Annotated in this window: 96 protein-coding genes and 1 pseudogene (2 of these 97 running past the window's edge); 33 read left to right on the forward strand and 64 right to left on the reverse strand. The window is 62.6% G+C overall.

What is annotated here, in order from left to right:
* Positions 1-2,298, forward strand: partial view of a DNA mismatch repair protein MutS gene (mutS, locus tag J8C05_RS08610; protein ID WP_246840686.1) — the 3' portion only. The gene continues 366 nt to the left of window position 1, outside the view; the window shows 2,298 of its 2,664 coding nt (coding positions 367-2,664); its start codon lies beyond the left edge, outside the window; it ends in the stop codon at positions 2,296-2,298.
* Positions 2,299-2,349: 51 nt separating this feature from the next.
* Here mutS and mpl read toward each other — a convergent pair whose 3' ends face one another.
* From mpl to dacB, 3 genes are read right to left on the reverse strand one after another with little or no spacing between them, the layout of a single operon-like run.
* Entirely contained in the window at positions 2,350-3,765 is a 1,416-nt protein-coding gene (gene mpl / locus J8C05_RS08615) for a UDP-N-acetylmuramate:L-alanyl-gamma-D-glutamyl-meso-diaminopimelate ligase (protein WP_211421809.1), read from the reverse strand.
* 1 nt (position 3,766) lies between these two features.
* The gene (locus tag J8C05_RS08620) at positions 3,767-4,138 is read right to left on the reverse strand and encodes a hypothetical protein (protein ID WP_211421810.1); all 372 of its coding nucleotides are present in this window, start codon (positions 4,136-4,138) and stop codon (positions 3,767-3,769) included.
* Complete coding sequence (gene dacB, locus J8C05_RS08625; protein ID WP_211421811.1) at positions 4,135-5,823, reverse strand: D-alanyl-D-alanine carboxypeptidase/D-alanyl-D-alanine endopeptidase; 1,689 nt, start codon at positions 5,821-5,823, stop codon at positions 4,135-4,137. The genes J8C05_RS08620 and dacB overlap by 4 nt, the downstream gene beginning before the upstream one ends.
* A gap of 228 nt (positions 5,824-6,051) precedes the next feature.
* Here dacB and chlG point away from each other — a divergent pair, with 228 nt between their 5' ends.
* The 5 genes from chlG (at position 6,052) to J8C05_RS08650 (ending at position 11,491) form a co-directional block, all read left to right on the forward strand.
* On the forward strand, positions 6,052-6,966 hold the full coding sequence (gene chlG / locus J8C05_RS08630) for a chlorophyll synthase ChlG (RefSeq protein ID WP_211421812.1): 915 nt from the start codon (positions 6,052-6,054) through the stop codon (positions 6,964-6,966).
* Between the two features lie 75 nt (positions 6,967-7,041).
* Positions 7,042-8,229, forward strand: a complete 1,188-nt coding sequence (locus J8C05_RS08635; protein WP_211421813.1) for an ArsA family ATPase — start codon at positions 7,042-7,044, stop codon at positions 8,227-8,229.
* A 185-nt stretch (positions 8,230-8,414) separates the two neighbouring features.
* Positions 8,415-8,642 (forward strand): bacteriochlorophyll c-binding family protein, encoded by a 228-nt coding sequence (locus J8C05_RS08640; protein WP_014100248.1) that lies wholly within the window; start codon positions 8,415-8,417, stop codon positions 8,640-8,642.
* A gap of 116 nt (positions 8,643-8,758) precedes the next feature.
* Complete coding sequence (locus J8C05_RS08645) at positions 8,759-10,039, forward strand: hypothetical protein (RefSeq protein WP_211421814.1); 1,281 nt, start codon at positions 8,759-8,761, stop codon at positions 10,037-10,039.
* A gap of 225 nt (positions 10,040-10,264) precedes the next feature.
* Positions 10,265-11,491 (forward strand): 4-hydroxy-3-methylbut-2-enyl diphosphate reductase, encoded by a 1,227-nt coding sequence (locus J8C05_RS08650; RefSeq protein ID WP_211421815.1) that lies wholly within the window; start codon positions 10,265-10,267, stop codon positions 11,489-11,491.
* 14 nt (positions 11,492-11,505) lie between these two features.
* Here the strand turns inward: J8C05_RS08650 and J8C05_RS08655 are convergent, their stop codons facing one another.
* Positions 11,506-13,569, reverse strand: a complete 2,064-nt coding sequence (locus J8C05_RS08655; RefSeq protein WP_211421816.1) for a (Fe-S)-binding protein — start codon at positions 13,567-13,569, stop codon at positions 11,506-11,508.
* A 396-nt stretch (positions 13,570-13,965) separates the two neighbouring features.
* On the opposite strand from J8C05_RS08655, the gene J8C05_RS08660 reads away from it, so the two are divergent.
* Positions 13,966-14,733: a DNA methyltransferase gene (locus J8C05_RS08660; protein ID WP_211421817.1), complete on the forward strand. Its 768-nt coding sequence runs from the start codon at positions 13,966-13,968 to the stop codon at positions 14,731-14,733.
* Here the strand turns inward: J8C05_RS08660 and J8C05_RS08665 are convergent.
* From J8C05_RS08665 to J8C05_RS08690, 6 genes are all read right to left on the reverse strand, one after another.
* Positions 14,702-15,559 carry a hypothetical protein gene (locus J8C05_RS08665; RefSeq protein WP_211421818.1) on the reverse strand — a complete coding sequence of 286 codons (858 nt, stop codon included), beginning with the start codon at positions 15,557-15,559 and terminating at the stop codon, positions 14,702-14,704. The genes J8C05_RS08660 and J8C05_RS08665 overlap by 32 nt on opposite strands.
* A 4-nt stretch (positions 15,560-15,563) precedes the next feature.
* Positions 15,564-15,785 carry a helix-turn-helix domain-containing protein gene (locus J8C05_RS08670; RefSeq protein WP_211421819.1) on the reverse strand — a complete coding sequence of 74 codons (222 nt, stop codon included), beginning with the start codon at positions 15,783-15,785 and terminating at the stop codon, positions 15,564-15,566.
* An 86-nt stretch (positions 15,786-15,871) separates the two neighbouring features.
* On the reverse strand, positions 15,872-18,286 hold the full coding sequence (locus J8C05_RS08675; RefSeq protein WP_211421820.1) for an LptF/LptG family permease: 2,415 nt from the start codon (positions 18,284-18,286) through the stop codon (positions 15,872-15,874).
* A gap of 51 nt (positions 18,287-18,337) precedes the next feature.
* Positions 18,338-19,990 (reverse strand): GWxTD domain-containing protein, encoded by a 1,653-nt coding sequence (locus tag J8C05_RS08680; protein WP_211421821.1) that lies wholly within the window; start codon positions 19,988-19,990, stop codon positions 18,338-18,340.
* A 245-nt stretch (positions 19,991-20,235) separates the two neighbouring features.
* Positions 20,236-21,558, reverse strand: coding sequence for a spinster family MFS transporter (locus J8C05_RS08685; RefSeq protein ID WP_211421822.1), 1,323 nt, complete (start codon positions 21,556-21,558; stop codon positions 20,236-20,238).
* A gap of 42 nt (positions 21,559-21,600) precedes the next feature.
* Positions 21,601-22,053 (reverse strand): BrxA/BrxB family bacilliredoxin, encoded by a 453-nt coding sequence (locus tag J8C05_RS08690; protein WP_211421823.1) that lies wholly within the window; start codon positions 22,051-22,053, stop codon positions 21,601-21,603.
* Between the two features lie 159 nt (positions 22,054-22,212).
* On the opposite strand from J8C05_RS08690, the gene tsaD reads away from it, so the two are divergent.
* Genes tsaD through meaB form a run of 3 tightly spaced genes read left to right on the forward strand, consistent with a single transcriptional unit; the run spans position 22,213 to position 26,231 of the window.
* Positions 22,213-23,295 carry a tRNA (adenosine(37)-N6)-threonylcarbamoyltransferase complex transferase subunit TsaD gene (tsaD, locus tag J8C05_RS08695; RefSeq protein WP_211421824.1) on the forward strand — a complete coding sequence of 361 codons (1,083 nt, stop codon included), beginning with the start codon at positions 22,213-22,215 and terminating at the stop codon, positions 23,293-23,295.
* Positions 23,292-25,241, forward strand: a complete 1,950-nt coding sequence (locus tag J8C05_RS08700) for a tetratricopeptide repeat protein (RefSeq protein ID WP_211421825.1) — start codon at positions 23,292-23,294, stop codon at positions 25,239-25,241. Before tsaD ends, J8C05_RS08700 begins: the two co-directional genes overlap by 4 nt.
* 9 nt (positions 25,242-25,250) lie before the next feature.
* Positions 25,251-26,231 (forward strand): methylmalonyl Co-A mutase-associated GTPase MeaB, encoded by a 981-nt coding sequence (meaB, locus tag J8C05_RS08705; RefSeq protein ID WP_211421826.1) that lies wholly within the window; start codon positions 25,251-25,253, stop codon positions 26,229-26,231.
* A 67-nt stretch (positions 26,232-26,298) separates the two neighbouring features.
* On the opposite strand, the gene murI is transcribed toward meaB, so the two are convergent.
* The 3 genes from murI to J8C05_RS08720 form a co-directional block, all read right to left on the reverse strand.
* Positions 26,299-27,111: a glutamate racemase gene (murI, locus tag J8C05_RS08710; protein WP_211421827.1), complete on the reverse strand. Its 813-nt coding sequence runs from the start codon at positions 27,109-27,111 to the stop codon at positions 26,299-26,301.
* The gene (locus J8C05_RS08715; protein WP_211421828.1) at positions 27,101-28,132 is read right to left on the reverse strand and encodes a suppressor of fused domain protein; all 1,032 of its coding nucleotides are present in this window, start codon (positions 28,130-28,132) and stop codon (positions 27,101-27,103) included. Before J8C05_RS08715 ends, murI begins: the two co-directional genes overlap by 11 nt.
* 110 nt (positions 28,133-28,242) lie before the next feature.
* Positions 28,243-29,319, reverse strand: coding sequence for a homogentisate 1,2-dioxygenase (locus tag J8C05_RS08720; protein WP_211421829.1), 1,077 nt, complete (start codon positions 29,317-29,319; stop codon positions 28,243-28,245).
* Between the two features lie 93 nt (positions 29,320-29,412).
* Between J8C05_RS08720 and J8C05_RS08725 the strand changes: the two genes are divergently transcribed.
* The gene (locus J8C05_RS08725) at positions 29,413-30,060 is read left to right on the forward strand and encodes a helix-turn-helix transcriptional regulator (protein ID WP_211421830.1); all 648 of its coding nucleotides are present in this window, start codon (positions 29,413-29,415) and stop codon (positions 30,058-30,060) included.
* Here J8C05_RS08725 and J8C05_RS08730 read toward each other — a convergent pair.
* On the reverse strand, positions 29,968-31,110 hold the full coding sequence (locus J8C05_RS08730) for a glycosyltransferase family 2 protein (RefSeq protein WP_211421831.1): 1,143 nt from the start codon (positions 31,108-31,110) through the stop codon (positions 29,968-29,970). The genes J8C05_RS08725 and J8C05_RS08730 overlap by 93 nt on opposite strands.
* 120 nt (positions 31,111-31,230) lie before the next feature.
* Here J8C05_RS08730 and J8C05_RS08735 point away from each other — a divergent pair, with 120 nt between their 5' ends.
* A complete protein-coding gene (locus J8C05_RS08735; protein WP_211421832.1) occupies positions 31,231-31,701 on the forward strand; it encodes a 23S rRNA (pseudouridine(1915)-N(3))-methyltransferase RlmH in 471 nt (156 codons plus the stop codon).
* Here J8C05_RS08735 and J8C05_RS08740 read toward each other — a convergent pair.
* The 12 genes from J8C05_RS08740 to J8C05_RS08795 form a co-directional block, all read right to left on the reverse strand.
* The gene (locus J8C05_RS08740; protein ID WP_211421833.1) at positions 31,689-32,321 is read right to left on the reverse strand and encodes a response regulator transcription factor; all 633 of its coding nucleotides are present in this window, start codon (positions 32,319-32,321) and stop codon (positions 31,689-31,691) included. The two genes, J8C05_RS08735 and J8C05_RS08740, sit on opposite strands and share 13 nt — an antisense overlap.
* 137 nt (positions 32,322-32,458) lie before the next feature.
* On the reverse strand, positions 32,459-34,039 hold the full coding sequence (locus J8C05_RS08745; RefSeq protein WP_211421834.1) for a VWA domain-containing protein: 1,581 nt from the start codon (positions 34,037-34,039) through the stop codon (positions 32,459-32,461).
* Positions 34,040-34,072: 33 nt separating this feature from the next.
* Positions 34,073-34,687 (reverse strand): YkgJ family cysteine cluster protein, encoded by a 615-nt coding sequence (locus tag J8C05_RS08750; RefSeq protein ID WP_211421835.1) that lies wholly within the window; start codon positions 34,685-34,687, stop codon positions 34,073-34,075.
* The gene (locus J8C05_RS08755; RefSeq protein ID WP_211421836.1) at positions 34,680-35,600 is read right to left on the reverse strand and encodes a phosphoribosylaminoimidazolesuccinocarboxamide synthase; all 921 of its coding nucleotides are present in this window, start codon (positions 35,598-35,600) and stop codon (positions 34,680-34,682) included. The genes J8C05_RS08750 and J8C05_RS08755 overlap by 8 nt, the downstream gene beginning before the upstream one ends.
* Positions 35,601-35,621: 21 nt before the next feature.
* Positions 35,622-36,398, reverse strand: coding sequence for a CDP-diacylglycerol--glycerol-3-phosphate 3-phosphatidyltransferase (gene pgsA / locus J8C05_RS08760; protein ID WP_014100273.1), 777 nt, complete (start codon positions 36,396-36,398; stop codon positions 35,622-35,624).
* A gap of 87 nt (positions 36,399-36,485) precedes the next feature.
* Positions 36,486-37,604, reverse strand: coding sequence for an MlaD family protein (locus tag J8C05_RS08765; RefSeq protein WP_211421837.1), 1,119 nt, complete (start codon positions 37,602-37,604; stop codon positions 36,486-36,488).
* Between the two features lie 26 nt (positions 37,605-37,630).
* Positions 37,631-38,437 (reverse strand): ABC transporter ATP-binding protein, encoded by an 807-nt coding sequence (locus tag J8C05_RS08770; RefSeq protein ID WP_211421838.1) that lies wholly within the window; start codon positions 38,435-38,437, stop codon positions 37,631-37,633.
* 34 nt (positions 38,438-38,471) lie between these two features.
* Positions 38,472-39,236 (reverse strand): MlaE family ABC transporter permease, encoded by a 765-nt coding sequence (locus J8C05_RS08775; protein ID WP_211421839.1) that lies wholly within the window; start codon positions 39,234-39,236, stop codon positions 38,472-38,474.
* Positions 39,237-39,400: 164 nt separating this feature from the next.
* Positions 39,401-42,640, reverse strand: coding sequence for a carbamoyl-phosphate synthase large subunit (gene carB, locus J8C05_RS08780; protein ID WP_211421840.1), 3,240 nt, complete (start codon positions 42,638-42,640; stop codon positions 39,401-39,403).
* A 12-nt stretch (positions 42,641-42,652) separates the two neighbouring features.
* Positions 42,653-43,759, reverse strand: a complete 1,107-nt coding sequence (corA, locus tag J8C05_RS08785; protein WP_211421841.1) for a magnesium/cobalt transporter CorA — start codon at positions 43,757-43,759, stop codon at positions 42,653-42,655.
* Between the two features lie 8 nt (positions 43,760-43,767).
* Positions 43,768-44,520, reverse strand: a complete 753-nt coding sequence (locus J8C05_RS08790; protein ID WP_211421842.1) for an MgtC/SapB family protein — start codon at positions 44,518-44,520, stop codon at positions 43,768-43,770.
* Positions 44,521-44,549: 29 nt separating this feature from the next.
* Entirely contained in the window at positions 44,550-45,293 is a 744-nt protein-coding gene (locus tag J8C05_RS08795; protein ID WP_246840687.1) for a uracil-DNA glycosylase, read from the reverse strand.
* Between the two features lie 655 nt (positions 45,294-45,948).
* Here J8C05_RS08795 and J8C05_RS08800 point away from each other — a divergent pair.
* From J8C05_RS08800 to J8C05_RS08810, 3 genes are all read left to right on the forward strand, one after another.
* Positions 45,949-47,511 carry a hypothetical protein gene (locus tag J8C05_RS08800; RefSeq protein ID WP_211421843.1) on the forward strand — a complete coding sequence of 521 codons (1,563 nt, stop codon included), beginning with the start codon at positions 45,949-45,951 and terminating at the stop codon, positions 47,509-47,511.
* Positions 47,512-47,646: 135 nt separating this feature from the next.
* Entirely contained in the window at positions 47,647-48,906 is a 1,260-nt protein-coding gene (locus J8C05_RS08805) for a pentapeptide repeat-containing protein (protein ID WP_211421844.1), read from the forward strand.
* Positions 48,907-48,978: 72 nt separating this feature from the next.
* The gene (locus tag J8C05_RS08810) at positions 48,979-49,404 is read left to right on the forward strand and encodes a bactofilin family protein (protein ID WP_211421845.1); all 426 of its coding nucleotides are present in this window, start codon (positions 48,979-48,981) and stop codon (positions 49,402-49,404) included.
* Positions 49,405-49,514: 110 nt separating this feature from the next.
* Here the strand turns inward: J8C05_RS08810 and J8C05_RS15480 are convergent, their stop codons facing one another.
* The 4 genes from J8C05_RS15480 to J8C05_RS08830 all read right to left on the reverse strand — a co-directional run bounded on the left by J8C05_RS15480 (position 49,515) and on the right by J8C05_RS08830 (position 51,860).
* Positions 49,515-49,847 (reverse strand): YHS domain-containing protein, encoded by a 333-nt coding sequence (locus J8C05_RS15480; RefSeq protein WP_246840688.1) that lies wholly within the window; start codon positions 49,845-49,847, stop codon positions 49,515-49,517.
* Between the two features lie 99 nt (positions 49,848-49,946).
* Complete coding sequence (gene crcB / locus J8C05_RS08820; protein WP_211421846.1) at positions 49,947-50,357, reverse strand: fluoride efflux transporter CrcB; 411 nt, start codon at positions 50,355-50,357, stop codon at positions 49,947-49,949.
* Between the two features lie 176 nt (positions 50,358-50,533).
* Entirely contained in the window at positions 50,534-51,451 is a 918-nt protein-coding gene (locus J8C05_RS08825) for an MBL fold metallo-hydrolase (RefSeq protein WP_211421847.1), read from the reverse strand.
* Between the two features lie 25 nt (positions 51,452-51,476).
* Positions 51,477-51,860, reverse strand: a complete 384-nt coding sequence (locus J8C05_RS08830; RefSeq protein ID WP_211421848.1) for a hypothetical protein — start codon at positions 51,858-51,860, stop codon at positions 51,477-51,479.
* A gap of 565 nt (positions 51,861-52,425) precedes the next feature.
* Here J8C05_RS08830 and J8C05_RS08835 point away from each other — a divergent pair.
* Both J8C05_RS08835 and J8C05_RS08840 read left to right on the forward strand, forming a co-directional pair.
* Positions 52,426-52,650: a hypothetical protein gene (locus J8C05_RS08835; protein ID WP_211421849.1), complete on the forward strand. Its 225-nt coding sequence runs from the start codon at positions 52,426-52,428 to the stop codon at positions 52,648-52,650.
* The gene (locus J8C05_RS08840; protein ID WP_211421850.1) at positions 52,640-53,056 is read left to right on the forward strand and encodes a putative toxin-antitoxin system toxin component, PIN family; all 417 of its coding nucleotides are present in this window, start codon (positions 52,640-52,642) and stop codon (positions 53,054-53,056) included. The genes J8C05_RS08835 and J8C05_RS08840 overlap by 11 nt, the downstream gene beginning before the upstream one ends.
* A gap of 229 nt (positions 53,057-53,285) precedes the next feature.
* On the opposite strand, the gene J8C05_RS08845 is transcribed toward J8C05_RS08840, so the two are convergent.
* The 7 genes from J8C05_RS08845 to J8C05_RS08875 all read right to left on the reverse strand — a co-directional run bounded on the left by J8C05_RS08845 (position 53,286) and on the right by J8C05_RS08875 (position 61,722).
* Positions 53,286-54,056 (reverse strand): hypothetical protein, encoded by a 771-nt coding sequence (locus J8C05_RS08845; RefSeq protein ID WP_211421851.1) that lies wholly within the window; start codon positions 54,054-54,056, stop codon positions 53,286-53,288.
* Between the two features lie 59 nt (positions 54,057-54,115).
* Positions 54,116-55,990, reverse strand: coding sequence for an extracellular solute-binding protein (locus tag J8C05_RS08850; RefSeq protein WP_211421852.1), 1,875 nt, complete (start codon positions 55,988-55,990; stop codon positions 54,116-54,118).
* A gap of 22 nt (positions 55,991-56,012) precedes the next feature.
* Positions 56,013-57,299 carry a DHH family phosphoesterase gene (locus J8C05_RS08855; protein ID WP_211421853.1) on the reverse strand — a complete coding sequence of 429 codons (1,287 nt, stop codon included), beginning with the start codon at positions 57,297-57,299 and terminating at the stop codon, positions 56,013-56,015.
* Positions 57,300-57,420: 121 nt separating this feature from the next.
* On the reverse strand, positions 57,421-58,566 hold the full coding sequence (locus tag J8C05_RS08860; protein ID WP_211421854.1) for a carboxylate-amine ligase: 1,146 nt from the start codon (positions 58,564-58,566) through the stop codon (positions 57,421-57,423).
* A 137-nt stretch (positions 58,567-58,703) separates the two neighbouring features.
* Complete coding sequence (locus tag J8C05_RS08865; RefSeq protein ID WP_211421855.1) at positions 58,704-60,062, reverse strand: hypothetical protein; 1,359 nt, start codon at positions 60,060-60,062, stop codon at positions 58,704-58,706.
* Positions 60,063-60,129: 67 nt separating this feature from the next.
* On the reverse strand, positions 60,130-60,750 hold the full coding sequence (locus J8C05_RS08870; protein ID WP_459543823.1) for a methyltransferase domain-containing protein: 621 nt from the start codon (positions 60,748-60,750) through the stop codon (positions 60,130-60,132).
* An 18-nt stretch (positions 60,751-60,768) separates the two neighbouring features.
* Complete coding sequence (locus J8C05_RS08875) at positions 60,769-61,722, reverse strand: ATP-grasp domain-containing protein (RefSeq protein ID WP_211421857.1); 954 nt, start codon at positions 61,720-61,722, stop codon at positions 60,769-60,771.
* A gap of 205 nt (positions 61,723-61,927) precedes the next feature.
* Between J8C05_RS08875 and J8C05_RS08880 the strand changes: the two genes are divergently transcribed.
* The 5 genes from J8C05_RS08880 (at position 61,928) to J8C05_RS08900 (ending at position 65,924) form a co-directional block, all read left to right on the forward strand.
* Positions 61,928-63,295: a TldD/PmbA family protein gene (locus tag J8C05_RS08880; RefSeq protein WP_211421858.1), complete on the forward strand. Its 1,368-nt coding sequence runs from the start codon at positions 61,928-61,930 to the stop codon at positions 63,293-63,295.
* A 71-nt stretch (positions 63,296-63,366) separates the two neighbouring features.
* Entirely contained in the window at positions 63,367-63,915 is a 549-nt protein-coding gene (locus J8C05_RS08885; RefSeq protein WP_211421859.1) for a hypothetical protein, read from the forward strand.
* Between the two features lie 33 nt (positions 63,916-63,948).
* Positions 63,949-64,758: a ComF family protein gene (locus J8C05_RS08890; protein ID WP_211421860.1), complete on the forward strand. Its 810-nt coding sequence runs from the start codon at positions 63,949-63,951 to the stop codon at positions 64,756-64,758.
* Positions 64,755-65,453: a phosphatase PAP2 family protein gene (locus J8C05_RS08895; RefSeq protein WP_211421861.1), complete on the forward strand. Its 699-nt coding sequence runs from the start codon at positions 64,755-64,757 to the stop codon at positions 65,451-65,453. The genes J8C05_RS08890 and J8C05_RS08895 overlap by 4 nt, the downstream gene beginning before the upstream one ends.
* A gap of 12 nt (positions 65,454-65,465) precedes the next feature.
* A complete protein-coding gene (locus J8C05_RS08900; protein ID WP_211421862.1) occupies positions 65,466-65,924 on the forward strand; it encodes a hypothetical protein in 459 nt (152 codons plus the stop codon).
* Here the strand turns inward: J8C05_RS08900 and J8C05_RS08905 are convergent.
* Positions 65,903-66,448 carry a gamma carbonic anhydrase family protein gene (locus J8C05_RS08905; protein ID WP_211421863.1) on the reverse strand — a complete coding sequence of 182 codons (546 nt, stop codon included), beginning with the start codon at positions 66,446-66,448 and terminating at the stop codon, positions 65,903-65,905. The genes J8C05_RS08900 and J8C05_RS08905 overlap by 22 nt on opposite strands.
* Before the next feature lie 50 nt (positions 66,449-66,498).
* On the opposite strand from J8C05_RS08905, the gene J8C05_RS08910 reads away from it, so the two are divergent.
* The 4 genes from J8C05_RS08910 (at position 66,499) to J8C05_RS08925 (ending at position 69,222) form a co-directional block, all read left to right on the forward strand.
* Entirely contained in the window at positions 66,499-67,233 is a 735-nt protein-coding gene (locus tag J8C05_RS08910) for a hypothetical protein (protein ID WP_211421864.1), read from the forward strand.
* A 166-nt stretch (positions 67,234-67,399) separates the two neighbouring features.
* A complete protein-coding gene (locus J8C05_RS08915) occupies positions 67,400-67,993 on the forward strand; it encodes a 4-vinyl reductase (protein WP_211421865.1) in 594 nt (197 codons plus the stop codon).
* 7 nt (positions 67,994-68,000) lie between these two features.
* Positions 68,001-68,408: a hypothetical protein gene (locus tag J8C05_RS08920; protein WP_211421866.1), complete on the forward strand. Its 408-nt coding sequence runs from the start codon at positions 68,001-68,003 to the stop codon at positions 68,406-68,408.
* Positions 68,409-68,415: 7 nt separating this feature from the next.
* Positions 68,416-69,222 carry a ParA family protein gene (locus J8C05_RS08925; RefSeq protein ID WP_211421867.1) on the forward strand — a complete coding sequence of 269 codons (807 nt, stop codon included), beginning with the start codon at positions 68,416-68,418 and terminating at the stop codon, positions 69,220-69,222.
* Positions 69,223-69,226: 4 nt separating this feature from the next.
* Here J8C05_RS08925 and J8C05_RS08930 read toward each other — a convergent pair whose 3' ends face one another.
* The 3 genes from J8C05_RS08930 to J8C05_RS08940 are packed head-to-tail and all read right to left on the reverse strand — an operon-like array spanning position 69,227 to position 74,265.
* Complete coding sequence (locus tag J8C05_RS08930) at positions 69,227-70,219, reverse strand: ATP-binding response regulator (RefSeq protein WP_211421868.1); 993 nt, start codon at positions 70,217-70,219, stop codon at positions 69,227-69,229.
* A 12-nt stretch (positions 70,220-70,231) separates the two neighbouring features.
* Positions 70,232-71,656 carry a sensor histidine kinase gene (locus J8C05_RS08935; protein WP_211421869.1) on the reverse strand — a complete coding sequence of 475 codons (1,425 nt, stop codon included), beginning with the start codon at positions 71,654-71,656 and terminating at the stop codon, positions 70,232-70,234.
* Positions 71,657-71,688: 32 nt separating this feature from the next.
* Positions 71,689-74,265, reverse strand: a complete 2,577-nt coding sequence (locus J8C05_RS08940; RefSeq protein ID WP_211421870.1) for an LPS-assembly protein LptD — start codon at positions 74,263-74,265, stop codon at positions 71,689-71,691.
* Between the two features lie 376 nt (positions 74,266-74,641).
* Between J8C05_RS08940 and J8C05_RS08945 the strand changes: the two genes are divergently transcribed.
* Positions 74,642-78,826 (forward strand): S8 family serine peptidase, encoded by a 4,185-nt coding sequence (locus tag J8C05_RS08945; protein WP_211421871.1) that lies wholly within the window; start codon positions 74,642-74,644, stop codon positions 78,824-78,826.
* A gap of 265 nt (positions 78,827-79,091) precedes the next feature.
* Here the strand turns inward: J8C05_RS08945 and groL are convergent, their stop codons facing one another.
* The 5 genes from groL to J8C05_RS08970 form a co-directional block, all read right to left on the reverse strand.
* Entirely contained in the window at positions 79,092-80,720 is a 1,629-nt protein-coding gene (groL, locus tag J8C05_RS08950; protein ID WP_058866961.1) for a chaperonin GroEL, read from the reverse strand.
* Between the two features lie 138 nt (positions 80,721-80,858).
* Entirely contained in the window at positions 80,859-81,176 is a 318-nt protein-coding gene (gene groES, locus J8C05_RS08955) for a co-chaperone GroES (RefSeq protein WP_058866960.1), read from the reverse strand.
* A 183-nt stretch (positions 81,177-81,359) separates the two neighbouring features.
* Complete coding sequence (locus tag J8C05_RS08960; RefSeq protein WP_211421872.1) at positions 81,360-82,067, reverse strand: DUF1361 domain-containing protein; 708 nt, start codon at positions 82,065-82,067, stop codon at positions 81,360-81,362.
* A gap of 5 nt (positions 82,068-82,072) precedes the next feature.
* Complete coding sequence (fabF, locus tag J8C05_RS08965; protein WP_211421873.1) at positions 82,073-83,338, reverse strand: beta-ketoacyl-ACP synthase II; 1,266 nt, start codon at positions 83,336-83,338, stop codon at positions 82,073-82,075.
* Between the two features lie 51 nt (positions 83,339-83,389).
* The gene (locus J8C05_RS08970; RefSeq protein ID WP_211421874.1) at positions 83,390-83,905 is read right to left on the reverse strand and encodes a glutaredoxin domain-containing protein; all 516 of its coding nucleotides are present in this window, start codon (positions 83,903-83,905) and stop codon (positions 83,390-83,392) included.
* A 177-nt stretch (positions 83,906-84,082) separates the two neighbouring features.
* Here J8C05_RS08970 and J8C05_RS08975 point away from each other — a divergent pair, with 177 nt between their 5' ends.
* Positions 84,083-84,544: a MerR family transcriptional regulator gene (locus tag J8C05_RS08975; RefSeq protein WP_246840689.1), complete on the forward strand. Its 462-nt coding sequence runs from the start codon at positions 84,083-84,085 to the stop codon at positions 84,542-84,544.
* Positions 84,545-84,568: 24 nt separating this feature from the next.
* On the opposite strand, the gene J8C05_RS08980 is transcribed toward J8C05_RS08975, so the two are convergent.
* From J8C05_RS08980 to J8C05_RS09005, 6 genes are all read right to left on the reverse strand, one after another.
* The gene (locus J8C05_RS08980; RefSeq protein WP_211421876.1) at positions 84,569-86,449 is read right to left on the reverse strand and encodes a hypothetical protein; all 1,881 of its coding nucleotides are present in this window, start codon (positions 86,447-86,449) and stop codon (positions 84,569-84,571) included.
* 26 nt (positions 86,450-86,475) lie between these two features.
* A complete protein-coding gene (locus J8C05_RS08985) occupies positions 86,476-88,278 on the reverse strand; it encodes a SpoIIE family protein phosphatase (RefSeq protein ID WP_211421877.1) in 1,803 nt (600 codons plus the stop codon).
* A 59-nt stretch (positions 88,279-88,337) separates the two neighbouring features.
* Positions 88,338-88,679, reverse strand: a complete 342-nt coding sequence (locus J8C05_RS08990) for an STAS domain-containing protein (RefSeq protein WP_014100318.1) — start codon at positions 88,677-88,679, stop codon at positions 88,338-88,340.
* 78 nt (positions 88,680-88,757) lie between these two features.
* Positions 88,758-89,171: an ATP-binding protein gene (locus J8C05_RS08995; RefSeq protein ID WP_211421878.1), complete on the reverse strand. Its 414-nt coding sequence runs from the start codon at positions 89,169-89,171 to the stop codon at positions 88,758-88,760.
* Between the two features lie 123 nt (positions 89,172-89,294).
* Positions 89,295-90,140, reverse strand: a complete 846-nt coding sequence (locus tag J8C05_RS09000) for a hypothetical protein (protein WP_211421879.1) — start codon at positions 90,138-90,140, stop codon at positions 89,295-89,297.
* Between the two features lie 115 nt (positions 90,141-90,255).
* Positions 90,256-90,741, reverse strand: a complete 486-nt coding sequence (locus tag J8C05_RS09005) for an SPOR domain-containing protein (protein WP_211421880.1) — start codon at positions 90,739-90,741, stop codon at positions 90,256-90,258.
* A 325-nt stretch (positions 90,742-91,066) separates the two neighbouring features.
* On the opposite strand from J8C05_RS09005, the gene J8C05_RS09010 reads away from it, so the two are divergent.
* The 3 genes from J8C05_RS09010 (at position 91,067) to J8C05_RS09020 (ending at position 92,841) form a co-directional block, all read left to right on the forward strand.
* Positions 91,067-91,438, forward strand: coding sequence for a hypothetical protein (locus J8C05_RS09010; protein ID WP_058866950.1), 372 nt, complete (start codon positions 91,067-91,069; stop codon positions 91,436-91,438).
* 44 nt (positions 91,439-91,482) lie between these two features.
* A complete protein-coding gene (locus J8C05_RS09015) occupies positions 91,483-91,932 on the forward strand; it encodes a hypothetical protein (RefSeq protein ID WP_211421881.1) in 450 nt (149 codons plus the stop codon).
* 192 nt (positions 91,933-92,124) lie between these two features.
* Entirely contained in the window at positions 92,125-92,841 is a 717-nt protein-coding gene (locus J8C05_RS09020) for a Uma2 family endonuclease (protein WP_211421882.1), read from the forward strand.
* Here the strand turns inward: J8C05_RS09020 and J8C05_RS09025 are convergent.
* From J8C05_RS09025 to J8C05_RS09055, 6 genes and pseudogenes are all read right to left on the reverse strand, one after another.
* On the reverse strand, positions 92,838-94,253 hold the full coding sequence (locus J8C05_RS09025) for an aspartate kinase (RefSeq protein ID WP_211421883.1): 1,416 nt from the start codon (positions 94,251-94,253) through the stop codon (positions 92,838-92,840). The genes J8C05_RS09020 and J8C05_RS09025 overlap by 4 nt on opposite strands.
* A complete protein-coding gene (locus J8C05_RS09030) occupies positions 94,253-94,687 on the reverse strand; it encodes a hypothetical protein (protein WP_211421884.1) in 435 nt (144 codons plus the stop codon). Before J8C05_RS09030 ends, J8C05_RS09025 begins: the two co-directional genes overlap by 1 nt.
* 4 nt (positions 94,688-94,691) lie before the next feature.
* Positions 94,692-95,738 (reverse strand): biotin synthase BioB, encoded by a 1,047-nt coding sequence (bioB, locus tag J8C05_RS09035; RefSeq protein ID WP_211421885.1) that lies wholly within the window; start codon positions 95,736-95,738, stop codon positions 94,692-94,694.
* A gap of 60 nt (positions 95,739-95,798) precedes the next feature.
* Entirely contained in the window at positions 95,799-96,677 is an 879-nt protein-coding gene (locus tag J8C05_RS09040) for a hypothetical protein (RefSeq protein WP_211421886.1), read from the reverse strand.
* A gap of 159 nt (positions 96,678-96,836) precedes the next feature.
* Positions 96,837-97,814, reverse strand: coding sequence for a hypothetical protein (locus J8C05_RS09045; RefSeq protein WP_211421887.1), 978 nt, complete (start codon positions 97,812-97,814; stop codon positions 96,837-96,839).
* A 312-nt stretch (positions 97,815-98,126) separates the two neighbouring features.
* Positions 98,127-101,336: pseudogene (locus tag J8C05_RS09055) on the reverse strand (TonB-dependent receptor).
* Positions 101,337-101,879: 543 nt separating this feature from the next.
* Between J8C05_RS09055 and J8C05_RS09060 the strand changes: the two are divergent.
* The gene (locus J8C05_RS09060; protein WP_211421890.1) at positions 101,880-105,110 is read left to right on the forward strand and encodes a TonB-dependent receptor; all 3,231 of its coding nucleotides are present in this window, start codon (positions 101,880-101,882) and stop codon (positions 105,108-105,110) included.
* A gap of 388 nt (positions 105,111-105,498) precedes the next feature.
* Positions 105,499-109,179, forward strand: a complete 3,681-nt coding sequence (locus tag J8C05_RS09065) for a TonB-dependent receptor (protein WP_211421891.1) — start codon at positions 105,499-105,501, stop codon at positions 109,177-109,179.
* A gap of 125 nt (positions 109,180-109,304) precedes the next feature.
* On the opposite strand, the gene J8C05_RS09070 is transcribed toward J8C05_RS09065, so the two are convergent.
* The 6 genes from J8C05_RS09070 to J8C05_RS09095 form a co-directional block, all read right to left on the reverse strand.
* Positions 109,305-109,652, reverse strand: a complete 348-nt coding sequence (locus tag J8C05_RS09070) for an STAS domain-containing protein (RefSeq protein WP_014100333.1) — start codon at positions 109,650-109,652, stop codon at positions 109,305-109,307.
* Positions 109,653-109,721: 69 nt separating this feature from the next.
* A complete protein-coding gene (locus tag J8C05_RS09075; RefSeq protein ID WP_211421892.1) occupies positions 109,722-110,552 on the reverse strand; it encodes a TlyA family RNA methyltransferase in 831 nt (276 codons plus the stop codon).
* Positions 110,553-110,590: 38 nt separating this feature from the next.
* Positions 110,591-113,497 carry an excinuclease ABC subunit UvrA gene (gene uvrA, locus J8C05_RS09080; protein ID WP_211421893.1) on the reverse strand — a complete coding sequence of 969 codons (2,907 nt, stop codon included), beginning with the start codon at positions 113,495-113,497 and terminating at the stop codon, positions 110,591-110,593.
* 12 nt (positions 113,498-113,509) lie between these two features.
* The gene (msrA, locus tag J8C05_RS09085) at positions 113,510-114,052 is read right to left on the reverse strand and encodes a peptide-methionine (S)-S-oxide reductase MsrA (RefSeq protein ID WP_211421894.1); all 543 of its coding nucleotides are present in this window, start codon (positions 114,050-114,052) and stop codon (positions 113,510-113,512) included.
* Entirely contained in the window at positions 114,049-114,972 is a 924-nt protein-coding gene (locus tag J8C05_RS09090) for a cation diffusion facilitator family transporter (protein ID WP_211421895.1), read from the reverse strand. The genes msrA and J8C05_RS09090 overlap by 4 nt, the downstream gene beginning before the upstream one ends.
* A gap of 94 nt (positions 114,973-115,066) precedes the next feature.
* Positions 115,067-115,343 carry the 3' portion of a hypothetical protein gene (locus J8C05_RS09095; RefSeq protein ID WP_211421896.1) on the reverse strand. It continues 122 nt past the right edge of the window, so 277 of the gene's 399 nt are visible here — the last part of the coding sequence; its start codon lies beyond the right edge, outside the window — the gene reads right to left on this strand; its stop codon occupies positions 115,067-115,069.

The following is a 115,343-nucleotide window of genomic DNA, read 5'->3' on the forward strand; positions in this document are numbered from 1 at the left end:
GCCGAAAACCGCTTTCTCGCCGCACTCTCCAGCAACGCGGAAGCCACCGCTGTTGCCCTGCTTGACGTCACCACCGGCGAGTTTTCCGTGACCGAACTGCGGGGCGAAGCACACCTCGAAGCCGCACTCAACCTGCTCGAACGCTTTGATCCACGCGAAGTTCTCGCCCCGCAAACACTTGCCCCGCTGCTCAGTGCAGCCTTCCCGCAGCCGCCTTCGCCGGATGCACCGGCGGAGGGGAAGCCCTCCGGGCCACCGCGCTTCACGGCCGCGCTCACCCTGACCGAACAGCTTTCATTTGCCCCGGATGCCGGTGAAGCCCTGCTGCGCGAACACTTCGGCGTCCGCTCGCTGGCCGGCTTCGGCCTCGAAGGCCGGCCGCTGGCGATTGGCGCCGCCGCGGCTGTCCTGCGTTACCTCCGTGAAACGCAGATGAGTGACGCGCGTCATGTGACCGGCGTGACGTGGTTCGAGACGACAACCACGCTCGAACTCGACCTGCTGACGCTCAAAAATCTGGAAGTCATCACAGGAGCCAGCGGCAGCAAACGGGATGCCCTGCTGGGCGTCCTCGACGACACCATCACCAACATGGGCGCGCGCCTGCTCAGGCAGTGGCTTCTGCGTCCGTCGCTTGAGCTGCCCATCATCGAAGCCCGCCTCGATGCCGTGGACGAACTGCACCGGAAACCCATCGAACGGGATGGCTTCCGGCAGTTGCTCCGCGACATTCAGGACATCGAACGTCTCGTCGGACGGCTTTCCCTCAACCTGGCCACGCCCCGCGACGTAGCCGCGCTGCGCACAAGCTGCGCACATCTGCCGGCGCTCAGGGAACGGCTCCTGGCCTGTACGTCGTCCCTGCTGCTGACGCTCGGTGAAAGCCTCGACCCGTGCGCCGACCTGCACCAGCGCATGGCCGAAACCCTGTCCGATGCGCCTCCGGTCAAACTTGACGAAGGCGGCGTCATCCGTCCCGGCTTCAGCGCCGAACTGGATGAGTTGCGTCATCTGCGCCATGACGCCAGCGGGGCCATGGCCGCCATCGAACAACGGGAGCGTGAACGGACCGGCATTGGTTCGCTCAAGGTGCGCTTCAATCAGGTCTTTGGCTACTACATCGAAGTCACCAAAGCCAACCTCAGGTACGTTCCGGCGGACTACGAACGCAAGCAGACGATTGCCAACGGCGAACGCTACACGACGCCCGAACTCAAGCAGCTCGAAGCGCGGCTGCGCGACGCCGAAGTGCGGCTGCTGGCGCTGGAAACCCAGCTTTTTCAGGAACTGCGCGCCTTTCTCGTCGCCCACGCCCCGCGTTTGCAGACGGCAGCCCGCATCGTGGCCGTGCTCGACGTGCTGGCGGCGCTGGCGGAAGTGGCCGCGCGACGGCGCTACGTACGCCCGGAACTGCACGCCGGCGATGAACTCGTCATCGAAGACGGCCGGCATCCGGTGGTCGAAGCCAACGTCGAGCGGTTCGTGCCCAATGATGTCCGCATGAACAATTCGACCGACCGGCTGCTCATCATCACCGGGCCGAACATGGGCGGCAAAAGCGTGTTTCTGCGCCAGACCGGTCTCATTGTCCTGATGGCGCACGCTGGCGCGTTTGTGCCGGCCCGCCGCGCCTCCATTCCGCTGGTGGACCGGATTTTCACGCGCATCGGCGCTTCAGACAACGTGGCGCGCGGCCGTTCGACCTTCATGGTCGAGATGACGGAAACGGCCTGCATTCTCAACACGGCCACGCCGCGCAGCCTCGTTCTGCTCGATGAAGTCGGGCGCGGCACTTCGACCTTTGACGGGCTTTCCCTCGCGTGGGCGGTGTGCGAGTACCTGCACGACGATCCACACCACGCAGCAAAAACGCTGTTTGCGACGCACTACCACGAGCTGGTTGAACTCGCGCAGGTACTGCCGGGCGTGTGCAACGTCCAGTTGGCGGTTTCGGAACAGAATGGCGACATCGTGTTTCTGCACCGCGTCATACCGGGCAGCGCCAGCAAGTCCTACGGCATAGAAGTCGGACGGCTGGCCGGCCTTCCGGCTTCGGTCATCGCGCGCGCCCGTGAAATCCTCGCCAATCTGGAAGCCAATGAACTCGATGTCCTTGGCAAGCCCAAGCTGGCGCGGCATCTGCCGGCCCGCCGGGGCAGGGCCCAGCGTGCGCAGCCGACGCTGTTTGAAGCCGTCAACGAAAGCGTCATCGAAGAACTCCGCGCGCTCGATCTGAACAGTCTGACGCCCGACCTGGCGCTGACCGTTCTGCGCCGCCTGCAGGAACGGCTGCTGTAGCCCAAGGGCGCTGGGCGGCACAACGCGCACAGCCAAAGGCTTTTCCCATCCTCACCCCTGGCTGGTCTTCCGGTTCAAGGCTTGCAGCAGTTTGTCGTGCAGGCCGTCAAAACCGCCGTTGGACAGAATGGCGACGACTTCCCGTGGCTGGAGATGTCCCAGCAGGTACTCCACGATGGCTTCTGCGCCGGCACGTACAACCGCTGTCTTCCCGCGTGCGGTCAGGTCGGCACGGAGCTGTTCGGGTGAAAAGCGGTCGTCTTCTGCCACTTTGGTGCTTTCAAACACCGGTGCGATGACGACCTGTCGGGCGGCGTCAAACGCCTCGGCATAGGCCGCCTGAAACACCCGCTTGCGCGATGACCACGAACGCGGCTCAAACACGGCCGTCAGGGGGCGTCCCGGAAAGCGCCGCGCCAGGGCTTCCAGGGTTTCCCGAACAGCCGTCGGATGGTGCGCGAAGTCGTCAATGACGGTGATACCGCCGACTTCCCCCCGGACTTCCATCCGCCGTTTGACCGCACGAAACGTAGCCAGTCCCGTGGCGATGCGTTCCGGGGAAACGCCCCAGCGGGTAGCCGCAGCGATGACGGCCAGCGCGTTGCGGACGTTGAATGCACCAAAGGTCGGCAGCTCGAACGTTGCCCACGGCATGCCGGCCCGACTGACACGGAAACGCATACCGTTCGCCGTGTATTCCAGCCCGTCGGCACGCCAGAGTGCATCGGGTGCATCAAGTGCGAAACCTTCCACCGGGGACCACGCCCGCGCCGCCACGTCGCGCGCGTGCGGCGAGTCAAAGCCGACGATGCATGCACCGTTGCGCGGAATGAGATTGACGAAGCGCCGGAAGGCCAGCTTGACGGCATCCAGGTTGGGGTAGATGTCCGCGTGGTCGAATTCGACGTTGTTGACGATGCCGATTTCCGGCAGGTAGTGCATGAACTTCGGCCCCTTGTCGAAATAGGCCGTGTCGTATTCATCGCCTTCGAGCACGACGTAGTCGCTTTCCGTCACGCGAAAGCTGGAGCCGAAATTTTCGGCCACGCCCCCGACGAGAAACGTCGGCTCCAGTCCGCCAACCGTAAGCACGTGGGCGGCCAGCGCCGTCGTCGTCGTTTTGCCGTGGGTGCCGGTGACGACCAGAACGCGTCGCCCCCAGAGAAATTCCTGCCTGAGCACTTCCGGCAGCGAAGCGTAGCGCCAACGCTGTTCCAGTACGTATTCCATCTCCGGGTTGCCGCGTGGAATGGCATTGCCGATGACGACGACATCCGGCCGGCGGTGCGCCAGATGCGCCGGGTCATAGCCCAGGTTGACCGGAATGCCCAGGCGGGCGAGTTCATCCGACATCGGGGGATACACATGCGCATCCGAACCGGTGACTTCGTGGCCACGCGCCTTGAGCATCCCGGCCAGTGAGGCCATGGCCGTGCCGCAAATGCCGATGAGATAGTAGTGGGTCATATCATGGCGCTCCGGTGACACCTTCCGTTGGCTGGCTCTGGCTCAACTCGCGGGTCAGCGGCGCGAGTGACCGCCAGTCCCGGTCGGCGATGCGGACTTCGGTGGCTTCCCACCCCCGGGCCGTCCGGGTCATTTTGAACGTGGCATCCACCTGTGCCTCGACGATGGCATCCCCGGATGAAAAGCCGGGCAGCACGCGCCGGATGCGAATGCGGTCGCGTTCGTAGCGTCCGCCCAGGGCGCGCTGAAGCGCCTGCTGGGCCTCGCGCGCCGAAAGCTGCTGACCGGCAGCCAGCCCGGCCGCAAAGGCGGCCGCAAAACCACTGCCGACGGCGACCGCCAGGAAGGTGACTTTCCAGAAGCGTTGGTTCATCGTTTCTCCGTTTCCACGGCGGCCGTTTTCGTGGGTGTGGCGGCTGCACCGGTGTATTCAGCCATGGCCTTGCCCAGGTCGTCGCCGGCGGCCACTCCGGCCGTACGGGCGGTGTTGAGATGGTTGGCCACGAAACTGAACACGAGCACCCGCCCGTTGGCGGCCGTGACGTAACCGGCCAGCGCGCTCACATCATCGAGCGTGCCGGTCTTGGCGCGCAGATTGTCGGCGGCGCGCGTCCCCTTCATGCGGCTGCGCAGCGTGCCGTCCACACCGGCAACGGGCAGCGAATCGTAAAACACATCCCAGGTTGGATGTTTGCGCATGAAGCGGAGCAGGGCCGTCAGTGCACCCGGCGTCAGGTTGTCGAGCCGCGACAGCCCCGAACCGTCGCGGATTTTCAGTTCGGCCACCGCAACCCCGGCGCGGGCGAGAAATTCCGCCACGACTTCACAGCCGGCCACATCGGCATCCTTGTCCGGCGTGCCGCGTGTCTTTCCCAGATGGCGCAACAGGAGTTCAGCGTAGAGGTTGGAGCTGATTTTGTTGGTCGTCCGCACCCAGAGCGCCAGCGGCGGCGACTCGATGAAAGCCACTTCCCGGAGCGTCTCCAGCGCCAGCGGCTGCCGCTGCCGCAGGTTGGCGTCAGCGCGCCGGATGCCACCCCGCACGACGATTCCCCGGCGCACGAGCAGGTCCCGGAACAGGTGTGCGGCAAAGCGGGCCGGGTCGTGAACGGCCACGCCGAGTTCGCGTCCCCCGTTGGGCGGCAGTGCGCCGTACAGTTCGATGACGTTGTCGGCCAGACCGCGGTGCAGCCCAAAGGTGTCGGTTTCCTTGCCGGCGGCCGTCACGGCTTCGTTGCGCAGGGTGATGTAATCCGTCGCCGGCGTACAGGTGACGGCCACCTTTTCTCCGGGGCGCGTCGGTGCCACCGTCAGCGTCACGTGGTTGTCGGCAACGGACAGCGCACTGACTTCCGCGCCGTAGTACCACTGCAAGTCATCCCAGCCCCAGCCGTCGCCGAGCGGCGCAGCGCGGAAGTAGCTTTCATCGCCGACGACATCGCCAGTGATTTCCCGGATGCCGGCCGCCGCCACCCGGTCGGCAAGCTGTTCGAGTGGCGTCAGGCGGGTGTCTTTTTTGTCGGTGTTGTAGCGGTCGGAAATGGTTGGATCGCCGCGGCCGACGAGTGTCAGATCGCCGGTGACGACGCCGTTGGCATCCGGCGGCGGCATATAGACCGAAGTGCGTACGCGGAAGTCCGGCCCCAGCACACCGAGCGCCGCGGCCGTGGTGACGAGCTTCATGTTCGAGGCCGGTAAAAACCGCTTCTCGCCGGCGACATCGGCCAGAACTTCGCCCGTTTCAGCATCTTCGATGTGGATGCCGAGGCGTGCCCCCTGCAATGCCGGACGGGCGGCCAACTGCTCCACAAACGCCTGAAGTGCTCCCGCCGGCAGTGGCTTGCCTGGCGATGTCAACGGGGCCGAAGGTGGCTGCGGGTTGCCTTTCGGTGATGATTTCGGCGCCGCTTTCTGTACCGGGCGGGCGGCTGGCCGACCGGCCCGCTGCGCCTCGACCACCGGGACGGCCGCCCAGAGCAGTCCGGCCGCGAGCGCCAGCCTGACGGCCGCCTTCAACCACGATGCCGGGCAGGATGCCGGGTACGGTTGCTGAAGCATGTTCAGTCTTCACAAGGTGTTCAAGGTGGCGCCCGGCGGCTTCTTTTGGACAGCCTCTGGCGCCTGAGATGGCCCACCTTAGCATGGCAGGCGAAAAGCTTTCGACCGGCAAAGTTTCCGTTGCAGTCAGCCCTACCATGAGCGAAGTTGGAAGGGAAACGTCCCGCTGATTCCCGACACGATGACCCACTGACCTTCTGTCAGCCCGTCCATCGGCTGCTGATTCCAATGGCCAACCAATACGCACCGCAGGCTTGTTCTGTACCGCTCGTGACATCGCGGGCCGACTTCTGGCGTGCCGTCCTCGAACTGATGAAACCGCTCACCTGGTTTGCGCCGATGTGGGCGTTCCTGTGCGGAGCCATCAGCAGCGGGGCCGCGCCGACGGGTGAGTTTCTGTGGAACCTGTTTCTGGGGGCCATTCTGGCCGGGCCGCTGATGTGTTCGATGTCGCAGGTGATGAATGACTACTGCGACCGGGAAGTGGACCGCATCAACGAGCCGCAGCGGCCGTTTCCTTCCGGGCGGATTACAGAATCGCAGGGGCTTTGGCTGTGTACGGGGCTGACCCTGGGCTCTTTCGGGCTGGCCTGGATTGTCGGGGCGTGGCCGGTGCTGCTCATCACCATTGCGGCTTTTGTGATGTCGCTGCTGTACAGCGCGCCGCCGGTGCGTGGCAAACGCAATGGCTGGTTCGGCAACGGGCTGGTGAGTTTTGCCTACGAAGGTGTGGCGTGGGCGACGGGCTGCCTGGCGGTTTCCGGGGCCTTTCCGCCAGCGAGCATTGCCGGGGCCGTGCTCTACAGCATCGGGGCCCACGGCATCATGACGCTCAACGACTTCAAAAGCGTGCCGGGCGACACGGCGCTGGGCATTCGTTCCGTGCCGGTACAGCTCGGCATTCCACGCGCGGCGCGGGTGGCCTGCTACGTCATGAACATTCCGCAACTGCTGTGTGTGGGACTGCTGGCCTGGTACGGGGAATGGCTGTGGGCGGCCGTCCTGATGGGGCTGCTTGTGGCCCAGATACCCCTTCAGGTCAAGCTCGTCCGGGACCCGGAGGCGCGCGCCCCCTGGTACAACGCCACCGGGACGACGCTGTATGTGCTGGGCATGATGGCCTATGCCATTGCGATTCGCTGAGCGGCCCGGTTGCCGCAGATGCCCCCTGAACACGCGCGCGGGCGCAGACTTGCACGACACGAGAAGACGGAACGTATGAGAATCATCATCTACACCGGCAAGGGCGGAGTTGGAAAAACCAGTGTTGCGGCGGCAACGGCACTGCTGGCGGCCGAGCGCGGCCTGCGTACGCTGGTGATGAGCACGGACCCGGCCCACAGCCTTTCGGATTCCCTCGACCTTCCGCTTGGCCCCGAACCGGTACGGATTGCCGACCGGCTCGATGCCCTCGAAACCAACGTCTATCAGGATTTGGAGGAAAACTGGGGCGTGGTGCGCGCCCACTTTGCCGAAATCCTCGCCAGCCAGGGGGTGGATGGGGTGCTGGCGGATGAATCCGCCATCCTGCCCGGCATGGAAGAACTGTTCAGCCTGACGCGCATTCGGAAGTACCGGGAAAGCGGTGAGTACGACCTGCTCGTGGTGGATGCCGCGCCCACCGGAGAAACCCTGCGCCTGCTTTCGATGCCGCAAACCTTGAACTGGCTCATCCGGCTCGTGCGCGGGCTGGAAGCCTCGCTTGTACGTCCCATTGTGCGCCCCCTGGCGAATGCCACACCCGGACTGCGGAAGTACATGGCGTCAGAGAAGGTCTTTTCCGAAGTTGATCGCATGTTCCGCAACCTCGAAGTCATGCACGACATTCTGTGTGACGGCACGACAACGACGGTGCGCCTGGTGATGAACGCCGAAAAAATGGCCATCAAGGAGTCCAAGCGGGCACTGACTTACCTTAATCTCTACGGACTGCTTTCCGATGGCATCGTGGTCAACCGGCTTTTGCCGGTCCACGAAAACAGTGGTTTTCTGGAAGGATGGAAGGACGTACAGCAGCGTTACCTGGCGGAGATCGAGGACTCATTTCAGCCGTTGCCAATTCTGCGGGCGCCGATGTACGGTTCGGAAGTCGTCGGTATGGACCGCCTGCGGGTGCTGGCGCACGATCTCTTTGGCGACAGCGACCCGGCCGCGCGGCTCTACGGCGAGCGTCCCTTTGAAATGTGTAAATCCGAGCATGACTGCCGTATCCGCATCCGGCTGCCGTTTCTGGAGCCAGACCGGCTCGAAACCTGGATTGCGGGCGATGAACTCGTCATCCAGATTGGCAACCAGCGGCGGATGGTCGGGCTGCCAACCTCGATGATTGGACTCGAACCCAGTCATGCCGAGTATCAGAACGAATGGTTGAGTATTTGCTTTGAAACCCCGGTCGGGGTTGGCTGAAGCCCGACCGGGGCGGCGTCGTCGCCCTGACGTACCCGACAGGCAGCGCGCCCCGCTGGTTGCCCCGCGTCATCATCCCGGCGCGGGAAATCAGGCGCCTGCCACCACGGCTACGGCGTGTCCGGTTTACGTCCCCAAAGTTCAGCTCACTTCCTTTCCATCCGAACTTCGGAGGACTTGTTGCTATGGGTCAGTTCAAAAAAGTCGTGGACTCCATCGTCGAAATCGGCGAGATCAACCTTGAAGGTCACATCAACCTCGTGGGCGACATTTACCGCGCCATTGCCTACAACTTCGACCGCATTCAGGGACGTATGTTCGACAACCTGTATGACGGCGGCGGGGCCCGGCGCAGTATGGGTGCGTCTCCGGCGGGCAAGACCACGGCTTCCCGCTTCACAGCCGAAGGATAAGTCAGGATGGGAAGTTCGGGTTGAGCGCCGGGAGCCACCCGGTGCGCTGTCTGAACTTCCCTTTCGTTCACCAAGCTCATTGACGCCCCATCGAGGCGGTTTGAGGAGAAACGACGATGGCCAACGTCGCGCTGGAGCTGCCTGTCCCTTACATTGGCAAAAATGTCGAACGGAAACACATCGAGGAGTTTTTCCGCTATCACCGCGAACCGGATGAAGTGGTCATTGCCCTGTTTGACGGGATCATCTTCGATGGTGACGGCAAGCGGGTTGGCGGGCTGACCCTGCACGACTACGTCATTCTGACCGACCGGCACTTCGTTCTCTGGGCGCGTGGCTTGCAGTCGGATGTGCTCGACCGCCTAGATTACCGTGGCGTGAACCTGAACGCCAAACCGGCTGACACCCTGCATGGCGAGTTGGCGCTGGAGTTTACGCCGCCGGCCGTTCCCAAGCCACTGACGGCGCGGGTGGACCTGCTGCCCACCATGGACCTGCCGGCGCTGGGAGAACTGTTTCAACTCACCAAAGCGGTAGTGACGCAGAGCGCCGGACAGCCCGGCGGGAAAGCGCCCACAGAAACATCCAAAGACCAGTCTGCGTCTTCTCAAGGCGACACCCCGGATAGCCTGTCCGGGCAGATTGAGCGCATCCGGGCCATTGTCCAGGAATCCCATGCCAAGCGGGGCGCCACATTCAGGGTGCCGCCACCGGCCCCAGTCGCACGGACCGTCCCGCCCGACGAAACTTCTGCCAAGGCCCCTTCTCTTGATTCCCCCTTCGGCACCGGACGGCCGGTTTCCAGTGCGAGCTATGCCGTCTATCGTGTCGCGCAGGCGGCCAAAGATGCCGTCGGGACGCTTCCCACCGAAGTCGGCAAAACCATCGGGCTGGATGAAACCCTCTCGAAACTGGTGGACCGCATTCCCAAAGTCGAGGACATCGGTCAGATCACGGCGCTCATCGAGGCACTCAACAAGCTGCTTGTCACCGTGAGCGAAAATCCGGCCGCACGGGCGTTCCTGCTTCAGGCCATTGACCGGATGGTGGAACAGGGCAGTCCCCTCAAACAGCTTTTGGCCTTCATCCAGAACGCTGGCAAGCCGGCCGCAAAGCCGGCCAGCCAACCTGTCAGCCAGCCTGTGACCACCCCGGCCGCCGGAGAAGCGGCCGCGGCCACTGTGGCGGCCGCGGCTGGTGGAACCGTTGGAAAAGTCGCCGAAAGCACGACGGGCCCGGTGCCCGGACCGCGCCGGACAGCCGTCAAGGTCAGCTTCGCCACGGACAAGCCAGCCAAACCGGAAGCGGAAGCCTCCCCGGCTCCACCACTTTCCATTGCCTACAAGCCAAACGGGGCAACGGACACCACGCCCGAACTGGCCAACGCCAACTCCTGAGCGCCAGCCGGCACGCCTCGGACAAGCCCGGCTGAACCCTTGCATCGGTGAATGGCTCGGCCCTGTTCCCTGCCGGGAGGCGATCAAGTGACGGACACCATCCGTCATTTTGGCTTGGCGGCTGTGGCATGTGGCGATTAGATTTCCTTTTACGTCGTGACCGCTGGCGCGATCGCGTCGGTCTTGCCCCCAAGCCATCCTGCAAGACGAGGGCACTCGGTCAACATGGCCAGTCAGGTTGCGCTCACGCTTCCCGAAAGCGTCCACACGCGGTCACGTTTATTCGTCCAGTCCAGCACCCGTCAAACTGTCGCGCACCACTTCGGCAGCGCGATTGTCGAAGCCGTTCGTCAGCAGGATTACACCTGCCGGGCCGGCCGCCTCACCCTCCACCTGGCGCGTGAGTTTGGCTTCTGCTACGGCGTGGACGATGCCCTTGAGCTGGCTTACGAGGCACGGCGTCGGTTCCACGACCGAAAGATTTATCTGGCCGGGGAAATCATCCACAATCCGATGGTCAACGGGCAGCTTGCCGCCGTCGGAATTCACCCGCTCGACGGGTTGGCCCACCTCACCCCCCAGGATGTCGTCATCATTCCGGCCTTTGGCTTACCTACCCCGGAGTTGTCCCGGCTGCGCCAGACGGGCTGCACCCTCATTGACACCACGTGCGGTTCGGTCGTTCACGTGTGGAAACGGGTGGAACGCTACGCGCGCGACGGTTTCACCACCGTCATTCACGGGAAATACGACCACGAAGAAACCGCAGCAACCCGCTCGCAGGTACTGGCGGTGCCTGGTGGACGCTATGTTGTCGTCCGTGACCTGTCAGAAGCAGAGCGTCTGGCCGATGTCATCAGTGGACTGCAACCGGTGGACATGTTGCACGACTTCTTCGCCCGGTTCGCCTCGCCCGGCTTTGACCCCCGGCGTGACCTGGAAAAGATCGGTCTGGCCAACCAGACCACCATGCTGGCGAGCGAGTCCCTGGCGATTGCCGAGCGCCTGCGCGCGGCCATGGCCGTACGGTACGGCGAAGATGAAGTGCCGTTCCGTTTCCGGTCCTTCGACACAATTTGCAGCGCCACGCAGGTTCGGCAGGATGCCGTGGCGCAGTTGCTGGCGCACGGCCCCGACCTGATGCTCGTTGTCGGCGGCTACAACAGCAGCAACACCGGCCACCTCTGCGAAATGGCTTCGGCGGTCTGCCCGACCTACCACATTACGGGGGCGGACTGTCTGGTGTCGGCCGAACGCATCCGCCACAAGCCGGCTTTCCAGACCGGTGAAGTTGAGTCCCGACACTGGCTACCTGCCGGCAAGCTCACCATCGGGTTGACCTCCGGCGCCTCCACACCCGACCGCATCCTTGGGGAAGTGATGGCACGGCTCATTGACGTGGCCGGCGAGTCCCTTCCCCCGGAATGGTCTGTTCGGGCCGGCGGAGCGTAAAAACCGCTTACGCGCTACCTGTCGCCACCCGTTGCCTGATCGAGCAGTTCGGCGATGTCAAAGGCTTTGACCCGCTCTTCGTTGTGGGCTTTGAGGCCGTCGGTCAGCATCGTCAGGCAGAAGGGACAGGCGGCCGCGATCATATCGGGCTTGGTTTCGAGCGCCTGGCGCGTCCGTTCGACGTTGACACGCGGGGCCGCTTCTTCCATCCACATGCGCGCACCGCCCGCGCCACAGCACATGCCCTTGTCGCGGGAGCGCTCCATTTCGGTCAGTTTCGTGCCGATTTGGACGAGCACCTGGCGCGGCTCCTCATAGACACCATTCGACCGTCCCAAGTAACAGGAATCGTGATAGACCGCTGTGGCTTCAATCTTCTGCGTGGGCGTGATGCGCCCGTCGGCCACGAGTTTCGACAGGTACTGGCTGTGATGCATGACCTCGAACGTGCCGCCAAACTGTGACCATTCATTCTTGATGGCGTTGAAGCAGTGTGGACAGGACGTGAGCACCGTCTTGAAACGAGGCTTGTAGTTGTTCAGTGTTTCGACGTTTTCCTGAATGAGCATCTGGGCCAGGTACTCATTGCCGGCACGGCGGGCCGGATCGCCGGTACATTTCTCCTCCTTGCCGAGAATGGCAAAGGAAATCCCGGCCTTTTTGAGCAGGCGCGCCACAGACTGGACGACCTTGCGGTAGCGATCATCGTACGACCCGGCGCAACCCACCCAGAACAGCACTTCGACCTGTTTCTGGTCGGCTTCGATCATGGACATCAGTGGTATTTCCAGTCCTTCGGCCCAGTCGGCGCGCCCGTCATGGCTGAAAGCCCACGGCGAGTATTTGTTTTCGAGGTTTGTAAACAGCGTGTTCAGTTCGCTGGGGAAGTCGGCTTCCTGCAGGACGAGGTTGCGGCGCATATCCACAATCGTGGGCACGTGCTCGATGCTGACCGGGCACTCCTGCATGCAGGCCTGGCAGGTCGTACAGGCCCAGAGTTCTTCGGGTGTGATGAACCGTTCGCTGATGATTTTCTGCGCCAGTACGTCTTTGACATGTTCGGGCAGTTCCCCGTTGCCATTGCCGTGGCCGTTGGCCGCAATGCCTTTGGTGAACGTCCCCAGCTTGCCGATGGTCAGCTCGCCCTTTTCCTCGATGCGGTGGCGGATGTCCATCATGATCTTGCGCGGCGACAGTGGCTTGCCCGTGTTGTTGGCCGGACACACGGACGTGCAGCGCCCGCACTCCGTACAGGTGTAGCTGTCAAACAACTGCTTCCAGGTGAGGTGTTCGATGTCCGAAGCGCCGAAGGTTTCGATGTCCTCGGCTTCGAGGTCCATTTTGGGTAGTACGCCTGACGATTGATGTGAGGCGAAAAAGACATTCGGCAGGGAGGCAATGACGTGCAGGTGCTTTGAGAACGGCAGATAGTTGAGAAACACGAAGAGCACGACGGCATGCCCCCACCACGCGGCTTCAAACAGCAGTTCGTTCTGGTTTCCACCCAGGTAAAGTCCGACGACATCCGAAATCGGACGGAAGCCGAAAATGACGCTGTTGGTGGCCGGATGCGTGCCGTTGGCGATGAACATCGTCACCATCAGGGCAATGATCATGAGTAGGATGATGGTGGCATCCAGCCGGCTGGCCGGGGTCATCTCGCGCCCGGAAAACCGCTTGGGCTTGGTGACGTAGCGGCGGAACAGGAAGGTCACAGAAGCGACGAGGACGAGCACGCCAAAGATGTCCTGCAAACAGGTCAGGACGCCATAGCCGGGCAGAAAGTACAGTGAAGCCTGCGGATGGAAGCCTTCCAGCACGACCTCGAAGGAAGCCAGCGTCAGGATGCAGAAGCCCCAGAAGACGGCGACGTGGAGCGCGCCGGCCCACCAGTGGCGCATGATTTTGGTCTGGGCAAACCCGATGACGAGCAGGTCCCAGAGCCGACGGGGCAGATTGTCAAAGCGGTTTTCCGGCTTGCCGACCCGGATGTATTCGATGAGCCGCCAGGCATTGAACAGGAAGTAGCCGACGGCGGCGAAGAACAACACGATGAAGATGGCGTTTTTGATGGTCATGGCGAAAGCGCGCATTCTCCAGTAATGAATGACGGTTCATTCATTCTCCCTGCCACAACCCTGCCCGGCGGGGCGGACCGGGGAGGACCAGCAGGTACGTGGAGGTGAGGTGGAATGTCGGCTGAAGCTGCCTTCAGCCGGTGGAGCGTATCCAGCCTAACACTCTCCGGCTCGGTTGTCTTGTCGAACTGCTGGAAAATTTCCGAAACATCGCCACCCATCACGCCTGCCTGGATTATCTCCGGCTGCAGGTAACACCTCTTTGGGACAAGTGTTTGCTGCCCGATTGTATGTGAGCGGCTTTGCCGACTGAGACGGGTGAACAAAAGCTTCACTTGACGGGCAATGACCCGATACGTATAGTCATCAAACGCCGCAGGGGTTCACAGGTTTCTGATGACGGCCAGGAAAAAGCGTAAATCGCCGGACGGCACACCTACCAACGATCTCGTTTTCAGTGCATACGTCGGCACAAACGACGAGGTATTCCCGTTTGTCCTTTCTCTCTATGTTGAGCCTGGCAGCACTGTCGCTGACGTAACCTATGGGAAGGGGGTTTTCTGGCGAAATGTCCCTCCCGATGCGTACAAGCTCCTGGCGACTGACCTCCAGTCCGGGGTGGACTGTCGAAGCCTCCCATACCAGGATGGGTCTATTGACTGCGTTGTTTTCGACCCACCGTACATGCACACGCCCGGCGGGACAGCGCATGTTGACCATCAAAACTACGAGGGTTACTACAAGAACAATCTCACCAGGTCAGAGAAGAAGTACCACGAGGCAGTCCTTGACCTCTACTTCAAAGCAGCCCGCGAGGCGTGGCGGGTTCTAAGGGAAGGTGGGACTTACGTGGTCAAGTGCCAGGACGAGGTATGTGCCAATCAGCAACGCCTGACCCACGTTGAGATCATCAACGAACTTCAAAGTTATGGCTTTGTTGTGGAAGACCTCTTTGTTGTCGTGCGCAACGGAAGACCGGGGGTAAGCCGCCTGCTGAAGCAGGCTCACGCAAGAAAAAACCACTCCTATTTCCTTGTGTTTCTCAAGCCCAAGGGCCGGAAGCGATGGGCGGGACTCAAGAACCGACTGCAGATCACGACCAACGGTACAGGGAAACCACGGCTGCCCCCTGCTAAGAATGAAGAATTTCCTCTCTTTCACTGAAAAACTCCCCGAACTGTTTGATGGATATCAGGTTCGGGAATTGCTGCATCAGCTTTTGGTATCGGACAGGAATATCAAAGTAGTAGATGCGGTCCATGCGGGCGAGCAAACTCTGATAGACCAGCCATTGGTCAGGCACACATATCTCAACAACTTTCAGGGACCGCGAGTCAAGTTTCGTCTCAGAAAATAGCACCATTATTCCTTGGTACGCATGGCTCCTATAGGCTTCATTGAGAAGCCGCTGGTGCGCCCACGCCTGGACTACCCGCTCCCTGGAAGACATCTTCACCGGCAGGTGCACTTTCTTCCTGCCGATGTCCATCAAAAAGTCCATGGTCATCAGAACATCCCGCCCGTGAACGGGCAATCTGGCGCGCTTTGTCGGATTTACACTTACGGCTCGAGCGAAAAGATGTCCTACGTAGCACTCAAAGAATGTCGCCGGACCTTTTTTGTTCTGGCGGTCAAATATCTCCAGCGCCAGGCATGGTGCAAGCGCCACGGTGTAGGTCAATTGCCCAAACTCCACGGTGGTGATGGTTTCCGCCTGCCACCTCTCCCACAGCCGGGATACGGCGTCAGGACAGAGTAGAAAGAATTCCTTGTTCGCGGGACGTGCGACGATGTTGTCCTTCCTGAAGCTGAAATACTTCTTTTCGGGAACACAGGAGACAAGATTAGTCTGCTGGCATTCGTTTACGAGGAATGTCAGCGACTTGAGCGCAAGCTGCAATATCGCGCATCCAGCAGCGTTGCTCTTCAAATCAACGCGGCACTGCTGCTTTACTTCGCCATAAGCTTCCTTGATCAAATCTTCCGTCATGTCTTTAGAGTCCACGCATCAATTCTGAGAGGGATATATCCAAGGCTTTCGCAATGTTCTCGATATTGCGAAGGGCGAGGTTCCGTTCGCCGCGCTCAATACCGCCAACGTAGGTCCGGTCCAAACCACACTTGGCCGCAAAAGACTCCTGTGAGTAGCCTTTGCTCAAGCGCAACTCCCGGACCCGGGATCCAAACCGAACGAGAATATCCTGCCGACGTTCCATGCTCCGACTCAACCAAAGCTGCTGTCTATAGGGCTACGGACTATAGGTATCAAACCTGCGCACGGGCTGTCCTGCCGGGAACCGCGTCAGGTTTTGGCGGACAGCAGGAGATACAGCCCGCCGCTGCCGAACAACAGGTTCGGCCCCCAGGCCGCCCAGAACAGCGGCAGCAGGCGATAGTAACCGAGTTGCTCAAACAGGTTGACCGTCCCCCAGAACGCCACGGCCAGCCCAATACCGATGGCAATTCCCACCATGGCCCCGCGCCGCCCGACGGTAAGAGCAAAAGGAATGCCAACCAGCACCATGATGAAGCAGGCCAGCGGAGCGGCAATTTTCACCTGAATAGCCCTTTGCAGGTTTTCGACATCCAGCCCCTGCGCGGTGAGTTCCGCCACCTGTTGCTGCAACTGGCCGATACTCATTTTGGCGATGTCCGTCGTGCTTTGCCGGAAGTAATCCGGCGTTTCTGCCAGTTTGAGGCGCAGTTCGCCGATGGGCTGGCGCCGGGTTTCCAGCCCGTCGCCCGAAAACGTCCGGCGCCAGCCATTGGTCAGTACCCACTCTTCGGTTACGGCGTCCCACCGGGCTTTGGCCGCATAGGTACGTGACATCAGCCGGGCCGTCGTGGGATGAAGTTCATACATGCCAAAACTCGTAAACTCGTTGCGCTCGGTGTCGAAGACGGCAAAGTTGAACATCCGGTGGTCGCGCCCGCGAAACCACTTGCGGTTTTTCTGATGGAAGGTCTGCGGCGGCAATGTCCCGCCGCGAATCTGGTAACGCAGGTAATCCTGACGCGGATTCGAGACAGGCAGGACGAGTTCCTGCAGGCCAGCCATCAGCAGCGCAGCCAGCCCGCCACCCAGAAACAGCGGCAGCGACAGCCGGTAAAGGCTCTGCCCGCTGGCATAGAGCACCACGAGCTGGGCGGATTTCGCCAGCAGCCCCAGGGTGACAAGCGTGGCCACCAGCACGGCAAAGGGCAGCATGTAGTTCAGGATTTGGGGCGTCAGAAACAGCAGATAGCCGGCGACAATCCCGAAACCGATGCGGTTCTGGACAATCGGGTTGATGAGTTCAAACAGCGTGAACACGTGGAAGATACCCACCAACCCAAGCAGGACGAGCAGAAAGGCCCCCACGGCCTCACGAAACATCATGCCGTCCACGATCCGGGGAAATCCCAATCGGATGCGGGGCGCCGGGAATGCCGTTGACCTTCCCACAACCAGCCAGTTCGGAAGGTTCGTGTCAGAAGTCCGGCGCCACAGCCGCCGCCCCACATAGAGGATCAGTTCCCAGACCCAACGCCCCCCTCGCCAGAACCAGTTCCAGACCGCCCAGCGCGAGACCCACTGCCCGATGCCACCCGACATCACGCCGGCCAATCCCAGAAACAGCAGGTTGGGCAACCAGACCGCCAGCGCGACGGGCAGTGCGCCACTGCGCGCTGCCCGCTCGCCCCCCAGCATCAGCAGGTAAAAGGCCAGCGCCAGCACGATGCCAATGAACAACCCCCCGGACCGCCCACTCCGCAGGGTCGTCACCCCCAGCGCCACCCCAAAGAGTGCAAATATCAGGCAGGCCGCCGGCAGGGCCATCCGTTTGTGTATCTCCGTCGCCACGGCCCGCGCCTGAGCCGGGCCGTTGGGCTTGAAACGCCACAGGTCGGGAAAGGCAAGCAACTCCGGCCCCGGCGGCGGGGCCTGCAGGTCAGGATTGCCCTCTTCCTTGCCAAGCGCAAAACTGGCCGTCAGGCTGCCCGAAGCATTCACGAAGTAGCTTGTCATCTCGTCCGGCTGCCGCGATTCCTGGCCATAGACCCGCGCCTTTTCCAGCCGCAGCTCACTGTCCTGCAACGTCCTGCCGACGATGATCTGCCCGGACTCGGCCGAGTAGATTTTGGGTTCCTCGTTCGGCTGGGCAGAAGTCTCGGCAATGAAAATCCGCTGCCACTTCCCCTCCCCGTCGCTCCGGTCAACGTAGAGAATCTTGCCTGGCAGGTCTTCGGTGAACGTGCCGGGCTTGATGTAGGTCTCGATACTGCGCAGCAACAGCTCGGAGCGCGTTTTCTTGAGTTGGCTGAGGGAGTTGACGGCCGTCGGCAGCAGATACAAGGTGTTGTAGCCGGTGATGCATGTCACGACGATGCCGACCAGCAGCGTCGGACGCAACAGCGCCCAGCGTCCCACTCCGCCCGCCTGCAGGGCCACGATTTCACGGTCGCCGGACAACCGTCCCATGGCCATCGTGACGCCCACCAGAAACGCAACCGGCAGGGTGAAGATGACAATGCCGGGCAGCAGCGACAGAACAAGTTTGATAAGCGGCGTGCTCGACAGACCACGCCGGGCAAAGACGACGAACAGTTCCGAGAAACGTCCGGCCTCGTGAATGAAAATCACCGCCGTCAGCAGAAAAAAGACGGTGGCGACGTAAGGCAGAATTTCACGGATGAGATAGCGGTCGAGAAGCCGCATAGGGCGGGCAGAAAACACAACGGGGCTTCCACTCCGGCGGACGGCCGTGAGCGGAAGCCCCGTTCCCGGTCAGGATTTGGCCGGCTCGACAGTGAAGAACGTCTTGGGCGTGAGCGTCTTCCGGGCCACTTTGTCGGTCACGACCACGGTGACTTCATAGCTGCCCGGCTCCAGCTTTTCGAGCGGGATGAGCCGCCCCAGCACAATCTGCTGTCCGTAACCGCTCAGGTCGGAAATGCCATTTTTGCCGTCCTCACGGATACGCTGCACTTCCTGCCCGGTCTTGACATTGGTGATAACGTATTCGACTTCGATGGCCGGACGCAGTGAAGCCTGGTCAATCTGGACGTTGTACACCTGCATGTACACCCCCAACGACTGATTCTGCTTGAAGCGCTGCGTCACACTCGGCCGCACTTTGTTGGCGCCGATGATGAACTGGCTGCCCGAAACGCGCGTGACCGGCTCGACGAGGTCGGCCAGAATGAGTGAACTCGTCGAAAGCGCCTCCGGCGAGTAGCGCGGCACTTCAAAACCCTGGCGGACGATGCCGGTGTGCCCGCTCGTCACATCGCGGACAACGAAGTCAATCTTGTAGTTGCCCGGCGGCAGGATCAGGCTTTTCTGATAGACGGAGTTGAGTTTGCGTCCGACCTCGAACTGGGACTGCTGATAGGTGATGATGGGCGCTTCCTCGAAAATCCCCACCCGTTTGCCGGTCAGCGCCGACACGCGGGCATAGATGTTGAGCTGGGCTTTCTGAATGCCACCCTCATCCTTGAAGCCCAGGTCGCCGTTGTTGAACATCAGGGTAAAGGTCGTCACGATGGCGGATTCGCCGGCGCGCAGGAAGTCCGTGCGCACGTCGAACGGCAGCACGTCGAACTCCACCTGTTGGTCAACCCGCTCGGCCAACTGGCGATAGCGTACCGAGGGGGCGCGTTGGAGATTGGTGAGAATCGCCAGGCGCTCGAAGGGCATGTCCTGCGTCCGCATCGGATACAGCGGATTGTTGCCATACCGGTTGCCGGGATTGAAGAACGGCCGGTCCACCTTCGAGGCCAGCCCAAGCTGCTCAGCCAGGGTCAAGCCGGCGTTCGGAACAAACAACAGGGCATCCTTTTCATCGGCGTTGCGGGCAATGCGGTATTCGCCGCTTCCCGTCGGGTCCACGAACTCGATCTCGATGCCCGAACCGACGCCTTCCAGATACCGGTAGAACCAAATCTCGAACGGGTAGGTCGAGGTCGTTCCGCCGCCTTCGTAAATCGGGCGCTCGTAAGGCCCCCCGGCCGGACGCGATTCGACGCTATCCGGCGGCCCCCAGGTGATGTAAATACGCCCCCGGTCCGTCTTCCAGCCGGGAATGCCGGAGGTGAACTTTTCATTGGCATAGGCAATGCGCCGGTAGTATTCCTCGCGGTACTCATTTTCCGGCGTGTCCGGGTCCGGGTCGCGCCGCAGCCAGAACTGCTCGATGAATTCCTCGCGCTCTTCGTCGGTCTGAAGTTTTTTGAAGGCTGCGCGCTCTTCCGGCGTGATGATGTAGTCCACGTCTTCGTTGACCCAACGCTGGTAAATTTTGTCGAGTTCAATCTTGCGCGGTTTCTTCTTCTTGGGTTGTGAATCTTCCTGCGCGTACGTCGCCAGAGGCGCCAGCGCCGTAGCGATCCCCAGCCCGACGGCCAGCACCAAACGCCCAATATCCTTCAGATTTGACATGGTCGGCAAAACCTCCACGACCGCTTCCGTGTTTTGAAACCAAGGGTCACGCTGCCCGGGCCGAAGCAGCCCCCGTCAGTGCGCTCCGGGAGCCGTTCGCCAATGCAGACGTGAGTTTAGAACACTTGCCGGCCGGCGGCGCAAGCCCACGGGAACAGGACTTTGCAGCGGCGCGGCAGCTTCCGCCACCGCCACCTTTCCGGGCGCACATTCAGACGCGGCCGGGCCGCACAATGCCGGGTGCACTATGCGGAGACAGGTTCAATGGCCACTGCGCGCCGCCGCAAAACCGGCGACACGCCGGCAAAGATAATCCCGCTGAGAGCCGTGGCGGCCACACACAGCAACATTGCCTGCCGGAGCGCCTCGGTCATCACCGCCGCCGAAGCCTGTTCACCGGCAATCACGTCCGACAGGAATCCCACGATGACCGGCGAAGGCATATCCCCCAGGATGTGAATGGCGAACATGTAAAAGGCAATGGCCGTGGCACGCAGCGAAGCGGGGACGAGATCAGTGACAATGGCCGCGACGGGTCCGTGGTAGAAGCTCATAAAGAACGTGGCGATGAAACCGGCCGTGATGAACTGGCCCAACGTGGGGGCGTACAATCCCCAGTACAGGAAAGGGGCGCCGAGCAGAAAGGCCACGGCCATGGTGAGGGCGCGTCCGGCCGCAAACCGCTGCTGCAACCAGTCGGCGATGACCCCTCCGGCAATCACTCCCAGGAACGCCGCAATCACGATGGGCGTCAGCCGCACGGCGGCCTGTGACGAGGGAACGGCATAGACTTCCGTGACCAGCTTCGGCAGGAAGTGCACCAGAGCCCCGGCGGCGAAGGTCACGCTGGCCGCTCCGGCAATGACCAGCCAGAACGACTTGATATGCAGCACCTGAACCATGTCGGCCCATTTTGGCGGTTCGGTCAGGTGACTGCGGGGCGGCTCACGAAACAGCCAGACGACAACGGTCAGGAGCAGGCCCGGCAGGCCGACGACGAAAAAACAGGCCCGCCAGCCGATTTTCTCGCTCAACACGCCGCCCAGCACCAACCCCACGGCCGCGCCAATGACCAGTCCAAGATTGAAAATCCCGATGACCTTGGCCCACATCCGCGCCGGGAACATGTCACTGAGCAGGGAGGTGGCCGCCGGCGCATAAGCTGCTTCGCCCACCCCCACCGCGCCACGTGCCAGCAGGAGGTGACTGTAGGATGACGCAAATCCGGCCCCTGCCGTCGCCAGACTCCAGAAGCCGACACCGGCGGCAATGATTTTCCGGCGCGCCACACGGTCGGCAAGCACCCCCAGTGGGATGGCCGCCAGGGAATGCACCAGCATAAAGGCCGTCCCGAGGAACCCGACCGCAGTGTTGCTCAGATTCAGCTCGTCCTGAATGGGCTTGAGTAAGGGCGGGATAATTTGCCGGTCAACGTAGTTGACCACCTGCACCAGGGTAAGGATGAACAGGATGTACCAGGCATAACGCGAAGCTGACGCCGAAGCCCCGGCGTCAGCCGCGTCCGTCGTCGCAGGCGCAACCCGATGGGGCGCCGGAACATGACTCATAGGTTTTTCAATCGGACAACATCACCGGGGTTGTGAGGGAAACTAGGCCGTCGCCACACCGGCGCGGTTACAGTGCTTCTGGAGGGCCGTACGGATGTCAGCCGCAATGTCACTGGCGCTCCGGTGCTCGATCTGGTGTCGCTCCAGCTTGAAGACCACCTCCCCCTCCTTGAGCAGCCAGACCGAAGGCGAAGAGGGCGCAAAACCCTTGAAGTACTCACGCGCCCGCGCCGTGGCTTCCTTGTCCTGCCCGGCAAAAACGGTGGTGATGTGGTCCGGCAGGACGGTACTGGTCTTGAGCGCCTCAACGACGCCCGGACGCGCCGCCCCAGCGGCGCACCCGCACACTGAGTTGACGACGACCAGCGCCGTGCCCTCTTTTTTGCCCAGAACGGCATCCACTTCTTCCGGCGTGCGCAGTTCCTGCACACCATGATTGGTCAATTCCGCACGCATGGCGCGCAGCGCGCGCTCCATATCGAATCCGTACATCATCGGGGGTCATTCCTCCACAAACAGAAAAAAATATAAGCCAGAACGGTGACGCAAAGCGATGCCCACGAAACTGGCCTGGTCATTCCTGCTTCACCCTAGCATGACCATCGGCATCCGTCGCCTTGTGCCGCCGTTTTGATTCCTAGTATCGTCCCGCCCATGCGGACGGTACTGGGCATTGAAACATCCTGTGATGAAACGGCTGCCGCGGTCGTCATCGAGGGGCGACAGGTCATCTCGAACATCATTGCCTCCCAAATGGAGGTTCATCGTCCCTACGGCGGTGTCGTTCCAGAAATTGCCTCCCGCCAGCACCTGGAGGCGATGGCGGACGTGGTGGCCAGCGCCGTGGCCGGGACTGGCTTTGACGGCCTCGACGGGATTGCCGTCACTTACGGACCCGGGCTGGTGGGCGCGCTGCTGGTCGGTTTGTCTTACGCCAAGGCGCTGTCTCTGGGGCTGGATGTTCCGCTGGTCGGCGTGCACCACATCGAAGGACACCTGTTCTCAACAGTTTTTGAATACGGCGACTGGGACTATCCGGCCCTGGCCCTGATTGTTTCCGGCGGGCATACGGACCTGTTCTATCTTCCGGCCGCACTGACTTATGAGCGTCTCGGACACACCCGTGATGACGCCGCCGGTGAAGCCTACGACAAAACCGCCCGCCGTCTGGGCCTTGGCTACCCTGGCGGCCCTATCCTCGACCGGCTGGCGCAGACCGGACGCCCGGAAGCTGCGCCGCTGGTGTACCGCCCGCCGCTCATCCCCGACGCCCCTTATGATTTTTCGTTCAGCGGACTCAAAACGGCCGTGCTGCGCTACATCCGCGAGCAGCAGATTGCGCCGCTGCCGGAAGGGCTGAACCGGGACACCATCCTGGCGCAGGCCCCCGACGACATCCGCAACCTGGCCGCCAGCTTTCAGCAGGCGGTGGTCAACACGCTGATCGGCGTACTGGAGCGGGCCATCGTGGCCTACCGTCCACGGGTGGTGCTCACGGGCGGGGGCGTGGTGTGCAATTCGGCCTTGCGGCGGGCGCTGGCCGAACTGGCGGAGCGCATGGGTGTCGGGATTCGCGTTCCACACCCCAGGTACACAACCGACAACGCTGCCATGATTGCGGCCGCCGGCTATGCCCACCTCGTGCGCGGCGAACGGCACGACTGGTCGCTGGAACCTGCCCCGTCGCTGCGCCTTGGAAGCCACACTGCCGCGCGCCCGCAGCCCTTTCGAGCATGACCGGAACCGACCGACCGACGGCACACCAGAAGAAAGCACCCGTTTGGGTTGTGTTCCTCTGGGGGCTGCTCATCGGCGTCCTGGGTTGGTACAGCTTTGAAAGGACCCTCACGCACGGCTATGTCATTGATGACGTAGGTATTGTGGAGAGCAACCCCAATGCAGCCGCAACGGCCAGTCTTCCGGCGCTGTTTCAGAAGCACTACTGGCAGGGCACCTTTTCAACGGAAAGAGGGCATCGGAACTTCCATTACCGACCGCTGGCCATTGCCTCTTATGTTCTCACGGCGCGTTCTCTGGGAAACGGCCCGGCTCCGCAGCACCTTGTGAATGTGGCGCTGCACATCATCGTTTCCTGGCTCATGCTCTGGGTGGTTTATGCCTGGCTTCAGGATACCCTTGTGGCCGGACTGGCCGGAGTCGTCTTTGTCACGCATCCGCTCCACACCGAAGTCATCGCCATGATCGTCGGTCGGGCTGAACTTCTGGCGGCCCTTGGCGCGCTCAGCGCCCTTGGGCTGGCGGTAGCCGCCCTGAAGCTCCCACCGGAACGACCCGTCTGGCAACACTGGCTCCTGGCAGGTGGAGCGGCCCTCTGTCTGTTTGCCGGATGGCTCGCCAAGGAATCCGCCGTGCTGTTTTTTCCGCTCTGGCTGCTCATCGGATGGGCCGGCACGCCCGGCACCGGCTGGCAGCGGCTGGGGGCGCTCGCCAAACGGGGCTGGCGAACGGGCATCGCATGTGCCGTAAGCACGGCCTTCTTCTGGTATCTCCACCAGCGGATTCAGTCCGGTGTGCAAATTGTACCGATTGACTTTGCCATGAATCCCCTCGCTTACGCCGGGCGGTGGGAGCGCTGGGCCACCGGACTTGTCCTGCTGGCGAAATACCTCGTCATGCACCTGTGGCCCTTTCCGCTGCAGGTGGACTATTCCTTCGACAGCATCCCTGTCGTGACCATGTGGCGCGACAGACGGCTGTGGTCGGCGACAGGCGTTCTTGCCGCAGCCGGCAGCCTGCTCGTGGTCAGCTACCGCCGCCGGTCGCCGGCCTGGGTTGGGCTGGCCTTTCTGATCGGCAGCGCCGCCATGTTTTCACACTTCCTTCGGCCGTTGGGCTTCGTTTTCGCCGAGCGGGTGATGTACCTGCCCAGTGTGGGATATGCGCTGGCAGCGGCAGCCGGTTTCCATGCCCTCTGGAACGGCACCGCGTCACGTCCGTGGGCGCAGTGGCTGACAGCCGGGGCAATCGCCCTGCTGACCGGGCAGGCGTCCTGGCACACACGGCAGGAAAGCGTTTTTTACCGCGACAGCCTGACCGCTGTGGCCCGCTCGCTGACCACAGGCAACCAACGCAGCGTCTGGCTGTGGCAGGCCTACGGCACAGAACAGCTCAACGCCGGACGGTTGACCGAAGCCGTGACCGCCCTCGAACGCGCCCGCGCCATCCTTCCGCTGGCGGAAACGTGCGCGACGTTGGCCAAAGCCCACCTTGCGCTGGGCAATTCGGACGCCGCGCGGAAGGCGGCACATGAAGCCGTGACCCGCGACCCCACATGGATGCCCTACCGTGAATTGTTCGGTGTGATACTGTTCGAGGCAGGACAGTTGGATGCGGCCGCCGCCCAATTCGAGGCCGCACTCGTGCTTGTCCCGGAGGATGCCCGACTCCATGCCCAGCTTGCGGTTATCCGCCAGCGCCAGGGACAAACCCCCCAGGCCATCCGGCATTATGAACAGGCGCTCCGCTTTCAGCCTGATGAACTGCGCTGGTGGGCTGCCCTTGGTCGGCTGCACCTCGCCGCCGGAAACCCGGAGCGGGCGCGGTTCTGCTATCGTCAAGTTCTTGAAGGACGCCCTGACCCGGCGCTGCGCGACGCGGTCGAACAGCAGTTGAAAGACCTCGACGCCCAGCGCCCAACCTTTTCCAGTCCCCTTCCGCACTGACGTATTGGCATGTCCAGCACCACACCTTCCACTGTTGCCCTTGCCGAGGCCATTCTGGCCCGCAGTCCCCGCGCCGTGGCGCGCGGTATTTCCCTGGTCGAAAACGATGCCCCGGAAGCCACAGACCTGCTGAAGCTGATTTTTCCCCACACCGGACACAGCCGGGTGATTGGGCTGACCGGTGCCCCCGGCGCCGGCAAAAGCTCGCTCACCGACAAGCTGGCCCAGGTCTATGTTGACCGGGGGCAGCGGGTCGGCATCGTGGCGGTTGATCCGTCCAGTCCCTTCTCCGGTGGAGCCATTCTCGGCGACCGGATTCGCATGCCCAAACTGGCGACGCATCCGCAGGTGTTCATCCGCAGCATGGCCACACGCGGCAATCTGGGTGGGCTGGCGCGGGCGACGACGGAAGCCGTCCTGCTGCTCGACGCGGCCGGCTATGAGGTCATCATCGTGGAAACCGTCGGCGTGGGACAGGATGAAGTGGACATCGTCAAAACCGCCGATGTGACGGCCGTCGTCGTCGTTCCCGGCATGGGTGATGATGTGCAATCCATCAAGGCCGGCATCATGGAAATCGGCGATGTGTTTGTCATCAACAAAGCCGACCGGGAGGGCGTCGAACGGACACAGATGGAACTCGAAGCCCTGCTTGAACTCGCCGCGCGCCCGGATGGCTGGCAACCGCCCATCGTGCGGACGATTGCCACGGCGACGCCACCGGTCGGACTCGATGCGCTGGCGACGGCTCTGGACAGCTACCTGACCTTTGTCGCTGAACACCCGGAGGTGCGCGCCGAGCGGCGGCGGCGCATCCTGGAGCGACGGCTGCTCGAACTCATCCGCGACCGCCTGCTGCGCCACGTCTGGCAGCGCGAACTGCACGACGGCAAACTGGAAGCGGCTGTCCAGCGCATCGTCAACCGCGAAACCGATCCCTACACCCTGGCCGATGACATCGTCCGGCGGTTGACCGCCTCCCCGGCCTGAAGTTACGGGCGAACGCCATTCGCCCCTACGCGCCGTGTCTTCGCGTCCGGCCCGGGCTACGGCCCGATTACAGCTCGATGCGGACCTTTTCCAACCGTGTCACTTCCTCGCCCAGACACAGCGTTGCCACGCGGCGGAAACGCTCACTGGCATCCGTGACGCAAAAGCGCGTTGCCGCCGGAAGGTTTCCGGGCGGTGCAAAACAGGCGTTCTGCTCCAGCACAGCCACGACTTCTTCGGCGGCGCAGGCGCCTGAATCCACAAGGGTGACGCCTTCCCCCATGACGCGCCGGATCACATCCTCCAGCACCGGATAGTGCGTGCACCCCAGAACGAGCGTGTCCACCTCGGCTTCCCGCAATGGTGTCAGGTATTCGGCAGCTACCGTCGCCGTCACCGGATGCTGCGCCCAGCCTTCTTCGACCAGTGGGACGAACAGGGGGCAACTCTGCGATGTGACGCGCACAGCCGGCGCTATGCGGCGAATCGCCCGTGGATAGGCCGCACTGGCCATGGTGGCTTCCGTGCCGATGACGCCGATGTGTCCACAGCGCGTCACGGCAGCAGCCTGCCGCGCGCCCGGCTCGATGACACCCACCACCGGCACTGGAGAGTTTGCCTGAAGCAGGTCAAGCGCCACCGAAGAGGCCGTATTGCAGGCAATGACGATGAGCTTGACACCGCAGGCTAGCAGAAAAGCCGCATCCTGGCGGGCATACGCACAGACGGTTTCCGGCGAGCGCGTTCCGTAGGGGATGCGGGCCGTGTCGCCCAGATACACGAACGACTCCTGGGGCAGCCGGGCGCGGAGCGCACGATAGACCGTCAGACCGCCTACCCCGGAGTCGAAAATCCCAATCGGGCGGGCGTCACCGGGCATCGTCTGTCGGTACAACCGTCACCACCACCTCACCGCCAATGTTGAAGCGGTGGGTGGACGGAACCGGCTTGAGGGCCTGCGCCAGCGGCTCGATGAGTTCCGGGGTGATGTCCAGCACAAGCACGCCGCTGCCGGCATCCTGCATGCCGGGCATTGTTGCCGGACGAAACACCAGAGTCTGCTTGGGTCCCCAGATGAGAAACTCCCGGCCAAACTTGAGGCGCGCCGGAAAGAGTTCGGCAAAATCCCGCAGCCCTTCGGTATCGAGTTCAATCTCCACGCCCGGCCGGGGCGGCTCGGCCATCTGCCACCGGGCAATCTCGACATATTCGCCCTGCAGCGATGAGCCTTCTGCCGTGATGCCATCGCGGATGCGGGCCAGAACGTCGGCGCGGTCCGTAATGGACGCCCGCTCCAGATCGGTAATCCACAGCGGACAACTTTCCTCCAGCAGTCCCAGAACGCCGCGCGTGTTCCAGCGTTTGACCGCCTGCAACTCGTCCTTTGTCAGCCCGACAATCTGCAAAAAGTGCATCCGCCCATTGGGGGTGTCAATCGGGGGCAGTTCCGGGTCATCCACAAAAGCTACGCCCGAAAGCAGGGTGTCCGGCGCTTCCGGCGTCAGCGGCCCGTGCAGGTCCATGTGGTGTCCGGGACGAAAGGGATTGCCAGAGTTGAACACATACCGCGCCAGGTTGTTGAGAAACGGAATCACCCAGGTCGGAACCGTCTTGTCAGCCGCTCCCCGCGCCAGCCGGAACGTAAACTCAAAGCCCCACCCGCTCAAATCAGGCGCACTGCCGGGCGTTTTGGCATACAACTCGCTCATGCCAAAGGAAATACAGTGCCAGTGGGGGATGGGTGTGTCGCGTTCATAGAAGGAAATCCCATCGAGGGGATCGGGGCCGCCCAGACTGTACCGGACGATGGTTCCAAAATGCGTCGGTTCGGTGTGCGGATAAAGCCGTTCCAGCGCCTCACGAATGGCATCAATGCCGTAATCTGCCGCAGGGGAACTCACGAAGCTGCCTTCCTTTCAGGATGAACCTTGTTCACATCATGCCAACGGGCGACGGCTGGCGCCGACACTATCCGGCCCATGTAACGTTTCCGTGACCGGTCATTCACCCTTCACCGCCATGACAGATGGTATTCCGGCCACTCGACGGCGCGGGCAGCCTCGGTGACGTGAAGTGGGCGGCGCGTGTCCACCATGACGGCATACTCATCCGTATGCGTCTTTGACCAGCTTTTTTCGATGGCCTTCGGATGCGGCCCGTGGTGGACGCCATGCGGATGCAGCGTCAGCATCCCGGCCGTGATGTTGTCGCGGCTGAAAAAGTCGCCGGCGTGGTAAAACAGCACTTCGTCGTAGTCAATGTTGCGGTGGTAAAACGGGACACGCTGCGCGCCGGGCGCCTCTTCCAGCGGACGCGGCACAAACGAACACACCACAAACCCCTCACCCACCAGCGTCACGTGAACGCTTGGCGGCAGGTGGGCGCGGTGGCTCATCACCGGACAGAAGTCGGCAATGTTGAGCGCCCACGGATAGAGATCGCCTTTCCAGCCGGTGACATCGAGCGGATGAAAGGGATAGAAAATCCGCGTCAGCTTCCCTTCGCGCTGGACGCGCACTTCATATTCCTCCGCCTGGGTCGTGACGGGCACGAGGTCGGGCGTCCGTATTGCCGTTGCGTCATAGAGCGAATACTGCCCCAGCAGCCCCCGGTCGGGCTGGCGCAGGCGCGTCCCCAGGCTCTGAATCACGAAAAAGAAGCACTCATCAGTGCCGACAAACCGGTAGGTCGTGCCGCGCGGAATCACCAGATAATCGCCAACCCCAAAGCGCAACTGTCCGTAGTCGGTTTCCAGAACGCCGCCTCCGACATGGACAAACCAGAGTTCGTCGCCGTCGGCATTGCGCTCAAAGTAGGGAGTCGCCCCACGCCGCCGCGCGACGCCAAGCCGGACATCGGCGTTTTCCAACAGCACCGCCGGCCGGTCAGCGGATGTTTCGACGCGGCTGGTGTAAAACGCCTGCGGACGACACTCGCCCTCGATGCGCGTCCAGCCGGTCGGGGGATGGCGGTGGTAAAGATGCGAAACCGGCCCGAAGAACCCCTCCCGTCCGTGCTGTTCCTCATACGTGCCGGCGGGAATTTCGACGTGGGCCTGCTTTGTGATGCGTCCTTTGGTCTGATACATGCAGGATAGCTCCGGGGTGGACTGCGCCTGGCAGACGGGCGCTGCCACGACGAGTGGGTTTATCAGATGCCACGGCTGTGGCAAAATGCCGCCATGAAAACCAGTGGCATCAGCGGAAAAGATACGCGCGAAAAGATTGTTTTTCTACTGAAAACCCGTGCGCCCCTGAGCGTCGAGGAACTGGCGACGGAACTGGCCACGTCCGGCGTCAACGTCCGGCGCTACCTCGAAGCCCTTGAACGGGATGGGCTGGTGGAGTCCACTCTCAAGCGCCGCGAGCGCGGCCGCCCGGTTCACCTCTACCGCCTGACTGAACGCGCCGATGAACTGTTCCCGCACGCCTACGATGTCCTGAGTGTCGAAATCCTCCAGCAGATCGAACAACGCTTCGGACGCGACGTGGTGACATCCATTCTGCAGGGACGCGCCGACACGCTGGCCGCCAAAATCAAGCCCCGGCTGCAAGGCAAAACGCTGCGCAAGCGGGTCGAGGAATTTGCGCGCGCCTTCGAGGAAATGGGCTACCTGGTACGGGTCGAAAACGGCACGCCGGACAGCTATGTCGTCGTCATGCACCACTGTCCGGTGCTGCTCATCGCGCGTGACTTTCCCGAAGTCTGCGATGGCGACTGCCTCATTGCCTCACAGTCACTCGATGCCGAGGTCATCCGTCAGTGCGCCCTTTCGGAAGGGGCTTCCTGCTGCCGCTTCATCATCCGCCGCCCCGGTGCGGAAGCCTGATGCGCGCGCCCACGCGGCGCGCAGCGCCATTTCTTCAGCCGGTTTGCGAAAGGTTTTGACGTAGGGACGCTGCCGTACGGCGGCAAAGATGGCGGCGACTTCCCGGTCCGTCCGGCGGCTGTGGGCCTGTTCCTCCCGCCGCCGCCGGAAGGCCAACCGCCGGCAGGCCCACGCCTGCCGGAATGCTTCCCGATAGCCGCGCCGCGTCACGACATCAGCCAGCAGCAGCAGGCCCGTCAGCGCCAGGTGGGCCAGCCACCAGCGCGGGTCGTGCAGGTGTATCCAGTGCATCAGCAGCCGGTTCCGGGCGGATGTCACCTCAATGGCACGTGCCTCGAAACGCGACCGGATCGTGGCACTCGACTGGTGAAACACCAGACTGCGCGGCTCGTAGCGGACTTCCCAGCCCCGTTTCCACGCGCGGTAGCACAGTTCAATATCTTCCCAGTAAAACGGAGCCAGCAGTTCCTCGAAGCCGCCCAGTGCGCGCAGCTTGGCCGCGTCAAAGAGGCTGTAGCCGCCGCTTGCCGCAAAGGTCGGCAGAATCGCCTCCGGGGGCATCCGGTCGGGAAAGACATCGTAGCCTTCAAACACCTTCCAGTAGCCCTGGACACACCGCCCCAGCCGTCCGGCCCCGTCAATGGCGTCGCTTCCCAAACGCTGTGCCCGCGACGCCACGGCAAAGACCGTGGGCGTCGAAAAATGCTCCACCAGCGGAAACAGTGCGTCCGGCATGACTTCAATATCGTTGTTGAGCAGCCAGATGAGGTCGTGGCGGGCGGCGGCGAAGCCCTGGTTGCACGTCGGCGCAAAACCCCGGTTGACCGGCAGGGCGAGCACCCGTACGAAGTCGAAGGCAGTCGCCGTCAGCCAGTCCACGGTGTCGTCCTGGCTGCCGTCATCCACCACGAGGATTTCCACTGGCGCACCCGTGGCCGTCGTGTAGGTACGCAGCGCCTTCACCACCGAGGGCAAAAAACGCGCCAGAAGGGCCTTGCCCTTGTAGGTTGGAATGACAACGCTGACGGAAAACGGCATACGAGGCGTCATGGCAGGCGACTTTAGGCGAGCTGCGGAGAACGGCCAAACCCGATGCCTCCCTGCCTTTCAACGGCGATGCGACCGGGCCGGCCGCAGGCAAACCGGGACACAGCGTTCTGAACAACGACCATGCAGGTGACTTTTTTCGTCGTGGGCAAAACCAAATCACCACACTGGGAGGCCTTGGCGCGCGAGTACGAACAGCGCATCGCGCGTTTCCTGCCGTGTGGCACCAAAATCGTACGCGCGGCGGAAGGGTCTCTGGCGGCGCAGCCTAATCCGGCCCGCGCCTACGAAGGCAAGCACCTTCTGGCGGCGCTGCCGGCCGAAGCCCAGGTCGTGCTGCTCGATGTGGCCGGCGACATGGTTGCTTCCGAAGCCTTTGCCGAAAAACTGCGCCGGTGGCGCGACGGCGGCGCGCGCCATCTCGCCTTCATCATCGGCGGCCACTGGGGCGTGGCGGAGGAAGTCCGGCAGCGCGCCGACTGGTGCTGGTCGCTGTCGAAACTCACCTTTACGCACGAAATGGCGCGCGTCCTGGCGGCCGAACAGGTCTATCGCGCGCTGGCCCGGCTGGGGAACGTCCCTTACGCAAAGTGAAACATCTTGGCCTGGCCGCTGAACAGCCGCCGCAACTGCTCTTCAAGTGGCGCGCCGCCATCGCCCACCACAGCGGCGGCTTTTCCCTCGCGGAAGGCAATCTGTCCGCGCGAACCGTCCTGAAGCAGGAAGTGGAGCGTTCCATCCCGCGCGTTATGCACAACGTCCCGCAGCAACGCATCGAGCGTCTTCTGCTCCAGCGGATTCGGCGCCTCTGTGCCGTCGGCGCTCCCGGAAGAAGAGTTCTGCAAAAGCCAGTTGACGCGCGCGATGAGTTCATCGAGCGCGAACGGTTTGGCCAGGTAGTCGTTGGCCCCGCGCGAAAGACCGGCCAGCCGCTGCTCGGTCGCTCCCAAACCGCTCAGAAAGAGAAACGGCACTCCCGCAAGCCGGGGATCAAGCCGCACGAGGTCGCACACTGAAAGCCCTGACAGACTCGGCAACCGGATGTCGCAGATGACCAGTGAAAATGGCTGCCTGTCCCGGAGGGGGTCTTTGAGCAGGACGATGGCCGCAATCCCATCGCCCGTCGCCGTAACGTCGTGCCCTTCGGCTTTCAGGGCCGCGACAACGACCTCACACACGTCCTGTTCATCTTCAACCACCAGAATGTGAGCCATTTTCAGCTCCATCCCTTCTCTACGGCAGGTGTGGTGTAACCTTGAACTGTCCACCTGGGGAAGTTTTCCCATGGTACGAGCCAAGAGCGCGGGCAGGATGCCCGCACTCCCAGAAAAGACACTATTCAAGCCAACGATCATTTCGGCATGACGTACCCTTGGCGCGTACGCACCACCGCGCCTTCACGCCGCACCTTGACGTGAATCCGCCGGAAGCGACCATCCCGCTGTGCCTGTTTCGGATAGTATCCAAAACTATAAACGGCGCGCAGTTCGGCTGCCACAGCCGCATAGCAATCTTCGAGGTCTTCGACGGTTTTGGCGTAAAACAGCCGTCCGCCGGTCAGGGCGGCGAGTTCGCGCAACTGGTTGCGTGCAATAGCGTAACCCAGTCGCGCGCGCGCGCCGTAGCGCTCCACCACCTCGGCTTCGGTGTCGAGATAAATCGGCAGCAGCATGGCATCGCATTCCTGGGCCAGACGGCGCAACTCCTCGTAGGTGGTCACTGAGCCATAGTCAGGGCCGCCCGGCGGCAGGACGTTGTCCATCCCGTCGGTGACGAGCACGACGGCATTGCGCTCGCCACGGACTTCACGCAGGACGGAGTTCATCGTACCGGCCAGCGCGTCATAGAAGTTGGTTCCGCCTTCCGGCCGGCGGATTTCATCAAGGCGCTCCCGCAGTTTCCGGCGGTCATTGGTCAACGGGCACAGCAGGCGCGCCGTATCAGAAAACGTCACAATCGCCATGCGGTCTTCCGGCCGCAGCGTGGCCAGAAACCCCAGCGCCGCCCGGCGGATGACGGCCAGCTTTTCACGGGTACTGCCGCTGAGATCGAGCAGCAACACCAGGTTGAACGGCGTTTCCAGCGTACCGAAATAGGTGATGTCCTGTGGCTCGCCGTCCTCCAGAACGACGACATCCTCAAGCTGTAACCCGCGAATGGGCGCTCCGTTGGGCGTCGTCACCACGGCGTTGAGCACCACCAGCGTCGTTTCCAGAACGACATCGCTGCCTTCAGCCGCACTGACCGGCTCCTCAACCGTAGCTGTTGCCGGCCGATGCAGCACCGGCCGCTCACGGGCGCTGTTTTCCGGCGGCAGGGCCGTGGCGACGACATCCCCCCGGTCGGCCTGAGCCACCAGAATCGCGCCACCACGTCCCATCTGCCCGTGCAGCGCGCGGTCATCCGGCGTGCCGAACTGTCGGAGCGGCACTTCGGCGCGCACCCGGCCGTGGACGCTCGTCCAGGTCACGTCCGCATCCGCCTCCGGTGGAAGGCACAGCTCGATGTTGCCGTAGTAGGCCGTGGCGATGAGTCCGGCCGGCAGGCCCTCCACGCGCAACGTGCCGATTTCACTCATCAGGCGCAGATAGGTCTGCTCCGGCACGAGCACTTCCAGGTCCACGCCGGTTGTGGTGTCGGGCGGGTCCGTGGTGATGTTGAGCTGCTGCGGGAGTTCTTCAATGATGACTTCTTCAGCGCGCACCGGCGGCCCCGGCGCAGCATGCCGGGTTGCCGTGATGAACACATCCGGGCGCGGGACGATGCGGACAGAAATGTTGCCCCGTGGATTGCGGATGCGCACCGTGCTTTTGGGCGGCAGCAACGTCCGGGTGTCGTCGAAGTAACGCTTGACGGGCATCCGTGGCTCGAACCCCTGCTGGGCGCGGCTTTCGGCACTCCAGAGCATCCACGCCGCCAGCACTCCAACCATGGCGCGAAGCCATCCCACACACCGCATAGCCCGCTACGCTTGCCCGTCGGGTTCAGACGCTGCGGCCGCCGTGGCTGCCAGGATGATGTCGGCGATGAACTGACGCTTGCCAGTGGGGTCAAAGGCCAGACTGGCGGCGACCAGACGGGTGTTGACCACCGTCATGTCGAAGACATCCCAGTGCGTGATGGCATCCGCATCGTCTGTGAAGTTGAGCGGACAGACATCAAGGATGCCGTCGGTTGGGTCATCCTCATCCAGGTAAAGCAGCGGAAACCCGTGGGTGCGGCACAGCACCGGCCGCGCCGGATAGACGGCACAGGCGCCATCCACCAGCGCCGGGCAGGGCACCGCCGCAGGCGTCGGCGCGGCTTCCTGTTCCTGTGCTGCTTGTGCCTGCTGACGCAGACGCGCCCGGGTTGGGGCGTCCAGACGGGACACATACTCGTGCAACGCGGCAGCTTCGATGGGCAGAACCGTCAGATGCTGCTGGCAGCAGCCGGTACAACCCAGGCGGCAGGTGATGGACGTTGGAAAACGCCGGCGCAGCACGGCGGCAAAACGCGCGATGTCCGCCAGCAACTGACGGTAGGCCGCCTGCGGTGCGGCTTCCGGTGAACATTCCGGTGAAGGCAGGGCTTCAGACATGTTGTGGATCGCCTTGTGGTTCTCCAACCAGCCGGCGGTAGGCCTCCCAGTAGCGTTGGCGGGTCGCCTCGATAATAGCATCCGGCAGCGCCGGCGCGGGCGGCTGCTTGTTCCAGTCAAGCGTTTCGAGGTAGTCCCGGACGAACTGCTTGTCAAACGAGGGCGGGCTGCCCCCCGGCGCATAAGCGACCGCATCCCAGTAGCGTGAAGAATCGGGCGTCAGGGCTTCGTCAATCCAGACGAGTTGCCCGTCGCCGTCCAGCCCGAACTCAAACTTGGTGTCGCACAAAATCAGTCCACGGGTGCGCGCATAGGCCGCGGCTGCCGTGTAGAGCGCCAGCGTCAGTTCCGCCAGCCGGCGGGTGAGTTCCGACCCAATCCGGTCAGCCATCTGCACCAGCGAGATGTTTTCATCGTGGCCGGTCGCCGCTTTGGTCGCCGGTGTGAACAGCGGTTCGGGCAGCGGGTCGGCCTCCCGGAGGCCCGGCGGCAGGGGATGTCCGCAGACCTGGCCGGTACGCTGGTAATCCTTCCAGCCGGAGCCGGCCAGATAGCCCCGGGCCACACACTCGACCGGCAGCGGCATGGTCTTGCGGACGAGCATCGCGCGCCCGGCGAGTTGGTCGCGGTAGGGCCGGACGGCGGCCGGAAAGTCCTCCGGGGCACAGGACAGCATGTGATGCGGCACGAAGTTGCCCAGGCGGTTGAACCAGAAGGCCGAAAGCGCCGTCAGAATCCTTCCCTTGTCCGGGATGGGGGTCGGCAGCACACAGTCAAAAGCCGAGATACGGTCAGTGGCGACGATGAGCAGCGTCTCCCCGAGGTCATAAACTTCGCGTACCTTGCCGGAGCGGAAGTGCGGAAGCGGGAGAAAACCAGTCTCCATCAGTGGCGGCAGGGGGCTGGGCAGCATAGGGCAATCAGGGAGGCCGGCTTAGGGCGCTTCAGGCAGATCAGGCGTCGTTTTCCGCGCCCGCACCCGGGCAAACAGCGGACGCCGCCAGCGGATGCGCGGGCGCACCCGCCAGCGTTCCCGCAGGGGGATGCGCGGCGCGGTTTCAATCCGGTCGCGGACGGCAACGTAGAAGTCCTTGAAGTAGTTCCACATGGACCACAGCGCCGAAATCACCACGATCCACAGCATGAGCCTGCCGGCGCCGTAGGCAATGATCCGCAGGGCTTCGACGCCAAAGGCTCCCTGCCACAGGGCGCGGAACGCCTGCTGCACGGCCGTCACGGACGAAGTACCCACCGGCAGCGGCGGCCGCCCCTCGTGGCTGCCCAGCATCAGGCAGGTAATGGCCACGACCTGGGAGAGCATCTTGAACTTGGCCATTTTGGAGGCGGCAATCGTCACGCCCTGCTGGGCGGCAATGCTGCGCAGACCGGAGACGGCAAACTCCCGGCCGATGATGATGACTACGGCCCAGCCTGGCGCGAGCTTGTTTTCGACGAGCGAGATCAGGGCCGCAGAAATGAGCAGCTTGTCGGCAATGGGGTCGAGCAGCGTTCCCAGGGTCGTGACCTGTCCCCGGCGCCGCGCCAGGTAGCCGTCGAGCAGGTCCGTCAGCGATGCGCCCAGAAAGAGCGTCACGGCAATCAACTGACGGGGCAGCCCAAAGACGGACTCCGAGACGCTCGTCATCAGCACGACCACCATGAGGGGGACGATGAAAATGCGCGAAACCGTCAGGGTGTTGGGCAGATTCATGGCCAGTCACCAGGGGCGCCGGGCGCGCCGGAAACCAAGCGACGCTTGCCGGTCAGGTGACCGGCAAGCGCAGGCTCACAACGGGTGTCAAAATAGCTTGAGACGAATGGTGAGGTACTTTTTCGGGTCCTGGCGAAAGTCTATCAGCAACTGGTTGGCCTGGGCAGAGGTTGCCGTCAGGTTATCGTAAAGTTGCGGATCGCGCAGCAGCTTTCCGGCTGAACCATCGCCGCGCTCCAGTCCGGCGAGAACGTTGTTGAGGCTGACCAGCGTCTGCTCGGCTTCGCGGTAGAGCTTGTCGTCGCGGAGCAAACGCCCGGCCGTGCCTTCCCCCCGCTCCAGACGGGTCATGGCATCTTCGAGCTTGGCGGATGTCCGGTCCAGCCGCTCCAGCACGGAGAGCACTTCCTGGTAGGCCCGGTCATCCGTGGCCAGTTTGCCAAGCGTGCCGCGTCCGTCGCTGATGTCCGCCAGCAACTTTTCGACGCGCCGCACCGAAGCGTCAAGATCGTCATACAGGCGGGGGTCATTGATGAGTCTGGCAGCCGTGCCCTGTCCCGTCCGCACTTCCTGCACCAGACGGGACGCCTCGGCTACGGTGCGCGTCAGGTTGTCATACAGCTCCGCGTCGGAAACGAGTCGTCCCACCGTTCCCTGGCCGCGATTGATCTTGTCGGCAATCTGCTTGAGCGAATCCGAAAGGGTTGTGAAGTTGGCCAGAATGTCATCGGCACCGGAGATGATCTGGCGGATGGTCGTCTCGGAAGCCCCACCAATCAGATCGCCATCCTTGACGGGAGCCGCAGCCAGTGTGCCGGGGGTGATGTCCACCACCTTGTCGCCCAACAGACCGACCGAACCCAGAATGACCTGCGAATCCTGCCGGACGCGCTCTCCGGCCGGCTTGCCGTCAATGACCGGATCGAGTGCGAGTTCCAGCTCCACGGTCTGGGCGGCATTCTGGTCCGGGGGGACGGGCAGCAGCACAATCCGCTGTACCTTGCCCACCTTGACGCCGGCCAACCGCACTTCCGCCCCCGGACGCAGACCATCCACATTGGCGAGTCGCGTGCGCACAGTGAGTTCCCGCCGGAAGGGATTGAGGTCGCCGCTGATGGTCAGAATGGTGGCAATGAGCACGCCGATGGCCACCAGGGTCATCAGTCCCACCCGCAAGTCGAGAATGGAGAGCTTTTTTTTCGCCATACACCGCTCCTGCGTGTTGTCCCGGTTCAGTCCAGCTCCAGGAACGTCCGAATGTAGGGGTCCGTCGAATTCCAGAAGGTATCGGCGTCCCCTTCCAGCAGGACCTTTCCGTGGCGCAACATGATGAACTGCGTGGAAGTGTCGGCCTGCCCGCGCGGGTTCTTCGCAATGACGACTTCGCCATCATCGCCAATGGTGGCGTGGTGGTCGGCCAACACCACGGCATCCTGAATCCGGTGGGTGACAAACAGCGAACTGACGCCTTCGAGGTCCCGCAGCTTGATGGCCAACTCGCAGATCGTGCGGGCCGTGGGCGGGTCCAGTCCGGCGGTCGGTTCATCGTAGAGGATAATCTTGGGATTGCCCACCAGGGCGCGGGCAATCCCGACGCGGCGGCGCATCCCGCCGGAAAGCTCGGAGGGCATCTTGTTGATGGCCTGTTCCAGGTTGACGAAACGCAGCATCCGCCGCACGGTTTCCTCGATTTCCTCCTCATCGGCACCCTGCTCGAACAGGCGGTAGCCGACATTTTCATACACCGAAAGGCTGTCAAACAGCGCCCCTTCCTGAAAGACCATGCCGATCTTCTGACGCATCACCGTCAACTGTGATTCGCTGAAGTCCGTGATGTCTTCGTTGTCCACAAAGATGCGGCCACTATCCGGCTTGAGCAGCCCCAGGACGAGCTTGAGCACGGTGGATTTGCCCGTCCCGGACCCTCCCATGAGAATCTTGGTTTCGCCCGGATGCACGCCAAAACTCACGCCGTCGAGCACCTTCTGCTCCCCAAACGCAAGGCAAACATCCCGGAACTCGATGGCGTATTCGCTCATCGTCCTCTCGGAGGGCAGCACGCCGCCTGGGCGCTTATGCCGTCCCGCTCAGCGTCAGAATCAGTCGGGTGAGGAAAAAATCCGACACCAGAATCAGCACGATGGAGACGACGACCGAAGTCGTCGTGGACTGCCCGACGCCAACCGTCCCCCCGCGCGTCCGCAGCCCACACCGGCAGCCCACCACGGCCACAATCAGACCAAACACACCGGTTTTGAGAAATGTCCCCAGAATGTCCTCGTAATTGAGCGCCTCGCGCGCCGACGACAGATACACCGACGACGGGATTTGCAACAGGGTTATCGCCACAATCAGGCCGCCAATGATGCCTACGACATTGGCAAAAATCGTCAGCACGGGCGCCATGGTGATGAGCGCCAGCAGGCGCGGCCGCACCAGCTTGCGGAACGGGTCCGTGCCCAGGGCGCGCATGGCGTCAATCTGCTCGCTGACACACATCGCCCCCAGCTCGGCAGCAATGCCCGAACCGGCGCGCCCGGCCAGCAGAATGCAGGTCAGGACGGGTCCCAGTTCCCGCAACAGTGACGTGGCCACCAGCCGCCCGGTGTAATTCTGCGCCCCAAAGGACCGCAGCGTGCCGGCCGTCTGCAAGGCCAGCACCGCCCCGATGAAAAAGCCGGCCAGCAGCACGATGGGCAGCGTGCCGAACCCAATCGAATCCATCTGGGCCACCGTTTCACGCCAGTAGCGCGGACGCCGGAATGGATGCCGCAGGGCGCGCCAGACAAGCAGGGTACTTTCCTGAAGCTCTACCAGAATGAGCAGAAAGAAGTTCACGGACGGCGGAACAAAACCGGGGAAATCATCAGCCCGCGACGGGTTTCGTTCAGAGACACCGCCGACAACGCCACTTTTACGGACGGAAGCCGTCCGGTGTCAAGCCTCCGGCAAGTCACAAGTTTTTGCATTCCGTACACTTTCCACCTCATGGTGCGCCGCCTTCACGAAGCCGAAGCCGCCTGCGCCGGGTAGGTCAGGCTGGGTTTCCCGGCGTGGTAGTCCTGCAACCGCCCTACGCTGAACTGGTCATGTTGCAGGGCATGGATGGCGCTGGTGACGGCAATGGCACCCGTAATGGTGGTGATACAGGGGACGTTGTACTGGATAGCCGCCGACCGGATGGCTTTTTCGTCAAAGTGTGACGCCTTGCCCAGCGGGGTGTTCACGATGAGGTCTATGCGCCGGCTGCGGATGAGGTCCACGATATTCGGGCGGCCTTCGTTGACCTTGAAGACGGGTTCAACCGGCAGACCGGCTGCCGCCAGCATTTCCTGCGTGCCACGGGTTGCCACGAGCTTGAAGCCCAACCGGTGCAGCCGCTGGGCCACTTTCAGGGCAGCCGGTTTGTCGCGGTTGTTGACACTGAGAAACACGGTTCCCGTACGCGGCAGCGGCACGCCAGCGCCGAGTTGCGCTTTCCAGTAGGCCATTCCGAAGCTGTCCGCCACGCCCATCACTTCGCCAATCGAGCGCATTTCGGGGCCCAGCACCGGGTCCACACCGGGAAACTTGATGAACGGAAACACCGGCGCCTTGATGAAGAAGCGCCCGACGGAGAGCATCGGCGGCAGGTTGAAATCCGCCAGACGGCGGCCAATCATCAGCCAGGCGGCAATCTTGGCTATTGGCACGCCGGTGGCCTTGCTTACGAAGGGCACCGTCCGCGAAGCGCGGGGGTTGACTTCCAGGACGTACACGATGTCGTCCTTGACGGCAAACTGGATGTTCATCAGCCCCACGACCCGCAGGGCGCGGGCCAACTGCCGGGTGTACTGCCGCATGACATCCAGATGCCACGGCTCAATCAGGTAGGTCGGCAGCACACTGGAGCTGTCGCCGGAGTGAACGCCGGCTTCCTCGATGTGCTCCTGAATGCCGGCAATACACACGTCTTCGCCATCGGAGAGCGCATCCACATCCACTTCCACGGCCGATTCCAGAAAGTGGTCAATGAGCACGGCGCGTCCCGGCGAAGCGCCCATGGCTTCCGCCACATAGGCGGCCAGGCTGGGTTCGTCGTAGGCAATCATCATCGCCCGTCCGCCCAGCACGTAACTGGGACGCACCAGCACCGGATAGCCAACCTGGCGTGCCACGGCGCAGGCCTCATCCACCGTGGTCGCCATCCCCGACGGCGGCTGGGGAATTTCCAGCTCCCGCAGCAGGCGGCCGAACCGTTCCCGGTCTTCGGCCAGGTCAATGCTTTCGGGTGAAGTGCCGATGATCGGCACGCCCGCCTGCCGCAGGCCATAGGCGAGGTTGAGCGGCGTCTGTCCGCCAAACTGCACGATGACACCGTCCGGCTGCTCCCGTTCGATGATGTGCATGACATCCTCGAAAGTAACAGGCTCGAAGTACAGCCGGTCGGAAGTGTCGTAGTCGGTTGAAACCGTTTCCGGGTTGCAGTTGACCATGATGGTTTCGTAGCCGGCTTCCTGCAACGCGAAACTGGCGTGACAGCAGCAATAGTCAAACTCGATGCCCTGCCCGATTCGGTTCGGGCCGCTGCCCAGAATGACAATCTTGCGGCGGCTGGTAGGCTCGGCTTCGCACGCTTCCTCGTAAGTCGAGTAAAGATAGGGCGTGTGCGAGGCAAACTCGGCAGCGCAGGTGTCAATGCGCTTGAAGACCGGACGAATGCCGCTGCGCAGGCGCCGGGTGCGCACGTCCGCCTCGCTACAGCCAATCGTGCGCGCCACCCGGCGATCTGAAAACCCCAGCCGTTTGACGTGCCGCAGCTCGGCATCGGGGATGTCTTCGAGCGTCCGCCCCCGCAGGGCGTTCTGGGCGTCGGCAATTTCCTTGAGCTGGTGCAGAAACCACGGGTCAATGGCGGTGAGTTCGTGCAGTTCGGCGCAGCCCCAGCCGCGTTCGAGCGCCATTTGCAGGTAGCGCACCCGTTCGGGGTTGGGCGTGATGAGATGCCGCCGCAGGTCGTCGTCATTGGTGTAGGTCGGCACGCGCGCCGCGCTGGCTTCCAACGACCGCAGTGCCTTCATGAAGGCTTCCTTGAAGGTGCGGCCGATGGCCATGGCTTCTCCCACGGATTTCATCTGCGTTCCCAGCACCGGCTCGGCCGCCTGGAACTTCTCGAAGGCCCACTTCGGAATCTTGACGACGACGTAATCGAGCGTCGGCTCAAAGCTGGCTGGTGTTTTGCGGGTGATGTCGTTGGGAATTTCGTCCAGGGTGTAACCGACGGCGAGCTTGGCGGCAATCTTGGCAATGGGAAAGCCCGTGGCCTTCGAGGCCAGCGCCGAGGAACGGGACACCCGTGGGTTCATCTCGATGACCCGCACCCGTCCGTCTCTGGGATTGACCGCAAACTGGATGTTGGAGCCGCCGGTTTCCACCCCGATGCGGCGGATGATTTTCAGGCTGGCGTCGCGCAGGGTCTGGTATTCGCGGTCGGTCAGGGTTTGCGCCGGCGCGACGGTAATCGAGTCGCCGGTGTGAACGCCCATCGGATCGAAATTCTCAATCGAACACACGATCACGATGTTGTCGGCGGCATCGCGCATGACTTCGAGTTCGTACTCTTTCCAGCCCAGGACCGACTCCTCGACGACCACTTCGTGAACCGGACTCAACGCCAGGCCCCGCTCGACAATCTGGTAGAACTCCTCGTCGTTGTAGGCAATGCCGCCGCCGGCCCCGCCCAGCGTGAAGCTCGGCCGTACGATGGCCGGATAGCCAATCGCCGCCCGGACTTCTTCCAGGTTGGTTTCCGGCGTCACGAACATGGCCTTGGTCATTTCGAGACCGATGTCTTCCATGGCGGCTTTGAACTGCCGCCGGGATTCGGCCAGCTCGATGGCGGCAATGTTGGCCCCGATAAGCTGTACTCCAAGGCGGTCGAGAACGCCGGTCTGCGCAAGCTGCATGGCCAGATTGAGCGCCGTCTGACCGCCGACGGTCGGCAGCAGCGCGTCCGGGCGCTCGCGCTCCAGGACGGCGGTGACGGCTTCCAGCGTGAGGGGTTCGATGTAGGTGCCGTCGGCCATCTCCGGGTCGGTCATGATGGTGGCCGGGTTGGAGTTGATGAGCACCACCTCATAACCTTCGGCGCGGAGCGCCTTGCAGGCCTGGGTCCCGGAATAGTCGAATTCACAGGCCTGGCCGATGACAATCGGGCCGGAACCAATGACGAGAATCTTGCGGAGATCAGTGCGTTTGGGCATGGGAACAAGCGGTCAGAGCCATTTCTTGCGCCGGAAAAACATGAGCATCCCGCCGACGATGCCAATCATGACCACCCAGAGAAACGGGTAAAACCACCACACCTTGAGTTCAGGCATATAGTCGAAGTTCATCCCATACACACCGACGATAAAGGTCAGTGGCATCCAGATGGTCGAAAAAATCGTGAGAAACTTCATCACCTCGTTGGTACGCCGGGAAGCCACAGCCAGGTGCGCTTCGGCGACGTTCGTCGCCAGTTCGATGAGCATGACACAGGTTTCTTCGAGCCGGACGGCGTGGTCGTACACATCCCGGAAGTAAATGGCCGTCTTGGCTTCAATGCAGGGCAGGTCCTCCCGCCGGCTGAGCCGGAGCAGCATTTCGCGCTGAAGCCCCATCAGCCGCCGCAGGGTCATCAGTTCCCGCTTGGTTTTGAGGACAGTGGGCAGAACATCCTGATCCTGCTCTGTGAAGATATGAGCCTCGATTTCCTGAATCCGGTCTTCGACCCCGGACAGCACGGGAAACACCTGATCGATCATGCGGTCCACGATGGCATGCAGCACCAGGTCAAGGTGCTGGTCCATCGTGGTATCGCGTGCGTCCACAATCTCGGCCACTTCTTCTACGGGCGCAAAGCCACGGTCATGAACCGTGACCAGAAAGCCGACGCCGAGATAGACCGCCAGGCGATTGGTGGCGCAGTGCCCGACGCCCGCCGTGGGCAACACGGTTTCATCGCTGATGCCGGCCACGCTCTGAAACATCATGAACAGGTAGTCTTCATGCTCATCAATCTTCGGGCGATGTTCTGGACTGAGGGCGTCTTCGACGGTCAGCAGGTGAAAGCCGAACAGCGTTGCCACCGCCTGAAGGGCCGCCGGCGTCGGCGCGGTCAAATCCAGCCAGAAGGCCCGTTGCCGGCGCATCTGCCAGCATTCACGCAGGACAGTTTCGGTGAGTTCCTCCGGCACAGGGCGCAACCCGACACCGTTGTGGATGCGCAGGGTGGCCGCCCGCCGGAGGTCGGCCATGGGGTCAGACACCGGCCGGTGCTCCCCGGTCAGGTGGAGGTTGTCAAGCCGCGTCAGACGGCTGCTCGTCGAGAGTTGCTCCATGGCTGGCGTCACCCTTCATCACTTGTCACGCGGCGCGATTCGAGCGTCGGGGTGGATTCATCATCCACAAGCGTTTCCCACCCAATGGCTGTAACGGAAGGTTCCATCGCCAGGCGGGCCGTAATGTCTTCGAGGCGGCGGGCTTCACTGGCCGTATTGCCGTCGCCGCTGAAGGTCGCTTCGAGGCGAACCTTGTCCGAACCCAGTAAGTCCACACTCCGCAGTGACTGCAACTTGAACTGACTGCGGGCAATCTCCTGGACGAGCAGCGGTCGGATGGTGGCCTGTTGGGAGTCGCCACACGTCAGCTCAATCTGGTATCGGGTTTCAAGGTCAGCCCCCTCGATGGGTTGCCGGTTGATGAGCCGCGCCAGCGGCCGCAGCGTCAGGTGTGCAGCCAGAACAAACATCGTCAGCAACACAGCTTCCAGCGGTAGCCCGGAGCCGGACAGAACACCAATGGCGGAAGAACACCACAGGGTCGCGGCGGTGTTGAGGCCGCGCACCGACGCCCCCTCTTTCAAAATCACGCCCCCGGCCAGAAAGCCAATGCCCGAAACGACCTGGGCGGCGACGCGGGTCGGGCTGGTGTCGGTTTTGTCCACCAGCGCCGGCAGCGCAACATAGGCCGCTGCGCCAATGGCCACGAGAGCATTCGTACGCAACCCGGCCTGTCGTTGCCGCCACTGGCGTTCCAGCCCGACGGCAGCACCGCAGAGCGCCGCCAGCAGGAGATGTCCCGCAAAAATCAACCAGGCCATGCCTGCCTCCCGATAAGCACGCGCGCTGCCTAGTGGGCTTCCGGTTGGCGCTCGCGGAGCAGGGCCATGACCTGCTTGATGTCTTCCCACACTTCGCGCTTTTTGTCCGGCGCGCGCAACAGATACGCCGGGTGAAACGTCGGCATGAGGGGGATGCCGTGGTAGTCCTGGAAGCGCCCGCGAATCTTGGAAATGCCACCCAGTTTGGGATCACCCAGCAACGCGCTTGCGGCTGAAGCACCCAGCGCGACGATAACATGGGGACGGATGACCGCCAACTGACGATGAAGAAAGCCCACACAGGCGGCCACTTCATCCGGTTCCGGCGTCCGGTTTTCCGGGGGACGGCACTTGACGACGTTGCAGATATAGACCTCCTCCCGGCGCAAGCCCATGGCGGCAATGATTTTGTCGAGCAACTGCCCGGCGCGTCCGACGAACGGCCGCCCGGTGGCATCTTCTTCCGCGCCCGGCCCTTCGCCGACAAAGACCACCGGCGCCCGGGCCGCCCCTTCGCCAAAGACGAGGTTGGTCCGACAAGCCGCCAGCTTGCAGCGTTGACAATCCCCCAGATCGGCGCGGATGGCTTCCAACGTTACGTCCGAAGAAACCGGCAGCGATGGGGGCGGGACTTCCTCAAACAACGAGTCCTGTTGGGGTTTGGGAGTGGTGTGGGCAGGCTGGTTGCAGTTCACCGGGGTTCTGGATAAAGTTTCGCCATCGTCTTTCGAGTGACTTGACGGTGTAAGCTGGCGGTGCGAGGAGGGGTCCATAAGCGGTTGGTGGCCACCACTTGGCCGTCCGGCGCCCGGAGACTCCACGGCTGAGGGCACGCCCAAGCTCGTATCAGCCGTACCAGGGAGTTCGGGTACGTGGGCACCGGGAACAACTGAAGCAGGATGCGATGCACTGGAGGGTGCAGGACTGGGTGGCGGCGAAGCTGCTGCATGCCCTGCACTGACAAAAGAAACCCCGTTCCCGGTCAGAAACCGAAGCTGGCGGGCAATGTCTTCCAGTAAGGCGTGGATTTCAGTTTCCGGTGTGTTTTTCACAGGCATCCCACTCCATACGATTTCTGCACAGGCTGGACAACTCGGCTTTGAGACGGAAGTCAGTTTGGAGTAATCTTGAGAAAAGTCTCACATGACACGGCGTAGCGTAGTCCACTGGGCCACAATCCACCAAAGGTTGCGACGCACGACACTTTTCTATGGTCTTTTGCCGGGCAACTTGTATATAAACCACCTACCCACTCGCTGGCTTCATTGACAAGCATCATGCTCGCTGTCGTCACAAACGCCGGTCTTTGCTTCCTGGAAGCAATGGCGTGTGGTCACGGTGAGAGCGCCAACGTGTCATGGGACTGACTGCCGTAGGTCCGCCAGCCGCCGGCGCTGTCCGTCAGGGGGGAAGACCAAGGGTACGATTATGGGTTTTTTCGACCGCTTTTTTGGCAAGAAAAAAGAAGAACCACCCAGCACACCGTCTCCTACCTACGTTCCACCGGAACCGCCACCGCTTCCGGCACCTCCGCCGCCCCGTCAGGAACCAAGGGAGCAAGTGCCACCACCGCCGGTCGAGTCGCGTTTTGAGACCCAGCCGCTGACGCCCCAACCGGTTCTGGAAACTCCTGCCCCGGCACCAGCGGCAGAAGCCCCCACCACGGCTCCCGCCGCCGAAGCAACGGTCTCTGAAGAATCCGCGGTCTCTGAAGAAACAGCGGATGCCCTGCTCCCTGACGCACTCGCGGAAGAAGAGGACTTCTCACTTTCAGAGCTGACCCCGGATACCCACCACACGGCACGGCCCCAGGCTGAGGAATCGCAGGATGTGTCAGCCGCCGGGATGATTGAAGTCGTTGGTGTCGGCACGCGGCTTGAAGTCACCCCTTCCGGCACGCGGGGACTGGACATCACGGATACCAGTTCTACGTTGGACGAAGCCGGGGCGGATGAGGCGGATTTCGATCTCGCCCTGGCGCGTACCGATGGCGACGGTCGGACGGAAGCCTCCCAGCTCGACGGACAGGCCGGCCTGCTTGCCATGGAGGGTGACGACGACCTGGAAGGCTTTGACGACGCCTTCGACCGCATTCTCGCGCAGGGCGAAATGGATGACCTCGGCGAAGACACCGAGCCGGCCGTTGCGACGGACCAGACCGAGGTGCGGACGCTCTTTTCCGAAATTGCCGCCAACTACATCCGTCCGGTCAAAGCCTTCATCATCGAGCTGAGGTCCGGTGCCGCCCGCAAGGAATGGCTCGAAATGTGCCAACCGGCCATCAGCAGCCTGGGCAAGTCCGCCTTGGGCATGGGCATGGAGGATGTCAGCGATGCCGTTCACGATTTTGAAGCGCTGCTCTCCGAAGCCCGGGCTTCCCGGGAAGGAACGGTCGGCGGCGAACTGCGGGAACGCATCCTGCAGAACTACCAGACGCTGACGGAGATGCTTCCGGCCACCTTTGTCATTGACGACACCACGCTTCAGTCCGAGGGCATGATCGTCAACTCGTTGCTGAAGCAAATCCCGGAAGTCGGAAAGGTGACGATTGACAAACTCTACCGGGCCGGACTGATCACCATCGAAAGCTTCCTCGTGGGGGCCAAGGAAGACCTGGCCGTGGCCACCGGGCTGCCGATCTGGCTGGCCGAAAAAATTGTCGAGAAGTTCAAGTCCTACCAGCAACAACTGGAAAGCGGTCTGGTTCAAAGCGGCAAGGATGGGCTGCTCAACCGGCTTGAGCAACTCGTGCGTGACCTCCAGGACGCCCACGAAGCCTACGAAATTGCCACGGCGGAAGAATCCAGCAACCCTTCGGCGGCCGAAGACCGACGGTTCTACCGTCAGGCGCGCCAGGAAACACAGCTTCAAATCAACGTTCTCCTGGCCGAGCTGGGAGCCGTCGAACTGGCCAATGAGATTCAGCGCCTTTCGTTCGAGAAGCGTATCGAGCGATTGCGGCGCTACATAGCAGATGAACGGCGGTCATGACGGCTTTGACAGCAACGGCCCTGTATTGGATTTCCAGACCATCCAGCGTGACGTGCTGGGGCGCAAGGGCGATGCGTCAGACTGCGCGACACGCCCCAACCACCATATTCAAAAAACGGCGAAAGGGGTTCCTCCATGCCTGAGTTCACCTTGGAAGAAGTCATCGAACGAGTAGCGCGCGGCGAATCGCTCGAACGTGCCGACTTGCGCGAACTCGACCTGGCAAAAGCCAACCTGGACAACGCCAACCTGCGGCGCGCCGACCTCGAAGGGGCCAATCTGGAAGAAGCCACACTGCGACGTGCCAACCTCGCCAGTGTCAGCTTGCGGGATGCGTTTCTCGTGCGGGCCAACCTCGAAGGCGCGAACCTCCGGGGCGCCGATCTGGAAAGTGCCAACCTTGAAGGGGCCAACCTCCGGGGTGCCGACCTGTCCCGGGCCAACCTCGAAGGGGCGAACCTCGAAGGGGCGGACCTGACCGGAGCACGCCTCCCCTCGGCCCAGTTGATAGACGCCAAACTGGGCGTGGCCACCCTCGAAAATGCGGTCTTCGCCAATGCTGACCTGCGCAACGCCTATCTGGGCGGTGCCAATCTCACGGCGGTTGACTTCCAGAATGCCATCCTGGAATCAGCCAACTTCGAGGAAGCCCTGCTGACCGGGGCCAACCTGCGGGATGCCGTTCTCCGGCGGGCGGCACTGCCCGGCGCTGACCTCTCCGGCGCCAAGCTGGAGCGGGCCGTTCTCGAAGGGGCCGACCTTTCCCAGGTGAGTCTGCTCGAAGCTGACTGCCGGCACGCTACCTTTCACGGTGCACGGCTCAAAGGGGCCAAGTTCAGCCGGACACACCTCTACGGCAGCGACTTCTCCATTGAGGTGGCAGACGGCGCCGAGGTGGATGAAGTGGATTTCAGCGTTGCCGGTGATGGCTCGCAGTTGATTCCGGCTTCGGCCCTGGCTGCCTTTCTCAACGGCAAAACCGATGGCGGAACGGCCTCTCCCCAGGCCGCTGCCGTGGCGGTGGCTCCCATCCCAACCAATCGCCGCTACTTCGGTCATGGAGACGTACTGCGGGATGCCTCGCTCGAATTCGATGCCGATTCCATCGTTGAAGTGGATGGACGCTTTTTGAAGTGCAATATCACGCTCGGTCAGGGTGCACAGCTCATCATTGGCCGCGAGGGACTGCTGGACGGCTGCCAGGTTCACGGGAGTGGCATCCTGGTGATTCACGGGCGGTTCACGTCTGAGGCCTCACCCGGCATCGATGGCGCGCGCCGCATCATCGTCGGTGCCACCGGCTGCCTCCGGGCAACCGTCAAACAGCCCGCAGGACATACCCACTTTGCCTTTGAACCAGGCTGCGTCCTGCGCCTCAAAACCGAAACGGCCTAAGCCTCACCGGAATCCAGGCAACCCGGCCGGGAACAACCCGACGCTTTCAACCCCTGACACCGAGGAAACGTCATGGCGGAGAAACTCACAATCGTTGAAGAAGGTAGTGAACTGACTGGCACACTGAAGTCCACCTGCGGTGTCACCGTCAGCGGCAAGGTCAGCGGCGAACTTCATGCGCCAGCGCTGGTGGTTGCCACCACGGGCGCCGTACACGGCACGGTCAAGGTGGAAAAGCTGCATTCCCAAGGTGAACTTTCGGGACGGATTGACGCCGACACCATCGAACTTTCGGGCCGCATCAACGACCAGACCACCATTACGGCCCGCTCCCTTGAAGTCAAAAGCTCAAGCGGCGAGCAACCAACGGCTCTTTTTGGCAACTGTGTCATCGAGGTCGGTGTTGATCCCAACGAGCCTGCCCTGCCAACCGCACCACCTGCCAAGGAAGGCAAAGGCAAGAAAGGGCAGCCGACACCCGAGCCGACGGGTGAATGACATTCGGCAAGTGACGCGAATATATCGGTCGGGCAAGCCTTGCCTGATAGGTGGTTCTCCGACACTTGGACTGCCGGCAAGGACACCCGACCAGTGGCACCCCGTGACTGTCAGGATTTGGCTTTAGCCATCCGGCGCTGTTTGGCTTCCAGAGCGCGGATGTACCGGCGCGGGTTCTTGTCGAACTTCGGTTTGCAGGCCGGGCAGCAGAAGTAATACCGCTTCCCCTGATAGTCGCTGTAAGCCGCGTCCGCAGGGTCTTCAACTTCATCCAGCATGATCGGACAGATAGGTTTGCCGGAGGGAGCGGTCGCCGCCAGCGGTGGCGGTTCGGCCTGTGCTCCAGTTTGTGCTCCGGTCTGGGGCAGGGCGGCAAAGGTTGCTCCGGGCAGCATCAGCATCGCACCAGCGAGCAGGCTGGATGTCAGAAAACGGCGAAACATAACTTCAGAAAACTCTCCTGATTTGGGTTTGGCACAACCGGCAGCCAACGGTTTGTGTAGCGCAGATTGAAGCTTTCCAAAGAAAAACTTTCTGTATGCCTAACCACGCAACATGGCCCACCCGGAAACCAGTCCGTGGCCGGTAACTTCCCCCAAAAGCAACCCAATCGCCCCACACAGGACACTGGCGACAACATATCCAACCGACCAGAGCGCACCGTGCTCGCGCCACACCGTTACGGTTTCGTATTCAAAGGTCGAGAAGGTCGTAAAGGCCCCCAGAAAGCCTGTGGTAAGCGTCAGCCGCAGCCACACGGGCATACCAAGGGCGTCTTTCAGCAAGGCCATGACCAGCCCAAAGAGAAAAGACCCCATGACATTGATGAAAAAGGTCGGAACGGGAAAACGGAGCGACCACGTTCCCAAAGCGGAAATGCTGATGACATACCGGAGCACCGCGCCCCCTGCTCCCCCAAGGGCAACGACGGCATAGCTTTTGAGAGAAGCCATCACACAAAACCTTGCAGGCGATTTCAGACACAAGGCAACCCCCGCAACGGCGCGAAGCGCTCGCCGGGGACAGCCAGAGTATCAGGAAAAACAATACGGCCGCCGTACGGTGGGATACCAGGTGCAGTTCAGCACCGTTCCCGGTTCGCCAGACGCGCCAGGGATTCAGATAACCTTCAGCAGCCGGAAAGGGACATCTCCGCCCCGGCGTCAACCGGTTCGCCGGCGTCTGTTTCCACGGCTGACGGACACAGTGGACGGGCAGCGTACTTCCCGTCTCCCGTAGCGACAATGTACCCCCAGGGGCAGTAGTGGTCATGCTCAAACACGTTGATCCACCCTTCAGCGGCTGCCTGGGGAATAAGACGCTTCTTGTTTTCCAGCAACTCAACCGGGTAGAGGTCGTAGCCCATCACCCAAGCAAAGGGAATGTGGGCCGTGGTGGGCAGGATGTCCGCCCAGAAAAACACCGTCTGCCCACCCGGCGCGACGACCCGGACACATTGCAGGAAGTCGTTGTGGCCGCGCACCGGAACCACCCACACGCCCGGTGACACCTCGGCTTCGCCCTCGATGAAAATGAACTTCCCGGCAGCGGCAATCGGCTCCCAGTCCTCTGGACGGTAACTGGCCCGGTCGCGTTCGTGCGGGTTGCGCGCATGCTCATATTCGGCACGCTGCACGACGTACCGCGCGCGGGGGAAGGTGGGACAAAGCTGCCCATCCGGTGCGCGGTAGGCATTGCCTCCAGCGTGGTCAAAATGCAGGTGCGTGTTGATCACCAGGGTGATGTCCTGCGGCGCAAGGCCCAACGCCGCCAGCGAGTCCGGAACGGTTGTTTCGTGGGCAATCCCGTACATTTCGATGTGCTTGGCCTGCCAGTTCGAGCCAATACCGGTATCCACCAGAATGGTATCGTGGGGCGTCCGTACCAGCAGCGTATTCAGCCCCAGCACAATCCGGTGCCGGTCATCGGGCGGCATGACCTTTTCCCAGAGCACACGCGGCACGACGCCAAACATGGCACCACCATCCAGGCGGAATGTGCCGTCCGAAATGATGTCGAAGCGAAAGTCACCGATTGTCAGGCCCATCCGGGATCCCTTCCTCCAAGCGTGGTCAATAGCCCCCAGCCGCACTAAATATACTGATGCCAACGACAAAGGCAGCACAAGCGCCGACGAGCAGGACAGGCACCAGAAACGCCAGCGCAGCCCCGGCCAACACGCCCCACCAGCGAAAATACAAGGTTACGAAGAGGATAATGGCCACGCCCAAGCCCGCCCCGCCAAAAAAAATGAGTTCGGTGATGATTTGCGGCACATAACTCAGGGCCGTGAACAGCACGAGAAAGAAGATGACTGTGCCGTAAGCCAGCGTTCCCAGAAAGCCAAGCACAAGCTGGATGAGGAAGCGCAGGTTCGGCCCTCCCCCTCCGGGAGGTGGCACGTGGCCATAGGGCGGCGGGGCCCCATAAGTTGGCAGAGGCGGGCGATCTGACATACAACCTCTCAGGTATGGGCAAACGGTTTTGAAAGCAACGCAACCGTCTCCCGAAACACGCGCGACATGATGCCCAACAGGGTGCTGCGCTCCAAGCGAAATGTGCCATCTGAAGTGATGCTGAAGCGGAAGTCACCAAATTGTTAGGCCCGTCCAGAATCCCTTCCTCCAAACAGGGCGAATATCCCCCGCCAAACACAAATATGCCGACGCCAAAGACCCCGTATGCACAAGGGCGATGAGCAGGAAGGCCGCCCAAAATGCAGGCATTGCCCCGGCCAATACGCCGCACCAGCGAAAACACAGGGTGAAGAAGCGATGACGGCAATCCCCACCAACCTACGACCGCCGAAGAAAATCAGCTTGGGAACGCTTTGTGGTACTTCATAAAAATGGTCAGGAACAGTAACTACCATGAGAAAAAGGGTCCGTGTGTGTCATGTTGTCTGTGCGTTTTGTGTTATGGGGGACAGTCCTTGTCAGGAACGGCGGCGGCTGATGCGCGCACCGTCAGCCAGCGCAGTGTAGTCTCAAGTGTGATAATGTCCAACCTGGAGGTGGAAAGATGAACACAGTGATTACCATTCCTTTGGATGCAGATACAGCGAGACTTTACCATCAGACTTCTGCTGACATGCAAAGAAAGCTTCAGTTATTACTTACCCTGTGGCTGCGCGACCTCATCGTATCACCGCGTCCCCTTCAGGTTGTCATTGATGAAATCAGCCAAAAGGCACAGGAGCGCGGTTTGACTTCCGAGGTTCTGGAATCCCTGCTCAATGGCGAATGAACCACGCTTTGTCTTTGATACCAATGTTGTTATCAGCGCGCTCCTGATGAGACAGTCCATCGCTCGTCAAGCTTTTGACAGGGCAACACAAACCGGCAAATTGCTTGTTTCACATGTGACCGTTGGAGAATTGAATGATGTCTTACAGCGCAAAGGGTTTGAAAGGTACATAACTGGGGAAGAACGGATGGAATTCCTGAGTGCTTTTGTCAGGGATGGCATTTTGGTGGAAATCGTAGAGCGTGTGGTGGCGTGTCGTGACCCCAAAGACGAAAAGTTCCTTGAACTGGCTGTAAATGGCAAGGCAGCCTGTATGGTAAGTGGTGACAAAGACCTGCTCGTTTTGCACCCGTTTCGCGGGACAGCGATTGTGACACCTCGGCAATTTGTGGAATTCCCGCTCTAAAGCACTGGCTAACCAGCCCTGGAGCCGATGCTGCCTGCGGCAGCGCGAAAAGGATGCCTCCGTAATAAGCGACTGTCCCCAGAAACCCCAACACCACCTGGAGTATAAACTTGGAGTATAAAAAGGGCGCTCTTGCCCACGATGTCAGCAGATTTGTCAAGTGGACTCAGTTGGTATGGTGGCTGTTGTCCGTGAGGCGGCAGAGGGGAATGAGAGAGGACATGGCAGCTCAGGAACGGGCAAACAGTTTTGAAATGAGTTCCATGACCTCGGCATAGCCACATGGCTTGCCTGATGACTGCTCAATGGCCTTGAGTTTCCGCGCCATCTGCAGGGTTGGGGCTTCCAGTTCCCCGAAAGCAATCTGAAGCGCCGTGTGCCGGGCGGCTTTGTCCTCCGGCGGAAGCTGGTTGACCCGGTCGTTGAGGTAGTTCACAAACAGACTCAGCATGGCTGCGGCCGTTTCTGCCATCGTCTGCATAGCCTGCTGCTGCTGCTTGAGCAATTCGGCCAACTGCCGCGTCCGGCGGCGGTAAATGTCGGCCTCAGCCGCGATTTCGGGCGCCGCATAGGCGTTCTGGTCAAAGTTGACCGGCGGCAACTCCTGGGTGATGCGCCGGTACTTGCCGGAGACATACTCCTTGAGGATGGCGTCCGATTCCGTCACGCCACGAATCTGAAGCTGCTCCTGCAACTCATGCCGGTAGCCAAAGACGCTGCGCAGGTAATCCTGAAGATCAGGGCGCTCCATGGCCCCCAGCTCCAGCAGCAGAAGGCGCAGAAAGTCTTTGTCCTCTACCAGCCGCGCCAGCCGTTCAAGACGCTGGCGGTACTCGCCGACCAGAAAGCGCGTGAGTTTTTCTCCAAGTTCGGGCTGGAAATGGGCCACCCGCTGACTCTGCTCAAACGCCAACAGCAGCTCCATGTCGTTGATGAGCGAGAGCAGCAGTTCACCAGCGATGGCGTCTTGGTCTGGATGAAAAGACTCAGGAACTCCCATAAACGTCGCGCAAGCAGCAGCCTTTTGAGATTTGGCACCGGGCTCGAGGGGATTGGTGACTACTTGGACTTGATGACCGTCCAATAGTAATCGTATCGCGGTAAAATTGCACCGACATCTTCAATGACGGCACAGCGCCGCAGCCACGTCTCCGGCGGAAACACATAGGGGTTGTTGGCCCAATCCGGCGGAAGGAAGTCCCGGACGGCGCGGTTGGGTGTTCCGTAACCTGTGACCTGCACGATTTCAGCCGAGGCCTGTGGTTCGAGGACGTAGTCAATGAACTGTTCTGCCAGCTCCGGGTGGGCCGCATTGACCGGAATGGCCAGGCAGTCCACGGCCCGCGTCCCGCCTTCCTGCGGCACAACAAAGGCAATGTTGGGATTCTGGCGCGCAGCTTTGGCAATCTGACCGTTGAACCCGTGGACCAGCCAGGCTTCGCCATTGAGCAAAAGCTGCTCAAACGTCGCGCTGTCGTAGGTTTTGACCAGCGGCTTCTGCGCTGCCAAGTCACTAGCCGCGCGCGCAATTTCCTGCTCATCCTGGCTGTTGGGCGAAGCGCCGCGCCGGCGCAGGGCCGCCGCAAAGCACTCCCGCTGATCATCCAGCATGGCAATACGCCCCCGGTAGCGGGCATCCCATAGTGCGTCCCAATGCTCCACTGGCTCTGGCACTTTGTCGCGCCGGTAGCCAATGCCGGTGACGACAAAGGTGTAAGGCACGGTGTAGCGGTTGTCGGGATCGTAGGGCGCATGCAGGAAAGCCGGATCGAGGTGGTGCCAGTTCGTCAACCGGGACCGGTCAATCGGACGCAGCAAGCCCTGCCGGATGAGCACGCCCGCCATGTAATCGCTCGGAACGATGAGATCGTAGCGGGCCACCCCGGTCTGAAGCTTGGCCAGCAAAGCCTCGTTCGAGTCGTAGGTTTCAACCGCGACCCGGCAGCGATACCGCGTCTCAAAGTCGCGGAGCAGCTTTTCCGAGGTGTAGTTCGACCAGATGTAGATATGCAGGGTCGTGGCGGCCGCCCCGTGCGGCGTCGGACCGACGGCCACGACGAGCAGTCCCAGGCAGGTCGTGCCCAGGCTGACGCGGCCCCACCGTGGCAGGCGCTGAAGCCGCTGCACGAGCTGCGCCGTCCCCACCACCCCCACCGTCAGGATGAGCAGCAGGCTGGCAGCGGCGTTGATTTCCGGCGATACCCCCGTTTTCATTTTCGAGTAGAGCAGCACCGGCAGCGTGGTGACGCCATCCCCAGCGACGAAACTCGTCACGATGCAGTCATCGAGCGACAGGGCAAAGCACAGCAGGCCGCCGCCGACCAGCGCCGGCAGCAACCAGGGCAACGTCACATGCCAGAAGACCGCCGCCGGCGTCGCCCCCAGGTCGAGCGCCGCATCGCGCCACCGTTCGTCAAAACCAGCCAGCCGCGCCCGGACGATGAACACGACATACGGCGTACAGAAGGCCACGTGGACGATGAGCACCGACCAGAAGCCCAGCGGCCGCCCAAGTTGCGCCAGCAGCGCCACCGAAGCAAAGCCAACCACGACTTCCGGGGCGACAACCGGCAGGTACAAGAGCCACTCGATCCAGGTCTGACCCCGGAACCGGTGCCGGCCCAGCGCCAGAGCCGCTGCCGTTCCCAACACCAGGGCAATCAACGTGGCAGAGAGCGCCACGCGCAGACTCGTCTGGATGGCCGCCAGAAAGGCCGGGCTGCGCAGTACCTTCACGTACCACGCGCCGACAAAGCCGGCCTCGAAGTTCGCCGCCGGCGCCGCCGTGAGGGAAAGACAGAGAAGCACCAGCAGCGGCACATAAAGATACAGATAGACCGCCCCCGCCACACCTTTCAGGCCCGTGGCTCCCCAGCCGGGGCGTGGTGCGTGATGCCGATTCATCCACAACGCGCGCCGGGGCCGGAAAGACATGGCTTGCCAGGGACTTCGGACGCTACTCGTCAGGCCGCTCCGGGACCGGCTGACGGATGACGGCGGTGGTGGACTGATTCTCGATGACGCCAATCTTTTCCAGCAGCTTGCGTTTCACCATGGCGTCGTAGATTTTCCACTTCGAGCGCATGAAGTCTTCGTCGTATGTCCCCGACAGAAAACCGATGGGAATCTCAAAGCCACCGGCCTCGTGCTTGCCGCCGCCGTAGTAGTTCCCGTTGGCGTCACGACCGAGCGCCGACTTCAGGAACTGATCCGGGTTGAGGGTGACTTTCGAGGTGCGCAGGCTTCCGATGATGACTTCGCGCTCGCCTTCCTTGGTGATGATGCCATAGACCACGGCCGTGTGGATGTTCTCCTCGGTCAGCAGGAAATCAGCCGCCTGCGGGATGGCATCCCGGTCCTCATACCGGACGTAGCCCACCCCGGCAATGCTGTAGTTGTCGCGGACGATCCGCTTCTCCAGCGCCAGGTTGATGATGTCAATCGCCCGCTTCGACCGCTTGACGTTCAGAATTTCACTCAGCAGGGTCGCATCCACGAACTGCGACAGGTAGCCGGCCGCCTGAAAATCACTTTCCCGCGCCCGAATCATCCCGTTGGTTTCCGTGCGGATGGCATGCATCAACGCCGTGGCGAGCCGTACGTGCTGGGGATTGTTCTTTTCGAGCGGGAAGGCATCCCGCAGATATTCGGCATAGATCGTCGCCGTGGCGCCAACCTTGCGGATGTCGGTGAAGACGGCGTCAATGAGTCCCTGCCGCTCGTGGTGGTCCACAATCACTAGGGGCTTGACGCCGGCTTCGCGGAGCTTGCTGGTGAGGGTCGTGGTCGTGCCCTGGTTGTCAATGAAAATGCTGGCGCGATACTGCTTCAGGTCAATCGTCGGGTCGTAGTGCAGCAGTTCGATTTGCAAAAGCTGGACGAGCGCCAGGTTTTCCTGATGGCTGATAAAGCCGTCATAGACGATGTCCACCGTAATCCCGAAGGTGGCGGCAATCATCTGGTGGGCAAGCGCCGAAGCAATGGCGTCCGGGTCGGGAAAGTTCTGAATGGCGACGATGTGGCGCTCACCGCGACAGGCGTCCAGCGTGGCGATCAGCTCCAGCACCGGACGCCGTTCATGATACCCACTCGTGCCATTGACAGATTCCTTCCCCTCGCGGCGGGGCAGTTCAACTTCCATCACTGATGCCGGAACGAGACTCAGGGAAGCCGGTTCCGCTTCCACCTTCTCGGCCGCAGCCGTTTTTTCGCGTCCTGCCGCAGCACTTTTCTCGCGTGACATATTCAATGAACCTTTCCAAGTCCTGCCGAGTCATTTCTTTTTGCAGACCCGCGGCTCAAGTATAGCGCAATCCGGCCCGGCTGGGGCACCTGGGCGCACCAACCCGGCGGACGCCAGACATTCATGCCGGTTGTGACGAGGCCGTGGAGACCGCGCCAGGCTCCATGACGCCCTGCAGGGTCTCCGCGATGAGGTTGTCCACAACGGCATGCAGATCGCCGTTGGTTTCCTGAAAAATCCGCAGTTGGCGGTCGGCGCTCGTTCCCTCCCTGAGAATCGTGTGGACGTATTCCAGCTCCGACCGGCTTCCGAGCTCGTCCACCACGTCATCCACGAACTCAAGCAGCTCCAGAATGAGGGACCGCACCGGCACTTCCGCCTGCTTGCCCAAATCCAGCAGCTTCCCATCCAGCCCGTAGCGTACGGCGCGCCATTTGTTTTCCTCGATGAGCATGCGGCGGTAGAGCCGGAAGCCCATGTTCTGGCGCAGCAACTTGTAGAGCTTGGCCACCACGGCCTGAAAGAGCGCCGCAATGGCAATGACCTCATCCACCTTGGCCGGCAGGTCGCAAATCCGGAATTCGAGCGTGGGGAAAACGGGATGGGGACGCAGGTCCCACCAGATTTTCTTGCCGTTGTCAATGCAACCCGTCTTGATGAGCAGCTTGACGTAGTTATCGAACTCGCTGGACGAGCCGAAGTAATCTGGAATGCCAGTGCGTGGAAACTGCTTGAAGACTTCGGAGCGATAGGACTTCAGCCCGGTGTTGCGTCCGATCCAGAAAGGCGAACTCGTGGTCAGCGCCAGAATGTGCGGCAGAAAGTAACGCGCCGCATTCATAATGTGGATGGCGTCGTCGCGGTTTTCAATCCCGACATGAACGTGCAGCCCATAGATGGACAGCGCCCGCGCCAACTGCTGCATTTCCTCGATGAGCTGAAAATACCGCTCATTGGGCGTGATTTCCTGGTCTTTCCAGTGGGAAAACGGATGGGTCGAAGCCGCCACGATCCGCAGGTTTTTCTTGTGGGCCAGCGTCGCCACCGTGCGGCGCAGCCTGACCACATCCGCGCGCGCTTCCTGAATGTTGTGACAAATCCCCGTGCCCACCTCGACCATGGACTGGTGCATTTCCGGCTTGAGCTGCTCGCCGAGCAGCATCATGCCTTCGTCCAGAATTTCGGCGACCCGCGAACGCAACTCACGGGTGTCGGGGTCAACGATTTGGAACTCCTCTTCGATACCAAGTGTGAACTCCTGAGCCATACGCGATCCTCTTGTTGCCAATACAGACTGACTAACCAAACTCCCGGCCAAACTCCCAGCACACCAAACACCCTGCCACAAACCAACCCGGACCAACTCCCGCCCGGCAACACCGGCGGCGGGCACCGGCCTGAGCGTCAATCCTTCAGAACAAACGTCGGCACCATGCCGCCGCCGGAGGTGACGTTGCACAGCGCCGTGCTCGACAGCCGGGTAAAAGCGCCGCCCACCTTGCCGTGAAACAGTAACGGGTCGAGGTCCACAAGCTGCTCAATGAAGTCAATCCCGCCTTCCGGCGTGAAGTGGGGAAAAACCTCGTGGGCGGTGGGGACTTTTTCCTGTACGAGGCAGTCGCCGTGCAGCCCTTCGGCAATTGCCGTCTCCCATTCCGCCGGCGTGGCTTCCCAGCCGACGACCACCCCCTTGCCGCCGTATTCGTCATTGGGCTTGATGACCAGCCGCGTCTGATGGGCGCGGATGAACTCCAGCAAGTCCACCGTTTCGCCGGCGTAGGTCGTCTTCCCTTCAGCCAGACGGCGCGTCCACGGAATATGCGCCCGGATGGCCGCCTGCTGCTCCGGCGTAAACAGCTCCGCATACCGTTCATCGGTCAGGACGCCAAAAAACATCTTCTTGTGGACGAACTTCGTGCGGAAGCCATTGACCACACACACCGCGCGGTCGCGGTAGGCATTCACCAGCGCCTTGCATTCCTCCGGGCGCTCCAGGATGTCATTCGTCAACACACGCCGGTACACCAGATCAATCCTGAAATCCCCACAGCAGAGCCGGCCCCCGTGGTAATCCAGCTTTTCCGGTGGTGCAATGATGCACTCGAAACCTTCACTTTGGAAGTAGGCCTGAAACTGCTCGAACTCGCACTGCGTGGGCAGTCCTTCCCAGTCCACGATGGCAATGCGGGGCTTGTCCGTTCCACCGCTCCATTCCCGGTATGCCGTCAGGAGCGTCTCCAGCAGCAGATGCCGCGCATAGAGCGGCATGACCGGATACTTCTCCACAAACCGCTGCATCACCGGTAGGTCCATAAAGATGCGCGCCATGACCTCGCAGTAGGAAATTCCGGCCGGATTTTCGGCATTGAGTTCGACAAAGGAAAACGCCTCTTCGGTCAGAAACGAATCGAGCCGGGAGGTGATGGAAATCCCCGTGTAGCCGGGGTCAATTTCAATCAGGCGGGCTTCGCCGTCGGTGATGCCCAGGTCGTCATAAATACGGCGGTCCGTCAGCGCCGTGCGCCCCACAATCTCCACACACTCCCAGATGCGCGCACATTCGGCACACAGGTAACGCCACTGTTCGGCCGTTATGAAGTGGGGGCGCAGGTAGGGCGAAAGCGGCCGTCCGCCAAAAATCATCTTCTCTTCGGCGCTGCGGGCAGCCAGAACATCACGGGCTTCAGTCAGCGTGGTGGGTGTTTCCTGAAGCAGAGCGTCGTAGTGGGCAATCGCAGCTTTCAACGTCGGGGTGCTTTCCATGGCTTCTCCAAAAAGGGTGTGTCAACGATAGAACGTTTCGAGTGCCCGGCCGCCCGCCGCGGCCACCTTACTCCAGGCGCTCAAGGATGGCGGCATACTCAAAAAATCCCGTCGGATGGGGCACTGTGCGCTGGGGCGGCTCCACCCACCGCCAACGCTCCAGCGCAAACAGCACGCGCATCGCTTCCAGCCCGCAGTGGTAGGGCGGCCCGCCGGGCCGGTCGGTCTGCATCCACAGGGCAAACAACCGCCCGCCCGGTCGCAGCCAGCGGCACAGTTGCGCCTCGTAACGGGGCCAGTCCTCCGGCGACAGCGCACACAGGCAGGTCTGCTCATACACCGCATCGAAGGGCACCGCATCGAAGGGCACCGCATCGAAGGGCGGCTCCGGCTGCCAGGTGCGGACATCCCCCTCGACCACGTGGGCCGTCAGTCCCGCCTGCGCCAGCTTCTCCCGTACCCGCTGCACCGGAGTCGGCGCAATATCCAGTCCCCAGACCTCAAAACCGCGCCGGGCCAACGCCAGCACCTCATGACCGTAGCCACAACCGGGGATGAGAATCCGGCCGGGCTTCAGCGCCCCTTCGTCCAGCCAGTCCTCCAAGGCCGGGCTGACGCCACCGCGATCCCAGGCGGTCAGGTCGGCCCGGTATTTCTCATCCCAGAACGATACTGTGTCCGCGTCCATGCCCGGCATGATAGGCCGCTACATCCGCTCGGCAATCATCTCCTGCCACCGGAAGATGTGCGTCCGCTCCTGGGGACGGCCTTCCTGCGCCAACCGGATGAGCATCTGGCTGACGGTTGAAACCATCCACTCGAAGTTCACCGGGCCGACCGAGAACGAATCGGCGTCCGGTGCGGGATTCATGAAGTCAATGGCATAGGGAATGCCATCCTGAATCGCAAACTCGATGGTGTTGATGTCGTAGCCAAGGGCTTCGCACAACATGCGGCACTCGCGGACAATCCGGGCATGCAGGTCCGGTTCGAGATAGTCTTCGGGGCGGATGTCGAGGTACTGCGTCGGATAGGGCCGCGCCGGATCGTACGGCATGATGAGCACGTGCTGCTTGGCAATGCAGTAGCACCGTACGTAACGGTCGAATTTGACAAACTCCTGAAGCGTCATGCAGAGCTGTCCCGTCCGGTCATAGACCTGAATCAGCTCCTCCAGCGAGTTGATGCGATAGACATCGCGCCAGCCGCCGCCATCGTGCGGTTTGAGAATCGCCGGCAGCCCCACGTAGTCCACAATCGCCTGCCAGTCGAGTGGAAATTGCAGGTTGCGCAACGACTGTGAAGTGATGCGCTCCATGTACTCTTTCTGGGGCAGCAGTGCCGTCCGGGGAATGGCCACGCCCAGCCGGAGCGCCATGGAGTAGTTGAAAAACTTGTCGTCCGCCGACCACCAGAAGGGATTGTTGACAATGACCGTTCCTGACAGATAGGCGTTTTTCAGATACGCCCGATAGAACGGGATTTCATGGGAGATGCGGTCAATGATGACGGCATAGGGGCACACGGCATCCATACGGATGCCGCCGATAGTGACATACTCGGCCGTCACCCCCGTGTCCTGCGACTGCATGTTGATGCGCTCGATGAGTGCTGGCGGAAAGGTGTTTTCACGCCCGACCAAAACGCCGACCTTTTTCATAACGATTGACGAATCCTTTACGGCAGGACGACGTGCAGACTTCGGCGGTCTGCCTGTCTGCCGGGAAATGGGATGAACTGGATATGGCAACGGTGCGACGCAGCCACGCCATTGTCAAGCGTTCCGCTGCAAGGTTACAGCTTGCAGTTGCCAGAGGACACCTTCTAGCATAACCCCGGATTCAGTTCACCTTTGGGAGACCCACGTGGAACGCACTGCGCCGCAGAGTACGGCTTCCGACCTGGCCATCTCGGTCATCGAACGGGCGCGTCGCCTGGGGGCCACGGCCGCCGAAGTCATTTTCCGTGAGAGCATCGAGTTTTCAGCGTCCGTGCGCCTGGGCGACATTGAAACCGTCAAGGAAGCCGGCAGTCGCGGTCTGGGGCTGCGCGTCCTGCTCGATGGCCGGCAGGCGTCGGTCTCCACTTCGGACTTTTCTCCGGCGGCTCTGGATGAACTCGTCGAGACGGCGCTGACGCTGGCGCGCGCCACTTCGGTGGACGAAACCGCCGGGCTTCCCGACCCGGCCGATCTGGCGACGGAAATCCCTGACCTCGACCTGTATGACCCGGCGGTGCTGGCGCTGTCGGCCGAGGAAAAAATCCGGCTGGCGCTCACGGCCGAGCAGGCCGCGCAGGCGTATGACCCGCGCATTGTCAACTTTGAAGGCGGCGGCGTGGACAGCGGCGCCGGGCACACGGTGCTGGCCAACTCGCTGGGCTTTGTCGGCGAATACCGCAGCACCTCGCTTTCCCTGGCCACGGTGCCGGTGGCGCGCGACGCCGACGGCCGCCTCCAGCGGGATTACTGGTACGACGCCCGCCGCCGGCTCGCCAGCCTCGAAGACCCGGCCAGCGTGGGCCGCCGGGCAGCCGAGCGCACGCTACGCAAGCTCGGCGCGCGCCGCGTCCCGACCCAGACCTGCCCGGTTGTCTTTGCGCCGGAAGTCGCCGCCAGCCTCATCGGACACGTCTTCGGCGCAGTCTCCGGCGACGCCATCTTCCGCAAGGCGTCTTTTCTGGTCGGCAAACTGGGCGAGCAGGTGGCCTCGGCGCTGGTGACGATCATAGACGACGGCCGGATGCCCAACGGCCTCGGCTCGCGGCCTTTCGACGGGGAAGGCGTGCCGACCCGCCAGACAACGGTCATCCGCGAAGGCCGGCTCGAAAGCTACCTGCACAACACCTACACGGCGCGCAAGCTGGGCGAACGCACCACCGGCAACGCCGCACGCGGCCTGACCGGCGCGCCCTCCGTGGGCGTCAACAACATGTACCTCGTTCCCGGCCCGCACCCGCCGGAAGCCATCATCGCTTCCGTCCGCCATGGCTTCTACGTGACGGAACTCATCGGCTTTGGCGTCAACGGCGTCACCGGAGACTATTCACGTGGGGCAGCCGGACGCTGGATTGAAAACGGTGAACTCACCTTCCCCGTCGAGGAAGTCACCATTGCCGGCAACCTGCTGACCATGCTCAAACAGATTGAAATGATCGGCAATGACCTCGACTTTCGCGGACGCATGGCCGCGCCAACGCTCAAAATTGCCGAAATGACCATCAGCGGCACATGATGCCCGCGGCACCTCGCCGTCTGCTGATGCCGGCTGTCCCTCCCTTGACACCCAACCCGGAACCACCCGCCATGTCTCTCCCGAAAACACTGCTGGCCGCCGCCCTTGGTCTGGGGCTTGGTTTTCTGCCCTTGGCTTCAACTCCGCCCACAACCACGGCGGCCCAGAGCCAGAAGATGCTCTGCGCCGCCAACGAAGAACTCATCTTCGGCGCGGTGACGACGGGCGGCAAAATGGCCTGCCTGTGCGGCTCGCCCAATCTCACGGCCCAGCGCGGCTATCTTCAGTACCGGTTTGGACGGCCCGGCCGGATCGAACTCGAATACCCCGCCGAGCGCGCCGGCTCGCAGCAACGCTTCTACTATGCGCACTACACGCGCTTCCAACGGGAGTGGGCGTCCGTCCGCTTTCGGAACCGTGAGTACAACTACCGGCTGTTCTACAGCTTCGACGGTGAAACCGGGCGGCCGACGACCGAATACGGGCTGAACGTCTATCTGGGTGAAGGCGACAAGGGCACAAACTTCACCCTGCGGCGCAACACTGTCGTGGGACGGCTTCAGGCGCTGGAAGACATCCTGCCCTGCGATCGCGAAGACCCAACCAACGATTGTCCCTGAACCTCCACCCGGCGTCGGGTGGGCGCACCGGTTATGTCCGGTCATGCCTGGAAAGTCATGGTTGGAAAGCTGTACCAGTCCGCCCGCCACATCCTCGAAGCCGGAAGCGATGCGGTGCTGCTGCTGCTCGCGCCGCAGGTCTGCCGCCAGTGTGGCGCGTGGGTTGAACGGCAGGCCGACGGCACAGCCTGCCGCGCCTGCTGGGAAGCATGGTTCGCTGAGCAGTCGCGCTACCGTCCGGGCTGTCACCGCTGCGGGCGTTGGGTTGCTGCGGACGCCACCATGGTTCAGCCCCAGAAACAGTGCGCCCAGTGCGCCAACTGGTCCCTGACCCGGGCGCGGTCGGGCGGCGCATACACCGGCGCGCTGCGCGCAGCGCTGCTGGCGCTCAAACACACGCCCCGGCTGCCGACGCCGCTGGTGCAGCGTCTTCACGCCACCTGGCATGAGCAGTCTGTGCTGCACACGAGCGACATCCTCGTGCCCATTCCGCTTGCGCCGCGCCGGGAACGGGCGCGTGGCTACAATCAGGCCGTACGGCTGGCCGAAGCCGTGGCGCAGGTGGCGCGCCGTCCCGTGGTGACGGAAGCCGTGGCGCGGGTCATCGAGACCTATCCCCACCGGGCGGGACTCGATGCGCGCGCCCGGCGGCAGGCGCTGGAGGGCGCGTTTCGGGTGATTCGTCCGCGCCTGATTGCCAACCGGCGCGTCCTGTTGGTGGACGACGTGCTCACTTCCGGGGCCACGCTCGATACGGCAGCCCGGGCGTTGCTGGCGGCCGGGGCCGCGGAAGTCAGTGCGTTGACGGCGGCCCGGACCTTACGCCACACATCTCTGGTATGAAACCGTTGCGTGTTCTGTCGCTGCGGCATCAGCTTGGTCTGGCGGCCGGATTGGCGGCGCTGGCGATGTCCGGGCTGGTGCTGGCGCATCCGCAGCCGTGGGCCTGGGAACTGGCCCTGACCCGGCAGGTACAGGGCTGGATGTGGCTGCATACCCCGTTGCAGGTCATTTCGTGGCCGGGCAACGATGTCCTGCGGCAGGGACTGCTGATGCTGGTTGTTTGCAGCCTTCTGGCGCGGCACGGCTGGCGACGGGAAGCGCGGACGCTCGCCGTCGCCGGCAGCGGGGCCTTTCTGCTCAATCTGGGTCTCAAGGCGCTGGTGGCGCGCGCCCGTCCGGCAGCGGACGCCGTTCAGCTCTACGTGACGGCCAACGGATGGAGCTTTCCTTCCGGGCACGTCATGTTCTACACGGCCTTCTATGGCGGGCTGGGCGGCTTTGCCTGCCGGAAGCTGCCGCCGGGAAGCAGGCGTACGGTCATTCTGTCCCTTTGTGCCATACTCGTCGGGCTGGTCGGGCTGTCACGCATCTTTCTGGGCGCGCACTGGCTGCTGGATGTCGTCGCCGGCTACGGTTTCGGGCTGGCGTGGCTGCTCGCTGTCGGCGCTCCCCTGTGGCAGGCGGACGGGTTGGCGTCACCGGCTGCGCACACAACACCGTCGGCGGCGCCCCGGCAGGTCGAACACCACGGATGAAAGGTTGCCCCTATGTCGGAAACATGGCTTCCACCCTGGCTCTTACCCTGGCTTCCGGGCATTCCCTGGATGCGCATCTGGACCTACTTCATCGTCTTCTATGTGACCTATTCCCTCTTCACGCTCTGGTCCTACCGCTTCGCCATCCAGTCCACAGGCATGCGCGAAGCCACCTTCCGGCAGGCGGCGGCGGCGCGGGCCGTGGACATCGGGCTGCTCATCGTGGCGTTTCTGGCGCCGGTGTCGTGGCTTATCAAGTTCCCCCTGCTCTTTCTGGGACAGATCATCGCCTTTGCCGTGGTGTTCCGGGCGCCGCTGGGACGCGCCATCATCGGCGCGATGCTGACGTGGCTGATGGGCGGTCTCTTCACGCTCATCTACCTCGGCCTGCTGGTGCTCTACATCTGGTTTTTCCGCAGTCTGCCCTACGGAGCGCCCTCCGGAGACGGCTACGTACCGGGTGTGGCATAACGCCCCGGCGCGGCCGCGTGCAGGTAGATGTTCTTGAGTTCAACGTAGTGCCGGACGCCTTCGGCAATCCGGGCACGCTCCACGTCGGTGACGGGACGCTTGACCTTCGCCGGCACACCGGCAACGAGCATCCCGGCCGGCACCACCATCCCTTCCGGGACGACCGCTCCGGCGGCCACGATGCTGCCTTCGCCAATGACCGCGCCATCGAGAAGGATCGCGCCCATCCCAATCAGGCAGTGGTCGCCAATCGTGCAGCCGTGCGCAATGACGCGATGCCCAACGACCACGCCCTGCCCAATGCGCAGCGGAAACTGCCCGCCCGTCACATGAAGCACGCTGTTATCCTGGATGTTCGTCTCCCGCCCGATGCGGATGTCGTTGACATCGCCGCGCACCGTACAGTGAAACCAGATGCTGACATCCGCACCAAGTTCGACATCCCCGATGACATCCGCCGACGGTGCGACGTACACCCCACCGGCCAGTTTTGGAAAGGTCTGCTGAAAAGCGAGAATGGCCATAACCACCTTTGCTGATTTGGATGTATCACCCTTAGCCTACAGGCCAACCTATGTCGGAAGCCAAGCCCAAAGATGTCGTCGGATGGACGTTGCCCATGGCTGAAGCCCGGCTTGGCGATCTCGCCTGGCAACGCGAAGCGCGCCCGGATGAGTTTCGCCGGGCTGTGTTTGGCGAAGGAGCCAAACGGCTGTGGGTCACGGCTGACGGCTGGCAGCTTGCCGGCGGCCGCCTGAGCGCCCGTTATGCGCGCATCCAGACGGCGCTGGCCGATGTGGCTACGCTGATGGTTTATCCGACGGCCAGCCCCGACCGGTTGCCCGTCTTTGCATGTGAGTGGGTCATGCTGGGCGACCGCGCCCACGTGCTCGTGCTCGACGTTGAATGCCTGGGCAACGCAGCGGACCGCCTGCGGGAACGCGCCCGGTCTGTCCTGATGCCGCTCCACGCCCGCTATGCCGACGCCCTGCCCCTGCCGGACGACCTGCCGCCGTGGTTTGCCGAAATTCGGGAAGCCTGGGCGCTGTTCACTTCCGGCGACCTGACGCGGCTCGCCGTGATGCAGCAGGCGTTTGAAGCCTATCTGCAGGCCACGGCCGGGAACCTTTACCGGCCGGAGCTGGCCCATGCGCAGGCCGGAGACGAACATCCGGCCGTAACCGCCTACAAACAGCACCACGCCGCCCATTCGCCGGGCTATGCCCTGCTGGCGCCCAAGGCCGGCGAAGTCTGGACGCGGGCCTTTCTCTGGGAATGGCACTTCGGCCCGCTGCATCCGCCAGCCTGAAACTCCCTGCCTGAAACTCCCTGGCCACACCCGACGCCCTGCCTTTTATCGGCTTGGTTTCCGGCCGGGCAGGTGTGGTATCTTCCGGTTTCCGATGTACCCTTGACCTGTACGCTCTGCCGCTCCCGACTTCTGCGCGGCGCGTTTCTGACGCCGCCCACGGACTATGACTGCACATGTTGCCCTGCCATTGCCGGTGGATCATTCGCCTGCCATGTGGTGGCCAGCCGACCTGGTTCTTGCCCTGCACCGGACACTCCGCCAGCGTCTGCCGGATGATGTGGCCCGCACGCTCTATCGCCTGGGCCGGTTTACGGGAGCACGTCTCGCCCGCGAGCAGGCCTGCGACCCGGATGATGTGCATCCGACCGGAGCAACCCCGGCGTCCATCAGCCGCCGCCTGCAGGTCTGGGACGAATGGTTTGCCAATGCCGGCTGGGGCCGCTTTGATGCCATCCCGCTGGGCCCGGCGACGGTCATCAACCACTACGACTCGCCCATCGCCATGGCGCTGCGCACGGAGGGACCGGCCGACAGCCCCGTGGATGACTTCTTTGCCGGTCTGTTCGCCGAACTTCTGACCCAACAAACCGGGCAGACCCAGGAAAGTGTGGAAATCAGTTGCCTGACCAGCCACGCCCACTACTGCTGTTTTGTCGTTGGTGAAGCCGGCATCGTCCGCAAGGTGTATGCCTGGCTCACCTATCACCTCGCACCCCACGACATTCTCAAGCGTCTCGCCGACGAGACGGCCCAGTGAACCAGCCATGGCGCGTTTTACGGAAACCGATGAGGCCGCCCAGCTTTTGCAGCAGATTCTCAGCATGCCCACGGACGCACGGCCGACCTACCCCGGCAGCGCCCCGGAAGCTCCGGCAGACTGGGATGAACACGCCACCAACGATGCCCAGTCTGCGGACGAAGCCGTAACCCTGCCCTTGGTCACCGGGCCAACACCGGACACTCCGGCCGAACCGGCGCCGGCCCCGCCGCCGCTGCCGGCGGCTTCGGAAACGGTCATCCGGGAACTCGTCACCACCCATGCCGGGCAGGTACAACTGACGCTGCGCACCTCTGCACCGACCTTGCCGGGAAGTTCAGACGCGGAAACCGTGGCGGCTTTCTTCCGGCGTGTCGTGCGCCCGCTTCCCAACGCCAACCTTTCTGCCATGTAGGGTTGTCATGCCGAAAACGCTGGCCGTAGTGAGCCTCAAAGGGGGCGTCGGAAAGACGACGACCTGCACGAATCTGGCCGCTTATGTGGCGGCGATGGGCATTCCGACGCTGCTCGTGGACCTCGATGTACAAAACGGCGTGCGGTTTGGCGTCGGGCTGGACGACTATGCCGGCCTCACCCTCGAAGATGTCCTGCTGCATCAGGGACGCCCTTCCGAGGCGCTCGTGCTCACCAACCGCTCGGAGTTGTCGGTCGTGCTTTCCGGCCGCTTCACCAGCGACCACGCGCTGGAAAGTTATGAACGCAACTTTGAGCAGGATGTCACCTGGCTGGCCCGCCGGCTGCCGCACTTCACTACGCCGGACTTTTCGCCCCAGCTCGTGCTGCTGGACACCCCCGCCGGCCTCGGTGCTGTAACAACCAGCGCCATCGTGGCCGCCGATGGCCTCATCCTGCCCATCCAGTGCGAGCCACTGAGCCTGCGCACCCTGCCGCCGCTGTTGCGCCGTATTGTCCAGCTCAAGGCCCAGTACAACCCGCGCCTGACCATCGAAGGCATCCTGCTGACGATGTATGACGAGCGCCAGGGCGCGGCAACCGATGTCGTCCGGCAGGTGCGCGAAGCCTTCCCCGGCGAACTCGTCTTTGACACCGTTATCCCGCGCCACGAGGAACTGTCCCTGTCGTTTGCCGTCGGCGCTCCGGCTGTCACCCTCAAGACCCGCGCCGCCGGCGCACAGGCTTATATTCAGCTTGGGCGGGAAATCATCATGCGGCTGCCGGAAGAAGTCGGCTACGCCATGTCGGGCTGACCCGTCAGGCTTCGTCAGCGTCGCCCGGAGATGATGCCGGTTTTTTGGACTTGAAGAAGGTGCTCCGGCAGGACGGGCAAATACCGTGCGTGAACTGGTAGTTGCACATCCGCCGGAAGTAGGTCTCGAACCGGACCGTGACCGTCTGGCCGCTGGCGTCCCGCTCCATGATGTCGCGGCAGTAGGCGCACACCCGGATGAATTCGGGCAGGCCCGTCTGAAGCGAAGTCAGCGGCAGGGCGTGCAGCAGCAGGACCACATCCAGCTTATCGCTGCCGGACTCTGCCGCCGGCTCCTCTGGAATCGGGATGACATCCACCTGCACGTGGGCGCGTTTTCCGCTGCGGGTCTGGCACCACACGTGGTCAAGGGTCACTTCCTGCTGCAGCGTCAGGCACTGACCCACCGGGTCAAGCCGTTCACCGGCTTCATTGACGAAAGCCAGTACTTCGTCAATCGAGAAAGTGTCCGGGTTTCCGGCTTCGACACCGGTCAGCGCCATGGCGGCCGGATTGAGAAAGCACACCCGCCCGGCCGCATCCAGCACGAAAACGGCCGATTCCAGCTTGGCCAGCGTTGACAGATAGTGCCGTTCGCGCCGCCGGTAGGTGCGCTCCAGCTCGGATTTCTGGAAGGCAATGCTGAGCGTTGACCGCAGCGTGGCATCGTCAATGGGCTTGGAGATGTAGCCGTAGGGCTGGCTGCGGATGACACGCTCGATGGTTTCCGGGTCGCTGTTGGCTGTCAGATAAACGACCGGCAGCCCAAAGCGGCTGTGGATGTGCTCGCCTGCCGTGATGCCATCCATCGGGCCCGCCAGACGAATGTCCATGAGCACGAGGTCGGGTGTGGTGTTCGCCACAAGATTCAGGGCCTCCTCCCCACTGTCCACAGTGCCGACCACCTCGCAGCCCATTCTTTCCAGCCGCAGACGGAGCGCCTCGGCAATCAGGATTTCATCCTCGACAATCATCACCCGCCGGTTGTTTGACGACATCACCTCAACCTTTCAGCCATATCCCGGCGGAGTGCCTGCCGGCTCCCCATCCGGTCCAAGTGGAAACGTCAGGGCAGCACAGAAGCGGCCCGTCTCCGGCATGAAATCCACGCTCCCGTGCAGTTGTCGCGCCAGCAGCCGTACCATCCGCAGGCCAAAGTGCCGACTGCCTTCCAGTTGCGCCGGCAAGTCTGGCGGATGATGCCGGCCATCGTCAATGACCTCGATGGTGACCGCATCGGCCGTGCGCCGGAACTGAACGGCAATGTGGTGCGCCCCGGCAGCCACGCCGTGCTTGAATGCATTCAGCAGCAGTTCGTGGACGATGAGCGCCACGGGCACGGCCCGGTTGAGCGGCAGGGCTATGTGCCCCGGCCGCACCTCCGCCCGGACAGACGCCGCCGCAGTCACCTGCTGCATGTGCGCCACCAGCGAAGCACACAGCTCGTCCAGCAGCACGTGGCTGAAGTCGCTTTGCTGGTAAAGCTGCTCGTGAATGAGCGCCATGGCCCGGATGCGCGAAGCCATGTCGTACAGAAGACGGTCGAAGCCGGGCTGTTCGAGATGCACCGCCTGCAACTCCAGCAGGCTGATGATGGTCTGGAAGTTGTTTTTCACCCGGTGGTGCACTTCCTGAAGCAGCACCTGCCGTTCCTCAAGGGCATCCTGCAGGATGTCCACCATGGCCTTTTCCCGCGTAACATCCCGCTGAATGGCCACCCAGCAGACGACCTTCCCGGTCGGGTCCCTGACTGGCGAGATGCTGATGTCCACGAGGAATTCCCGCCCGTCCTTGCGGTAGTTGACGAGTTCGACCCGAACCGGCTGCCACTGTTCGAGTGCGGCCCGCAGCCGGTCGAGTTCTTCACGCCGGGTGCGCGGCCCCTGCAGGATGCGCGGCGTCTGACCGATGACTTCCGCCCGCGTGTAGCCCGTCATGCGCTCGAAGGCTTCGTTGACGTAGAGAATGCGCGGCCCGCCTTCATCGGCGTCAATCGGCCAGGCTTCGGTGACAAGCACGGCATCCTGCATCTGCGCAAGGATGACTTCCAGCCGCTGCAAAAATTCCCGTTCCTGCTTCCGGGCAGTGACATCCTGGCCCCACGCCAGAATGCCGATGACCTGCCCATGGTCATCCCGCACAGGCCGGCAGTGGATTTCCCAGATTTCAACGGCTTCCCCAAAGTGCACCGTGTATTCGGCCGTGACCGGTTCGCCGGCTGCGGCCCGCCGACGATATTTCTCTATTTCCGCACGTAATTCCGGGTCAGGCAGGAAATCAACCGTTGGCTCACCCAGTTGCGGCACACGCCCGGTCAGCCGCAGATATTGGGAGGCAAAGGCATCGTTGAAAAACCTGATCCGCTGGTTCAGGTCGTGGCAGAACAACGTGCCGGGAATGCCTTCACCAACGGAACGTAGAATGAACTCCAGCATAGCGGTCAATCCAAGGCTTGCGCCGATGCCCTTCACAGATTCCGGATGCGGCTGCCGGCGTTCTGGTCCGGCTGCGTGCCGAACGTTCCCAGTCCACGCAGGGCAAAGGTGAAGGTCAGGCGTCCGGCGCTGGCCACACCCAGGTTGACGCTCGCGTAGTTGACCTGCACAGCCGCGCAACGGAAGGCATAACCCAGTGAAAACGACGTGAAAATCAGCCCCTTTTGCTGAAGACGGCCGGTGGTTGGGCTTGGAGATCGGGAGAAATCATAGGCCACGGCGGCGCTGCCGAAAAGCCCCCGCGTCGGGTCGCCCAGCGCCAGATTCGTAAAGGACTGGCTGCCAGTGAACGTGCCCGGCTCCGGTTGTCCGTCGGCCAGCCGGCGCGGCTGGCTGTAGTACCAGGTCTGGCTCAGTTGGAAGCGCCGCCGGTACAGCCCGCCGGTAAACCCAAAGCTGCGCACGCCACCCAGCACCGGATCAAAATCCAGGCGCAGGTCGGCGGCAAAGGTGGACTGGGGCATCACGCGCAGCTTGACGTTGACGGGCGAAAAGCGCCGCCCGACGCCGCCGTAGGCAAAGCCGCTGAAGGTCAGCAGCGGCGCAATCTGGTTGCGCTGGCCCGGCACGAGCGCGCCGCCAAAGGTCGGGTCGAAAAAGTATTTCTGGCTGATGGTCAGGCTCAGCACCTCCCGCGCCTGGCGCGTCTGCCCGGTCTCATCGCGGACCGGCGCCAGCAGGCGGTTGACGACCGAATACTCCAGCTCGTTTGTGTTGGCAAAGACATCGAGGGCATCGAAACGCAGGATGCGTGGAAAGTCCTCGATACCGGCCACCCGCCGGTAGATGACCGCCGATTCGATGACGTGCCTGAAACGGGCCCGGCCATCCCTGGCGTAGAAGGTCCGCCCAAGGGCCGGCGGACGGACTTCGAGCGCAAAGTCCACAAACCGCCGGAACAGCGATTCGCCGGACGTTCCCAAGCGCGTCCCCGGCGGCACCACGGACGGCGGCGACGGCAGACCAAAGGCCAGCGGCGGACGCGGCGTGAAGGTTGTTTCGGGATCGAACGTCGCGCCGTAGTAGGTGGCCCGGACGCCCAGCGTCGGCGTGATGCTCCAGCCGCCCAGATCGGGCAGCAGCGCCGTCAGGCGCGGCGCGGCATCCAGGCGCTGCACGAACTCCGGCGTGGTGAAGGTGCGCTGGTTCGTATCAGTACGGGTTTCCGTCCGGCGCAGCCCGGCCAGACTTGCCTCGCCGCCGGCATACCAGGTCAGACCGGCAAAGCGGCCGAGATAGGTGGGCAGCCAGTCGAAGTTCAGCGCAGGGCTTTTGCGAATGGAAAACTCGACCAGGGTGGAGCCACGTGCGCCTTGGGGAATGTTCACCCGTGTCGTCCGGTTTTCGTAAAGCGTGCGGAAGCCAAACGTCGGCGTCTGCCGGGTCAGGTGCAGAACGATTTTCGACTCCGGGTTGAAGGCATCCTCGAAGGTGTTGCCGAAAATGGCGCGGAAGTCGAAGCTTGACGTGTAGTTGACATCGGCGACGCCGACGAAGCCGTTGGCAAAGTGGTTGATGGCTTTGGCAAAGAACAGTGTCCCGCCCTGGTTGACGCCCGGCCGTCCAAACAGGCGGTCAGCCACGGTGTAGGTGCCCAGCCGGATGAAGGAATCTTCCGCGAGGGCGGCGCGCAGGGTGGCGCCAAAGCCGAGGCCCCGCGCGCTGTACAGATCGCCCTGCACGGTCAGGTCGGCGCTGTCGCCCAGGGTCTGGTAGTAGCCCAGCCCGATGGTTCGTCCCTGCAGGGTGTTGTTGCCGAGCGTCGGCAGAAGAAAGCCGGATTTCCGTTCCCGGCGGTCAATGGGCAGCGCCACGTATGGCAACGGCAGAATGGGCGTTCCCTTGATGCGAAAGGCGGCCCGGCGCGCCGAAGCGTAGTCGTTGACCCGGATGCGCGCCTCGCGGGCCGTCACCGTCCAGAGCGGAACGGTGTCTTCGCAGCAGGAAGTCAGCTTGGCTTCATAGAGGATGTAGGTATCGCGTCCGGTGCGTTCCACCCGCGCGGCGGTGAAGGTCAGCAGCCCGCCGTCGGCGGTCTGGTCGGTGTAGCCGGTCACGTCGTAGAACGTTCCGGTTTTGCTGCGCACATTGACTTCGGCCCGCCGCGCGGTCAGGCGCTGGTTGGGTTGTGGGTCATAGATGACATTGCCTTCGGCGCGGGCGTCACCGCTGGTTTCGTCATACACCACGTGGTCGGCCTGCAGCCGCGCGCCGTCGTACGTGATGACGACATAGCCATCGGCATAGAGCGTCGCGCCTACGCGGCGCTGTTCATCGGCGTCAATCTGGACTGTGGCTCCGGGCGTTGTGCCGGGGCGGACTTGTCCGCCGGGTGTGCCTGGCGCGGCCGGCTGCGGTGTCGGGGGAAGTGGAAGCGCCTGGGGTGAAGCGGGTGTTCCCGGCGGCCCGACGACGATGACGGGCGCGGCGACTTCGGGTGGCGGGGGCGGCGGCAGGGCGGCCGGGGGTGGGATGTATTGGGCGGCGGCGGGCAGGGTCAGGGCCAGCCAGAGCAGTCCGGTCCAGCCGGCAGTGCGAAACAGGGTCATCGCGTCAGTAATAAAGGCGCGCAAGTATCAGGCATGTATCCGAGTCGCCGCGACTCTAGGCCAAAGCGGTCTGCCGTTTGAAGTGTAAAGTCATTCGGACCTGCCCGGCAGCGCCGGATATTCCCCGCACCGATGGATGTTCAGCCCGATTGCACTGAACCCGATTGCGCTGAGCAGACTTTTCTGTTTCTATCATCAGTTAAAAAACGCACGGACTCCCTGAATACGGCGCTACCTCGTCTCTGGCAACTGTCCCGGCTCTGGTGAACCGCCGGTCACGCCTGTCGCCAGACAGGGTTGCACATTCACCTTCTTCCCAACCGGGAAGAGGATTCAACCCCGCTATCTCCACTCTGATTTGAAAGGAAATCTGCCAATGTCTTCGACCTCGCAACGTCGTCCACAGCGCGCCAAGTGGCTGGCAGGACTGGTGGCAACGGCGGCACTGGCCGGATTGACGGCACTGCCGCTCGTACGGGTCAGCAGCGCCCCGCCAACCGACACCGGCAAAGGGCGGCGCTTTCAACTGGCCGCTCCGTATGACTTCACGGCTGAAACGCACGGTCACAAATTCATCACCCGGACAGCCGATGCACGTGCCGAAGCGGAACGCTTGGGGGCGCAATTGGTGGCTGACTACGGGACATTTCAACTCTATAGCACTGACAGCGACAACACTTCCGCCTTTGGAAACACCAGCGGTATTGAGATGGCCGACGAATTCAACGTCGTCCACCTGAATGTACCCATCAACACCACGTCCCGGGGTGCGCAGGAGTTGGCAGAGGCAGGGAAAGCAGCCCAGGAACGGCTGTATCCCGGCGGCAAGCGCCTTCACGTCGTCCAGTTTGCCGGCCCAACGCGGCCCGAATGGTTTTCCGCGCTTCAGAAGACTGGTGCCCGCATCATCAACTACCTGCCGCACAATGCCTATCTTGTTTACGGCGACGCAGCCAGCCTTGAGCGCGTTTCGCGGTTGGGCGAAGACGCGCGCCAGACAGGCGACACCACCAAGGTGACAAAAAGCTTCAAGCAGTGGGACGGCCCCTATCTTGCCGCCTTCAAACTTGACCCCAGCACGGCGGAGGTTGCCCTGGAGGGCACACAGCGATATGCCGTACAGCTCGTTGCTGACCCAGACACCAATCAGGCAACCCTCCAACTGGCGGAAAGCTTCGTCGGCAAACCGGCCATCCAGAAGTATCAGATTGCCGATTTCGTGAACTTCATCGTGGAGCTGCCTTCCAGCGCCCTGATGAGGCTGGCGGCGCAGGAAGACGTGATTTCCATCATGCCCTACACCGAGCCGACCCTGCTCGATGAACGGCAGAACCAGATTCTCATCAACAGCCTGACGGGTGGCATCCCGAACCTTTCAACGCCCTATGCCACGTTTCTGACGGCGGCCGGCTTTCCACCCCTCAACTCGACCTTCACCTCGGCTTTCGTGGTGGATGTCGGTGACCAAATGGTGGACAGCGGAAACTCCATCGCCGGGGCGACCACACCCCCGCCGGGCGGGCCGCCCAACCACACGACCGGCCTTCCTCCCACCTCTCACTTCGCTCTCTACCTCGCCGGTAACATCTCGCAACCAAGCCGGCTGGTGTATGCCAAGTGGGAAAGCACAACCTCTCCAACGCCAGGAACTAACGACGTACGCGGCTGCGGTATCGGCCACGGAACCCTCTGCGCGCATATCATCGCCGGCAACGTACCGGCGTCACTGCCCCGCACCCTGCCCCACGCCGAAAGTGCCTCCCCGAACTTCTACTACGGTCTGGGCGTGGCTCCCTTCGTGCAGATTGGCAGTTCAGCCATTTTCAACTCCGGTGGCACGTTTGTTAACCCCAACTTCAACGACATGCTTGCGCGGTCATACCAGTATGGCGCGCGCATCAGCTCGAACAGTTGGGGTGCGCCGGTCTCCGGCGCGTACAACACGAGCTCACAAGCCTACGACTTTCTCGTGCGTGACGCCCAGCGCACCGGATCGGTCTTCCCGACACCGGGCAACCAGGAAATGGTCATCGTGTTTGCTGCCGGCAACAACGGCCCCGGGGCCCAAACGGTTGGTTCACCGGGCACCGCGAAGAACGTCATTACGGCGGGTGGCAATCAAAACACCCGTAATGCTGGTGAGAACGCGGAAAACATGTACGGCTCTTCTAGCCGTGGCCCATGCGCTGACGGACGCCGGAAACCCGAAGTGCTGGCGCCAGCAACAGCAGTTTCCGGGGGGGTGCTCCAGGTTGGCACACCCGACCCAACCGGCCCCGGCAACCCTGATTCCTGTGTGACAAGTGCCCCCTTACCCGGAACAACCGGCTATTATCGTGCCTCGACCGGAACGAGCTTTGCCTGTCCGGCGGTTGCAGGTGGTGCGGCGCTCGTCCGGCAGTATTTCCTCAACAACCCCGGCCCGCCCTTCAACGGCACCGCGCCCAGCCCGGCAATGACCAAGGCGTATCTGATGAACTCCGCCCAGTACATGACGGGCACGGGCGCGGGAGACACGCTCTGGTCAAACAACCAGGGCATGGGCCGTATGGCGCTCGACCGCGCGTTTGACAGCGCCCCACGGGTGCTGCGTGACCAGGTTCCGGCGGACAAATTCACAGCAAGCGGACAGGTTCGGACTCTGGCCGTAACCTTTCCGGCCTCCGGGCCTCTGCGTATCACACTGGCGTGGACGGATGTCCCCGGCGCTACAACCGGTAGCGGACCGCGCCTTGTCAACGACCTTGACCTTCAGGTGAGTGTTGGTGGTGACACCTATCGCGGCAACAACTTCTCCGGGGCCAACTCCACCACCGGCATCACCTTTGACCGTCTCAACAACGCCGAGAGTGTTTTCCTTCCGGCAGGCAGCTACCCGGCCGGGACACCTGTGATCATTCAGGTAAGTGCCTTCAACATTGCCGGTGACGGCGTCCCAGGTGATACCCACCCACTCGACCAGGACTATGCACTGGTGGTGTACAACGCGCAGACGCTAACGGGTCCCCTCGTGGCCTTCGCCGGCCAGACCACGGCCGAGTTGCCGGGACCGACCAACAGCGACGGCGACGGCTTCTTTGAACCCTGCGAGACCCTGCAATCGGCCATCACGGTAACGAATGTAGGCACCTCGACGGCAACGGGCGTCAATGCCACCATTACCTCAACGACACCAGGGGTGACGATTGTCAATGGCAGCGCAAGCTTTGGCTCGCTGGGACCGGGCGGCAGCGCGACCGGCAACGTGACCTTCAAGCTCCTGCCGACCTTTGTGCCGGGGACGACCGTCACCATCAACGTGTCCATCACGTTTGGGCCGGGCAGCGGATCGAGCACGGCGAGCTACACAGTGCCGACAAGTTGCCCGTTGACGCCGGGCGGCACGTTTACCTTCTCCAACCCGGCGCCGATCACCATTCCGCTTTCGGGTCCGGCGACGCCTTATCCATCTACCATCAACGTGAGTGGCATTCCTACGGGACATGTGGTCACAAAGGTGACAGTGACGATCAACAACTTCAACCACACCTGGCCCAGCGACGTGGGGGTGGCCCTGCGGGGTCCGGGCGGTCAGATTTGTGTGCTGTTCAACAACGCTATCGGCGGCTCCGGTGGCGTGACGGGCCGCACTTACACGTTTGACCAAGCATTCCCGCCATTGCCAGCGACGGGCTTCCCGCCCAGTGGGACCTATGGCCCGAACAACAATAGTACGACACGGACCTTCGCGGCCCCGCTGCCATCGCCGCCCTACAACAGCAACCTGAACATCTTCAACGGGTTGTCCGGGGCAAGCGTGAACGGTACGTGGGAACTGTTTGTGCAGGACTTCGTCGGTGGTGATGCCGGCAACATCAACGGTGGCTGGTCCATCGCCATCCAGACCGGCACGCTCAACTGCTCCACCACAGCACCCTGCCTGACAAACGTCAACCCGCAGGTGCAGATGCTGATTTACCCGTCGGCAACCACGGCGCTGTTTGGCTGCCCCGGCTATCCGTTGCAGGCGACGCTGGTTGGGCTGCTGACCAACATTGGTGCAGCACCTCTCTCCAACATCGCCATTCAGGTGAAAGGGCTGGGCTTCCCGGACTTCACCAATCCGAACGCCGTCATTCTGGCGTCGCCCAATCCACACCGGTTGGCGTCGGCGGATGACTACTTCGGGCCGTGTGCCTTCACCGGCGGACAGGCTGGCTCGATTCAGACCACCCTCAATGGGCAGCCGCCGATTGGCTTTGGTGCGCCAATTGGCTCGCTGGCAGCGGGACAGTCCACCAACATCTTCTTCCGGGTGTACATGCCTTCGACCGGCCCGGTTCGCCTGCTGGTGGATGTGCTGGCGATTGTCGGCCCGGTTTCAACGACGGAAAGCGTTGAGAACCAGCGGCAGGTGATTCGGACGATGGTGGTTGAAGTGTCCCCTGATGCCAACGGCAAAATGGTGGCGCGGGTCATCAGCGATGAGCCTGTGACGCCAAAGGCCACGTCTGGCGAGGATGCCACAGCGACGACGCCTGCCCGGACGCCGGTTGTGATGGCTCCCGGGCGGCGGCGCTAGGCTTCAAACCTGGTCGGGGTAGCCTGACCTGATTTCCGGCGGTCACGCTCTGATGCGGGCGTGACCGCCTTTTTACTTCCTGCCCGAACGGTTTCCAGGTTTTTCTGCATTTTCTCCAGGCTTGAAAAAATGATGACCTTGGCCGGATGCTTTCCCGCAACAATCAGACTCGAAAAGCCAAACCACCGGAACAGGCAATGCAGGCAAAAAAAGTGGCGGCGTCACGCGACGCCGCCACGGAGGACAACCCCAACGGGACTGGGGATCAATAATCACCCATGCCCGCCATGCCGCCTGGCGCACCACCCGCCTTCTTTTCTTCGGGCAGTTCGGTGATGAGGGCTTCCGTCGTCAGCATCAGTCCGGCAATGGAAGCCGCATTCTGGAGCGCCGTGCGCGTCACTTTGGCCGGGTCAACGACGCCAGCCGCAACGAGGTCTTCAAACTCACCCGTCGCCGCATTGAAGCCAAAGCTTTCGGACGACTCACTGGCCACCCGGTTGACGACCACCGCCCCTTCCAGACCGGCGTTGATGGCAATCTGCCGGAGCGGTTCTTCAAGCGCACGGCGGACGATCTGAACGCCAAAACGCTCTTCCTCTTCGCCCAGCTCGATGTTTTCGAGGCCCTTCTGCGCGCGCAGCAGCGCCACACCGCCGCCCGGCACGATGCCTTCTTCAACAGCCGCGCGGGTCGCATGCATGGCGTCTTCAACGCGGGCTTTCTTTTCCTTGAGCGCCGTTTCCGTCGCCGCGCCAACCTTGATGACGGCCACGCCGCCGACCAGCTTGGCCAACCGCTCCTGAAGCTTCTCGCGGTCGTAGTCGGAGGTGGTGTTTTCAATCTGGACGCGAATCTGTTCAACCCGCGCCTTGATCTTGTCCGCCTTGCCAGCCCCTTCGACGATGGTCGTGTTGTCCTTGTCAATCGTCACGCGCTTGGCGCGGCCGAGGTCTTCGAGCTTGACGTTCTCCAGCTTGATGCCAAGGTCCTCACTGATGACCTGCCCGCCGGTCAACACGGCAATGTCTTCGAGCATCGCCTTGCGCCGATCACCAAAGCCCGGCGCCTTGACCGCGCAGACCTGCAACGTGCCCCGCAGCTTGTTGACCACCAGCGTGGCCAGGGCCTCGCCATCCACATCTTCGGCGATGATGAGCAGCGGTTTGCCCTGCCGCGCCACCTGTTCGAGCAGCGGCAGCAGGTCCTTCATGGCGCTGATCTTCTTCTCGTTGATGAGAATGAGCGCATTTTCGAGCGTGGCTTCCATCCGCTCGGCGTCGGTCACGAAGTACGGCGACAGATAACCCCGGTCAAACTGCATCCCTTCGACGACTTCGAGCGTGGTTTCGAGCGACTTCGACTCCTCAACCGTGATGACGCCATCCTTGCCGACTTTCTTCATGGCTTCGGCAATGATTTCGCCAATCTGCTTGTCGCCATTGGCCGAGATCGTTCCCACCTGGGCGATGGCTTCGCCCTGGACAGGTTTGGCCATCCCCTTGATGCACTCCACGGCAGCATCCACGGCCCGGTCAATGCCCCGCTTGAGGGCCATCGGGTTGTGCCCGGCGGCGACCAGCCGCGCGCCTTCGCGGAAAATGGCCTGCGCAAGGACGGTAGCTGTCGTCGTCCCGTCACCTGCGACATCCGAGGTCTTGGACGCCACTTCGCGCACCATCTGCGCGCCTGCGTTTTCGAGGGCATCCTTGAGTTCAATTTCCTTGGCGACCGTCACCCCGTCCTTGGTGATGGTGGGGCTGCCAAACTTCTTTTCGATGACCACATTGCGGCCCTTGGGGCCGAGCGTGACCTTGACCGCATCCGCGAGCTGGTTGACGCCACGCAGAATGGCCTGCCGCGACTCTTCACCATGAATGACTTGCTTTGCCATAACCGATGTTACTCCTTGAAACGTATTTCCTTTTTCCTTGAGAATCCTTTGCTGTCAGCTACCAGTGCCGCCGGCTGTCAGGTTCAGACACTCCAACGGGCAAGCCCAGGGTGTGGACTTGCCCGTTGCGTCGAACCATCACTTGGCAGCCGCTTTGCCTTTCCCCTCGATGATGCCCAGAATTTCGTCCTCACGCATGATGAGAAACTCTTCACCATCAATCTTGACTTCCGAACCGGAATACTTGCCAAACAGCACGCGGTCACCGACCTGGACATCCAGCGGCGTCCGGCTGCCGTCTTCCCGCAGCTTCCCGCTTCCAACGGCAATGACTTCCCCTTCCTGGGGCTTTTCCTTGGCCGTGTCAGGGATGATGATGCCGCCACGGACCTGCTCCGTCTCGGCGATGCGTTTGACGATCACGCGGTCGTACAGTGGACGAATCGTCGCAGCCATATTGCTTACTCCTTGCCTAAATGTTGATTCGACGTATGATAGCGACGCAGATTAGCACCTGCGTCCTGCGAGTGCTAATATAGCGCAGCCTTCGGGACTGTCAAGAGGGCACACACCACCCGATGCTTTCGGGGCCGAGGCTTCCGGTGGCCCGGCCGGGATGCCAAACCGGAACCGACCACGCTACGGCGATGGAGGGACAGAAGATGCAGCCCACTGCCGCCCGGGGCTGTGCACCCACCAGATGAGATAGGCCACCACCAGCAATCCGCCGAAGCCAAGCGTTACCGCCCCAACCCGCACGGCGTCCTCGGGCGTGGTCAACTGCGCCACCACATCGGCCAGCAGGGCCACGGGGCGGTGCAGGACATCCCAACTGTTCCAGCGCCCAAACCGCCCCAGATACACACCAAAGCCGGCCAGCGGACACGACAGCAGCACCACGCCCCAGCCCGCCAGCGGTGAAAAGCGCCACTCAACCCACTCGTGAATGAGATGCAGCGAAACCAGCCCCAACCACAGCGCCGCCAGCGCAAATGAAGTCAGCAGCAGCACATCGAACCACAGCGGCGCGCGTCCATAGGGCGACAGATGGATGAAATCCGTGAAGACGTAGGGCGCGTTCGGAAAAAAGAGCAGCCATCCGGCGAGCAGCCCCACCCCAACCATCCGCTGCCGGACGTGCGCCAGCCAGAAGGCAAAGCCAAGCGGTACGGCTGCCAGAAAGAGATTCCACACCAGAAAGGTGTAACCCAGATGGCTGGTCAGCCGCCACCGGACCAGCAGCAGTCCCAGACACCACAGCAGGGCCAACCCCAGCGCCGCCAGCAGTGGCCACCATTGTCGCCCATGCGGGGCCGCCGGGCTACCCACGGTCCGGCCGGCCGGCATCCGTCTCACACCCGCTTGAACAGCAGGCCCCCGTTTGTGCCGCCGAAACCGGCCGCATTGGACAGCACGTAGTTGAGCGCCGCCGGCCGCGGCTCATTGGGTGCATAGTCGAGGTCACATTCCGGGTCCGGTGTCTCATAGTTGATGGTGGGTGGAATCACCTGGCGCGCGACGGCCAGGGCGCTGTAGCAGGCTTCAATGCCGCCGGCCGCCCCCAGCGTGTGACCGGTCATGGACTTCGTCGAACTGACGGCCAGCCGGTAGGCATGCGCACCGAAAGCCCGCTTGATGGCAAGCGTCTCGAATTTGTCGTTGTAGGGTGTCGAAGTCCCGTGGGCGTTGATGTAGTCCACCTGCTCCGGGGCGACGCCGGCATCGTGCAGGGTGGCCACCATCATCCGGTACATGCCTTCGCCTTCCGGGGCCGGGGCCGTGATGTGGTGGGCGTCCCCGCTCATGCCGTACCCTACCAGTTCGGCATACATGGACGCCCCCCGGGCCACGGCATGGTCATAGGCTTCGAGGACGAGAATGCCCGCCCCCTCCCCCAGCAGAAACCCATCCCGCCGGGCATCGAACGGACGTGAGGCGCGCTGGGGATCGTCATTGCGCGTGGACATCGCCTTCGCTGCCGAAAAGCCACTCACCCCCATGGGCGTGATGGCCCCTTCCGTGCCGCCGCAGACCATCACTTCGGCTTCCCCACGTTGGATCAGACGGAAAGACTCGCCAATGGCGTGAACGCTGGCCGCGCAGGCCGTGGCCGTGGCTCCCAGCGGCCCCTGTAAACCATGCCGGATGGAAATATGTCCGGCAGCCATATTGACGAGAAAGGCAATCATGAAGTACGGCGAAATGTGGCGCGGACCCTCGTCGAGCAGGCGGGCATGCTCGCGTTCGATGACGTTGAAGCCGCCAATCCCGCTGCTGACATAGACGCCACACCGCTGCCGGTCAAGGCGTGTCAGGTCGAGCCGGCTGTCGGCCAGCGCCTCATCGGCCGCCGCCACAGCGTACTGGATGTAAGGCGCCGTGCGCTTGACCTCACGGGCGTCAAAGAACTGCCGTGGGTCGAAGTTCTTGACCTCTGCGGCAAAGCGAACGTCATAACCACTGGCATCAAAGCGCGTAATGGGACCGGCGCCGGAGCGCCCGGACAGAAGCGCCTGCCAGTTTTCCTCGCGGGTGTTGCCGATGGGCGTGACCAGCCCGATGCCGGTCACCACCACACGTCGTTTCTGGGGGGAAGTCGCCATGGTTTCGGAAGGCATGTGCTATCAGGGAATCTTGCCCCCACAGCCAATGGGGGCAGGTCAAGGGCTTCAGACGCCAAGCAGACGCCCCAGCGTCTGTGGCGGGGGATTGAACAGCAGCGCCGCCGTCCCCACCTTGACGGTCGGCACCACGCGCCGGCCGCCGCTCCACCGGATGATCTGCTCCGGTGCGCCGGCCGTCTGTTCAATGTCCGTTTTCGTGTAGGGCGCACCGGCCGCCGTCAGATAGCTCTCCAAGTGGCGGCAGTCGGGACACCATCCGGCGCTGTACACGCTGACCGGCTCGCCGGTCAGCGGCACGCCCACGCCCGGCGCGTAGGCCGGCGCCAGCGTGTTGGGGTTGGCGTTGAAAAACAAAGCGCGGATTTTTTCACCAATCCGCACAATGGGAAAACCGGCTTCGGCCACGTCCTGCCAGGCGGCCACGGTCTGGCGCGCCGCTTCGTCCTGTGTGATGTCCAGAACTTTGAAATTCACATCGAGACCCAGAAAAAAAGCCTGAAGCTGCCCCACTTCTGCTGCGTGGGTGCCGTCGTCGTAGATGTAAACCGTTTCATCGAGCATGGGTTCCTGCCTTTTTGCTTCCGGCGCGGCCGCCGGCCGTCAGGTATGGCAATCGAAATCGTTGACGCCCAAAGGGATCGAGCTTAACATCCGGTTACTGCCGGACGATACTTTCATTTTCTTCGTTCTCACGTCGAGAGGTCAGGTATGGCGTATTCCTCCGAAGGTCGAAGAACCGTGCATACCATCGAGACGCCGCGCGGGAAAGTTTCCATTCCCGACAAGTTGTACTTCAAAATCGGTGAAGTGTGCGAGATCGTCGGCGTTGAACCCCATGTCCTGCGCTACTGGGAACAGGAATTTCCACAACTCGCTCCTCAGAAGAGTACCGCCGGGCAGCGCCTCTATCGGCGCAAGGATGTCGAAACCGCCCTGCGGATCAAAATCCTCCGTGAGGACGAAGGCTTTACCATTGCCGGAGCCAAAAAGCGGCTTTCAGCCGAACGGGCCGCAGCCGGTCGGCTGAAAGTCGTTCCTATCGAACGCCCTGCCGATACGACGGCTGAAGCCGCCCCGGTCGCAGACACCGCGCCAGCCCCCAAAGAAACACCTTCGGCCAGTGAGATGCTGGCGACCCTCCGGCAGATTCGGACGGGGCTGGAGGACATCCTTGCACTGCTCCGCAACACCCCACGCTAGAGCTCCCTCTCTCCCCGGAAAGATTTACTCACCAGCGGTTGCCGTTGGTCGGAAGGCATAGTTTACCCGTTCCATCCGCACGCGCCCGGTTGCCGCCGACTCCATCGTGACGACATCGAATGCCTCCACGGCGGTCAACAGCGACGGGATGTTCTGTCCCATGAAGGACACCGATGCATCGTCCGCTTCACCTTCCAGCGGCTCCAGCCCCGATGCGCCGGGAGCATCAATCAAACGCAAAGCCCGTTGGTAATCCGGCGCCAGCGCCCGCAGGCGGACCGTCGCCTGCCGGTACGTTCCGGTCAGGTTACTGGCCGGACGGACGGCCGCCCTGGCGGCCGTACCGTCCAGCCGCGATTTGAGCCGCCTGGCATAGTCCGCCGAGCTGGCCATCACCACCAGGTCGCCGCTGACGAAATAGGCCCCACAGCGTTCGAGCGGCACGGCCGCACGCGGCACGACGACACCCGTGGACGTGACCTCCCAGGTCACTGGCGGCGTGGTGCCGGCGACGAAGTACCGCCGCGCGATGGCCCGTGCCAGCGCCGCCTCGTACGCCTTCGTATCGAACGGCCGCCCGCAGTGCAGTGCCAGCGCGCGCTCGAACGTCACAAACGGCGCACTGCCCTCCGTTGTGGTTTCCCCAAGCCTGGCCAGGCAGTCCGGCTGGGCCGACCGGAACAGGCTGGCGAGTTCGGACTCCAGCGGATCGACTGGGCGGGCGCTGGCCGCCTGGCCCGCCGGCGAACGTGAAGACACCGCATCCGGGTCATCCACATCCCGGTCAAAGCGTTCATCCAGACGCTGGTAACGCCCACGGCGGGCCGTACCGGAGGCGGTGTCTTCAATGACCCGAATCCGTGGCGGTTCAGAAGCGGCCACCGGGCGCAGCGGTGGAAGCAGAAGATCAACCGCCACCCGGGCTGGCAGGTCTGCGGCGTCGGCCGGGAGGGTTTCAACGGCGGCAAAGGGGGCCGCGTTCAGCAGGCGCGCCACCGCCGGCTGCTGCTGGGGCGTAAAGGCCGCCGGAACCGCACGCCCGGAAGTCAATGACCAGCGGCGCTCCACAAGCCCCTCGGAAGTCAATTCAAGGTCAGCCAGCGTGGCTTCAACCTCATCCAGCCTTGGAGCCTTCGCCCCATGTACCCAGTAGTAGCCAAAGTAGGGCTGCTGGCGCAGACGTGGCAGGTCGGTCCACAGCGTCACCTCGTGGGGTGTAAACCCCTGCGCCGCCGCCAGTGTCGGGCCCATGGACGCTAACACGTGGTCATCGCCTTTGCCGTCCAGATTGTCCAGGGTTCGCTGCATGAGGGCTTCACTGGTGGTCACCACCAGCTTGCCGGGCGGCGTGGCCACGCATAGCCCCTGGCGCAGCCGGCCGCCATCCGTCACCAGTTCACGCACCAGGTAGGGCTGTCCAGCCGCCGTCGTACGTGCTTCAAAGGTGGCCCTGCGGGCCAGGAGGGGCGTTGCGGCCGCCTGCTGGGCGGACAACTCGGTGACGAACACGAGTTCGAGCTTGCCCATGTCGTACATGGCAATCGCCGTGGCTTTGCCGGCCATTTGCATCACGGTGTCTTCCGTGAGGGTGACACCCACGCCCTCTTCAAACTCCCGGATGCGCTCATTGAGTTTGGCCCAGAGGCGCGACCGGCGAAAGGCGCGGAAGCTGTCGCTGGCGTAGTAGCGGTCATGTACGGATGATGCACGCCACTGCGCCAGCAGGTTACTGAGGTCACGCGCCTGAATGTAAGCCAGTGCGCCTTTCGGCAGAAGACGCGCCAGGGCCAGACCGTCCTGCCCGGACACCAGATGCCCCGTCACGCCCAGCAGCGCCCCCGTGACGACCAGCAGGAGAACAATTCCGCCCCAGGCCCGGCGGCTCAACCGGAATAAGCGATGCATAGACAGGCTCCCCTCCGGGCCCGGTCTCACTTCACCCGCGCCAGGACGTAGGTCAGGTCATCGTGCTGCGGGGCCGCCCCCACGAAGTCCCGAATGGCGGCTGACAGCCGGGCCGAAATCTCGGCAAGGGCCAGGTGCGCGGTTTCGGCGAGCAACGCCCGGACCCGCTCCTCACCAAATTCCTCGCCCTGCTCATTGGTGGATTCGGTCACACCATCCGTGTAGAGAAACAACAGGTCTCCCGGCTCAAGCTGGGTTTCCTGTACTTCGTAGGTCCCCCAGTCAAACATCCCCAGGCAGAAACCACCGCTGCCAAACCCCCGCCACTCGCCCGTTCGCGGGCGATACAGAAACGGATCGTTATGTCCGGCATTGATCGAGCGGAAAAGCCGGGTTTCGAGGTCCAGGACACCGTAAAAGAAGGTGATGTAGTTGTACGACGGCGACGCCTTGTAAATGACCTTGTTCAGGCGCGTCACCGTTTCCGCCAGATCATGGCTTTCCACCAGCGCGCGGAAACTGGCCTGCAAGGTGGAGACCAGCAGGGCGGCCGGCGTTCCCTTGCCCGACACATCGGCAATGACGAGGCCCAGTTTGGGTTCGTCAAAACAGATGTAGTCGTAGTAGTCGCCACCAACCTGGCGGCAGGAAATGTTCACCCCGATGGTTTCGACCGTATCGAGCACCGGCGATGAGTCCGGCAGGATACGCTGCTGGATGGCCGCCGCCACTTCCAGTTCCTTCTCGATGCGCTCTTTTTCGATGGCTTCCTGGTGCAGCCGCGCATTTTCGATGGCAATGGCTGCCTGGGCGGCCAACGCCAGCAAAAACTGTTCATCTTCCTCAGTAAAGGGGGCATAACCTTCGCGGGTCTGTTTGTCACAGACCAGGAGCGCCCCCACCACCTGTCCGCTGACGATGAGCGGCAGGATGGCATAGTTTCGCGCGCCGCCCTGTTCCCGCTCGTTGAGCCGGCAGCCCCGCTGTTCCGCGATGGCGATTTCGTGAATGGCCCGCGGCCGCACCTGGTCAAGTGGAAACAGCGCCTTGGGCGGATAGTCGGCGTCCATCCCAAACGAGGCCGCCACGCGCAACCCTTCCTTCTCCAGGGAAAACAGCACGCCCGCGCTGGCATCGAGCAGCATCACCGCCCGCTGGATGATTTCATTGGCCATCGGGTCCAGCTCATGGAGCGCCCCAATGGCCAGCCCCACGTCATAGAGGGACTGCATTTCCAGCACTTTGCGCTTGAGCCGGAAGTTGGCCTCCCGAATCTCGCCGATGATCTGGAAGTTGTAGAGGGCCAGGGAGGCGTGCTGGGCCATCGTCGCCAGCAACTGCAAGTCATCCGACGTGTAATCGCCCCGCCCAAACTTGTTGCTCAGGCTGAGCACCCCGACCAGCCGGCCCCCAACGGCCAACGGCACCCAGAGCCGTGCCTGCAAGGCGGCAAAGGTGTCCTGCTCTTTCAGCACCAAATCCGTCAGTACATGGTCTTTGGAAAGCAGGTCGAGCGGCTTCATGGACAGGCGCAGCCGTTCCACCACGCCTGATGGAAGGGGAATGGATGGCGGTGACTCGATGCCACGTACCACCAGAGGACGCAGCTCTTCCGAAGCCGTGTCGTAGAGCAGAATCGCCCCTTTCGAGGCCGCCAGGGTGCCCAGAATCAGATGGAGCAGCTCCCGGGCCGTCGTCTCGAAGCTCCCCCCGGCCGTGGTGGCTTCGCCAATATCGGCCAGGGCGGACAGGCTGTAGAGCAGGCGTTCGATGCGGTCTTCACTGATGGCAACCGACGGGTTGGGCGTGGCCGTGGAGGGTAACGACATCGTGGCGTTCCTGGTGCGTGACAGTTGTGGTCAGAAAGGATGGCCCGGCCGCCACCCGGCTAACCGGCCAGGGCTTCGGCTTCGGTTTCATAGACTTGGGCGTACTGGGTCAGGCCCATGATTTTGAACGTCTTGGCAATGATGGGCAACAGGCAGCAGAAGGCGATGGAACCCTGAAGTTCCTGGGCTTTTTCGATCATTTCAATCAGGATCGAAATCCCGATGCTGTTGACCAGTTGGGTCTTTTCAAGATTGAGCACGAAGTGGCGGTAGCCTTCGGCCGTCCAGCGGTTGAATTCATCCAGAATGCGCTCACCGGCAAGGTTGTTGATGTAGCCTTCGACGGTAATGACGATGAATTTTCCAGCCTGGCGACTCGTAACTTTGAAAACTTCGCTCATAAGGTTTGTGTCGAATGTCAGGATGGGATGGGCAAGGCGTACTGCGCCAGGGCTGGCGAATTGCAGGGACGTTGCGGGTCAGGCGCACTTTGGAAGGCGTTTTTTCATCACCAGCCGCGTTCCTTGGGGACTCGTGAAATACTTCACGTCGTCCATCAGACTTTCCATCAGCATGCGTCCGTAGCCACGCCGTTGTAGTGGGCGCAGGTTGGGCCGCTCCGAAGGGTCAAAGCCCTGTCCGAAATCCTGTACCACCACTTCAAGCTCTTCGTCATGAACGGCAAACTCGATGCGCACTTTTGGGACGCTGCTGCCGCTGTGCTCAAACGCATTGAGAATGCCCTCGACCAGCGCCAGCTTGATTTCAGCCAGGCATTCCGGCCCAAGGTGCATTTCCCGCGCCAACTGCTCCGCCACCCGGGTGGCCTCAAGCTCATTGTCATGCGCGATGGGGATTTCAAGCTCGATGCGCTTTGGGACGTTGGCACTCATCGGGAGCCTCACCGGGGCGGCAAAGTGAAGGGGGAACAGCAGGATTCAGGACTTGACGACACCATCATGCACCATCCTCCGGTAGATGCGCAAAGCCACGTCAGGGTGTGACCAGCCAGCAGCTTATTTGACCGGCTCGAAGCCTTTGAACTCATACGTCACGCCAAAAGTCAGCCCCCGGCGAGGGCTGAACCTGGTCAATCCGGCCACCCCGGCCAGGTCCCACTGAAAACCGGCGGCCCGCCAGCGTGCCCCCAGACGCACCTGCGCCTGGCTTTCCAGCCCCGGCACCGGCGTCCGGGGGTTGTAGCGCCCGGCCACTTCCCCAAGCACATCCACCCGTTCCGTGACGCGGTAGATGGCCGCGGCACCGTAGGTCAATACGTCCTGCTGCGCGCCAGGTTCGACCGTGCTCGTCAGGATGCCGACGCCAAGGTTGCCAAAGAGGTTGAGTCGCTCCCGGGCCACCTGCTTCCCGACGAGCACCATCCCAAACACATTTGTCGCATTGAGTCCGATGCCACGCGCCTGGTCACTGTTCGGAAGCTGGACGCCAATCCGTACGCCAAGGCTCGGTGCGCGGCGGGTTTCCTTGCGCAGCTTGATTTTTGTCCACAGGGTGAAATCACTTGCCCCGGAAGTCGAGGTGGCACCGGGAGCGAGGGACAGCGGAATGGCGCCCGTCCCACGCTCACGAATGCTCAGATAGTCGCGCAGGCTTCCCTCGACGGAAAAACCGACATTGCTGTTCAGCCCGAAGTGCACGCCCAGCACCACCGGACGGAAGAGATCACCCCGCAGGCCCGACAGTCCAAACCGCTGGTTCTGGAAAAAATCAGCCCCAACCTGAAGGCGTATCCGCCCGGTCTCCACAATGTCCACGTCCTCGGTCAGGAGCGACCGCTGCTGCGCCGCCGCCGGCATCCCCAGTGACAGCAGCGCCCACCCACCCACCAGCAGGACAGCCACCCACCGGCACCACCCGCAAGGTGCTGGCCGGGCCAAACACAGAGCATCAGGCAGGTCGTGGCTGGCAGGCATCTTCCCGGTTGACATCCCCCATAGCGCCGTCCGGCGACGGTCATCAGTTTGGCACAACCCGCGCCGCGCGAAATCCGAAGTCGCGCCGCAGCTCTTCACTGACCTGGTTGGCCGTTGTCAAGTTATACAAGCCGACTTTGACCAGGTACAACTCATTTCCGGTCTCAGCGGCCGGGCGCGTTACAAAGGCACTGGTAAATCCCTTGCGATTCAGCTCGGCCACCAGCCGGTTGGCCTCATCGGCCGTGGCCACGGCGGCCACCTGCACGGCGTAGCGCGCATCGGACAAGTCAATGGCACGTTCCGGCGGGCGCTCCGGCGGGGTATCAGTGACGGGTGGCGGACGCCGTGTGGCCGGCGCAAAAGGGGACAGTTTGCCGACATTGACGCCCAGAGCAAAAAACACGGCACACGACAACACCCAGACCACATACCCGCCCACCAGCGCGCCCACCCGCCGGCGGGGCGTCGCCGGAAGCCAGTCCGGGGAGGGTTTCGGCGGCCGGGAGACAGATGGGGAAGCGGGCATGGCGGGAGCTGACGGCGACGTTGGCGCAGCCGCCCAACCGGACGGCCGGGACACACCGGTTTCCGGGAAAACATTCATAGCCACCAACGATAGCAAATCACTGACGCCGCGTGATGTCCCAAAGCGGCGGCGCATTCGACGCCGGGGACTCACCCACCGGGCGACGTTACGCCGCCGCCCAGACCTGGCAACGAAAAGTTTGAACTCGCGCCCGATTTCAGCGATAGTAGAACTACGCCGGCCTGCTTACCTGCAACCTGACATCATCGGCGACTGCTCGTGTCCCCGGAGCGTATATCCCTCGGTTCCTGCGAGGCACGATGCCATGAGCGAATCGAATGTGCCGCTGCTTGAACGCGGTTTCTCCAATCTCCTCGTGACGGGTATTCTCTACCCGATGACCTGTCTGCCTTTCATGCCCCTGACGGGGATTTACAAAACCGGCAAACTTGTCTTTGAGCAGCTCAAAGACACCCCGCTTGGAAAAACGACCACAGCGCATATCACGGCCACGGCCGTCATCACACCGGTCATCATGATGCCGCTGATGGTGCCCCTCGGACTGGCCCAGGGACTCACCTTTGTCTCGGACAATGTGGCCAAACACGGCATTGACAAAGGGGTGGAAAACCTCATCGGCAAGATCACGGGCGTTGTCCGTACGACGGCGGACAGCGCACTCAATCGCGGGAACTGAAGTTTCCAGCCAGACTTCAGTGACCGGGAAAGTCGGGTGACACGATGCCAACGCTACTTGCTGTCGAAGCCCCGGTCGAAGTGTGCACCTGTGGGGCAACCATGGAGGCCGTGGCGCAGCCGGGACCGCGCCGGTTTGACTACCAGTGCCCCACCTGTGACAACCGGAAGTCCAACTACGCCGCCATTACCCTTCGCAACTCGAAAACCAATCAGGTTCACCGTGGCTGGCTGGTTGGGCGAACCAAGCCCATCTACATCGGCCACGTGCTCTATCACCAACTGACCATCGAAATCTCCCAACAGGACGGTGCGGAGATGTGCCATGACCTCAGCATGCGCCTGGCCTACGGACGGAAACCGCACGTCACGCTGGAGATTGCCGACGGACGCGCCCGGGGCGATCTCATCTTCCTGTTCAACCGGGGTTGGATGGAAGACGAACAGCACACCACGATTGTGCTTGAGGAAGTCGGGCGTTCCCTGTTCGAGTAAAACGCTGCCAACCGGTTGCCAGGCGCGTAACGGCCGGTGCCTACAGCCCCGTAGGAAGCCACCGGACGCCACGCGCCGGCTTTGGATGGCGGGCCGGCGTGGCAGGCACGCTGCCCTGCCGGCACTTGGCGAGACAACCCGGCTTGTGTAGTCTCCAGCCTATCCCAGACCAGCCGGCGCGGAGCGCACGCCATGTCTCTCGCCTATATCCTGCAAGACCTCGACGATCCCGACTTCGAGGACATCCACGGCGACGATGAAACCGGCGGTTTTGCCGCCGACAAAGCCCTACGCCTGCTCGTCTCTTCGCTCTACACGAGCTGGCGTCCCGGTGATGGTGTCCCATTTCTGGCGGCCGTGCGGGTGGCGCTGACCTCTGGCGAACCACAAGCGGCGGCTTCCCCCGTCATCCCCGACATCCTGCTGGCCCATGGCGTTACCCCGGCGGCCGAGTGGTGGAAACCCGTGCATCGCATCTACCGGGTTTCGCGCTTCGGCAAGGCGCCGGACCTTGTTCTCGACCTTCTGGCGCACAACGCCCACAGGGCCGAGGCATCCGACGCCCGGCACCAGATGTATGAACAGCTTGGCGTCACCTACCGCGTGGTCTATGACCCCTGTGGCTTGCTAACTTCCCAACCGGTAACGGTTTTCGAGCGGCAGAATGGACGCCTGACCGCCCGCCAGGATACACAACTGCCGCATCTGGGGCTGGGGCTGACCCTCTGGCGCGGGACGTTTGAGGGGCGAACTGACACATGGCTGCGCTGGACTGATGCCCACGGCAACCTGCTTCTGACCGGCGATGAACTGGCCGCTTACTGGCACCGCCGGGCAACCGGGTTGGAAGCCGGGAGCCACGCCGCCCTTGCCACGAAGGACTCTGCCACAACCCAGCCTGAGACCTAACCCAAGCCTTTGGCACCCAGCTCAAACCGTTCGTGGATGGCGCTGACCGCCGCTGCCGCCTCGGATTCGGCCACGACGAAAGAAATGTTGATTTCCGACGAGCCTTGCGCAATGGCGATGACATTGGCCGGCGCCGCGGCCACGGCGGAAAAAATCCGCGCGGCAATTCCCGGACGCCCCCGCATCCCGGCTCCGACTGCGGAAACAATCGCCACCGGCGTGAGCACTTCCACCCGCTCAACACAGCCGTGGTGAAACTCCAGGCTGAGCGCCTTGACCAGCGCCGACCGGGTACGTTCCGCGTCCCGGCCTTCCACCATGAAGCAGAGATTGTTTTCGGATGACGACTGGGAAATCAGCAACACGTTGACCCCGGCAGCCGCGACCGCCGCAAAGGTCCGGGCAGCAATTCCCGGCACGCCGAGCATGCCCCGTCCGGCAACAGTCAGCAGCGCCAGCCCGGTGATGGAGGTCACGGATTTGACATCCGCATGCCAGTCGCCGGTGGTGGCGGAAACTTTCGTTCCCGTGCCTTCCGGGCGGAAGCTGTTTTTGATGTAGAGCGGAATCCCCTTCGGGATGAGGGGAAGTAACGTCTTGGGATGCAGAACTTTGGCCCCGTAGTAGGCCAGTTCCCCGGCCTCGGCATAGCTGATGTGGGACAACACCTGGGCATCGGCGACCAGGCGTGGATCGGCCGTCATGAAGCCGTCGGCGTCCGTCCAGATGACTACGGCTTCGGCTTCGAGTGCCGCGCCGAGAATACCGGCTGAGTAATCCGAGCCGCCGCGCCCCAGCGTCGTTGGGACGCCATCGGGTGTAGCACCAATGAAGCCTGTTACCACTGGAATCTGCCCGGCGTCCAGCAGCGGCAGGAGCCGTTCGCGGGTCGCCAGCGCCGTCGCCGCCAGGTCGGGCACCGCTGCACCAAAGGTATCATCGGTGATGATCAGCCGGTCGGCGTCGCACGCAACGGACGCCAGACCACGGCTGTTCAGCGCGGCGGCGACGAGCCGTGCCGAAAGCCGTTCACCGAGACCGGCAATGAAATCCTGCGCCCGTGGCGGCAGTTCCCCCACGAGCGCAATCCCTTCCCCGATGCGCGCAAAGCGGTCAAAGAAGGCTTCGAGTTCAGCGGCCACGGCATAGCGGGCAGCACCGTCGGACACCAACTGTTCGAGCGCTTCCAGGTGCCGCGCCCGCAAGGTCGCGCCGGCGGCAGTAATGGCCGCCACTTCTCCCTGCGCGGCCTGCTGGGTGGCTTCGAGCAGCAGGTTCGTGATGCCGCTCATGGCCGACACCACCACCACCAGCCGCGTCTTCCGTTTCCGTTCAGCTTCCACAATGGCAACGAGCTGCTGAATGCGCTCGGCGTTGCCTACCGACGTGCCCCCGAACTTATGAATCTGCACTAGCGAATCTCAACCGTGAGTGAGTATTTGATGGGAGTGGTGAGCTTCACGGGCTTGATCGGCCAAACATACAGAAAGTAATCCCCCGTCACTGGAAGTGTCACTTCTCCAGTGCGGGTCGGTGGCGCGACACCGGTGAGCGGTTCGCCGCTCGGCTCTTCCTTTCCGTCTATCTCATCATAGACCGAAACGCCCAATTGGGGATTTGTCCGACTCACGGCAAAGGTCAGGGTTTGCCCGGCGTTAGCCCGAAGAACATATTTGCGCCACGTTGTCCGGGGCGGCAGCACCCCCATCACCGTGGAGGATGAAGCGCCGGGCGTGAAGCGGATGCGCGTCGCCCGCCTGGTTTGCCCCAAAACAGGCGACACCGCCGTTGCCAGTGACGCCACCACACCTGCTATCAACTGTCGTCTGGAAAACCTGCACAGCATACTTCTAAATCTCATTTCTCCTGAAGGGTTGCGGTAGCTGCCGAGCACAACCTGCCGTCTTCGCGTTCGGCGCATCCTTGAACGGCACACGCGGATGCAGCCCCAGCTTGTTCAGAAGCTGCGCGTCTTCGTCATAGTCGTTTGTCGGCGACACCCTGGTGAGCATCATTCTGGCATCGCTGGAAAAAATCGAGTTCGCCCCGGCCAGAAAGCACAGCGCCTGGGCTTCTTCGGAAAGTTGTGTGCGGCCGGCCGAGAGGCGAATGACCGAACGCGGCATGGCAATGCGCGCCGTGGCAATCACCCGCAGCGTTTCCCACACGGAAACCTCAGCCTCGTTTTCCATTGGCGTCCCCGGCACGCGCGTCAGCAGGTTGACCGGCACGGATTCCGGGTGCGGGTTCATTGTCGCCAGCGTGTGCAGCAACCCGATGCGGTCGTCAGTGCTTTCGCCCAGACCAAGGATGCCCCCGGTGCAGAGGGTCACGCCGGTTTTGCGTACGTTGGCAAGCGTCTCCAGGCGGTCGTCGTACGTGCGGGTCGTGACTACCCGCCCGTAATACTCACGCGACGTATCGAGGTTGTGGTTGTAGGCGTACAGCCCGGCTTCTTCGAGCCGCCGGGCCTGGGCCTCGGTCAGCATGCCCAGGGTGCAGCAAACTTCGATGCCCAGCGCATTGACGCTGCGCACGATGTCCAGCACGGCCTCGAACTGGGCATCGTCGCGGACGTTGCGCCACGCCGCGCCGAGACAGACCCGACTGACACCATGGGCTTTGGCCCGTTCGGCAATGGCCACCACGCTTGCCTTGTCGAGCAACGGCTGTGCTGCCACGCCCGTTTCATAGTGCGCGGACTGCGAACAGTAGCCACAGTCTTCCGGGCAGCCGCCGGTCTTGATGGAAACCAGGCGGCAGACCTGGACTTCCTGCGGATCATGGCAGGTGCGGTGTACCGTGGCTGCCCGGTGGATGAGTTCCAGCAGGGGCAGGTCGTGAAGGGCGCGCAGTTCGTCGCGCGTCCAGTCGAAGCGAGCCAGAGGTTGTGACATGTGAAGTCGGTCGCGATGCCTTTTCAGAAATCACCCCGGCGAACACCGCCCGGAGGCCCTTCAGAACACGACGACAGTCGGGTAGAGCGGGACGGTCCACACCGGGCTGACGTAGTACGGACTGAGGTACGGCGTATAGTACACATACGGGTTCGTGATGACAAAATCGTAGTCATACACAGTTTCCGTCGTGGTGGTGGTCGTGGTGGCGGGAGACGCCGAAGCCGCTTCCAGCGCCCGCTGTTCGGCTTCGATTTCCTGCCCGCGCCGTACCAACTCCAGCATGATCTGCCCGCCGCGCGTCAGCAGGTCCTGCATTACGTCATCGGAAGTGACTTCGAGCGTGCGGCTGGGGTCATTGGGATCGGTCGTCGTGTAGCCCAGTTCACAGGGATGCAGATTCGAGTTCACGATGGCCAGGATTTCATCCCACAGTTCGCCTGACAGAATCCCCAGTTCCCACTTTCCATCGGCATAGTCGTCAAAGCGCCCTTCCATCACGAAGGACATAAAGACGATTTCGACCGGATCGAGCTTTTTGTAGATGGCCACAGCCACGCGCAGGTCTTCCCAGCGTTCCTGCTGGAGGTAGAGCCGCCAGCCGGCGTCGTCGAAGTCGTAGTAGCGTTCAAAGGCAAACTCGCCGGTCGCCAGGTCCACCGCGCAGTAGATGTCATAGACCGTGAGGTATTCCTCATACCGCTGGCGAAAGGTACGCACCCGCGCCTTGCCGGCTTCGGTCGGGACGTAGTCAGCGCCCTGGATTTCGATGAGGTGCTCGTTGAACAGCGTCTGGAGTACGTCCCGCAGCACCATTTCGTCCGGGTCGGTCGGGGCCACGGCAAAGCGCCGGCCTTTGCGTACCATCTTGTCGAGCACGAAGATGCTGGCAAAGCTGCGGCGCTGGGCTTCGGTCAGGGTGTAGGTGTGTTTCGTCATAGGCATCCGTCCTTGCTGCAGGGGTCAGTCCGGTAGTGGTGCACAGCCCACGCCGGCCGCGGCCGCCCCGGCGGATGGATGACATCCACCGGAGTTACACCAGCCAGACAGGGCTGATGACAAATCAACATAAGACGCAGGACGCGAGACAACCGTCCATCAGTTCCGCCGACCGCGGGTGTTGAAGTTCCGACTGGGCGGTGGGGATGCCGGGCGTGCTGCGGAGGGCGGCGGTGCCGCCGGACGAACACTGCCCGGCGGCGTCATCGGACGTGCCGCCGGTGCGGAAGGAGGCGGTGTGGCGCGCTGCGAGGCCGGCCCCTGCCCAAAACCGCCAGAGGCCACCGGACGGTTGCCATCCCGCTGCTGAAACTGCCGCTGGGTCTGGCCTGGCTGGGTGAGCGGCTGGCGGAAGCTGGGGGCCACCTTGGCGGCATTGGGCGACGGCGTGGCTGCCGGAATGGCCGGCTGGGTCCGCCGTTGCACGGGGATATTCCGGGTGTAGTTGGTGACGGTCGTCCGATAGGTGGCCACCGGCACCGGCGCATACGGACGATAATAGGGCGGGAACGCGCCGAAGCCGTAGGGCGAAACGTAAAGGGCCGGCCGGGGTGCCAGCGCCCACGCCAGAAACAGCGCTGTGGCGATGGGAAGCGCCGCCGAGTAATAGACATTCGGGCCATAGACGGCCGGATGCCCCTGTACCTGTACCGTCGCCTCCGGCTGCCCCGGCGTCTGCTCGATGACGAGATTGGCGACTTCCTGCTCCTGACCGCCCTTGAGCAGGGCGACAAAGGAAAAGTTCTTCGTGTTGCCGCCGCCGTACTCCTGGACGCGGATGTAATCCACCTGACCGTCTTCATCGAGGTCGAGGTTGTTGATGGAGCCGGGCTGATTGAGCAGCCGTTCAAGGCTTTCGGCGTCTTTGGCCTGCTTGGTCAAACCAATCAGCGCCTGCAAGTCAAGCCCCTGCCCGGGCACATTGCTGGTTGCCGTCACTGTCGAGGGTTTGGCCGGCGGGGCCACAACCGGCTGCGGAGCCGGGCGGGAAGACGAACAGGCAAAGCAGCCACCGGTCAGCAGAACGGCAAGTCCCAAAGCCAGGCTGCGGGTCCAGAACCCAACGTGTGAAGCCATCCCAAACTCCTTTCCGTGGTGAGGTCCGTGGTGAGGTTCACCGTTTTGCGGCAAACAGGATCAAACGTTGCGCGCCCGTTGCGCACCGGACGGGCGGCACGTTGCCAGCCCGTTCAACGTCCGGCCGGCTGGTCTGGTTCCCCAACCCATCCGGGTTCATCGGTCACCTCCGGGTTTATCGGGGCAGGCGGCGTAGGATACAGGCGCCAAACGGCCCACTCCCAGTGCGGCATCAAAAAATGAGCGGGGGAGGCACGGATGCACTCCCCCGCCACAGTTCAGCCGATGCCGGCGTGCTGCCGTACGGGCGTCTCAGAAACGGAAGCGACCACTGAGGGTAAGCGTCCGGCGGCCCCAGCCGTTGAGGTTACGTCCAAAGTCGGGGCTGTTCATGTTGTTGACCGGGATACCGTAGAAATCCTGGTTGAAGACGTTGAAGTAGTCGGCGCGCAGCTCGAACGTGTACCGCTCCAGCAGTTTGATCCGCTTGAGCAGGCTCAGGTTGGTGTTGTTGAACGGTTCGGCCCGCAGTGCGTTACGTGGCGCCGTGCCGTTCCCGACCGTGTTGATGAGCGGGAAGCCAGTCGGGCCAACGACCGGCAGGAAGAACTGCCCGGTCGTGCGGGGATTGCTGAACGTCCGCAGGTTGCGGGTGACGGGGTCAAGCGTGAACGTCCCGTTCGGGTTGAAGTTCGGGCGGTCGCCGCCAGCACCATTCCCGTTGGTATCCACGCCGGTCACGATGGTGAAGGGTTGGCCGGACTGGCGCTCGACCACCCCGGAGAGCTGCCACCCCCCGAAGAAGTATTCCGTCCACTTCGGCGCGCTCCTGAGTCACGGAATCTCATACACGAAGTTGAAGACGACCCGGTGCGGCCGGTCAAAGGCCGATACCGAACGCTCGCCCCGGCGGATGTTCGTGAAATCCTGGGGCACCTGTGGGCTTGGGCCGGCAATCGCCGCTACGCCCAGCGATTCATCGTTGTCACTGATGAGCTTGCTGAAGGTGTAGGCCAGACCAAACTGAAGCCCGTAGCTGAACCGCTTGCGCAGATCAATGTACCCGGCGTTGTAGTTGGCCCGGGCCGTGGTGGCAATGAGCACCCGCGAGCCCCAGTTCGGATTGAGACGCCGCGCCTGCACGCCCGGTACGGACCGGCCGGCCTGGGCATCCGCAATCTGCGCCGGCGTCAGCACGGCAAAGTTGGCCTGAAGCTGATTGATGCCGTTGAAGGACCGGCTGCCGGTGTAGCCGACTTCCAGAACGAAGTCACGGAAGAACTGCCGCTGGAAGTTGAAGCTGTAGTATTCCGTACGTGGGTTCTGGGCGTCTTCAGGTGTGTTGACATAGGTCGCCAGCGGGTTGAACACCGGCTGCCCCGTGACCGGAAGCAGGCGGGGATACTGGTCCAGAATGTTGTTCTGCTGCCCGACGACCACGCGCGGGAAGTTACTCGCGTTGACCGTCAGGATGTTGTAAAACAGCACGTCATACGACATCCCATATCCGCCGCGAAACACCGTCCGGTCGTTGCCCAGCATCGTGGCGATGAAGCCGTCCCCTTCGACCCGTGGATTCCAGGCAAAACCGATCCGGGGCGCCACGTTGTTGTTGTCGCGCCGGGTTGGGCCCGGCACGCCGACGGACAGGCTCTGCTGGTCGCGCGCTCCGAAAAAGCCAAACGGCACATCGTTGGTCTCGTAACGGATGCCCAGATTGAGCGTCAGGCTGGGCGTCACGCGCCAGTCATCCTGGAAGAAGTAGAACTGTGACACCTGGCGCGCATCGAAGCTGGCCGTCTGAAGCGCCTGCTGGAACTGAAACACGTTGTTGTTCAGAAAGTCGGCCAGGTTGTTGAAGGTAAACGTGCCTTTCGAGTCAAAGGCCGCCGTGTTGTCAAGCTGGATGTAGCGGATGTCGAAACCCGCTTTCAGCGTGTGGTTGCCCAGTTGCTTAGTCAGCAGGTTCTGAAACTGAAAGCTGTTCTGGATGCGCCCCTGGGGAAAGTTCGACGCGCCACCAATGGTGAACGCCCCGCCGATGGTCGTCGTCGGGGTCTGGGGGTCATTTTCCGGGAAACCCAGATTGCGCCGGATGTAGCTGAAGCGAAACTCGTTGAGCAGCGTCGGGGAAAACGTGTGCGTGTCACTGACCGCCAGGTTCTGGTCGCGGATGTTCTGCGCCCCGGCGAAACGCGGACCGAACTGCAGGTTGCTCACCACGTTCGGCTGCTTGCTGTCGGTGAAGATGTAGCGGCCGGTCAGCCGATTGGACGCGCTGAACTGGTGATCGCCGCGCACGACGAAGTTGTATTCATCGGCCGGCTGCGTGATGGGTAACTGGACGATCCCGGTCTGAATCGGCACGCCGTTGATGTTGATGGTCGAGAGGTTGGTGAAGCGCGGGTTGAGCGCGTACACATCCTGCAGGAAGCGGATGGAGTCCAGCATTGCCTGCCGGCTGGCCGCCGTCTGCGCCGGATTGGCGCCGCTCGCCGGGCGCAGCGGCACGGTGCTGAGGGCGGCAAAGCCTGTCTGGGTGGGAATGCGGGTCTGCGGGCCAAGCAACTGCCCGGTACGGGTCAGGTTGGCCTGGAAAAAGCCATAGAAGAACGTCTTGTCGCGGATGACCCGCCCCCCAAAGTCGCCTCCGACCTGGTTGGTGTTGAAACGCGGCTGACTCCTCAGACCACGCTGTTTTTCCAGATTGTTCAGTGTGTTGAGGCCGCTGCCGAGGTAATAAATGAACGCCTGCCCGTGAAACTCATTCGTTCCCGACTTGGTGGTGACGTTGATTTGCCCACCGCTGTTGCGCCCAAACTCCGCATTGTACGGATTGGTTTGAATCTGGAACTCCTGAACGGCTTCCGGGGCCAGCCCGATGGTGGGAATCGTCACCGAGACATCGTTGTTGTCCGAGCCGTCAATCGTGAAGTTGTTGTTGCGGGCGCGCTGACCGTTGACGCTGATCCCGCTCGAACCTGGCGCCCGGAACGCATTGGGCGACAGCACCGCCAGGTTGTTGATGTTACGTCCGGCGGAGAGGGGCAGTTCCACGACCCGGCGTGCCTCGAAAGTGGCGCCGACGGTTGGGGAGTTGCGGTTCAGCGCCACGATGCTGTCGGCGCTGATGGTGACGGTATCGGCCTGTTCGCCAACCTCCAGCGTGATATTGAAGCCGGTGTCATTGGCCGAAACGACGCGAATATCCGTATATTCGCTCCGCTTGAAGCCTTCCTTTTCGACGACGACCCGATAGATGCCGGGGTCAAGGGCCGCGACGCGGTAGCTGCCGGAGTCATTCGTCGTGGTTTCCCGCGCCTGATTAGTGGCCTGATTCGTGACGACGACGCGCGCCCCAACCACGGCGGCGCCGGTCTGGTCCGTGACGGTGCCGGTCATGGCGCTCCGGGTAAGCTGTCCCCAGCCCACCGCCGTCAGTCCGACCATCCACAACAGAGAAAAGCTCAGGATGAGCCGGTGGCGATACCGTCCGCTCATCCATCCCAGGCAATGCAACATACAAATTTCCTCAACTTACATAGGCTGGCGTCCCCGCGCCGGTGATGGCCTGGAACGCCTGTTGGTTCCTGAAGTTAGGCAAATGCTGCGCCAGCCCGGCTGAACCCCGCGCCCGCCAGACCCGCCAGCAGATAAAAAGTGCTTTTCCGGGTTTGGTTTACCCATACCAGCCCAAATTCCCGCCCCTCGCCTACGGGTCCGGTTTTCCTGCCTGGCGTCTTCGGGCGGCAGCCCTGCTATCCAAAAAGTGCAATGTCATTCAAAAAAATGAAGCATGGTTGAAAAAAATACGGATTGACACCCGTGAAAACCGGACGTACGCCCCGTGCGATGTGCCGGTACACCGTCTGCTATGGTGTTATCTGGCAACTGGATCAGTGGTGACAAGTGACTGGCTGGCGGCGTTTGTCAGATTTCTGGCACAGATTTTGCTACCTATAACCAGAACAGCTTCTCATAAGCTTGAGGGCGCACCTCAGCGCCCTCTGCGATCTTTTCTGAATAAGAGAGGTAATCCCCATGCACGTACAGAAGGCAAACTCTGTGCGGTCCACGCGGCACGGGTGGTACGCCGGTATCCGGTGCCTGCTGGTCGGTCTGGTCCTTGTGGGACTGACCAACGTGGCAGCCATCGCGCAAACCATCTACGGCAACATCTCCGGGCGGGTGACCGACCAGACGGGCGCGGCCATTGTCGGCGCGCGCATCGAGGTCAAGAACATGGACACCGGAGAAACCCGTGAAGTCGTCAGCGGCAGCGACGGCACCTACACCGTGCGCTCCCTGCCCGGCGGGCGGTATGCTGTCCGCATCTCGGCCGACTCCTTCGAGACCCTTGTCCGTGAGCAAATCAACGTCACGGCGGCGCGGGACGCCATCGTGGATGCCGAACTCAAGGCTGGCAGCAGCCAGGAAGTCATCACGGTGACAGGTGAGGCCACCCTCATCGAGACGACCCGCAGCCAGGTGAGCAAGGAAGTGGATTCACGCCGGATTCTGCAACTGCCCGGGCGCAACACGCTCAATGGGCTGGCGCTGCTGCAACCCGGTGTCGTCAACAACCAGAACGGGCGGCCCGGTTCCGGTTTTGCTGTCAATGGTGCCCGGACCCGCTCCAACAACTTCCTCATTGACGGCACGCAGAACAATGACCCGTCGCTTTCGATTCCGGTGCAGAATCTTCCCCCGGAAGCCTTGGCGGAGTTTCAGATCATCACCAACAACTTTTCGGCTGAGTTCGGGCGCAACGGCGGTGCCATCGTGCAGCAGATCACCCGTTCGGGAACCAACGAATTCAGCGGTATCGCGCACTACACCTGGGAAGGCAACGGGCTGAATGCCCTCACCACAGCCCAGCAGCGTACGTTCAGCGCCGCCCGGGCCCAGGGCTTCAGTGAAAAGGAGTCCCTGCGCCGGGCGCGCGCCGTCAACGTGACGAACATCTGGGGCGGCACATTCGGCGGGCCCATCAAGAAAGACAAGATTTTCTTCTTCACCAGCTTTGACCGGAATACGTTCCGCACCACAGCCGTGCCGATTACCGTGGCGCTGGCGCCGTCGGGCATTGCGGCCCTTCAGGCCTATGCCGCAGCCAATCCGACCGGTCCCAATGCCCTGGCGCCCGGCGCGCTGACCTTCCTGACCAACACGTTCCCTGTTGCCAACGACCCGACGCCACGTGGCACCATCACCGTCCGGCGGCCGTCAGACAACGCCATCGTGGCGACCATACCGGTGCAGCAGTTCAACCGGGCGCTGACCGGCAGTCTGCCCTTCGGAACGAGTTTCTGGCGGATTCTCGTCAAAGGCGACATCAACCTGACCACCAATGACCGCTTCTCGCTGCGGTATCTGCAGGACCGCAGCCGCAACCCCGGCGCCCCCACAGCCATTGCCGGCAACGAAACCGGCACGAACGTGGACAACTACAACGGCGCGGTGAACTACATCCGTACGTTCAGCCCGCGGGTTGTCAACGAGTTCCGTTTCAGCTTCGTGGACCGGGCACTCAACTTTCCTGAGAACTTACCGCCAGCCATCACGATTGGCGGCTTCAACTCGGTTGGCAACGCCAACTTCCCGCAGTTCCGCAACAGCCGCGTCATCGAGTTCACCGACGCCCTGACCTGGACCTTCTCCAAGCACACGCTGAAGTTCGGCGGCAGCTACAACCGCATCAACCTCGATTCGTTCTTTGCCCCCAACTTCCGCGGGACGGTCTCCTATGGCTCGCTTTCGGACCTGCTCTTTGACCGGAATGCCAGCTTCTCCCAGTATGCCGGCACGGGTCTCGTCCCGGCGCGCGTCAATGAAATGGGCGTCTTCGTCCAGGATGATTACCGCATCCTGCCGTCGCTGACGCTCAATCTGGGCCTGCGTTACGAGTATGTCTCCGCGCCCTTCGGCTTCTTCTCGAACGCCGAGCCGGACATCAACAACTTTGCTCCGCGCGTCGGTTTTGCCTGGAACCCACGGGTGGAAGGCGATGGGTTCATCGCCACGATGCTGGGGAAAGACAAGACCGTGATTCGCGGCGGCTATGGCATCTCCTACGACCAGATTTTCCTCAACATTCTGCTCAACAACTCCCGCAACTTCCCACGCGGCGTCAACGTGGCCATCGGGCCCATCAGCGGGCAGCGGTTGTACGTTGCGGGCAACCGTCCGGCTCCGCCGACGCCCTCGCAATTCACGGGCGATCCCAACCTGCTGCCGGTGCGGCTGTATTCGCCCAACAAGCGCGTGGCACTGCCCTACCAGCAGTCGTTCAACTTTGGCTTTGAGCGGCAACTGTGGAATGACTACGTGTTCAAGATGTTCTACATCGGCTCACGTGGGTTGAAGCTGGTGCGGGAAGTCGAAAGCAACCTTGGCTTCAACATCACCGCCATCAACAACAACCCGTCCTTCTACGCCAACATCCTGCCGCAGTTGCAGCCGGTACGGAATGCGGCCGGACAAATCACGGCGTTTCGGCGCGACCCGGCGCGGGGCTCCATCCTGATTGGGGACGGGCTGGCCAGTTCGTGGTATCACTCCCTGCAGCTCACGCTGGGCAAGCGGTTCCGCAACGGCATCCAGTATGAACTCAACTACACGTGGAGTGCGTTCATCAACGACAGTGACGACATCCTGGGCGGTCAGACCAACTCCACGCTGCCGGCCAACCCGCTCAACTTCCGTCAGGATCGCGCGCGCTCCGGTCTCGACCAGCCCCACCGGTTCGTGGCGAACTACACGTTTGAGATTCCCCGGATCAGCATCTCCAATCCGTTCTTCGACCGTCTCATCAACGGCTGGGCGATGTCCGGTGTCTCCACCTTTTCCTCGGGCACGCCGTTCAGCGTCCTGAACGCCTTCAATGCCCTGGGCATTCTGCCGGGTCAGATTTCGACGGTGGAACTGTCGCAGCGCGTCAGCATCAATCCGGCCGGACAGCCCGGCACAGCCACTGGCTTCCCCGGTGTCACCAATCCGTTCTACGTGGCCAACCCGGTCAACTCCGGCATCAACGGCAACGCCGGCCGCAACATTCTCCGCACCGGCGGTGTGGCGAGCACCGACTTTGCTTTCGTCAAACGGTTCCGCACCTTTGGCGAACGGCAGGCCCTCGAAGTGCGCTGGGAAGTCTTCAACGTCTTCAACCGGCGGAACTTCACGGTCATTCCGTCCAACACGGTGAACAATGCCACCAACCCGGCGCTGTTCCTCAACCTTGGGCAGACCAACGTTGGCGGCCGGAGCATGACCTTCACCGCGCGGTACATCTTCTGAACAAAAGCAAAAACCTGTCACCTCTTGCCCGTCAGCGCCCGCGCCGACGGGCTTTTTTCTCTGGGGCCGGGTTTTCCAGCTTGGGGGGGCAGCCCCTCGCCCGCGTTCCCCGGAGCGTCAAAAACGCAAATTATTGAACCTTTGTCCGAAAATCTGGACATACGGCACTCACAGCCGGGGGTGTGGGACGACGCCTCTCCGGCGGCGGCTGTCCTGAAAAAGCCGCAATTCTTTGGGAAACCACGGCACGCCACATCCGCCAGCGCCCTTCCCGACTCTCTGGCCAACTCTCTGGCATCGAATTTGCCTGTCAATCCAGCACTGGAAAAAATCTGGATACCGTCTGCCGTCACACTCTCCGGCAGTCATCTTTGGAAAGGATGTTCCTATGCGCATACCTTGGGGAATTCGCCCACGGTTTGGGGCGATGTGTTGGATAACGGGCCTGGTGGTCCTGCTGGGCTGGCTGGGCGCGGCACCGCCGGCCTTTGGACAGACCACCAACGGCCGCTTCGTCATTACGGTCAGAGACCCCAGCGGGGCCGTTGTGGCCGGAGCCAGCGTCTCGGTCACGAATGAAGGCACCAAACAAACCATCACCGGCACGACCGCCGATAGCGGCACCTTCACGACACCGCTGCTCCCGGTCGGGAGCTACAGCGTCACCGTCGAAGCCGACGGGTTTACCAAGAGTGTCATCGAAAATCTCAGCCTCAACGTCGGGCAGGAGTACGGCGTAACTGCCACACTCCAGGTGGGCGGCGCCAGCGATGTCATCACGGTTTCAGGCGGGGAGGCCCTGCTCCAGACCACGAACGCCGAAGTGCGGAACACCGTCAACGCCCGGCAAACTCAGGAACTGCCGCTCATTACGCGCAGCCCACTGGCGCTGGTGCAGCTTCAGGCAGGCGTCAACGGCCGGCTGGCCAACACGAACACCGTCATCAACGGGCAACGCTCCTCGACGACCGTCGTCACCCAGGACGGCATCAACATCCAGGACAACTTCATCCGGGCCAATGCCATTGACTTTTCCCCCAACAACCCGACGGTTGCCGGCGTCGGTGAGGCCACCATCATCACCTCCAACGCCTCGGCGGACGTGGCGGGGTCTTCGGCGGTGCGCTTCGTGACGCCGGCCGGAACGGAAGAATTCCACGGCGAAGTGTTCTGGTTCCACCGCAACAAGGTGCTCAACGCCAACAGCTTTTTCAACAACGCGGCCGGCATCCAGCGTCCCAACTTCATCCGCAACCAGTTCGGCTTCCAACTGGGCGGTCCGGTAGGCATTCCCGGCGGGCCGCGCATCAAGAACCTGTTCTTCTTTGCCACCTTCGAGGGCATCCGGCAGCGGTCCCAGTCCGGGCTGACGACTACGGTGCTGACGCCCGACGCCCGGCGGGGTGTGTTCACCTACATTGACAATGCCGGCGTCCGCCGCACGATTGACCTGCTGGCGCTGCGTGGCATCTCCATTGACCCGACGATTGCTTCCTTCATTGCGCGGGTGCCAAATCAGTCGAACCTCACCACGGTGGGCGACGGCCTGAACACAACCGGTCTTCAAATCGTCCGTTCAACACCGTTTGACCGGGACACCTCTGCCTACCGCGTGGACTACAACCCCAGCCCCCGGCACCACCTGGAGTTCATCTACCGCCGGGCCGGTGAAACCATTGGGCGCACCGACATTGACACCACGTTCAACAACCCGGTCATTGTCAACAACGTCGGGCCGACCAACTTCGGCGCTGCCGCCTGGGTGTGGAGCATCTCACCCCGGTTCAACAATGAAATCCGGTTTGGCGCCAACTTCACCGCGCCGTTTTTCAACGTGAACCGGTCGCAGAACCCGCCCTTTTTCCTCAGCGGGCTGCCCTTCACCAATCCTGACGTGACCTTTCTGCCGCAGGGACGTGACACCCAGATTGTCACCATCATTGACAACGCCTCGCTTCAGCTTGGCGCCCACAGCCTCCGCTTTGGGGTGCAGTTCGACTGGCTGAAAGTGCGCCCCTACAACGAAGCTGGCACTGTCCCGACCCTCGGACTGAGCCAGCAGGTGCTGGGTGTGGGGGGCAACCCGGCGGCGCTGACCGCCGCCCTGTTCCCGGGTGGTATCAATGTGACCCAACTCCAGACAGCCAATAGCTTTCTGACGCTGTACAGCGGAGCGATTGGCTCGCTGTCGCGCACCTTCAACGTCAATGCGGCGCGTCCGACAGCCGGCTTTGACCCAACCGCAGCCCAAACCCGCGACCTGCGCCTCAACCAGTTGGGAACCTACATCGCCGACCAGTGGCGGATTCGTCCGAACGTCACGATCAATGCCGGCCTGCGGTACGATTACGTTACGCCACTGTCGGAAGCCAATGCCTTCGCGCTCCTGCCGGTCAATCCGGCCGGCGCGACCACGGCCCAGACGCTGCTCAATCCGGGTGGCATCGTCAACTTTGCCGGCCGGTTCTGGCGTCCTGACCGCAACAACTTTGCCCCGAACGTCAGCGTGGCGTGGGACATCAAAGGACTGGGCCAGCCAACCGTGCTGCGTGGCGGCTACTCGCTGGCCTATGTCAACGATGAAGCTATCCGTGCCGCGGACAACTCCATCCTGACCAATCCCGGCCTCAGCACAACGCTGGCCCCCACTTTGGCGCAAGTTCAGGCCGCCGGGCCGCGGCTCAGCAATGCCACGAACCTGATCAACACCCTGCTTGTACCGCCACCCTTCAATGTGCCCTACAGCTACGCCAGCCAGTTTGCCATCACCACCAACACGGCCTTCGGCAGCCCTGACCGGAACCTGCAAACGCCGTTCTACCAGCAGTGGAACGTCTCGCTTGAGCGTGAGATTTTCCGGGATACGGTTCTGACCGTGCGGTACGTGGGCAACCGGAGCACCAACCTCATCCGGGCCGTGGACCTGAACCAGTTGGATGTCATCAACAACGGCTTTGCCGCCGATGTGGCCCGGGCGCGGCAGAACGGCTTCCTGGCGCTCGCCGCAACCGGGGTGTTCAACCCCGCCTTCAACCCGGCCATTCCCGGCAGCCAGCCCTTGACCGTGTTCCCCAACCTGGCCGGTGGGGGACTCCTCACCAACTCGACCATCCGCAACCTCATCCAGACCGGGGAAGCGGGTAGTCTGGCCGGTATCTACATCACGAACCGCCTGACGGGCAGCGTGGTCTTCCAGCCCAACCCCAACGCCCTCGCCACGAATATCCTCAACAACTCCGGCTTTTCCAACTACCACGGGTTGCAGGTGGAATTCCGGCGGCGGTTTTCCAGAAGCATTGCGGGTGACTTCCTCATTCAGGCCAACTACACCTACAGCAAAACCCTGACCAACACCGCCGGTACGGGGCAGACCCGCTTCGAGGCGCTCCTCGACAACCGGCAGCCCACGCTTGAAAACTCGCGGGCGCCCTTTGACATCCCGCACATTTTCAAGGCCAACGGCATCTATGAGTTGCCGTTCGGACAGGGCAAGACGCTCGACCCCGGCAACGGCTTCCTGCGGCGGCTGGTGGGCGGCTTCCAGGTTGGGTTCTTTCTCGAAATCGGGAGCGGACCGCCCTTTGGCATTTACTCCCGCCGGGGCACCATCAACCGGGTGACGGGCGGAACGCGCGGTGATCTCAACACCGTGGACACGACGCTGACACGGGGACAACTTCAGCGCCTCGTGGGGATTTTCCGTACCCCACGGGGGCTGTTCTTCATCAACCCGAATGTCATCAACTTCGACGGCCGCGCCGTACAGCCCGACGGACAGGCCCCCTTCAACGGACAGGTGTTTTTCAACCCGGCGCCCGGACGGGCCGGTTCGTTGCAGCGGTTCATCCTCAACGGACCCCGGCGCTACAACCTCGACATGAACATCGTCAAACGCACGCCCATCAACGAGCGGGTCAACACCGAGTTGCGGTTTGAGTTTTTCAACACGTTCAACTCGCCCATCTTCAATGTCGGCGACCAGAATGTGAACGCCACCAACTTCGGGCGTGTCACCTCGACCTTCAACGGCCCACGCAACATCCAGGTGGCGTTCAAGATCATCTTCTGATCTGCCCGCATGCCGGGAACCTGCCCGCCGGCCACAGTGTGGCCGGCGGTTTTTTTGTGTCTGTGTTTATGTCGGGGCCGCCTGCCCTTCAGGATGAAGCCGCCCTGCGAAAGTGGGAAAAACCATCAGGAAGCCGCCTGAAAGCTGGCGACGGCTGCCTCTTCGGTGTCGTAGGTTTCAAGAATGGAAGACAGCTTGGTGATGTTGAGAATATCCACGAGCCGCCGGCTGGGACTGGCCAGCTTGAGTCTTCCACCGGCGCGCTTGATGGAGGTCATGGCCCGGACGATTTCGCCCAGACCGCTGCTGTCCACATAGGGTACGCCCGCCAGGTTGAACACGACACCACGCGACCCCTGCGCCAGCAGACGGGAGACATGTTCCCGCAACAACGTGTCCCCATTGCCCAAAAGAATGCTTCCCTGGAGTTCCAGGATGGCAATCCCGTCCTTTGTCCGCTCAGTTATCGTCATCGTGTGTCAGAAGTCGTCTTGGATGTTCACTTCCAAAGGCTTGTTCACTTTGGAAAGGCATCCAAAACTCTAACGAGTCGGTAACAGATTTTCAAACCCGGCCTCAATCTCCACCTCCGGGAACAACGTCTGCCAATCCGTCTGCCAGGAGTCAACCTGGGCTAAGGGCTGGCCATATCGCGCCAGCAGGAGATATTCCTGGTTGCCTTCCGCGCCAAGCACCGGCGAAGCCAGCATCCGTTCCGGCGCAAAGCCGGCCTGCCGGGCAGCCGTCAGAACGCCGGCCATGGCTGTCGCGTGCAGCCGCCGGTCACGGACGATCCCGCCCTTGCCGACCTGCTCACGCCCCACCTCGAACTGTGGCTTGACGAGCGCCACCAGCGCCGCTTCGGGCGCGGCAAGCGGACCCAGCGCCGGCAGGATCAGGCGCAGGGAAATGAAGGACACATCCGCAACGATAACGGCAAACCGTTCAGGAAAGTCAGCCGGCGTCAGGTAGCGCGCATTGACGCCCTCGCGCACAACCACGCGGGGGTCAGACCGCAGCTTCCAGTCCAACTGGTTGTGGCCGACATCGAGGGCATAGACCTGCCGCGCCCCGTGCTGCAGCAGGCAGTCCGTGAAACCGCCGGTGGAAGCGCCGATGTCGAGACACAGCGCACCGCGCACATCCAGCGCAAACCCGTGCAGGGCCGCTTCCAGCTTCAGCCCGCCGCGCCCGACGTACCGCAGCGGTTCCCCACGCAGCCGTACCGTGGCATCCGGTGCAATGAGCAACCCCGGTTTTTCCGCCGGCCGGTCGTTGACCAGAACCTGCCCGGCCAGAATCAGCGCCTGCGCCTTCTGCCGGGAATCCGCCAGACCGGTTTCCACAAGGTAGTGATCCAACCGGCGTTTCATCCTCTCTCACCTGACTGTCTCCGGCTATGCCGGAAAAGCTACGCACCGGACAAAACCTGACGCAGGAAGCGCCCCGTGTGCGAAGCCGGCACGGCGGCAATGTCCTCCGGTGTACCCGTGGCAACCACTTCCCCGCCGCCTTCGCCCCCTTCGGGCCCCAAATCAATGATCCAGTCGGCCGTTTTGATGACTTCCAGATTATGCTCGATGACCACCAGCGACGCGCCGCTGGCCAGCAGTCGTTCAAAGACCTGAAGCAGGACGGCCACATCGGCCACGTGCAGGCCCGTCGTTGGCTCATCGAAGACAAACAGGGTGCCCTGACCGGCCCCTTCACTGAGGTGCGCCGCCAGCTTGAGCCGCTGGGCTTCGCCGCCCGAAAGGGTTGTCGCCGGCTGCCCCAGCCGCAGGTAGCCCAAACCCACTTCCGCAAGCCACCGCAGCCGGTCGGTCACTTTCCGCAGTCCGGCAAAGTGGGTGAGTGCCTCTGAAACAGTCAGGTGCAGCACGTCGTCAATGTTTTTTCCACGGAAGCGGATGTCCAGGATTTCCGGCTTGAAACGCTTCCCTCCACAGGTTTCGCAGGGCAGTTCGACATCGGCCAGAAACTGCATCTCCACTGTCACTGTGCCGGCGCCCTGGCAGGCTTCACAGCGCCCGCCGGCGATGTTGAACGAAAAATGTCCGGGGCCGAATCCGGCCTGCTGCGCTTCACGGGTCTGGGCAAAGGCTTCCCGAATGGCATCGTAGGCCTTGATGTACGTCGCCGGATTCGACCGTGACGAGCGCCCAATCGGCGACTGGTCAACGACAATCGTCCGGGTGATGTGTTCCTGCCCTTCAACAGACGTGCACACAGACGCGGCAGCTTCCGGCGACGCCAAAGCCGGACACAGCACCTCGTGGACGAGCGTGGATTTCCCCGACCCCGAAACGCCGGTCACACAGGTCAGCACGCCCAGCGGAATGGTCACGCCAATGTGCTTGAGATTGTGAACGGCCGCCCCCTGCAGATGAATGGCCTGCCGCCATGGACGACGTGTTTTCGGCACAGGAATGCGCCGGTCGCCGCGCAGATAGGCTGCCGTCAGGGAACGTTCATCGCGCAGCAATGCCTCCTGCGGCCCCTGAAACACCACCTCGCCGCCGCGTTCTCCGGCGCCGGGGCCGATGTCCACGACATAATCCGCCGCGCGGATGGTGGCTTCATCGTGCTCGACAACCACAACCGTGTTGCCGCCATCGCGCAGCCGTTCCAGCGCCCCGATGAGCCGGGCGGTGTCCCGTGGATGCAAGCCGATGCTGGGTTCGTCCAGCACGTAGAGCGCGCCGGTCATGGCCGCGCCCAGATGCGTGGCCAACTGCATGCGCTGCGCCTCGCCTCCCGACAGGGTCGAAGCCATCCGGTCGAGCGTCAGGTAGTCCAGCCCGACTTCACACAGAAAACGCAGGCGGCTGGTGATTTCTTCGAGCAGGCGGCGGGCGATGACGCGGGCTTCCGGGCCAAGCTGCTCTGGCAGCGCGGAAAACCAGTCCAGGGCGGCACGGATGGAGAGACCCACCACCGCCGGCAAATTCCGTCCGCCGACCTGCACCGCACAGGCTTCGCGGCGCAGCCGTCCGCCGTGACAGTCCGGGCAGACGGTGTACCCCCGGTATCTGGCCAGCAGAACCCGGACGTAGAGCTTGTATTTTTTGGTTTCAAGCCAGGCGAAAACACCATTCACTCCCGGCCAGTCGCCCTGTGGTTCACCTTCGATGACCAACCGCTGCTGTTCAGCCGTCAGGCGCCGGAAGGGTGTTTGCCACGGGATGCCCTGCCGCCGGCACATGGCGCGCAGTTCGCGTTTGGCCCAGTCGAGCTGTGGCTTTTCAAAGGGATCAATCGCGCCTTCAGCCAGCGACCGCCCCGGATCGGGAATGACCTTCGCCATATCCACGCCAATCGTGCTGCCGAAGCCCTGGCAGGTCGGGCAGGCTCCGTAGGGGCTGTTGAAGCTGAACAGGCTGGGTTCGGGCGCCGGATAGTCCAACCGGCACGCCTTGCAGGCAAAACGTTCGCCAAAGCGGAGCGTTGCCGGTTGCGGCATCACCACGTGGACGGCCATTTCGCCGTTGCCCTCCCGGAAAGCCATTTCGACCGATTCCGTCAGCCGCGAAACGTCAGCGGCGCGCACGACCAGCCGATCCGCAATGACTTCCACGCCGTCGAGCGTCGGATGGGGAAAGTCATCCGGCGTGTTGAGTTCCAGCGGCTGCCCGCCGACGAGCAGCCGCCGGAAGCCACGTTGCAGGCAGCGCATCAGGTGGGCAACGGTCTGTTCGCGGGCGACCGCCCCGGAGCCACGGGCCGGACTCTTCCGGCCTCTGGCTCCGGGCTTTGCCCCGGACTTCGCGGCCGTCCCGGCCGGGGGCGTTGTCAGCAGGGGAAAGGTCACATACAACCGGGCGCCTTCCGGCAGTTCCCGCATGACATCCCCGACGACGGACTGGGGTGTGTCCCGCCGTACCCGTGCGCCGCACTGGTGGCAAAACACCTCGCCAATCCGGGCGTAGAGCAGTCGCAGGTAGTCGTAAATCTCCGTCTGGGTGGCGACGGTCGAGCGCGGCTGGCGGGTCTGGTTCCGCTGCTGGACGGCAATCGCCGGACAGATACCCGTAATTTCATCCACATCGGGCTTGGGCAGGCGTTCGAGAAACTGGCGGGCGTAAGCCGAAAGCGACTCGACATAGCGCCGGTAGCCTTCGGCATACAGCGTATCGAACGCCAGCGACGACTTCCCCGAACCGCTCACGCCGGTGATGACGGTGAGCTTTTCGTAGGGAATCGCAACGGTGATGTTCCTGAGATTGTGAACCCGCGCGCCGCGAATGACGATTGGCTCAGCAGCCGCAGGCGGGGACACCGCACAGGCAGCAGCAGGTGAAGTGGCAGCGTCTGGCATCGGAACGCAGGGTCAGGCTTTGACTTTCTCAAGGAATTGCTTGCGGAACTTGGCTACCTTGGGGGCAACGACCGCCACGCAATACGGCTGGTATGGATGGCGGGCAAAGTAGTTCTGGTGATAATCCTCAGCCGGGTAAAAGTTCCGCAGCGGCTCGATTTCGGTCACGATGGGTGCATCGAAGACTTGTTCCGCCGTCAAGGCATCGACGACCTGCCGCGCCGTCTCATGCTGGGCCGGCGTCAGGTAGTAAATCCCCGAACGGTACTGGGTGCCCACATCCGCGCCCTGCCGGTTCAGCGTCGTCGGGTCGTGGATGACGAAAAAGACGTTGAGCAGGTCCCGGTATGACACCTCGTTCGGATCGAAGGTGATTTCAACGGCTTCGGCATAGCCTGTCGTCCCGGAACAGACCTGCTGGTAGGTGGGGTTGGGCGTGTGTCCGTTGGCATAGCCGGAAACGACCTTTTCCACGCCGCGCATGCCGAGATACACGGCTTCCAGACACCAAAAGCAGCCGCCGGCAAGCACGGCGACTTCACGGGATGCAGTCATGCGGATAGCTCCTCTGCCTTGACATCGCCCGGCGTACGGACTTCGGCCGGTTCAAGGTGAATTGTGATGTGGGCCAGACCGTACATCTGCCGAATCTGGGTTTCCAGAAGGTCACTGGTGGCGTGGGCGCGGCGCAAGTCGTCATGCCGGAAAACCAGGGTGAGTTCCGCAAAGCCATAGGCGCCGCGTCCGCGGGACCGGACGTGGCGGACCTCCACGACATCCGGGTGCTGACGCGCCAGGGCGATGAGCTGTTCATCCTCCACGGCCGCCGTATCCATCAGCTCGTTGATGGCCGTCACCAGGACGTGATACGCGCCCCAACCGACCGCCGCGACAACCGCCAGCGACACCACCGGATCGAGCCACGTCCAACCCAACCACATCCCCACCAACCCCACGAGCACGCCCACCGTGACATACACATCGCTCAGCGTGTGCTGGGCATCGGCCAGCAGAAAAGGACTGCCGAGTTGCTGCCCGGCGCGCCGTTCGTACCAGACGACCAGCAGGTTGACGACCAGCGTACCGAGCATGACGGTAAAGGTCAGCGGCGTCAGCGCCAGCGATACGGTCGCCCCGGCCCAGAGCCGCAGCACGGCTTCGCGTCCGATTTCGTAGGCCACCACACCCATCACGGCCGACACGACGAAAGCGCCGATGGGTTCGAGCTTGGCGTGGCCGTAAGGGTGTTCGCGGTCCGGCGGTTTGGCAGCCGCCCGGATGAGCCAGATGCCGACGAGATTGTTGGCCGCGTCAGTCAGCGAGTGAACGGCATCGCTCAGCACGGCCAGCGAGCCGGCCCACCATCCAGCCAGCGCCTTGGCCACGACGACGGCCAGATTGGCGACGAGCAATCGCCAAAGCACACGCCGGACAGCAGCCGAAGTGATGGGCGCTGGAGCATCCGTGGCGGACATAACCAGCCCATGAAATCACGTCCCGGCCGGTGCCGTCCATGTTCCCGCAGCCCCCGGCGCGGTTGTGGTTGCGTGTGCTGTTTCCAGGCCGGATTCAGGCGGTACGTTCGGCCGGCGTCCACGCTCTGGCGGCAGCCGGACGCACCGGAAACATCACGACCCGCGTCATGTCGGGAACCAGCGCCGTCTTTGGCGGGCCAAACCGGGCCAGAACCAAATCCGCCAGCGCCCGGAGCCGGGGCTGCGTGTTCGGCGTCCCGGAGACTTTCCAGACCACGATCCGCCGCGCCGTATCAAAGGCGGTCAGCACGGTTGGCATCCCTTCACGTCCACCGGTGAGCGTATAGCGCACGCCTTCATCATCGGCGACG

The sequence above is a fragment of the Chloracidobacterium sp. N genome (assembly GCF_018304765.1).
GTDB lineage: Bacteria > Acidobacteriota > Blastocatellia > Chloracidobacteriales > Chloracidobacteriaceae > Chloracidobacterium > Chloracidobacterium aggregatum.

Coding starts and splice junctions, on each gene's coding strand:
- mpl (WP_211421809.1), bottom strand. CDS start 3,765: ATGACCCACTACTATCTCATCGGCATTTGCGGCACGGCCATGGCCTCA.
- J8C05_RS08620 (WP_211421810.1), bottom strand. CDS start 4,138: ATGAACCAACGCTTCTGGAAAGTCACCTTCCTGGCGGTCGCCGTCGGC.
- dacB (WP_211421811.1), bottom strand. CDS start 5,823: ATGCTTCAGCAACCGTACCCGGCATCCTGCCCGGCATCGTGGTTGAAG.
- chlG (WP_211421812.1), top strand. CDS start 6,052: ATGGCCAACCAATACGCACCGCAGGCTTGTTCTGTACCGCTCGTGACA.
- J8C05_RS08635 (WP_211421813.1), top strand. CDS start 7,042: ATGAGAATCATCATCTACACCGGCAAGGGCGGAGTTGGAAAAACCAGT.
- J8C05_RS08640 (WP_014100248.1), top strand. CDS start 8,415: ATGGGTCAGTTCAAAAAAGTCGTGGACTCCATCGTCGAAATCGGCGAG.
- J8C05_RS08645 (WP_211421814.1), top strand. CDS start 8,759: ATGGCCAACGTCGCGCTGGAGCTGCCTGTCCCTTACATTGGCAAAAAT.
- J8C05_RS08650 (WP_211421815.1), top strand. CDS start 10,265: ATGGCCAGTCAGGTTGCGCTCACGCTTCCCGAAAGCGTCCACACGCGG.
- J8C05_RS08655 (WP_211421816.1), bottom strand. CDS start 13,569: ATGACCATCAAAAACGCCATCTTCATCGTGTTGTTCTTCGCCGCCGTC.
- J8C05_RS08660 (WP_211421817.1), top strand. CDS start 13,966: ATGACGGCCAGGAAAAAGCGTAAATCGCCGGACGGCACACCTACCAAC.
- J8C05_RS08665 (WP_211421818.1), bottom strand. CDS start 15,559: ATGACGGAAGATTTGATCAAGGAAGCTTATGGCGAAGTAAAGCAGCAG.
- J8C05_RS08670 (WP_211421819.1), bottom strand. CDS start 15,785: ATGGAACGTCGGCAGGATATTCTCGTTCGGTTTGGATCCCGGGTCCGG.
- J8C05_RS08680 (WP_211421821.1), bottom strand. CDS start 19,990: ATGTCAAATCTGAAGGATATTGGGCGTTTGGTGCTGGCCGTCGGGCTG.
- J8C05_RS08685 (WP_211421822.1), bottom strand. CDS start 21,558: ATGAGTCATGTTCCGGCGCCCCATCGGGTTGCGCCTGCGACGACGGAC.
- J8C05_RS08690 (WP_211421823.1), bottom strand. CDS start 22,053: ATGATGTACGGATTCGATATGGAGCGCGCGCTGCGCGCCATGCGTGCG.
- tsaD (WP_211421824.1), top strand. CDS start 22,213: ATGCGGACGGTACTGGGCATTGAAACATCCTGTGATGAAACGGCTGCC.
- J8C05_RS08700 (WP_211421825.1), top strand. CDS start 23,292: ATGACCGGAACCGACCGACCGACGGCACACCAGAAGAAAGCACCCGTT.
- meaB (WP_211421826.1), top strand. CDS start 25,251: ATGTCCAGCACCACACCTTCCACTGTTGCCCTTGCCGAGGCCATTCTG.
- murI (WP_211421827.1), bottom strand. CDS start 27,111: ATGCCCGGTGACGCCCGCCCGATTGGGATTTTCGACTCCGGGGTAGGC.
- J8C05_RS08720 (WP_211421829.1), bottom strand. CDS start 29,319: ATGTATCAGACCAAAGGACGCATCACAAAGCAGGCCCACGTCGAAATT.
- J8C05_RS08725 (WP_211421830.1), top strand. CDS start 29,413: ATGAAAACCAGTGGCATCAGCGGAAAAGATACGCGCGAAAAGATTGTT.
- J8C05_RS08730 (WP_211421831.1), bottom strand. CDS start 31,110: ATGACGCCTCGTATGCCGTTTTCCGTCAGCGTTGTCATTCCAACCTAC.
- J8C05_RS08735 (WP_211421832.1), top strand. CDS start 31,231: ATGCAGGTGACTTTTTTCGTCGTGGGCAAAACCAAATCACCACACTGG.
- J8C05_RS08740 (WP_211421833.1), bottom strand. CDS start 32,321: ATGGCTCACATTCTGGTGGTTGAAGATGAACAGGACGTGTGTGAGGTC.
- J8C05_RS08745 (WP_211421834.1), bottom strand. CDS start 34,039: ATGGTTGGAGTGCTGGCGGCGTGGATGCTCTGGAGTGCCGAAAGCCGC.
- J8C05_RS08750 (WP_211421835.1), bottom strand. CDS start 34,687: ATGTCTGAAGCCCTGCCTTCACCGGAATGTTCACCGGAAGCCGCACCG.
- J8C05_RS08755 (WP_211421836.1), bottom strand. CDS start 35,600: ATGCTGCCCAGCCCCCTGCCGCCACTGATGGAGACTGGTTTTCTCCCG.
- pgsA (WP_014100273.1), bottom strand. CDS start 36,398: ATGAATCTGCCCAACACCCTGACGGTTTCGCGCATTTTCATCGTCCCC.
- J8C05_RS08765 (WP_211421837.1), bottom strand. CDS start 37,604: ATGGCGAAAAAAAAGCTCTCCATTCTCGACTTGCGGGTGGGACTGATG.
- J8C05_RS08770 (WP_211421838.1), bottom strand. CDS start 38,437: ATGAGCGAATACGCCATCGAGTTCCGGGATGTTTGCCTTGCGTTTGGG.
- carB (WP_211421840.1), bottom strand. CDS start 42,640: ATGCCCAAACGCACTGATCTCCGCAAGATTCTCGTCATTGGTTCCGGC.
- corA (WP_211421841.1), bottom strand. CDS start 43,759: ATGGAGCAACTCTCGACGAGCAGCCGTCTGACGCGGCTTGACAACCTC.
- J8C05_RS08790 (WP_211421842.1), bottom strand. CDS start 44,520: ATGGCCTGGTTGATTTTTGCGGGACATCTCCTGCTGGCGGCGCTCTGC.
- J8C05_RS08795 (WP_246840687.1), bottom strand. CDS start 45,293: ATGGACCCCTCCTCGCACCGCCAGCTTACACCGTCAAGTCACTCGAAA.
- J8C05_RS08800 (WP_211421843.1), top strand. CDS start 45,949: ATGGGTTTTTTCGACCGCTTTTTTGGCAAGAAAAAAGAAGAACCACCC.
- J8C05_RS08805 (WP_211421844.1), top strand. CDS start 47,647: ATGCCTGAGTTCACCTTGGAAGAAGTCATCGAACGAGTAGCGCGCGGC.
- J8C05_RS08810 (WP_211421845.1), top strand. CDS start 48,979: ATGGCGGAGAAACTCACAATCGTTGAAGAAGGTAGTGAACTGACTGGC.
- J8C05_RS15480 (WP_246840688.1), bottom strand. CDS start 49,847: ATGTTTCGCCGTTTTCTGACATCCAGCCTGCTCGCTGGTGCGATGCTG.
- crcB (WP_211421846.1), bottom strand. CDS start 50,357: ATGGCTTCTCTCAAAAGCTATGCCGTCGTTGCCCTTGGGGGAGCAGGG.
- J8C05_RS08825 (WP_211421847.1), bottom strand. CDS start 51,451: ATGGGCCTGACAATCGGTGACTTTCGCTTCGACATCATTTCGGACGGC.
- J8C05_RS08830 (WP_211421848.1), bottom strand. CDS start 51,860: ATGTCAGATCGCCCGCCTCTGCCAACTTATGGGGCCCCGCCGCCCTAT.
- J8C05_RS08835 (WP_211421849.1), top strand. CDS start 52,426: ATGAACACAGTGATTACCATTCCTTTGGATGCAGATACAGCGAGACTT.
- J8C05_RS08840 (WP_211421850.1), top strand. CDS start 52,640: ATGGCGAATGAACCACGCTTTGTCTTTGATACCAATGTTGTTATCAGC.
- J8C05_RS08845 (WP_211421851.1), bottom strand. CDS start 54,056: ATGGGAGTTCCTGAGTCTTTTCATCCAGACCAAGACGCCATCGCTGGT.
- J8C05_RS08850 (WP_211421852.1), bottom strand. CDS start 55,990: ATGTCTTTCCGGCCCCGGCGCGCGTTGTGGATGAATCGGCATCACGCA.
- J8C05_RS08855 (WP_211421853.1), bottom strand. CDS start 57,299: ATGTCACGCGAGAAAAGTGCTGCGGCAGGACGCGAAAAAACGGCTGCG.
- J8C05_RS08860 (WP_211421854.1), bottom strand. CDS start 58,566: ATGGCTCAGGAGTTCACACTTGGTATCGAAGAGGAGTTCCAAATCGTT.
- J8C05_RS08865 (WP_211421855.1), bottom strand. CDS start 60,062: ATGGAAAGCACCCCGACGTTGAAAGCTGCGATTGCCCACTACGACGCT.
- J8C05_RS08870 (WP_459543823.1), bottom strand. CDS start 60,750: ATGGACGCGGACACAGTATCGTTCTGGGATGAGAAATACCGGGCCGAC.
- J8C05_RS08875 (WP_211421857.1), bottom strand. CDS start 61,722: ATGAAAAAGGTCGGCGTTTTGGTCGGGCGTGAAAACACCTTTCCGCCA.
- J8C05_RS08885 (WP_211421859.1), top strand. CDS start 63,367: ATGTCTCTCCCGAAAACACTGCTGGCCGCCGCCCTTGGTCTGGGGCTT.
- J8C05_RS08890 (WP_211421860.1), top strand. CDS start 63,949: ATGTCCGGTCATGCCTGGAAAGTCATGGTTGGAAAGCTGTACCAGTCC.
- J8C05_RS08895 (WP_211421861.1), top strand. CDS start 64,755: ATGAAACCGTTGCGTGTTCTGTCGCTGCGGCATCAGCTTGGTCTGGCG.
- J8C05_RS08900 (WP_211421862.1), top strand. CDS start 65,466: ATGTCGGAAACATGGCTTCCACCCTGGCTCTTACCCTGGCTTCCGGGC.
- J8C05_RS08905 (WP_211421863.1), bottom strand. CDS start 66,448: ATGGCCATTCTCGCTTTTCAGCAGACCTTTCCAAAACTGGCCGGTGGG.
- J8C05_RS08910 (WP_211421864.1), top strand. CDS start 66,499: ATGTCGGAAGCCAAGCCCAAAGATGTCGTCGGATGGACGTTGCCCATG.
- J8C05_RS08915 (WP_211421865.1), top strand. CDS start 67,400: ATGACTGCACATGTTGCCCTGCCATTGCCGGTGGATCATTCGCCTGCC.
- J8C05_RS08920 (WP_211421866.1), top strand. CDS start 68,001: ATGGCGCGTTTTACGGAAACCGATGAGGCCGCCCAGCTTTTGCAGCAG.
- J8C05_RS08925 (WP_211421867.1), top strand. CDS start 68,416: ATGCCGAAAACGCTGGCCGTAGTGAGCCTCAAAGGGGGCGTCGGAAAG.
- J8C05_RS08930 (WP_211421868.1), bottom strand. CDS start 70,219: ATGTCGTCAAACAACCGGCGGGTGATGATTGTCGAGGATGAAATCCTG.
- J8C05_RS08935 (WP_211421869.1), bottom strand. CDS start 71,656: ATGCTGGAGTTCATTCTACGTTCCGTTGGTGAAGGCATTCCCGGCACG.
- J8C05_RS08940 (WP_211421870.1), bottom strand. CDS start 74,265: ATGACCCTGTTTCGCACTGCCGGCTGGACCGGACTGCTCTGGCTGGCC.
- J8C05_RS08945 (WP_211421871.1), top strand. CDS start 74,642: ATGTCTTCGACCTCGCAACGTCGTCCACAGCGCGCCAAGTGGCTGGCA.
- groL (WP_058866961.1), bottom strand. CDS start 80,720: ATGGCAAAGCAAGTCATTCATGGTGAAGAGTCGCGGCAGGCCATTCTG.
- groES (WP_058866960.1), bottom strand. CDS start 81,176: ATGGCTGCGACGATTCGTCCACTGTACGACCGCGTGATCGTCAAACGC.
- J8C05_RS08960 (WP_211421872.1), bottom strand. CDS start 82,067: ATGCCGGCCGGCCGGACCGTGGGTAGCCCGGCGGCCCCGCATGGGCGA.
- fabF (WP_211421873.1), bottom strand. CDS start 83,338: ATGCCTTCCGAAACCATGGCGACTTCCCCCCAGAAACGACGTGTGGTG.
- J8C05_RS08970 (WP_211421874.1), bottom strand. CDS start 83,905: ATGCTCGATGAAACGGTTTACATCTACGACGACGGCACCCACGCAGCA.
- J8C05_RS08980 (WP_211421876.1), bottom strand. CDS start 86,449: ATGCATCGCTTATTCCGGTTGAGCCGCCGGGCCTGGGGCGGAATTGTT.
- J8C05_RS08985 (WP_211421877.1), bottom strand. CDS start 88,278: ATGTCGTTACCCTCCACGGCCACGCCCAACCCGTCGGTTGCCATCAGT.
- J8C05_RS08990 (WP_014100318.1), bottom strand. CDS start 88,679: ATGAGCGAAGTTTTCAAAGTTACGAGTCGCCAGGCTGGAAAATTCATC.
- J8C05_RS08995 (WP_211421878.1), bottom strand. CDS start 89,171: ATGAGTGCCAACGTCCCAAAGCGCATCGAGCTTGAAATCCCCATCGCG.
- J8C05_RS09005 (WP_211421880.1), bottom strand. CDS start 90,741: ATGCCCGCTTCCCCATCTGTCTCCCGGCCGCCGAAACCCTCCCCGGAC.
- J8C05_RS09010 (WP_058866950.1), top strand. CDS start 91,067: ATGAGCGAATCGAATGTGCCGCTGCTTGAACGCGGTTTCTCCAATCTC.
- J8C05_RS09015 (WP_211421881.1), top strand. CDS start 91,483: ATGCCAACGCTACTTGCTGTCGAAGCCCCGGTCGAAGTGTGCACCTGT.
- J8C05_RS09020 (WP_211421882.1), top strand. CDS start 92,125: ATGTCTCTCGCCTATATCCTGCAAGACCTCGACGATCCCGACTTCGAG.
- J8C05_RS09030 (WP_211421884.1), bottom strand. CDS start 94,687: ATGCTGTGCAGGTTTTCCAGACGACAGTTGATAGCAGGTGTGGTGGCG.
- bioB (WP_211421885.1), bottom strand. CDS start 95,738: ATGTCACAACCTCTGGCTCGCTTCGACTGGACGCGCGACGAACTGCGC.
- J8C05_RS09040 (WP_211421886.1), bottom strand. CDS start 96,677: ATGACGAAACACACCTACACCCTGACCGAAGCCCAGCGCCGCAGCTTT.
- J8C05_RS09045 (WP_211421887.1), bottom strand. CDS start 97,814: ATGGCTTCACACGTTGGGTTCTGGACCCGCAGCCTGGCTTTGGGACTT.
- J8C05_RS09065 (WP_211421891.1), top strand. CDS start 105,499: ATGCGCATACCTTGGGGAATTCGCCCACGGTTTGGGGCGATGTGTTGG.
- J8C05_RS09070 (WP_014100333.1), bottom strand. CDS start 109,652: ATGACGATAACTGAGCGGACAAAGGACGGGATTGCCATCCTGGAACTC.
- J8C05_RS09075 (WP_211421892.1), bottom strand. CDS start 110,552: ATGAAACGCCGGTTGGATCACTACCTTGTGGAAACCGGTCTGGCGGAT.
- uvrA (WP_211421893.1), bottom strand. CDS start 113,497: ATGCCAGACGCTGCCACTTCACCTGCTGCTGCCTGTGCGGTGTCCCCG.
- msrA (WP_211421894.1), bottom strand. CDS start 114,052: ATGACTGCATCCCGTGAAGTCGCCGTGCTTGCCGGCGGCTGCTTTTGG.
- J8C05_RS09090 (WP_211421895.1), bottom strand. CDS start 114,972: ATGTCCGCCACGGATGCTCCAGCGCCCATCACTTCGGCTGCTGTCCGG.